This is a genomic window from Pseudarthrobacter sp. Hb11 (assembly GCF_059383655.1).
The window spans coordinates 1-113,019 of record NZ_JBWZCM010000013.1 but is presented as its reverse complement, the minus strand read 5'-3'; the positions used below and the strand labels follow the sequence as shown (position 1 = coordinate 113,019).

Genomic DNA, 113,019 nt, shown 5'->3' with positions numbered 1-113,019 from the left:
TTCCGGGCCAAATAATCGGCGTTGTGGAGGACCACTCCCCCGCCGCCGGCTGCCGCCTGGGCCAGAATTCCTGCCGCGGCCTCCGGCACGTACGGGGAGGTGCCGGTGCCCAGCACCAGCCGCCGCGCCAGTAGCACCTCCGGCCCTTCCGGGCCGGAGACGGAAAGCCGGTACACGCCGTCGCGGTACGTCACGTCCAGCACAACGGTGCCAAAACGCACGGCGGGCAGCTGCCCGGCCACCCACTGGCAGTACTGGTTGTACTCCGCACGCAGCGGATAGAAGTTTTCCCGGATGTAAAAGCGGTACAGCCGGCCGGTCTGCTTGAGGAAGTTCAGGAACGAGTAGGGCGAGGTGGGGTCGGCCATGGTGACGAGATCGGCCATAAAGGGGACCTGGAGGTGGGCGGGTTCCAGCATCATCCCGGGGTGCCAGTCAAAGGCTTCCCGGCTCTCCAGAAAGATGCCGTTTACTCCTTCCACCGGCTCCGTAAGAGCGGCGAGCCCCAAATTGAAGGGCCCGACGCCGACGGCAGCGAAGTCGTAAATCCTGCTGTTGGTGGAGGTGCTCACGCGGATACCTCGCTCTGCAGCAGACCGGCGCCGGTGCGGCGCAGAAGGGAGACGATCCCGGCAATATCCTCAAGGGTGGCCTCGGCGTTGAGAAGGGTGAACTTGAGATAGTGGCGCCCTCCCACTTTCGTCCCGGCAACCACAGCCTCCCCGGAGGCGAAGACGGCGGCACGGATGGCCGGGTTCAGGGCATCGGCGGCGTCTTCGGAGAGCCGCCCGCCGGATTCCAAGCGTGGCCGGTACCGGAAGACGAGGGTGCTGAGCTGGGGCGGTGCGGCGAGTTCGAAATCGTCGTCGGCGGCGAGGAGCGAGCCGACGCGGGCCGCAAGGTCTATGGCTTCATCGAACAGGGCGCCGATCGCATCCGCGCCCATAATGCGAAGGGTCAGCCAGAGCTTCAGTGCATCAAAGCGCCGGGTGGTCTGGATGCTTTTGTCCACCTGGTTGGGGATCTCGGCAAGGGCGGCGCTTTCCGGGTTGAGGTAGTCCGCGTAGTAGGTGATGTGGCGGAGCATGGTGCTGTCGCGGACCAGCAATGCGCTGGAACTGACCGGCTGGAAGAAGGTTTTGTGGAAGTCCACGGTGACCGAATCGGCCAGCCCAATTCCGTCCAGGAGGTGGCGGTAGCGGCCGGAAACCATCAGGCCGCCGCCGTACGCGGCGTCGATGTGGAACCAGGCACCGTAGGCCCGGGCCAGTGCGGCGAGCTCTGCGAGCGGGTCCACCGCGCCGAAGTCTGTAGTCCCGGCGGTAGCGACAACCGCCGTGGGCGACAGGCCGGCGTCGTGCGCTTCCGCCATGGCCTCCGCGAGGGCGGCAGGGTCCATGCGGTGGTCAGGCGTGCAGGGAACGGTGATGACGGCGTCGAACCCCAGGCCCAGCATGGATGCCGACTTCTGGATGCTGAAGTGGCTGTCCTCGGAAGTAAAGATCCGGAGTGTGTCCAGCAGGGCCGGGAGCCGGAGGTCGCTCCGGGACGGGTCCTGCCGGAGCCCGGCCACTGCGTGATTGCGTGCGATCAGCAGGGCCTGGAGGTTGGACTGGCTGCCGCCGGATGTAAAAATGCCGTCGGCATCGCTTCCCAGGTGCAGCCTTTCCGCGGCCCAGTCGACGAGACGGCGTTCAATCATGGTGGCACCTGCGCTCTGGTCCCAGGTATCCATCGATGAGTTCACCGCGGACAGGATGGCCTCACCCACCAAAGCCGGAATCACCACGGGGCAGTTGAGGTGCGCCGCGTACTTGGCGTCGTGGAAGTAGACCGCGTCGCGCAGGTAGACGTCTTCGAGTTCCTGCAGCGCGGCAGCCGTGTCCGGCAGGGGCGTTTCGAGGTCAACCGCCGCTACCCGCGCCTTCAACTCCGTAGGCGCGACGCCGGTGAACGGCCGTGTGCCCCGCTCAAGTTTGGTGGCAACGGTTGTGACACCCTGCAGGACCTGTGCCACGTAGCGGGGTGAATTGCGCGCGTTGAAGAGGTGGTTAGTGGCTCCGAGGGCGAGTTCCACGCGCGAACCGAAGTCCTGGCCCGACGGCTCGGGGTTATTGGGTGGGGCGTCCATTTGTAACTCGTCAAGACGGGGCATCAGCGGCACGGTTTTCCTTCGGTCGGTCTGCGATCATCCAATTGCAAAGGCAAGCCTTACTTAGGACACCCTTTTAATCAAACTTCTGTGATGTATTTGTCCCCCGGGCTCTGATTTAGGCCGTATATAGCCTCACGGCCGTCATTGACTGGCACCCGGAGCAACCGCTCCCGCAGAATGTCCCCCCACGCATGCCCAACCGTGTGACAAGACAGCGCGGGGTGCCAGCGCTAGGGTTGGCCTACCAGCAGCCACGGCTGCGTATTAAGCTGCGCATTAATTGGGGGAAACGTGGAGCAGTCAGGAAGTGCAGTCGGATTCCGGGAAGTGGACCAGGACGGAAACCCGGTTGGTGAGAAGCTCCAGTCTGCAGCGGTGGAAGATTCGACAGCCGTGGGGCGCCTCGGCATCAACCCGTTCATTGTGATTCTATGGCTAATGGCTGCCGTGCTGATCGGCGGGGGCCTCGCGGCCCTCCTCAACGCCCACCTGGCACTGGGACCGTCGAGCGGGGAAATGCCGCTGGCTTTCGTGGTTTTCACGCTTGCACCGCATGCAATTCTGGGCGGCATCATCGCCGTCATCGGGCTGCTGCTGTGGCACGCAACCCAGTGGCAGCGCCGGCGCGGCTAGGGGCAGCCGCCAGCGGAACTGTCCGGCACGAACAGCTGGCATCTGCTGCAGGCCGGGCGAAGCCGCATGTGGCATGGGCCACACGCCGATTTGCCCAGCCATTAGTAAGCATGCTTAGGTTATGTAGTAAATGAACCTCCGCAAGCAGTCGCGGCGGGGCTGCCAACGCCGGCAGCACCGTGAAGAAGCCCAAGGACGACCATCATGACCAGCGTTATAGAAAACCAGCCAAGGGCTTTTGCGGAGCACGAAGCAGGAGCAGAAGCCTCATTGAGCTTCATCCGTCCGGTGGATGCGGGGCTGCTGGTCACCCTGAATTCACGAATGCATTGCCGTGCCCCCATGCAGCTGGTGGATCCGGACGCCACGCCGCTGCACCAGCCCGTCCACGTTGACGGCGCCCAGGTCATTGCGGTGAGCGCCGGCTCCCCGACCGCCAGCGTTGACACCTACCGCTGCGCCTGCGGTTTCACCATCGATGTCCCGGTAGCCAGCCTGCACGCCCTGGCGAGCTAACGGGCAACGGGAGCCCTGGCGGCTTCCACCGCCAGCCGCGTATCCGCCAGGACCAAGTCGGCGTTAATGGCGGCGGCAGCCTTCAGCCCGGCAGCCGCCGCAGTCATTACCTGGGCGGAAACGTCGGTGGCATTGCCGGCGGCCCAGACTCCCGGGCAGGACGTGCGCCCCGATTCGTCCGTCGCCAAGCGCGTGCCCGGCCCCTCCTCCAGATCATCAGGCTCCAGCCCCAGGGCTTGGAGCATGTTGGCCTTGCTGACGGTTTCGGGGCTGACCACCAGTACTTCCAGCGGTACTGCCGATCCGTCGTCGAGCGTAACCGCTGTGAGCTTGTCGTCCTGGCTTACCAGTCCGCGGACCCGGCCCTCAATGACCTTGACGGACCGTGCGTCCAGCTGTTCCGATTGGCCCGGACTGAGCGCCAGTTCGCCGTTGAGCAGGAGGGTCACGTCCGGGCTCCACTGCCGGAAGGTCAGGGCGTGGAGAACGGCGTGGGGGTCGGAGGCCAGCACCCCCACCTTTTGGTTTCGGATTTCCCAGCCATGGCAATAAGGGCAGTAGAGCACATCCCGCCCCCAGCGGTCGGCCACCCCCGGTAGGTCGGGGAGCTCATCTTGAATTCCGGAGGTGATGAGCAGCCGGCGGGCGGTACAGGTTGAGCCGTCGTCGAGCGAGAGTACGAAGTTGTCGCCGTCGCGCTTGGCGGACTTCACCTCACCGGTGATGGCTTCCCCGCCGTACTCCGCCAGTTCTTCCCGTCCGGCAGCCAGGAGTTCCCTGGGACTCATGCCTTCACGGGTGAGGAAACCGTGCACGCCTTCTGCGGGCAGGTTCCTTTGCCCGCCGGCGTCGATCACTATTACGGACCGCACTGCCCTGGCCAGGGCAACCCCTGCGCTAAGCCCGGCCGGCCCGCCGCCGATGACAGCCACGTCAAACAGTCGTTCCTGGTGATTCATCCCGGATTCCCTCCCGGTGCGCTGCGCCCTCAGACAGGGCACGTATTCACAGTGCGTGCGCCCTCTGCAAGACCGCGCCCAGGAAAGGTACCCGGCGTTGCCGCACAATAACGCGCAACCCGGTCCCCGGGCAGGAATAGTTTCTTAGCGGTTGCTGGTGCCGGTCCCCTAAGCTCCCGAGCCGTTCCTCGCCGGGCTGTCGGGCCAGTCCACGCACTGCTCGTAGCCGTCGTGCTGGCGAAGGTAGCCCGCAATGAAGGGGCAGTGCGGGATGATCCGTTTTCCCGCTGCCACCACGTCATCCAGCGCGAAGTGGGCAAGGACCTTGCCCAGGCCCTGGCCCTCAAAGCCCGGCGACGTCTCGGTGTGGCTGAAGTCGATATGGCCGGGAAGGTCCCGGTAGAAGGACTGGACGGCGAGTTTGCCGCCCACATGCAGCTCGTAGCGGTGATGCGCGTCGTTGCGCCTCAGCGAGACGTCGGGGGTGAACTTATCCTCGGTGGACATCGTGTTCTCGGTCATGGTTCGACACTGGCACTACTTCACCCCGCTGGCAATGCCCCGGCTTACCCTTCACCATCAGCACAGCAAGAAGGGAGGCCAGGATCATGGTTGATCCTGGCCTCCCCCTTTCAAGAGCACGTCAGCGCGTGAGCGTTGCCAGCGCTGTGGTTGCGAAGCTGCCCGCGGACTGGTTCCAGTGGCCCAAAAGGCCCTGGAGGTTCTCGCCGTCGGACCGGTGCCCCGGCAACTGCTCCTGCAAGGTGGACAGGACGCCGGTGCGGAGCTCGGTGTTGAAGTTGACCTTGCCAACGTTCATTGACGCGGCCTTCACCAGCTCCTCCGCAGGAATCCCGGAGGCGCCGTGCAGCACCAGCGGGATGTGGGTCCGCACCGCGATGTCCTGAAGGACGTCCCAGCGCAGCTGCGGCTCCCCCTTGTACTTGCCGTGGACGTTCCCGACGGCGACCGCCAGCAGTTCGGCGCCGGTGCGGGACACAAAGTCCTCCACCTGGGCCGAATCCGTCAGCCCGGCCACGGTTACGCCGGATTGGTCCGCGCCAAAGGCGCGGTCCTCGTCCCCGGCGAGGCCGCCTAGCTCGGCTTCCAGCACCACGGTGGGTCCCAGCAGCTCACGGGCCGCCCGGACCAGTGCAATGTTGTCCTCGTAAGGAAGGGACGAACCGTCGGCGAGGACGGAATCCGCCCCTGCCGCGACGGCGTCGTCCATGACCTGGAGGTCGCTTGCGTGGTCCAGCTGCACGGCCACGGGCACGGCGGCTGCGTCGGCGAGGCCGCGGAGTGCTCCGATGAGGCGCAAGCCGTTGGACGTGGCGGCCGTCTTGGGGGCCACCAGCAGGATGGCGCCCCGGCCGGATTCCTCAGCGGCAGCCACCACGGCCAGTGCGGTGGTGAAGTCGTAGCAGGTGAAGGCCGGGACGGCGCAGCCCTGCTGGAGGGCGGAGGTGACAAGGTGGCCGAGTCGGGTGCGCATCAGACGCCCAGGCCCCCGGTAAGAACCCAGACCAGGAACGTCAGGACAAACCCTGCCAGGCCCAGGATGGTGGTGAGCACCGTCCAGGTCTTGAGTCCGTCCGCCACCGAAAGACCGAGAAAGCGGGTCACGATCCAGAAGCCGGAGTCATTTACGTGGCTGAGGCCAAGCGCCCCGAAGCCCATGGCTACCAGAATGAGTGCTGTCTGGAAGGGTGAGAAGCCGCCGTCCGCCACCGAGGCCGCCAGCAGACCGGAAGTGGTGATGATGGCCACCGTTGCGGACCCCTGGGATGCGCGGAGGATGGCCGCAAGGACGAAGGCCATCACGATGACGGGGAGGCCTGCAGTCTGCAGGCCTTCGGCGAGGGCCTTCCCGATGCCCGATACGGTGAGCACCTTGCCAAAAACGCCGCCGGCGCCGGTAACCAGAATCACGATCGCAGTGGGGGCCAGTGCGGAGTCCATGACCTCGCCGGTGTGCTGGGAGGACCAGCCGCGGCGAATGCCCAGGAAGTAGTACGCCAAACCCAGCGCCGTGAGGAGCGCAATCAGCGGGGCGCCGATGAAGGCGGCCAGCTGGGAAGCGAAACTGTCCTTGGGCAGGATGACCGCACCGACAGTTCCCACCATGATCATGAGGATCGGAAGGACAATCAGTGTGATGATCATTGCCGGGCTGGGAGCTGTCTTGACCTCGCTCTTGACGGCGACGTTGGAAGTGCCGTGGGCAGCCTCCTGCTCGACCTGCGAATTGCCGGTGCCAAAGAGACGGAACTGCTCAGCGGTGGCCGGCAGCATGGCGAAGTCGCGGCGGTTCAGCCGGCGGGCAACGAAGTAGCCCAGAACGCCTACGGGAATGCAGAGGGCGAGGCCAATGATGGTAGTCCAGCCGATGTCGGCTCCGAGGATTCCGGCCCCGCCAACGACGCCGGGGTGCGGCGGGACAACAACGTGGATGGCCAGCATGATGCCGCCAACGGGCAGGCCGATCTTGACCGGGTTGACGCCCGCGGCCTTTGCGAAGCCGTAGATGATGGGGATCAGGATAATAAATCCAACGTCAAAGAAGACCGGGATGGCCAGCAGGAAGGCTGCAGAGGTCAAGGCGGCGATGACCCGGCGGGGGCCGAGCAGCTGGGTAAATTTGCCGGCCAGTGCCTGTGCACCACCGGAAATCTCGATCATTTTGCCGAGCATGGCGCCCAGGCCCACCAGGATAGCTACGGATCCAAGGGTTCCGCCCATGCCTTCAGTGACTGTCTTAATAATGTCCGGCAGCGGTATGCCTGCCACCAGGGCAACTGCCACGCTGACCACGAGCAGGGCAAGGAAGGCGGGGATCTTGAACTTGATGACGGCCACCAGCAGCAGGGCGACGCCCGCCACTGCTATGGCCAGAAGAGCTAGTGCGCTCATCGTGTGTCTCCTTTGACATCGCTAGTTAAGCCTAGCGAACTGGATTGATACGACGACGGCGGAGGGGGGACCGCCGTCGTCGGGCTTTGGATGGGGTGGAAGGGGCTACTTGGTGCGCTTGGTGGGGGCAACCACCTTGATGACGGCGGAGTCATCGGCGGCGGCGAGGCCCTGGGCCTGGCCCAGCAGGTAGAGCTGCTCAGCGGCGGCGGCAACCGGGGCTGCCAGGCCGGCGGCGCGGGTGGCCTTGCCCACGATGCCCATGTCCTTAACGAAAATGTCCAGGCGGGACAGGACCTCGGCGCCTTCCTCGTTGTACGCCTCGAGGATGCGCGGGCCACGGTTGGACAGCATGAACGAACCGGCGGCACCGGCTTCGAGGGCCGCGAGGGTCTTGGCCTGGTCAAGGCCCAGCGCATCGGCGAGGGCCATGGCTTCTGCGGCGGCGGCGATGTGGACGCCGCACAGCAGCTGGTTGACGGTCTTCAGGGCCTGGCCGTCGCCGGGCTTGTCGCCCACCACGGTGAGGGTGGAGGCGAGCAGTTCCAGTGCGGGGGCCGCCTTTTCGCCGGCTTCCGGGGAAGCGCCGACGACGATCAGCAGGTCGCCTTCGCCGGCGCGCTTGGGGCCGCCGGACAGCGGGGCGTCAACGAGTTCGACGCCGTATTCGGCCAGCTTGGCCACGGTGGCGGGGATGGCTTCGGTGCCCACAGTGCTGCCGAGGATAACGACGGCGCCCGGCTCCAGCACGGAGGCCACGCCGTTCTCGCCGAAGAGGACGTCGTTGAGCTGCTCGCCGTTGCGGACGGCCAGGAGCACGGCGTCGGCGCCCTTTGCTGCTTCGCGGGCCGAGGCGAACGTCGTGATGCCGGCTTCTTCTGCCAGCTTCAGGCGGGGCTCGGCGATGTCGAAGCCGTGGACGGTCAGCTGGGAGGCCAGGCGGGTGGCCATGGGCAGGCCCATGGCGCCGAGGCCCAGGACGGTGACGGTGTAGTTGCTGGTCATGGCGTTCTCCGTTGAATGTGTGATGTGAAGTGGCGGGTGGGCACACGCCGGCGAGGGCCCGGCCCGAGCGTGCGAGGGTTGGGAGCCGGTGCGGACTAGAAGGTGTTGCTGAGTTTGCGGGTGACGTCGGCGAGGGACTGGTCATCGCCCACGTTGCCGGCGAAGACGATGTACGGGATGCCCTTGGCGGGGCCGTCCACCGGCTCCCAGAGCGAGACGATGCCCGGCAGCATGGGGCCGCGGACTATGGCGTGGCGGATTTCCAGGCCGTGGGCAGCCACATCGGAAGAGGTGATGCCGCCCTTGGCGATGACGAACCGCGGCGGGAAGGTCTTCAGGGTGCGGTTCACCACGGCGACGACGGCGGCGGAGACGGTGCGTGCGATCCGCAGGCTTTCGGCGGGGTCGTCCGTCTTGATCAGCAGCCGGCTGGTGTGGACGATGACGTCGCCGCCGCGGAGGGCTTCGACGACGGTGTCCACGGTCTGGTCCAGGTGGGCATCGGAGTCTGCGCCGAGGAGCTTTTCGACGTCGATCTCCACGATGCGTGCCGCGCTGTGCTGTTCGGTCAGCGCTTTGAGCTGGCGGGTGGTGACGCCCACGTGGGACCCGACCACGATGAGGCCGCCGGCTTCAGACGGGGTGTTGCCGGCATAGGCTTCGGCGCCGCTGAGCTCGGTACGGATCTCCTGCCCGATGCGGGCACGGCCGAACGGCGGGCCCACACGGTAAAGGAGTTTCTTGCCCCGGCGTTCGGCTTCTTCCAGGCCAAGTGACAGAGCGCGAAGGTCGTTTTCGGTGACGATATCGGCCACGATCGGGGTGGAGTCCGCGGCCTTCTCGATGGCATCGGCGATGGCGTTGGCGCTGATCGTCGCACTATCGGCAGCGCTTTCTGCGGCGGCCCCGGCGCGGATGATGTTGAGGTCCAGGACGATCACGGAGTCCGCGGCGAAGCGTCCCCGGGATTTCTCCTCGACGTAGTCGGCCATCACGGAGGTGGCGAAGCCGAAGGTGGCGTCCTTGGCGAACTCGGTATCGGACACCGGCGTCAGCGTGCCGGCCGCGTCGCCGGTTCCCCGCATGTAGTGGACGCCGCCGATGGTGACGCGCCCGGCGTCGGGGAAGGCAGGCACCAGCACTACGCCGTCGGTCTTTTCTCCGCTGACGTCCGCAACCGTGGCGGCGATGACGTCCGGCTCCAGCGGGTAGTGGCCGCGGAGGGTGGAATCGCTGCGGCTGACGAAGCCGAGGCGCAGTTCCTTAGGGGAGCCGGCGGCAGCGAGTGCGTTGCGGACCACTTCCTCATTACGGGCGGCGGCCTCTGCCTGGTCCAGGCTGCGGGTGTTGGTGAGGACGTAAACGGCGGGCTTGGACTGGCCGAAGGCCCAGATGAAGTCCTCCACGTCCCAGCGGGTGAGCACGGGCAAATCTGCCACGGACTGCGTACCGGTGGGGTCATCGTCGAGCACTACCAGGACACGCGGGGTCTTCGCGTTGGAGGCAGCCAGCGTGCTGGCCACCAGTTCGGCGGGAATCCGGACTTCGGCCGGGTAGTCGGCCAGAACGTCTGCTTCAAGCGTCACAGTGCACTCCGTTGTGTATGAATCCGGGCGGGGGATTCGGATGTAAAGGTAAGTGTAAGATGTCAGACATCTTGCATTTGAATGCCAGTGTGGCACAGGACATAAAGACGCGCAAGTAGACTTGTCTGACATATCCGCGAAGGCATCAACGGGGGCAGCAATGGCAAGGAAGTCGCTGGTAGGCCAGGTGGCTGATGAGCTTCTTGACCGGATCATTGCAGGCGAGTTTCCGCCCGGTGCCACTGTTCCCGGAGAGCACGAACTCAGCGCCAGGCACGAAGTCAGCCGGATGACCGTCCGCGAGGCCATGAAAACCCTGCAGGCGCAGCAGATCCTCAGCGTGGAACGCGGCCGCGGCACGTTTGTTAATCCGCTCAACCGGTGGGCCTCCCTCGAAGCCGTGCTGCGCGCCGCTTCCGAAGGCAAAAACGAGGCAGAGGCTTCGGTCCAGCTCATCGAACTCCGCCGCATGCTGGAGACCGGGGCCTGCGAACTCGCGGCAGGACGCATCAGCGACGCCGATGTCCAGACGCTCTACGGCCACGTGGCCGCCATGCGTGCGGCCCACGGGGTGAACGATGTTGCCGCCTTCGTGGAAGCGGATTTGGCATTCCACGACCTAATCCTGCATGCATCCGAAAACGTCTTTGTGGCCGTGCTGTTCGAACCGCTCCACCGGGTGCTGGAAAAGCGCCGGACCGAGACCTCGGCGGTGCGTGAAATCCAGGAGCACGCCATCGGGCATCACCAGAACATCGCCGAGGCGCTGGAATCCCGTGATGCTTCGCGCTCGCGGGAAGCCATGGACGCGCACATGCAGCAGACCCTCGACGACCTCAAGAACCTGGTGCTAGAAGCAAAGTAGCGGGCTGCCCACCACGGCCCGGGGGCTGGCCAACGTTCTTGAAGTGCTACTAGGCTTCAGGGACGGCCCGCAACCGGGAGCCCCAAGGCAATCACGAGGAGCGAAGTTGTCCAACCACACGTACAGCATTTCTGAAATTGTCGGCACGTCGGATCAGGGCGTGGACGACGCCGTCCGGAACGGAATCGCCAAGGCATCCCAGAGCCTCCGCAACCTTGATTGGTTTGAAGTCAAGGAAATCAGAGGCCACCTGGAGGAGGGCAAAATCGCTGACTGGCAGGTCACCATCAAGCTCGGTTTCCGGCTGGAAGAACACTAAACCAACGCCAACCGGCCCGCAATTAACGTCGCCAAGGACGTTAACTGCGGGCCAGTTTGGTTTAACCGGAGCTAATTGGCCGAGACAGCGCCTGTGGTGCGCCGCCGCCAGACGGTGGGAACGCCGTCGAACGCCGGGAATACGTGGCCTTCGAAGAAGGACAGCACGGTGTGCGGGTCGAGGTCGGGGCTCCACAGGCCGGAGGCCGGGCAGTGCGAGCCGGTGGCGGTAGAGGGGGCGCCCGAAGCGGCAGAAGCCTGGCGTTCCTTCAGCAGTGCGATGCGTTTCATCGTTGAGACCATCCTTGGAGGTGAGAACTTGTTCCTCCAGCCTAGGAAGGCAGCCCCGCGTCCCCAATGGGCTCGTGGCCAGAATCGGCCCCCGCTGCTGGCCAAATGTACAGCGGTAGCGATAGTTGGCTCGCTGCTAGTCCTTTCCTTCCGTCACAGCGGCGGGTGCATCCGTTGCCAACGTGCCCTGCTGCCCGGGCTCGGCCACCGTATTGGGGCTCTTAGCAGCGATGCTTCCAGCGCTCGGGCTTTCGGCGCCAAGGCTGCCCAGCAAGGTCAGGGCATCGGCCGACGGCGATCCGGGCCGGGCGGAATAGATCCTGAGCGACTGGTCCGGGTCCTCCGGGAGGACAAGGTTTTCAAAGTTCAGCTCAACGTCCCCGATGGTGCGATGGTGCAGGCGGACAGTTCCGGCCGCCCGGGTTGCCACCCGGTGCCCCGCCCACCACTGACGGAAATGGTCGCTGTTGACCGCCAGTTCACCCACCAGCTGGTTGGCCTGCGCGTCGTTCGGGTGCTTGCCGACATCCAGGCGGAGCGCGCCGGCAGCCTCGGCGGCCACCGTCTTCCAGTCCCGGAACAGCTCCCGGGCTGCCGGGTCGAGGATGAGCCACCGGGTGAGGTTCCTTTCCGCCACTGGAAGCGCCGGAAAGTCCTCGAAGAGCAGGAACGCCAAGCGGTTCCCTGCCAGGACGTCACTGCGGCGGCCGAGCACCATGGCGGGAACATCGCCCACTGCCTCAAGGAGGTGGCGCAAGGCCGGGCGGACGCCTTGCGCTGCTTGCCCGGCCGAGCGTGGCGTGGCGGCACAGTGTTCCAAAAGATCCATCATGTGCGCGTGCTCGCTGCTGCTGAGGCGGAGCGCCCGGGACACCGCGTCCAGGACCGTGCGCGAGGGATGGATGTTCCGGCCCTGTTCCAGTCGGACGTAGTAGTCCGTGCTGACCCCCGCCAGCCTTGCCACCTCCTCGCGCCGAAGGCCGGGCACCCTGCGGGCGCCGGTGGCGGGACCGGCGCCGGCGTCCTCAGGACTTAGCCGGGACCGCATGGCTTTAAGGAATTTTCCGAACTCGGCGCTTTGACCCATGCAGACCATTGTGACCCGCGCTGTCCCTGCCGTCCTACAACGAAGGTAGGACTGGGGGTCCTAGGAAAAATAAGATCAGCCTTGCTTACTGACAGGCCGGGGAAAAGTGCATAGGCTCAATACAGAGCCAGCGGAAACCGCTTTCTCACGGTCGAGCCCACGGCACCCCCGCCCCTTTTGCCCCGCGTCTTAACAAGGAGCCACCTATGTCAGAGCTGACACTCAACAACGGCGTCACCATTCCCCAGCTTGGTTTTGGTGTTTTCCAGGTACCGCCGGAAGACACCCAGCGGACCGTGGAGGACGCCTTCGAGGCCGGATACCGCCACATTGATACCGCCGCCGCCTACCGCAACGAGGCGGGTGTGGGGGCCGCCATCGCGGCCACCGGTATCCCGCGCGAGGACATCTTCGTCACCACAAAGCTCCGGAACGGCGAGCAGGACCGGGCGCAGGAAGCATTCCAGAACAGCCGCAAAGCACTCGGTCTGGATTACGTGGATCTCTACCTCATCCACTGGCCTGTCCCGTCGCAGGGCTTGTACGTCCAGGCCTGGAAGGAGATGGAGCGGCTGTACGAGAACAACCAGATTCGCGCGATCGGCGTCTCCAACTTCCTCGCCGAGCACTTGGATGACCTCCTGGAATCCGCCGAAATCGTCCCGGCCGTGAACCAGATCGAGCTGCACCCCAGCTACCAGCAGGCGGAACTGGCGGAGAAATGCCGGAACCTGGGCATCGCAGTGGAGGCCTACAGCCCGCTGGGCCGGGGCGCCGACCTGAACGGAAATGCAGTTACCAGCATCGCCAATGCCCACAACGCCACCACCGCCCAAGTGGTGCTCGCCTGGCAGCTGGCCGCCGGCAATATCGTTATCCCCAAGTCCAGCCAGGCTGCCCGGATCCGCGAGAACTTCGCCGCTTCAGCCCTCACCCTTTCCGACGACGAGATTTCGGCCATCACGGCACTCGAGTCCGGAGCGCGCCAGGGGTCCGATCCCGCCGTCGCGTCCTTCACACAGCTGTAAGAACCAAACCAAAGGACTTCACAATGCAGTACACCCAACTGGGCCGCTCCGGCCTGAAGGTCTCCCGGCTCTGCCTGGGCACCATGAACTTCGGTCCCCAGACCGAGGAAGTCGAAGCCCACAGCATCATGGACTCCGCGCATGACCAGGGCATCAATTTCTTTGATACAGCCAACGTGTACGGCGGAGCCGGCCACCGGGGCTGGACCGAGGAAATCATTGGCCGCTGGTTCGCCAAGGGCGGCGAGCGCCGGGAGCACACCGTGCTGGCCACCAAGCTCTACGGGACCATGACGGACCGTCCCAACGAATCCAAGCTCTCCGCGCTGAACATCCGGCGCGCACTGGATGCGAGCCTTAAGCGCCTGCAGACGGACTACATCGACATCTACCAGTTCCACCACATTGACCGGAACACCCCGTGGGACGAGATCTGGCAGGCCATCGAGGTGGCGGTCCAGCAGGGCAAGATCCTGTACTCGGGAAGCAGCAACTTTGCCGGCTGGCACATTGCCCAGGCGCAGGAGGCTGCGCGCAAGCGCAACTACACCGGCCTGGTCAGCGAGCAGTCCATATACAACCTGTTTATGCGCCAGGTGGAGCTGGAAGTGATTCCCGCGGCCCAGCAGTACGGGCTGGGGCTCATTCCCTGGTCCCCGTTGCAGGGCGGACTCCTGGGCGGCGTGCTGAAGAAGGAGCGGCAGGGCGTCCGGCGGACTGAGGGCCGGGCTGCCGAAAGCCTCAAGAAGCACCAGGACCAGATCCAGCAGTACGAAGACCTTGCCGATGACCTGGGCCAGGAGCCCGGCGACGTCGCCCTCGCCTGGCTGTTGCACCAGCCCGCCGTTACGGCACCTATCGTGGGACCGCGGACCCAGGAACAGCTCGACGCCGCCATCCGGGCTTTGGACGTCACGCTCGACGCCGATGCGCTCAAGCGGCTCGACGGCATCTTCCCCGGGCACCGGACGGCGCCGGAAGACTACGCGTGGTGAACCCACTCGTAAGTTCTGCCGATGCGGTGGCTCCGAGGAGCATCCTTTTCATTGGCGGCACCGGGGTCATCAGCGCGACGGCGGCACAACGCGTCGTCGCACTGGGCCACCGGCTGACAATTCTCAACCGGGGCCGGTCCACCAGGCCGGTCCCGGACGGGGTGGAGACCTTGCACGCGGACGTCCGGGACATCTCCGCGGTCCAGGAGGCGCTGGCAGGGCGGGAGTTCGACGCCGTCGCGGACTTCATCACGTACAAGCCCGAGCAGGCCAAGGCGAGCATCGATCTGTTTGCCGGCCGCACGGGACAGTACGTGTTCATCAGTTCCGCGTCGGCGTACCAGAAACCGCCCACGCGGCTGCCCATCCGGGAGTCCACACCATTGAAAAACCCGTTCTGGCAGTACTCGCGGGACAAAATTGCCTGTGAGGACCTGTTCTACGAGGCGTACCGGGAGCAGGACTTCCCGCTCACAGTGGTGCGCCCGTCGCACACCTACGACCGCACCAAGATCGCCATGGTGGGCGGCTGGACGGACATCCACCGGATGCGAGCCGGGCTGCCAGTCATGGTGCACGGCGACGGAACGTCCCTCTGGACACTCACCCACAGCAGGGATTTCGCCAAGGCTTTTGTCGGGCTGCTGGGCCTGCCCCAGGCCGTGGGCGAGAGCTACACCATTACCTCGGACGAGTACTTGCCCTGGAACCAGATCTACAAATTGTTTGCCCGCGCAGCCGGTGTGCCCGAGCCGGAACTCGTACACGTGGCCTCCGAAACCATCGCTGCCCACAGTGCCGAACTGGGGCCGAACCTGCTGGGCGACCGCTCCCACTCGGTGGTTTTTGACAACACCAAGATCAAGTCCCTGGTGCCGGACTACTGCGCCACCATTCCGTTTGCTGATGGGGCACGGGAAATCGTGACCTGGCACGACGCCAACCCCGGGCTTCAGGTGGTCAACCAGCAGTTTATGGACCTGAGCGACCGGCTAACCGGCTGGGCCCGCAAAGGAGCCTGATCTGCCGGCACGCCGCGCAGCTTGATCTGCCAAGGCTCCGGCGTGCCTGCTGGCCTCCTCGCCGCGGATTTGCCAGCAGCAGGTGGAGCCACAATCTACAACGTTCTAAATAACCTCTTTCCAATGCTGCCGCAAGGCTTGTTTTACCTGCACCCCACCACTAAGTTACTGGGGAAGCGTTTTCCCATACACGAATTGAAAGGATTCACTGATGAATCCGAGCAAGCACTCCGCCCGCCTTCTTTCCGCAGGCGCACTGGGTATTGCCCTCGCCCTCGGCTGCGTCGCCGCCCCGGCTGCCGCCGGCGAACATTCCCCCAAGCCCGGCGCCCCGGGCGTCCAGCTGGACCACCTGGACCGCGGCCTGGTGGCCGCAAAGACGTCGGAAGGGGTATTCCTCAGCTGGCGCCTCCTCGGCCACGAAGCCACCGGATCCTCCGCCACCGGCCTGACCGGCACGGACTTCAACGTCTACCGGGACGGCGAGAAACTGGCAACGGTCACGGACAGCACCAACTACCAGGACACCACCGGAACCGCAGCCTCTGAATACCAGGTGCGGGCCGTCGTCGGCGGCGTTGAACTTGACCGCACCGCAACCACCACAGCCTGGGGCGGCAACTTCAAGGACATCCCGCTCAAGAAACCCGCCGACGGCGTGACCCCGGTGGGCCAGGCGTACACGTACGCGGCAAGCGATGCCTCCGTTGGAGATGTGGACGGCGACGGCCAGTACGAATTCGTCGTCAAGTGGGAACCGAACAACTCCAAGGACGTCTCCCAGATCGGCTACACCGGCAGCACCTACGTAGACACCTACAAGGCGGACGGCACCCTCCTCCACCGGATCGACCTCGGCGTAAACATCCGCTCCGGCGCCCACTACACCCAGCTCCTGGTCAACGACTTCGACGGCGACGGCCGCGCGGAGATGATGATGAAGACGGCCCCGGGAACCAAGAGCACCAACTTTAACGCCGACGGCAGCGTAGCTTCTGAAAGATTCATCTCCCTGCTGCAGCCGGACATCCAGGCCGGCTACTCAAACTCGGACGACTACCGCATGAGCGCCGCCGACTACTACCAGCACATGGTCAAGACGTTCCAGGGCTGGACCGAGCACCCTGAAGTGAAGGCCGGCAACTGGCCCGCCACGCTGGAGGAAGCGTTCGGTATCGAGCCGAAGTACCAGTACCCGCTGTCCCAAACGGACGCCGAGGCGCTGACGGACTACTTCATGGACGTCTACGCCCCGTCGCGCAGTGCGCGGAACAACCTGCGGGCCTTCGAAGGCTTTATTGTCTCCGGTCCGGAGTACCTCACCGTCTTCGACGGCGCTTCAGGCAAGGAACTGAAGACTGTCGCCTACGAGCCCGGAAGGCACGACGACGGCCTCATGTGGGGCGATTACGCCATGGCCCGCATCGAACCGGGCAACCGCGTGGACCGGTTCCTCGCCGGGGTCGCCTACCTGGACGGCAAAAAGCCGGCAGCTGTGTTCGCCCGTGGCTACTACACCCGCAGCACGCTGGCTGCCTACACCTGGGATGGATCCAACCTCTCCACCGCGTGGACCGTCGATTCCGGCTGGACGCCCATGACTAACCCGTTCAACGACGGCCCGCACGGGCGGAACGGCACCGACCCGGAGTTCGGAACGCTCACCACGCAGGGCTTCCACTCCCTCAGCGCCTCGGACGTGGACGGCGACGGCAAACAGGAGGTCGTTTACGGTTCCGCCACGATCGACGACGACGGGTCGCTGCTCTACAGCTCCTTCGACACCATGCCGGCCGGCAGCGCAACACCCGGTGAGGAAGCCCGGCTGGGCCACGGCGACGCCATGCATGTCACCGATATTGATCCCGCACGTCCGGGCAAGGAAATCTTCAGCGTGCACGAGGGCGGCGCCTATGCGCCCTACGGTTACGCCATGCGGGACGCCGAAACCGGCGACGTACTCTTCGGTGCCTACTCGGGCAAGGACACCGGCCGCGGCATGATCGGCGACGTTGATCCCGCCGTTCCCGGCATCGAGAACTGGGCCATCGGCATGCAATCGGCCGACGGCGACAAGCTCTCCACCAAAACCCCCGGCACCAACATGAACATCAAGTGGGCCGCAGACATGACCACACAGATCGTCAACGGGTCCGGAAACGAAACCCCCACCATCGACGACTGGAAGCGCGGCCGGCTCCTCACTGCCACAGACACCCGGACCAACAACGGCACCAAGGGCAACCCCAGCCTGGTGGCGGACGTGATGGGTGACTGGCGGGAAGAACTTCTGGTGAGGACCGCGGACAGCTCAGCCCTGCGGATGTACCTCAGCACCGAAGTGACCAACCACAAGCTCTACACACTGATGCATGACCCGCAGTACCGTGCAGAAGTGGCGCGGCAGAACACCTCCTACAACCAGCCGGCCTACACGGACTTCTACCTCGCCTCCGACATGGACTTCGCCAATGTGCCCCTGCGCGCCGCGTGGCTTCCGGGCAGCGTGAAGGCGCTGCAGCATGTGCTGGAAGACCTGGTCGAATCAGGTGACGTGGCGGGGCCTGTAGGCAGCCAGCTGACCGCGGGCATCCGGCAGGCCGCTAAAGCGGTTGAGGACGGCGACGCCCCCAAGGCGGCGCAGGCACTGCAGCGTTTCATGGACTTCCTGGACCAGCAGAAGGGCCCGGACAAGGTATCGGACACCGCACGCGTGGCCCTTGCCTACAACGCCGAAAACATTCTGCGGGCGTTTGGGGGCTAGGACAGCCACGCCGTAAGGGAGAGACTGTTGCAATGACACTTGCACCGCTGATCAAACTCAATGACGGTTACTCCATCCCGCAGGTGGGCCTCGGCACTTGGCCGCTGGACGACGATCAGGCGGCGACCGCCGTCGTACAAGCCCTGGAAGCCGGGTACCGGCATATCGATACTGCCGTGAAATACGGCAACGAACAGGGCGTGGGCAACGGTCTCCGGGCCAGCGGCGTGGACCGGAGTGAGGTGTTTATCACCACCAAGGTTGACGGCCAGTTCCAGGGCAGCGACCGTGCTGTTGAAGGGCTGGATGGCTCGCTGAAGCGGTTGGGGCTGGATTACGTGGACCTGTTCCTGGTCCATTGGCCGCTGCCCCAGCGCGATGAGTATGTCTCCACCTGGAAGACCTTCGAGCGGCTGCAGGCGGAAGGCAAGGTCCGTTCCATCGGTGTTTCGAATTTCAAGCCAGCCCACCTGGAGCGGCTGATGGCGGAGACGGACGTGGTGCCGGCGGTGAACCAGATCCAGCTGAGCCCTGCTATCACACGCACTGCCGAGCGTGAGTTTCATGACCTGCACGGGATTGTGACCCAGTCCTACAGCCCGCTGGGAGGGGATGGGGCAGGTCTTTTGAGCGCCCCCATCCTGTCCCGGTTGGGGGAAAAGTATGGCAAAACCCCCGGCCAACTGGCCCTTCGGTGGCTCGTCCAAAACGGAATTGTAACGATTCCGAAAACTTCCAATCCGGAGCGGATGCGGGAAAACCTGGACATCTTTGATTTCGCCTTAGACCCGCAGGATCTAGCGGAATTGGCCATCCTTGATGAGGGTCCGGACGCGGGCAACGATTCGGACGTCACAGGCCACTGAATCGGCCCTGAAATGCGGTTCTCGTTAGAAACGGGGTTGGCAATTAGATAGTAAGCATGATTACTATTGAGGCAGAAGGATGAAGTGCTTCCGGGATCCGGAGGCCTCCTTTACTTAGGAAGAGGAACAAAAAATGGGATTCATTGCATTTCTAATTCTCGGACTTATTGCTGGTGCGATCGCTAAGGCGATCCTCCCGGGCCACCAGGGTGGCGGCTGGATCATCACCCTCGTCCTGGGCGTCGTTGGAGCACTCCTCGGCGGCTGGATCGGCGGAATGCTCTTCGGCTCCGGACTGCAGGAGTTCTTCTCCCTGCAGACGTGGCTGCTGGCCATCGGCGGCGCGCTTATCGTGCTGCTGGTGTACGGCATGATCACCAAGCGCGGTGCGCGTCGCTAATTTAGCGCGCTAGCCAGGAAACCGGCCTGGGGACAACATCCCCGGGCCGGTTTTCCTATCTCCCGGCCTCTCCGGCCGGGAAACTGAAACCTTCTCACGGAGCAGGAGTTCATCATGAAAAACAAACTTCTTTTAGGCATCGGAATCGCCACCGGGTACGTTCTCGGATCCCGTTCCGGCCGGGCAGCCTATGACAAACTCAAGGCACGCGCTGCCGGCATCTGGGACAGCAAGCCTGTCCAGGACAAGGTGTCCGTGGCTACGGAGGCCATTAAGGAAAAGGCTCCCGAAGTTGCCGATCAGCTGACCGAAGCGGCCCGCCGCGCAGGCACCGTCATCGGCTCCGCAATGCACCGGGACGGCTCGTCCGGGGACAGCAAGTCCACGTCCTATGGCGCTACTACAACAGGTGCTGCTGCCGGCACGGCCGGAACTGCCGGGGATTCGGGCCCTGACAGTGGCCACATCCCTGCACACAGCACCCACCCCGAGACGCTCAACCTGGATACCTCCAGTGGCGAACCGGAGTCCAAGGCGTAGCTATACCGGCTGCTCACGACGTGCGGCACCCTTGTGACAAGAGGCCTCAGCGTTGATGTGCTACAACTGGATGGCTTTGCTGGCCGTCGCGATCCTTGGGGGACGCGGCGGCCAGCGGCGTTTCCGCGGACAGTGCGACCCGACTGCCCGTTTATCCACATAGCCACTTCTGCACGCACTTTTGTCGGTGGTCTTTGGCAGAGTTGTCCTATGGAAGCCATGGGGGATCAGCTTGCGGAGTTCGGCGGTTCTACTGCCGTGCTGACGCGGGCTGGAACCAGTCCCGCACATGGCCCTGGAGCGTACGACGACGACTCTCGCCTAAGTCTTACCGGTCAACTGCGCCTCGGTCCCGGCGATCCCGCACCTCGTGAAGCTGCGTCCTCCGAATCTGTGCCGGGTGAATTTGAGCCGGGTGAAGCTGAGCCTGCCGAAGCTGCGTCCTCCGAAGCTGTGCCGGCTGAAGCTGAGACCCTCGCCCCGGCTACCGGGCCGCGTGCCGGTGCCGGTGCCCCGCTCAGCCTGGCGGAGATTGGCCGGCTTCTGGCTACTGCCGCTGCTGCTGCACCTGGTTTGCTGGCTTCGGCTGACTACGTGGAGGCCGCCGATTTCGCCGGGCAGGTTGAGGACCTCTCCCGGGGCGTGGAGTACCTGCAGATCCTGGCCGCCGGGACCGTGGACCGGACCCGAACAGGGGCCATCGCCGCCGCGGACGCCGCCCGGGCCGGCCGCTCCCGGACGGGCAAGGGCTGGGTCACCGGCTGGGACAACGGAGTGGAAACCCTGAACGAAACCGACGCAGCCTGGCCCAGTAAAGCACCTGCCGGCCCTGGCGGGACCGTGACGGCGGGTCGCGACCGGGTCAGCACCTCCCCGGCCGATGACGGGTGCGCCAACACCGCCGAGTTCCTCCGCCAACGGCTGCGCATTAGCAAGAGCGAAGCCAACCGCCGGCTCGCCCTCGCCGCGGACATCCTTCCCGCGGCTACCCTCACCGGCGACACCATCCCGGCCCCGCGCGAACACCTCGCCGCCGCCCTCACCCCCACACCAGCCACAAACCCCGACGACACCGCCGCAAACTCCGACCCTGACACCAATGACACCGAAGACACCACCGGCGCCGATGCAGTCCTGCTGCCCGGTCAGGCCCCGGCCGGCCCGGTCGTGTCATCCCGTGCCGGGACCATCATCAGCCTCACCCTGAACCGGCTCCAACACCACACCACCCCGGAGAAACTCGCGCTGATCGAGGAGAACCTCACCACCACCGCCGCGACAACGGACCCCGACTTCCTCACCCGCGTCGCCCGCCGCTGGGCCGACACCATCGACGCCGACGGCACCGAACCCAGCGAAGAAGCCCTCCGCGACACCCAGGGCGCGTTCATCCGCAAACCCCGCCACGGCCTGCACCACCTCGAAATCTTCGCCACCACCGACCAGTACGAACACCTCCTCACCGTCATGAACACCGCCGCCAACCCCCGCACCACACCCACCACCGGCACGGGCACCGGCACGGGCACGGGCACCGGCACGGGCACCGGCACTGGCACCAACACCGACACTGGCACTGGCACTGGCACTGGCACTGGCACTGGACAGGACGTTTGGGCTCACGGCGACGCTGACCTGGACCGCCGCACCCGGCCACAGAAACAACTCGACGGCCTCGTCGGCGCAGCCAAGGTTGCCCTCACGACCAACGCCCTGCCCGGCACCGGCGGCAACCGCCCCCAAATCATTGCCACCATCAACTACCAAGACCTCCTCCCCCACCCCGACAACAACCCACCCGGCAACGGCAACGGCACCGGCACGGGGAACTTCGTCTTCACCGGACCCGCCGCCCCAGCGACCCTCCGCAAAATCGCCTGCGACGCCGACATCATCCCCGCCATCCTCGGCACCCACGGCGAACTACTCGACCTCGGCCGCAAAAACCGGCTCTTCACCCCCACCCAACGCCTCGCCCTCACCGCCCGCGACCAAGGCTGCACCTTCCCCCACTGCACCATCCCCGCCCCCTGGTGCGAAGCCCACCACATCACCTACTGGTCCCACGGCGGCCCCACCACCATCAACAACGGCGCACTCCTCTGCACAGGCCACCACCACCTGATCCACAAAGACCAATGGACCATCACCACCATCAACGGCACCCCCTGGTACACACCCCCAAAACACATCGACCCACACCAAAAACCCCAACAAAACACCTACTTCAAACCACCCCCACCCCCCGGGAATGATGGTGTGACCACAACCGGGCTGCCCGCAACGACCTATTCCAGTGCTGTTGGTTAGAGATACCGAAGGTGGTGAGTCACCAGCACCGTGGGCTGCCGACCACCACCGTGCCGTCCAGCTTTTCAGAGTGGACAGTCCGTGCGGCAAATCCCGCAGCAGCCATAAGGGCCGCAGTTCCGGCTGCCTGACGTTCGCTGGTCTCGATGACCAGGTGGCCGTTGGCATCCAACCACTCCGGGGCTTCACGGATGACGCGACGATGGAGGTTCAATCCGTCGGCTCCGCCATCCAGACAACGCGGCGGCTCGTGGATTCTGGCTTCGGGTGGCATTGTCGGCAGCACGGCAGTAGGCACGTAGGGAGCGTTTACCACGATGAGCTGTACTTGCTTCTTGAGCCGGGAAGGAAGGGCTGCATACAAGTCCCCTTGATGGACGTGGCCGCCCACGATTGCCAGGTTCCTTCGGGCGCACTCCACCGCAGTTGGGTCGATATCGGCCGAGTGAAGTTCCCCAACGGACACATGGGAGGCTACTGCGACGCCCACAGCCCCGGATCCGCAGCATAGATCCACAACGGCGCCGAATGACGGCAAGTCAGCAGCCCCCACCACTTCCCGCAGCAGGGAAGCGGCTTCCGAAACAAGCAATTCGGTGCGGCGCCGCGGCACAAAAACACCTTGGTCCACGGCCATGCGAAGTCCACAGAACTCCGCCCAGCCAACAATCCATTCGAGCGGCTCGCCGGAAACGCGGCGTTCCACCCACTCGTAAAGCTCAGCGGCACCACAAGCTTCGGACAAGAGCAGCTGTGCTTCATCTTCGGCGAACACGCAGCCGGCTGCCCTCAGCAGGGGCACAAGGTCGGCAAAGCTGTGAGGAGCAAGTGATTCAGGAGCCGGCATAAAAGGCCTTTCGGTGATCCGGTGTGGCACTTCGCCCGTTACCAGGTTGGAAGGCGCAAACGGAACTACGAGGGATTGCCCGAGATCGATGAAGCAGGAGTTCGGGCTCACCCCTTTGCAACCGCTGGAGCCAATGCTAATCGGCAATTCCCCGGTTTTGGGGGCTTTTCTTGGCAGGATGGACCTATGACTTCCGCTGCCCCGTACCCACTAATTTGGACCGGCACCTACACGCCCGACGGCGGCGGACGCGCGGAGGGAATCGGCGCACTGTCCGCACACCCTGACGGATCGCTCGAATGGTTGGGCACGGCGGCCAAGACCGATTCGCCGTCGTTCGTTGCCATCCACCCCACCGTGCCCGTGGTGTATGCAGTGGCCGAGCAACGCAAGATGGTCCGGGCCTTTCGGCGCACGGGTAATCATGGGCTGGAGCCTCTCGGCGATCCGCAACCCTCGGGAGAAGCCACCTGCCACGTGGCGGTGGACCCGCAGGGTCGCTTTCTCACCGCCGCATGCTGGGGCGACGGCCAGGTCCTGCTGTACGAACTGGATTCCGACGGCGGCATCACTGCACGGTTTCCCGCGCTGCCATCGGTAGACCCGCACGCCAGCCAGACTCCGGGCGAGCTCCGGCAGAGCCGCGCCCACGCGAGTCTGATGCTTCAGGACGGGCGCATCATGACGACGGACCTGGGCCACGACACCCTCCGGATCTGGAAGTACGTGCCCGGGTCGGGCCTGATTGCCGACCATGAGGTGGCCCTCCCCTTCGAGTCCGGTCCGCGCCACTTGGTACAGCACGCCAGCGGCAGCGTTTTTGTGGTTTCTGAATACTCGGTTGAGGTCTTCGTCGTCAGGCCGGAAGCCGGTACGTTCGAGCTTGTTTTCCGGGGACCGGCCACTTCCGGCGGCAGCCTGCCGGACGACTCAGCTGCGGAAATCAGCCTCGGCGAAGGGGGCAGGCACGTGTACGTGGGCGTGCGCGGCTCCAACCTGGTAAGCGTGCTGGAGGTCGGAGCCGCCGGGACGGAACTCGTGCCGGTCGCGGACTTCCCCAGCGGAGGGGACTGGCCGCGGCATCACCTGGTCAGCGGCCGGTGGCTCCACGTGGCCCATGAGCGGTCGGACAACATAGCAACGTTTGAGCTGGACCCCGTCACGGGCCTACCCGGCCCGGTGGTTCACAACCTTGAAACGCCCTCCCCCACAGCCTTGGTCCCCGGAGGATAGGCCCCGGCACCCGCCGGATAGGCCTTCGGACCGCCGAACAAGGCCATCAAGCAGCGGACAGGCACCTTTCCTAAACGCTGGAGTTATTCGGTGCAAGCGCTTACAGTTGTGACTTGGTTCACAGACTGCCCTGGCTGGATTGCAGACCGGGCAGCCCCACCGAACCCTTGCCCCGGGCACGCCTGCACAGCAGCGCCGCTAACAGGAAAGGTCTCCTGCCTTGAAATTCCGCACCCTCGCCAGCGCTTCCCCAAGCGATCGAAAAGGCGTGAAAATACACGCCACGAGCAGCTCCAGAAGAGATCCCGGAACAAACACGAAAACAACCGCCGCTACCCCGCCTCACACCACGGGACTCAATACCAACGTCCGAACAACGGCAGCGCGTACTGCCGTTGCGCTGCTGGCAGCGGCCGTCGCCGTTTCGGCGTCGATTCATCCCGCCCAGGCTGCCCCGGGCACGAAGGACCCGGGCACCAAAAACCCGACTTCGGCGTCAGCCCTTCACAGCCTGCGCGCACCCGTGACGGACGAGAATTTCTACTTCGTGATGGCCGACCGGTTCAGCAACGGGAGCACGGCCAATGACCACGGCGGGTTAAGCCACGACCCTATGGTGTCCGGCTTCGATCCCACCCAAAAGGGCTTCTACAACGGCGGGGACCTCGCAGGCCTCCTCGACAAGATCGACTACATCCAGGGCCTGGGCACAACCTCCATCTGGCTCACCCCGAGCTTTAAAAACAAGGCGGTGCAGCCGGAGGACAAGTCCGCGGGATACCACGGCTACTGGATCACGGACTTCACGCAGATCGATCCCCACCTGGGCACTAACGCCGAACTCAAGGCCCTGATCGATGAGGCCCACAGCCGCGGCATGAAGGTGTACTTCGACATCATCACGAACCACACCGCGGACGTCATTGGCTATGACGGAGCCGCACGCAGGGGATACACCTCCAAGGATGAAGTGCCGTACAAGACCGCAGGGGGTGAGACATTCGACGACCGGGACTATGCCGGTTCGGACAGTTTCCCGGAACTCGACCCCGCAACATCCTTCCCTTACAAGCCCGTCCTCGAACCGGGCGAAGAAGACCTGAAGGTACCGGATTGGCTCAACGATCCCTCCCTCTATCACAACCGCGGTGACACCACCTTCGCGGGCGAGGACGCTTACTACGGTGACTTCTTCGGCCTCGATGACCTTTTCACCGAGCATCCCACGGTGGTGGACGGAATGAAGGACATCTACAAGGCCTGGATCAAAAACTTCGGCGTGGACGGCTTCCGGATCGACACCATGAAGCACGTCAACAACGAGTTCTGGCAGGACTTCGGCCCGGACGTCCTCAGCTACGCCAAGGAACAGGGCAAAGACGAGTTCTTTATGTTCGGCGAAGTCTTCGACACCACGAAGAGCTTTACCTCGCAGTTCACCACCCGGAACAGCATGCAGGCAGTGCTGGACTTCCCGTTCCAGGATGCTGCCCGCAACTTCGCCTCCAAGGGCCAGGACGCCACCATGCTGGAAACCTTCTTCGCGGGTGACGACTGGTACACCGACGCCGATTCCAACGTCTACCAGCTTCCTACGTTCCTGGGGAACCATGACATGGGCCGCATCGGCAGCTTCATCGCCGCCGATAATCCCGGTTCCACGGACGCCGAGCAGGTGGCCCGCGATCAGCTGGCCCACGAGCTGATGTACTTTTCCCGCGGCAACCCGGTGATCTACTACGGCGACGAGCAGGGCTTCACCGGCCCTGGCGGGGACCAGGACGCCCGGCAGACGCTCTTCGCCAGCCAGGTGAAGGAATACCTGAACGACGACCTGCTGGGCACCGATGCCAGCCACGCCACGGACAACTTCAACACCACGCACCCGCTGTACTCGAAGATCAGCCAGCTCGCCAGCCTGACCAAGGAGCATCCTGCCCTGCGTGACGGCGCCCACCAGCACCGCTACGCCTCCGACGGGCAAGGCGTCTACGCCTTCTCCCGCACGGACGCCGAGGACCAGCGCGAGTACGTGGTGGCGCTGAACAACAGTGAGCAGGCACAGACCGCGGAGGTGCCCACCTACATCGCCAAGCGCAATTACACCCGCGTCTACGGCGAGGGCGCGGATGAGGCTAAGACCTCTGCTGACGGCAAGCTGTCCGTCACCGTCCCGCCGCTTTCCGCTGTGGTCTACCAGTCGTCGGGCCGGATTCCGCACTCCAAGGCGGCGCCCGCAGTCGTCCTCCAGGCGCCGGCAACGGCGCAAGGTGACAACGGACGCCTTAGGGTGACGGCCGACGTCGGCGGTTCCTCGTTCTACGAGGTCACCTTCGAAGCAAAGACGGCAGGCGGAACGTGGCAGCCTATCGGCACCGACGACACAGCGCCGTACCAGGTGTTCCACGACGTTGCGGCATTGGATGCCGGTACAGCCGTGGACTACCGCGCCACCGTCCTGGACAACGGACGGCACACCGCAACGTCACCTTCCCGCACCGCAGCGGTTCCGGCGCCGATCCTCACCCTGCAGAAGCCCGTCGAGGGCAGCAACGTGGAAGGCCCGCTGGAACTCAGCGCCACGGCGGACCCGGAAAAGGCCAGCCATGAGGTGTCTTTTGAGCGCAGCGTGGCTGGCGGCGAGTGGACGCCGGTGGGAACGGACGATTCGTCCCCGGTGTACTCGGTCAAGGACGACCTGGCCGGACTGGCGGACGGTGACCAGGTGCAGTACCGCGCCACCATGGATGGCCCTGGCTACAAAGTCACCAGCAACGTCCGGACGGTAACCGTGGGCGAGGCACCGCAGCCTCGTTCGGTGACAGCAGTTGGGTCCTTCAACCAGGCGGTGGGCTGCGCCGCCGTGTGGGATCCGGCCTGCACCCAGGCCATGATGACCCTGGACCCGGCGGACAAGATCTGGCGCCTTACTGTTGACCTTCCAGCCGGGCAGTACGAGTACAAGGCTGCGCTCAACGGCGGCTGGAACGCGAACTACGGGGCCGGGGGCGAGGCCAATGGACCCAACCTCGTGCTGGACCACCCCGGCGGTTCAGTCACGTTCCGCTACGACAACAGCACGCATGTGATCAGCGCAGTGTATGCATCGCAGCAGCCGGGCGCAGTATCCGCCCCCGGGAGCATGAACAGCGAACTCGGCTGTGCAACGGACTGGGAGCCGGCGTGCGACCAGGCTCAACTGGTGCTGGATCCGGCTGACCTCGTGTGGAAGCTGTCCGTACCGGACCTGCCCGCCGGCACCTACGCCTTCAAAGCCGCCCTGGACCGGTCCTGGGGCGTCAGCTACGGTGCGGGCGGGGCCAGCCCTGGTGCCGACATCCCGTTTGAGCACGACGGCGGAGCGGTCACCTTCCGCTACGACCACTTCACGCACGTGCTAACGGCGGACTGAAGCGTCCTGCTGCCGCATGGAAGGGCCACCGGGCACCACTCCGAACGGGAGAGGCGGCCGGTGGCCCTGGTGTTGTTGGGGTACCCGCCGGAGGAGAGCCTAGCTTCGGACAGCGTGCCCGAGGCTGGTGACCAGCCGCCGTACCGCGTCCTCCGCGGTGGGCGGCGTCCCAAACACTTCCCGCTGCCGGGTGGTGTCAGCCACGTACCGGCCAGTCTGGAACCACGCGATCATGGCAGCCGTATCCTTGGCCATGGGGTTGACCGGCCCCAGCAGCGTCCCGGCCATTCGCAGGACACGGAGGGGAACGGGCCGAACACGGACTTCCGCACCTGTCAGCTGCTCGGCGAGGTCGGCAAACTCCTGCATGGCGATGGGCCTGTCCCAGCCGATATCGATGCGCTGGCCCTCCACTCCCGGGGCATCCACGGCGGCGGCCAGGTATCCGGCGACATCCGGCGTGAGCGCAAAGGTTAGCGGGATTCCGGCCGAGCCGAGCCACATCACCTTGTGTTTGCTGATCGGGTCTCCACCGAACCGGGTCACCTGGTCCAGGAAAGCCCCTGGCCGCAAGGCGACAAACGGCAAGTCCAGTGCCTGGAGCCGGTCTTCCATAAGTCTCTTATGCCAGAAATGCGGGACGCGGGGCGTCTGGTCGCACGTCAGGATGCTGGTGAGGACAAACCGGCGGACCCCGGCGCGTTTGGCAGCTTCAGCGAGGTTCGCGTTGCCGACCGTGTCGGTCTCCGGGGTATCGCCCTTGCGGTGGCGGGTGTACCCGGCGGCGGTGGTGACCACGGCATCCACCCCAGCCATGGCCCGCCGCAGCGACTCCGGATCCATCATGTCGCCGCGGGCAACCTCCACCCCCGCAGACTCCAGGCGGGAAGCATCCGAGCCGGGGCGTACCAAGGCACGCACCTGTTTTCCCCGGTTCAGCAGCTCTGTCACCACCTGGCCGCCCAGCATGCCGGTGCCGCCTACCACCAGTACTGGTCCCTCACCCATCGTCGCCTCCTGCCTGTTAACCTGGCCGCGCAGCTTACCCGCGCAGGGCCTCCTCCACCGCCGCCAGCAGCGAGTTGAACCGTGCATTGGCGGGAAGATCATCCAGGAACACCGGCTTGCCGTCCGGCCCGCCCAACGGAACCTGCCAGTTCGGGTACACCGCTTCGGTGGTGCCGGGCTGGTTCTGGACCCGTCGTTCCCCCACTGCGTCAACCAGGGCGACACCAAGCAGCACCGACGGCGCCTGCGCCAGCAGCAGGTGCAGGGCCTCGATGGTCCGTTCTTCACTGGCCCCCGGACCACCGGAAACATCCTCGGGCAGGTAGCCGCGCTCGCGCACCAGGGCCAGCATCTTCTCCAGCGAGGCGTTGTGCTCGGCCCGTTCCTCCGCCTCGGAACGCTCAAGGAGGCCGAGGCCGCCACGCAGTGCCACATGGTCGCCGGCAAGGTACCCGGCGGTGGGTGGAAGGTCGTGGGTGTTCACGCTGGCGAGTGCCTGCGTGCGGTACTTTTCGGGCGCAAGGGGCGAATCGCCGTCGTACTCGAACCAAAGGATGGACGTCCCCAGGATGCCGCGGGCAGCGAGATAGTCACGGACCCAGGGCTCGAAAGTGCCGAGGTCCTCGCCGATCACCACGGCGCCGGCACGCTGCCCCTCAAGGGCGAGGATGCCGATCAGGGCTTCATGGTCGTAGCGCACGTAGGCGCCATCGCCCGGGGAATTGCCTGACGGGATCCACCAGAGCCGGAACAGGCCCAGGATGTGGTCCACCCGTACACCGCCCGCATGCCGCAGCACGGTGGCCAGCATGTCGCGGAATGGAATGTAGCCGGCCTCTGCAAGCCGGGCCGGATGCCATGGCGGCTGGCCCCAGTCCTGGCCCTGCTGGTTGTACATGTCCGGCGGGGCGCCGACGCTGGTGCCGGGAGCCAGCACGTCGCGGAGTGTCCAGGCGTCGGCGCTGCTGTGGTCCACCCCGACGGCGAGGTCGTGGACTACGCCGAGCCGCATGCCGGACCGCAACGCAGCCTTCTGCGCGTTCTCAAGCTGTTCGTCGCAAATCCACTGCAGCCAACGGTAGAACCCGATCCGGTCCTGAAGCTTTTCCCTGAGTGCCTCGGTCTGCGGTGTACCAAGGGCGCCGGCAGGGTCCGACCAGAAGGGATCCCCGGCCGGCAGGTCCTCGCGGATGGCGGACCACAGGGCAAAGTCGTCCAACCCCTGGCCGGAGATGCGACAAAACTCATCGAAGGCCGCCTGCCGGGCCGGCGACCGGCGCGTGTGATAGAGCATCTCCAGGGCCTGGAGCTTGGCGGCGTAGACCGAATCGCGGTCCAGCCGGGCGCCCTCCTTGTTCAGGGCAGCTACTTCCTCGCGAAGCTTCTCCACGGCGGCACGCTTGCGCGGCTTAAGGTACGCGAGCTCGGAAATGGCCTCGACGCGGATGTACAACGGGTTGAAGAACCGCCGGGTGGACGGCGAGTACGGCGAGGGCTGCACAGGCGGAACCGGCTCGGCGGCGTGGAGCGGATTGACCAGAATGTAGTCGGCCCCGCGGGCTGCGCTCAGCGCGCCAAGGTCAGCCAGGTCGGAGAAATCACCGATGCCCCATGACCGCCTTGAGCGCACGGAGTACAGCTGGGTGGCCAGCCCCCAGCCGCGGCGCTCTTCCAGTGGCGCGGCGGTGGTCAGCCGCGCGGGCACCACCACCAGGGTGCCGGACGCCGTGGCACCTTCTGATTCTGCGTGCAGCGTGTGCCAGCCCAGCGGCAGGTCCTGTGGAAGGGCGAAGGTGGCACGCCTGGTTGATACGCCGTCGACGTCCCGGGGCTGAACCCGGAGGTCCTGGTGAAGGGCATCCCTTGTCCCCGCACCGCCTTCAAGCAGGATGCTCACCTGGGCGGTGGCGTCGTCGCGCACATGGACCGGGACCTGCGCCGGCTCGCCCTGCTGGATCACGACGGCGGGAGGCAGCATCCGCCGCCACGGAGCCAGTTCCGCTTCCGCAAGTGCCGCCTCGATGAGCTCATTGGTGTGGGCCTGCACCCCCAGGGAGGCCAGCACCTTGATCAGGGTTTCTTCGGCAACATGGTGTGGCAGCCCGTCCCAGCCCTGGAAGGACGTGCCCACTCCGTGGACGTCCGCCAGTTGCTGAAGGAGGTGCGGGTCCACGGTCGCGGCAGTAGCTTGGCGGGCAGCGGGTTGAAAGCCCGGCGTATCCGAGGGTGTCTGCGATCCCTGTGGGTGCTGCTGGTCTGAAGCCGTCATGCGTGTCCGCCTCGTCTGGTGTGATGTGGCCCGAACTTACAGTGCTGCCTGTTGCACCGGGCGTCTGCACCCCCGCGCACAACCGTTGGTTCAGATTATTGCAGGGCGGCGCAGAGGCGAAACTGGAGCAACCCGTTTCAGCGGTTCAGAGTCCGCTTCTTCCTGCGCCTCAGTGCTCCACAAAACGTCATACCGGGGCCCTGCGTTACTCCGGAAGTCGAAAAGAGAAGCCCTGCGGCGGGAATCCGCCGGAGTAAGGCGAATCTGTGTAGCCTCGGGACGATCGAGGGCACGCATTGGGAGCAACGTGCCGCACAAATCGGAGGAGACCGGAAATGAGCCTCAGCGAACTGCGGGTGTTCGGGCGATCAGGGACCCCCATCAGCCCGCTGACCCTGGGCACCATGAACTTCGGCGAGGGCAGCGGTGGAGTGCACGGCGCGCCGACCGGAGCGGAAGAGAGCATCCGGATCATTCAGTCCGCGCTGGACTCGGGCATCACCGCCATAGATACCGCCGATGTCTACTCCCAGGGTGAGTCGGAGCAGGTGGTAGGCCGGGCACTCCGTGGCCGCCGCGACGACGTCTTCCTCGCCACCAAGTTCCACGGCCAGATGAGCCCCAATCCTGCCCATGCCGGCAACTCCCGGCGGTGGATCACCCAGGCGGTGGAAGGCAGCCTGCGCCGGTTGCAGACTGACCGCATTGACCTGTACCAGGCGCACCGGCCGGACTACAACACGGATGTCCTGGAAACCATCACCACCCTCAATGACCTGATCCGGCAGGGAAAGATCCTCTATTACGGCACCTCGGTGTTCACGCCGGCGCAGCTGGTGGAGGCGCAGTGGCTCGCCACCACCAACCATCTGATCCCGCCGCTGGGCAACCAGGTGCCGTACTCGATGCTGGTGCGCGCCAACGAACGCGACGTTTTCCCCATAGCGCAGCAGTATGCCCTCGGCGTGCTGGCGTACGGCCCGCTGGCAGGAGGCTGGCTGTCCGGCAGCTTTGTCCTGGAGTCCGGCAAGGCGCCCACCCGGGTGCACTCGCTTCCCGGCCGATACGACATCTCCGGCCCCTCCAGCGAGCGCAAGCTGCACGCAGCCGATGCCCTGGCCCGGCTGGCGGACAAGCTGGAGCTTTCGCTGGTTGACCTCTCCATCGGCTTCGCTCTGGCACATTCGGCCATCAGCAGCGTAATCATTGGGCCGCGCAGCGAAGAGCACTTGGCGGCGTATCTGAAGGCGGCCGAAGTTCGGCTGGGTGAATCCGTGCTGGACGCCATTGATGACGTTGTCCCGCCAGGCACCAACTTCGTGGAGCGGGACGCCGGCGCCATCGTGCCCTCCCTTGAGTTCGCGGAATTACGACGGCGTTAGGCCTAAGCCGAGGTCGTCCTGCCTCTCAGCTGTGAAGCCTCCACGGTTGGCCGGAACGTCACTCTTGACGCATCCCGTCAAGAATCCTACGGTCATATCGATACTCCCGACTTAGATTCAAGGGCGTCCAATGCCAATGTCCGAGGAGGAGCGGAGGCTCCTCAAGGAGCTGGAGCTCGGGCTGATCGCCGACGATCCCCACCTGGCGATGGAGCTGCTCTCCGGCTACCCCGCACGCCGGTTCAGGGCAGGCTTCTACTACGGTTCAGCCGCAGGCCTGCTCGGCCTTGTGCTTTTCATTGCGGGCGTCGGCGGCCAGGTCATCGGTGTCGCTGTCACCGGGTTCCTGCTGGTGGCTTTCGGCGCCTACCTCGCTCTGCACAAGCATCCTGTGGGCCGGCGCAGGCGTGGAGGGCAGCCGACGTAGCCCTGCGTTGTCTTGGTGTTGTTGGCCCTGTGCTGAAGCACGTGGAACCAGGAAGAACAGGCTCGCCAGAACGGTCGCCGCTCCCATCCAGCCCGCCGCCGGCAGCCGTTCCCCCACCACCAGCACAGCCAATGCCGCTGCCACCACAGTCTCCACCAGGGAAAGACCCGTGGCCGTACTGGCACGCACCCGGGCCAGGCCCCACCCGAACAGGACATACCCTGCAAACATGGGAACCAGTGCCATGTAGGCCCCCACGGTGAAGTTCGTCCAGGACTCAACGAGCGGGCGGCCGGTGAAAAACAGGACGGGCATCAGCAGCACCCCGCCCGCCCCGAAGACTGTTCCCATCGTGGCCCGGGAAGAAACGCCGCTGCCGATGAGGCGGTGGGCCGCCCACGAATAGAGGGCGTAGGTGATGCCGGCAACCAGGCCCAGGGCTATGCCCGCCGGCGTCCACCATGACTCGGCAGCGGGACCCGCGCCGCCGCCGTCGGGCCGGTGCCCGGCAAACGACAACAACACCGCGCCCCCCACGCCGAGCAGCGCTCCCACCAACCAGCGGCAGGTAAGTGGCTTATGGTCGGCAACGCGTTCGATCACCGCTGCAGCCAAAGGGGCCGAGCCAATGGAAACCACAGTCCCCACGGCCACGCCGGCAAGATGCATCGAGCTGTAAAAGGCCAGGGGATATATCGCAACTGCCAGCGCCCCCAGGGACACGAGCGGCCATTCCTCCCACAGGCGCCGCCATTGCGCGCGGATCGGGTAGGCCGCGTACAGAGCCTGCAGCAACCCGCCGACTCCCATGGCAACCGCACCGATAGCCAACGGACTGACCTCAGGGGCAAAAGTGGCGGCCGTTCCCGTGGTGCCCCAGAGTACCGAAGCGGCAAGCACAAAAACGGCGCCCCAGAACGGACCGGACATGTGGCCGGGCGAAACCATCACAGCTCGTCCATAATCTGCGCGGCGATGGTCCGGCCCTCGAGGAGCCGGGCGTCCCCGCCTTCGAGGCCGGCACGGACCATGGCGCCTTCGAGCAGGAAGGCCAGATGACTGGCGAGCCTGGTCCCGCGCTCGTCCTGTCCGGGGAGCAGCTCCGCCAGATGCGCTGCGAGGAGGTCTTCGACTTCCTCCTTGTGGCGCCGCACTGCCGAACGGCCCGGGCTGCCGGCCGGCAGTTCCGCCGCCGCGTTCAGCAGTCCGCACCCCCGGAATCCGCGTTCATAGGCAAAGTGCGCATGATCGAGGTAAGCGTCAAAGATGGCCAGCACGCGTTCCCTTGGTCCGGGCGCGGTGTCCACGCGCGATCGGTAGAGGCCAAGCCATTCCTCGTGCCGGTTTTCGAGGTATGCACCCACCAATTCGGACTTGGAGGAAAAGTTGTTGTACAGGCTCTTTTTTGCCACTCCGGCTTCAGCGGTGATGGTGTCGATGCCCGTAGCTCCGACGCCTTGGGCGTAGAAAAGCCGTGCTGCGGCTGCAAGCAACAGATTGCGGGCGGACTTCCTGGTAGGCACTGCAGACGGGGTCACACGCGCTCCTTGTGTTGGTAGGTAGACCAGTCTACCTACTTTCATTTCCTGCGTAATTTTGGCCTAACACCGAGGTGGGACCCGCCATGCTGGAGGCGTAATCTGAAGGCGCCGGGCGGGCTCCCGGCAGCGGAGCCACCCCAAGGCACACACTCCAAGGTGCTGAGGAGGCAGGAATGGGATCATGGAGGGGCGGCTTGCCCTGGTCACTGGCGCGACGGGCGGCTTGGGTAAAGCGGTGGCCGCCGGACTGGCGCGGGAGGGTGCCGCCGTCGTCGTTGTTGGACGTTCAATTGACCGGGCGGACGCGGCAATGGCAGGCATCAGCACGCTGGTTCCGGACGCCCGGCTCGAGCCCTTGGCTTGTGATCTCTCGGTCCAATCCTCAATCCGGGGGGCAGCGTCCGATTTCCTGTCCCGCCACGACCGGCTGGATGTGCTTGTAAATGCCGCCGGCGTCTTCCGCTTAACTTCGACGACCTTCAGACGGCAAAGGGCAAATACAGCTACCTTCGCTCGACGCCGCACACCACGCTCGCCCGCGTCCTGCTCACCCAGGAGTTCGCCGGGCCGTTCCGCTGGGTCACGAACACCTTCGGCGCCCCCGCCGTTAAGGCCTCTGACACAGCAGTCTGGCTTGCCAACAGCAGTCTGGCTTGCCGTCAGCCCAAACTCCCCGGAGGAGGCGCCTTAGGTCAGGGCACGCGCGTTCAAAGTGTCCCTGATCCCGTTCAGCGCGGGCTCGCGCAACGACATAAAGGCCGGCTTGAGTAGCGGCTGGATGATCTTTGCCGGGCCCTTGATGCTGAACTCGGCGGTGTATTTGACCACCGAGCCCCCTTGGGCAGGACTAATGTCGATAGAGTCGAACGCTGTCACCGTCTTGTTTTCGCCCCGGAGCTTGATGTGGTTCTCCGTCAATTCAATGACCTCGTATTCGAGGGTCTGGCGTTTGCCCCGAAATTCAGACTCGGCGTGATACCTGTGCCCCACCGCCACCGGACCAGGCGTCAGCTTGTCCATCACCGGGGTGCTGGGGTCCCACTCGCTCGTGTTTTCGAACTCGCGCATGTAAGCGAAGGCCTGCTCGGCGGGCAACCTGGTTTCCACACTTCCGGTGACTGTAATCATCACCCCAGTGTAGGAACCGGGCGCCGGGAAGCCCACCCCTTCACTTGCCTGCCTACCGGGATCCCCCGGCCGGACCGGACCCCGACAGTTGGGCAGCCGCCATCTTGAAACACAACTTTCCGCTGAGCTTTTGGGGCCGGATCCACACCTCATAGCCCTCCGCGGCAGTGAAGAGGACCCTGCCTCCCCGGGTGTCCGCCGCCAGCCACAAGGCAGAAGAATCCGCCATGGCATCATCCACGGTGCCGGCCCGCACAATCTCGAAGTCCTTTCGGACCTCCACCGGGGTTCCAATCAACCGGCTCCAGTCATGGTAGCGATACGGCTTCATCCCGCCGCCCTGCTCCGTCCTCATGCCAGTGGACTTTCGCTGCTGCAGCCTGTTAGTGGAGGTGGCTTCCGCCGTTGATGTCGATGGTGGTGCCGGTGAGGTACGCCGAGTCTTCAGAGGACAGGAAGGTGATGACAGCCGCCACTTCTTCCGTAGTCGCATTCCGGCCGAGCGGGATCCCTGCATTGATCGCGGCTTCCTGCTCGTCGGTGCTGCCCACGCGGATGTTGGTGTCCACCGCACCTGGCGTGATGGCGTTGACGGTGACGCCGGTGGTTCCGAGCTCCCGTGCCAGGGCCTTGGTGAGGCCGAGGATGGCGGCCTTTGCCGCGGAGTACGGGACCTTGCCGAAGACGCCGCCGCCGCGCTGGGCCGAGACGGAGGACATGTTGACGATCCGGCCCCAGCCATTGGCGATCATGTCCGGCAGGAATGCCTTGGTCACCAGGTAGGTGCCCGTTGCGTTGACGTCCATTACCTTGTGCCAAAGTTCCAGAGTGGTTTCAAGGAACGGAAGCGGTGAGGTGATTCCGGCGATGTTGGCCAGGGCACCCACGGGCGGCAGGTTGCCGGCGGCGACCTCGGCGGCGACTGCAGCCTGGGCGGCGGTGACGGAGGCTTCATTGGCGACGTCGATCTCGTGGCCGAAGGCCGGGACGTTGAATTCGTTTCCGATGTCCGCTGCGACCTTGGCTGACTTCTCGCCGTCGAGGTCCAGGATGACAACTGCCCACCCTTCATTGGCGTAGCGGCGGGCGGTGGTGATGCCGATCCCGCGGTCCGAGGTTGCCCCGGTGAGGACGGCGGTGCGTTGGATGGTGGTCATGATTGCTCCTTGGTGGTTGGCACGACATTGGACTTCGGTCCCAGGTGCAGCAGTGATGGGGACCACACTATGGAACAAATGTGTCAACAGTCAACCTTCAGAGTTGACTGTTGACATTGATGCATGATGCGGGTCACACTGTGGAGGTACCATCGTTAACAGTCGACAGCGGCAGGTTTTCCTTAGTCGCTATTCGGAAGGGAACCACCATGAGCAATGAAGCTCTCAAAATGCGCGGCCACGTGCATGGCACCAAGGACGCAAAGCGTGTTGCAGTCGGCTCGGGTGTCGGCGCCGTCATCGAGACCTACGACTTCATCGGTTTCGGTACCGCCGCTGCTCTGTACTTCGGAACTGCTTTCTTCCCCACTGGCGACCCCGTCACCGGCACCCTTGCCGCTTTCGCTACTCTCGGCGTCGGGTTTGCTGCCCGGCCCATCGGCGGAGTCATCGGTGGACACCTCGGGGACAAGGTGGGCCGCAAGCCCGTACTGGTGGCCTCGCTGATCCTCATGGGTGTGGCCACCTTCCTCATCGGTCTGCTGCCGACCTACGAGCAGGTGGGTCTCCTGGCCCCCGCACTGCTGGTGTTTGTCCGCATCGTCCAGGGTCTGGCGTTCGGCGCTGAATGGGGCGGCGCCATTCTCATGAGCTACGAGCACGCACCCTGGAAATCCAAAGGCAAGTACACCGGCATCGTCCAGGCCGGCTTCCCTGTTGGGCTCCTGCTCGCAAACCTCGTCTTCCTGGTGAGCGTGAACCTCGGTGGCGAGCTTGCCTGGCGCGTTCCTTTCCTTGCCAGCATCGTGCTGGTGGCTGTCGGTCTGATCATCCGCGCCAAAGTCCCCGAGTCCCCGGTCTTTGACGAGGTCAAGGAGAGCGGCGCCATCGTGAAGTCGCCCATCGTCGAGGTCATCAAGACCGACTGGCGCAATATCATCAAGGGAATCGGCCTCCGCATCGCCGAGACTGCCGGTTACGCCGTGTCCATCACCTATATGATTTCCTACCTCCACACCGAGCAGCTCGCGAACAAGGCCGAAACCCTCGTGGCTCTCTGCATCGCGTCAGCAATCGGTATTTTCGCTACGGCCGCCTGGGCCCGGCTGACCGACCGGATAGGGCGCCGGCCGCTGTACGTCTGGTCCACAGCATTCGCCCTCCTCTTCGGGATCCCCATGTTCCTGCTCGTCAACACCGGCATGTTCATCGCGATCATCGTCACCGTGGCCATCTCCTACGCCGTCTGCCAGAACTCGTTGGCCGGCGCCCAGGGCCCCTGGTTCCCGGAGCTTTTCCAAGCCAAGACCCGCTCCTCCGGCGCCTCGCTGGCCTACCAGATCTCCGCGATGGTCTCCGGGTTCACTCCCTTCATCACCACGCTGCTGTTTGTTGCCCTCGGCTGGATGGGACCGGCCCTGCTCTTCAGCTTCTACGCCGCCATCGGCCTCTGGGCAGCCCTGGCCACCCGCGAAACCTGGGGCAAGCGAGAACGCCAGCTTGCCGAGGAAGCCACCAAAAGCACCCCCAACACGGTGAGCGTCTAATGACTGTCACGCACGAAACGAACCCGGAGCCAGCAATGCCAACAGATACCGTCCAGGACCGCGCCGTAGAGGGCCAGATGACACAGGACCGCATCGCGAAGATCAGCGCCGCCGCCTACCGGATCCGCCACCACGCCCTGAACATGGGCGAGGTGCAGGGCCAGGGCTACGTGGGCCAGGCCCTGGGTGCAGCGGACATGCTGGCCACGGTATACGGCGACCAGTTGCGGTTCCATGCGGAGGACCCGCACTGGGAGGCCCGCGACCGGTTCCTGCTCTCCACGGGTCACTACGCAATCGGCCACTACGCAGCCCTCGCCGAGGCCGGGATTGTTCCGGTGGAGGAACTGGAAACGTACGGCTCTGACGATTCGCGGCTGCCCATGTCCGGGATGTCCACCTACACGCCAGGCATGGAAATCTCCGGCGGCTCCCTGGGGCACGGACTAACCATCGCCGTCGGCATGGCCCTGGGCCTGCGCTACCAGGGCTCCGGTGCCCGGGTCTTCAATTTCCTCTCCGACGGCGAACTGGACGAAGGCTCCACCTGGGAAGCGGCCATGGGCGCCCACCACCACCAGCTGGGCAACCTGACCGCGATGGTGGACATCAACGCTCTGCAGGCCGACGGGAAGACGGACACGGTGCTGCGCACCGAGCCGGTCACTGAGAAGTGGGAATCCTTCGGCTGGTACACCCAGCGGGTGGACGGGAACGACGTCGGCGCTCTGTTGGCCGCGTTCGACAACGCAGCCGCCCAGGCCGCCGCCGTCGGACGTCCTTCGGTGATCCTGTGCGATACGAAGGTGGGCCGCGGCGTACCGCTGCTCGAGGACCGCGAAAAGGCGCACTTCATGCGCATCGAAGAAAACGAATGGCAGACCTGCCGCGAACAACTGACCGCCGGATACGAAGGAAAGGCTTCAGCATGAGCACCACCACCGAGGCCCCCGACACTGCAACAGCCGCCAAGCCGAAGCTGAAGACCTCGGCGATGATTGCCTCCTTCGCCGACCCGGACCAGAAGACAACGTCCGCACCGTTCGGGCATGCGCTGGTGAAGGCCGCGCAGGAGAATGACAAGATCGTCGGCCTCACCGCGGATCTGGGCAAGTACACGGACATGCACATCTTCGCCAAAGCCTTCCCTGAACGGTTCTTCCAGATGGGAATGGCCGAGCAGCTGCTCTTCGGTGCCGCGGCCGGCCTGGCGGAAACGGGGCTGGTGCCTTTCGCGTCCACCTACTCGGTGTTCGCCGCCCGCCGCGCCTACGACTTCCTGTGCCTGGATGCGGCCGAGCCCAACCTGAACGTCAACATCGTAGGCGGCCTTCCCGGCCTGACCACCGGGTACGGCCCCAGCCACCAGGCCACCGAGGACATGGCGATTTTCCGCGGCATGCCGAACCTGACCATCGTGGACCCCTGCGACTCGATCGACATCGAGCAAGCTGTCCCGCAGCTGGCAGCCAGCGGCGGGCCCACCTACCTGCGCCTGCTCCGCGGCAACGTCCCCACCGTCCTGGACGAGTACGACTACACGTTCGAGCTCGGCAAGGCCAAGGTCCTGCGCGGCGGCAACGACGTCGTGTTCATCTCCTCAGGCCTGATGACCATGCGCGCCCTCCAGGCAGCCAAGGCGCTGGCCGCACACAACGTGGATGTCGCCGTCGTCCACACGCCCACCATCAAGCCCTTCGACGCCGCCACCGTCCTTGCCGAGATCAACACCGACCGGCTCGCCGTAACGCTGGAGAACCACAGCGTGGTGGGCGGCCTGTTCGAAACCGTCGCCTCCGCCGTCGTCACCGCTGGATTGGGAAAGCGCGTGGTTCCGATTGCGCTCCCCGACCAGTTCCTCGACGCCGGCGCGCTGCCCACCCTCCACGACCGCTACGGCCTGGCCGTTGACCGCATCGTGGCGAAGGTGCTCGCCGAACTCGGCTAGGCGCGGCGTCAGCAGATATAGAAAGCACGGCACTGGTCCCGCCCGGTGCCGTGCTTTCTGCCGTACTATCGGAACTACCACCGAGTGTAAACAGTCGACTTTTGACATTGAGGACAGACGCCATGGCCGGACTCACAGCTCCCCTGCTGGGACTGCAAAAGAAAAGCCTGCGCGAGCAGGCGCTCTCGGCATTGAGGACCGCCATCACCAGCGGTGAACTGGCGCCTGGCCGGCATCTCGTGGAAACCGAACTGTCCGAGATGCTGCAGATCAGCCGGGGAACCCTGCGTGAAGCGCTGCGCCAGCTTGAACAGGAAGGCCTGCTCTCGGCAGGGCCCCGCGGCAGGCTCTCCGTCCGGCACCTGGACGAAAAGGAAATCCGCGACATCTTCGCGGTCCGGGCCGCCCTGGAATCCCTGGCCGCGCGCACCCTCTGCGAACTCCCGGACCGCGCCCATGCCATCGAGTCCCTCCACAAGACCATCGACCTGATGGAGGCGGCCCAGGATGCATCATTGGAGGAGCGGATCGAATCGGACATGGAATTCCACCGGACCCTGTGCCGGCTGACCGGCAATGAAACGCTGCTTCACTCCTGGCAGTCGCTGGAAGGTTCCATCCGGATGTCCATCATGTTTGGCGGCCTGGACAAGGGCGTCAAGAACATGAGCGTCGACCGGCACCGTGAGATCGTGGCGGCCATCGAAACCGGTGATGCCTCCCTCGCCCGCACTACCATCCGCGCGCACATGGACACCGCCGCCGCCAATCTCGTAGCTTAACGCCGCCCTTCGTCCCTGGCTTGACTGTCCCTTTGCGCGCAGGTCAGCGGCCCTTTAGCCCACCCCGCAGTATGCCCGGGAATCCATTTGAGTTCCGGACCGTTAACTGAATGTGCGGACAGTGCCGCGCAGTCGAGCGAGGGATTGCATGAACGCGAAGTATGTCTCAGTTGAAGACGACGCCGGGAAGGTCACCCGCTATGTCCGCCATGCCAACGGCGGCGGCCTGATCGCTCCCGGTGCGTCCGCGGCCGAAAGCGCACGCATCGGCCCGATGACCTATGTGGAGTACGGCGCCCGCATCGGCGCCGGGTGCCGGATTGGCCACGGCAGTTGGATTGACCGTGATGCCACCATCGGCGACCGGGCCGTGATCGGTGACGGCGTGCGGATCGGCCGGGGAACGGTAATCGGAAACCGGGTGCACATCGGCAGCCACTCCCGGATCGGCTCCAGCGTCCTGATCGAGCACGGCGTCCACTTGCACGCGGACAGTGCAGTTCCCGACGGCGGGCACGTGCCGTTGGGCTCCACAGCACGTGGTTTGGAGCAGGCGAAGGTTTCTGCCGCCCCGAAGGGTGCGTCGGGCGTGAAGGACCGTGGCCGCCGGAAAAGCAGTGGCCCGATGGCCGCCTGACCGGATGCTTGCACCTGCCTAGCGCAGGTGCCTTGAGGCGCCCTGAAGCCGCCCCTTCAACGCAGCCGCCCCCCACACAGCCAGCAGCAGCGCGACCAGCAACAGCCCGGCGTCACCCAGGTCATTCGACCCCAGCCACACGGTAAGGGGGTCCTCCAGCGCGAAGGCGGCGTTGAGGAACCCGCCCAGGGTGATCACCGCTATGAACAGTGCGGAAACTGCCGAAATGCCTGTGACCAAGGCGTTGAACCCCAGTTTCCGCTGCGGGTCATTAAACGCGGAGCGGTACATCCGCATCATAGCCAGCCCGTTCAGCGAGTCGCACAGGGTCATGGCGGCAGCGAACGCCAGCGGCAAGGCAAGCAAGGCGAACGTCGGCACTCCGGCCAGGGACGCCGCCGTCGTCATCTTCAGCAGCCCGATAGTGGTAGCGGTGTCGAAGCCCAGGCCGAACAGGAAGCCGATCACGTAGATGTTCCACGGCCGGCGCACCCTCGATAGCGGGCGGGCGAGCAGCCGTGCCACCAAGCCTTTCGGCTCAAGATCGAGGGGATCAACCGCCGCTCCGGCCCGTGCCCGGCGGTAGGCCTGCGCCGAGCGGGCGAACGCCGAGCCGTTGAACAGGCCCATCGCCAGCAGGAACAGGCCGGAAACGCCGCTGCCGATCAGCCCGAGCACCAGATTGCCCGATGATCCGTCCTGCATGAACTCCCCCATGACGGCGGCCCCCGCGATCACCAGAATGCCTGCCAGCGTCACCACCGAACAGTGTCCCAGGCTAAAGGCGAAACCGACGCTCACCGGGTCCTTGCGCTGTGCTACGAACTTGCGCGTTGAGTTGTCGATGGCCGCAATGTGGTCCCAGTCGTAGCTGTGCTTCACGCCGGCGAGATAGGCCGTGAGGATCAGGCCCCAGGTGAGTACCTGGGTGCCCCCGCTGCCCGCATTACCGGAGAGCAAGAGTACGACGGCGGCAGCGTGCAGCGCGGCCACCGCACCGAACATGCAGAGCATGCGGGTCCGCAACGGCAATGCTTCCCGCGAACGGTAGAGGGTGGCAATGTTCGTTATGGCGGTCATCAGTGCTTCCTCAGGTTCAGTGGTTCCTGCCCGTGCCACAGCTTCCGGAGGCGGGCGGTGCAGACGCCGAGCAGGATATTCAGTTCCCCGGTGCTGTTGGACAGCGAGCGGAGGACCAACGCGGTGGTTCCCGCTATGGTGCGGGTCAGCGAGATCCCGGTCAGGGCATCGTGCGCCGATGTGACGCGGTGCAGCTCATCGGCGAGCGCCTGGTCCACCCGTGCGTCCACCACGATGAGGGAACCGAGGTGGCTGTAGCCTTCCATGAACCCCAGTCCGGTGACATCCCCCGACGGCGGCCGTATCAGCAGGTTGTCCCGCGCCAGCAGTTGGCTGCCCGCATCCGTCTCAACATGGACCTCGTTCCGCAGCCGCACTTCCTCGTACCGGAAGGCCGCTCCGTCCGGCGACCAACCGGGGGTCACCACTTCCGCCATCACCAGCGACGACGACGGCCGCACAGTAACCAGCGTCCGTTGCCGATAGCTGCCCTCCCGAAAGGCAATGAGCTGGTCCGGCACAAGCTCCAACCGCGACCGCTCCCCCAACCGAACAACCATCCGCTGCTCAGCAAAAGTCCCAGGAGTCCGATAAACCTTGGTAGCCGACTGCGTCGTCAACAACAGATCAGCGTCATCCCCGACCTCGACATCCAGCAAAAAGAGGTCCGCCCCCAAATACGCCCCACCAGGGTTCACCACGACATAACAAACCTGCCCGGAGTCATCAAGATAGTGCGGCCGCAAAACACGAAGCGCCCCCTCATGGAACTGATAAGAAGCAACTGAACGCCCCGCCCGCTTCTCGATGCGCAAGGCGAGCTCCCCCATCGGTGATCCGTCAGCGCAAGCGGAGCCGGGGGTAAGGGGCCGCGGCGTGGCGGCACTCGTGAGGGGCCCACTGGCGCGAGGGCCCCGATCCGAGCTTGCGAGGATTGGGAGCGCCAGGGGACGGGCACGGCCCCTTATCCCCGGTGAAGCGCCCACCGCCGAACCGTTCGCCGCCTCAGCAGGTACGTCACCTTGGTGCAGGTTCACGGCAGTCATGCCTACTGCGCCAAGTCGAGCATCAGGACGTCGTGGCGTATCCAATCGATGACTTTGTCGAGTCCTTCGTCGGTTTTGAGGTTGGTGAAACAGAACGGCTTGGCACCGCGGAACTCTTTGGAATCCCTTTCCATGACATTGAGGTCTGCTCCAACATGGGGTGCCAAATCGGTCTTGTTGATGATGAAGAGGTCGGACTTGATCATGCCCTGACCGGCTTTGCGGGGGATTTTCTCACCTTGGGCCACGTCGATGATGTAGATGGAAAAGTCGACAAGTTCGGGGCTGAAGGTGGCGGAGAGGTTGTCCCCGCCGGATTCTACGAAGATCACATGCAGGTCGGGATGGCGGGCTTTGAGTTCCTTGATGGCGGCGGTGTTCATGGAGGTGTCTTCGCGGATTGCGGTGTGCGGGCAACCGCCGGTTTCGACGCCGATGATCCGGTCCACGGGGAGGATGCCGTTGGCGGCCAGGATTTTGGCGTCCTCGATGGTGTAGATGTCGTTGGTGATGGCGGCCATGGAAATCTCGCCGCTCATGTGGCGGGTGAGCCGTTCCACGAGCTGGGTTTTGCCGGCTCCGACTGGACCGCCGATGCCGATTTTGATGGGTTCCGTCATGCTGTCCTCCTGTTAGCTCATGAACATCCGGGCACGTTGGCGTTCGTGCCGCATTTGCGAAATTTCCAGTCCGGGGCTGACAGCACCGAAGTCGTCCGGCGTCAGGTGCGGAATGCGCTCGACGGCGGCAGCAACGCCGGCGGCCGCTTGCCGAAGCAGCCGCTGGCCAGCGTTTTGGCCGAGCGGGATGGCGCGGACGGCGTTCTGCGTCAGCGACGTCACCGTGGCGAAAAGGTAGGCGGCGAGTGCCTCCTGAAGGGGCACCCCCAGCGATCGGGCGACGACGCCGAACGCCAGCGGCTGATGCCCGGCGGCGCGACCCTGGCTCACCAGGTCCCGGTACAGTCCCAGCTCAGCCGAGGGAAAGACCTCCCCACCGATCTCAAGCAGCCGAAGGCCCATCTTCACGCTGGCTTCACGAACCTGCCGGGGCAAAAGCGAAGCAGACAAAAGCGAATCCAACTCCCCAACATCAATCCCCTCATAAAGAAACCGAATGGCCAGCCCATCAGAGTAAGAAAGCGACTGCGAAACAAAAGCACCGAGCCAAATCCCAAAAGACCCCTCATCAGAAATGACCCCAGCATCGACATAAGTCTCAAACCCAAGAGAGTGAGCAAAAGCCCCAGTAGGCAAGGCGGAATCGGTGAGCTGCTGCAGCGCCAGTTGGTAGTTGCTCACTGAACGACCGCCAAAGGTGAGGAAAGCAAGCGACGCGAGGGATATGGGGCCGCGGCGTGGCGGGCCGCGCGGGGGGCCCACAGCCGCGAGGGCCCCGATCCGAGCTTGCGAGGATTGGGAGCGCCTGGGGACGGGCACGGCCCCATATCCCTCGCGGCGTCCCAAGCCCCAGGAATGGGGCCAGACTCAGTGGCTGTGCTCAGCATGGCGGAAAGGTACAGGCATAACGCGTTCCTGGCGGGTGTAGGGCGCACCCACGTGGCGAAGGTAGTCCTCGACGGTGTGGTCGTAAGCGCATACCATGACCTCGGCTTCATACTCCGACGACGAGTCGAAGAACTGTGCCTGGAGGTGCCGGTTGCCGAGCGAGTGGGCCACGACGCCCATCTCGTAGACCGACCGCGGAGCGATCACCAGGACGTCGGTGGGCAGTACTGACACCACGATCATGTTGGAATCGGCGACGTGCAGGATGTCGCCGTCGCGCAGGTCGCCTGAGCCCGGGGGAAGCCGGATTCCGATCTCCTTGCCGTGGTCCGTCGTCGCGCGCTGGATGCGCTTGACCAGCTGGGCGCTGGGAAGCACCACCTTCTCCCGGTGCAAGCCGGCATAGGCGGCGAGGTCGGTCTCTGGCAGTTCATGCAGGTTGCCGAGGACTTTTTCAATGATCACGGAGAGGCTCCTAGAAGAGGAAGTAGCGCTGGGCCATGGGGAGCACGTCGGACGGTTCGCAGGTGACGTCCTCGCCGTCGACCGTTACCTGGTACGTTTCCGGGTCCACCTGGATGTCCGGGGTGGCGTCGTTGTACTTCAAGTCGGCCTTGGTCAGGGTGCGGATTCCCGAAACGGGCCGGATGACCTTCTCCAGCCCCAACTCGTGCGGGACGCCGGCGTCGATCGCTGCCTCGGACAGGAACGTGATGGAGCACTGCTGCACGGCTTTGCCGAACGTGGCGAACATGGGCCGCATGCTGCGGGGCTGCGGTGTGGGGATGGAGGCGTTGGCGTCGCCCATCAATGCATAGGCGATCTGCCCGCCTTTGAGCACCAGCTCCGGTTTGACGCCGAAGAAGGCCGGGTCCCACAGCACCAGGTCCGCGAACTTGCCCACCTCCACAGAGCCGACGGAGTCCGCGATGCCCTGCGCGATAGACGGGTTGATGGTGTACTTGGCCACGTAGCGCTTGAGGCGGAAGTTGTCGCTGCCCGGACCCAAGCCCGCCTCAGCGCCGTGGACACCGCCGTCGTCATCCAAAAGCACTCCACGCTGCTTCTTCATCTTGTCCGCCACCTGCCAGGTGCGGGTGATCACCTCGCCCACCCGGCCCATCGCCTGCGAGTCGGAGGAGGTGATGGAGAAGATGCCGAGGTCCTGCAGGACGTCCTCGGCCGCAATGGTTTCTTCCCGGATCCGGGAATCCGCGAACGCCACGTCCTCGGGGATGTCCGGGTTGAGGTGGTGGCACACCATCAGCATGTCCAGGTGCTCTTCGATGGTGTTGCGGGTGTACGGCAGCGTGGGGTTGGTGGACGCTGGCAGGACGTTGGGCATCCCGGCGATCTTGATGATGTCCGGAGCGTGCCCGCCGCCCGCGCCCTCGGTGTGGAAGGTATGGATGACCCTGCCGCCAATAGCCCGGATGGTGTCCTCTACGAATCCGCACTCGTTGAGGGTGTCCGTGTGGATGGCCACCTGGACGTCGTACTCGTCTGCCACTGTCAGGGAGGTGTCGATCGAGGCGGTGGTGGAGCCCCAGTCCTCATGAACCTTGAGCCCGATGGCGCCGGCGCGGATCTGCTCGGCCAAGGGTTCGACGGCGGATGCGTGGCCCTTCCCGAACAGGCCGATGTTCATGGGAAAGCCCTCAGCTGCCTGCAGCATGCGCTGGATGTGCCACTTTCCAGGAGTTACCGTGGTGGCCTTGGTGCCTTCGGCCGGGCCGGTGCCGCCGCCGATCATGGTGGTGATGCCGCTGGTCAGCGCGGTGGGAATCTGGTCGGGGGAGATGAAGTGGATGTGGGTGTCCACTCCTCCGGCCGTGAGGATTTTGCGTTCGCCGGCAATAATTTCAGTGCTTGCACCGATCACAATGTCCACGCCATCACTGATTTGCGGGTTGCCGGCCTTGCCAATTTTGAAGATGTGGCCGTCCTTGATCGCGACGTCGGCCTTGTATATTCCGGTGTAGTCCAAAATCACCGCGTTGGTGATGACGGTGTCCGGAACGGCTCCCCCTTGGACGTCCCCGTCCCTCGTCACCTGGCCGTTCTGGCCCATGCCGTCCCGGATGACCTTGCCGCCGCCGAACACCACTTCCTCGCCGTACACGGTGAGGTCCTTTTCGATCTCAAGGAACAGGTCGGTGTCCGCCAGGCGGATGGCGTCACCGGTCGTCGGGCCGTAGAGATCGGCGTACTGCCTGCGGGGCATCTCGAAGCTCACTGCTCGTCCTTTTCTGCTGCGGCACCCGGCCGGGCTGGGTCCTCAAGGTGTGTCCCGTCGTCGAGTGGCCCGTTGACCGCATTGCTCAGTCCGTATACCTCACGGGTGCCGGCGAGTCCGATGAGCCGCACGTTCCGGGAATCCCCGGGCTCGAACCGTGCGGCGGTTCCGGCGGGAATGTCCAGGCGCCGGCCGTAGGCTGCCTTACGGTCGAAGGTCAGGGCCGCGTTCGCCTCGGCAAAGTGGAAATGCGAGCCCACCTGCACGGGCCGGTCGCCGGTATTAATCACGACGACGTCAATCGCCTCCCGCCCCGCGTTCACCGTCACCGGCTCGGCTCGCAGGATGTACTCTCCGGGAATCATGGCCTGCCCCTTCAGCGGATGGGATCGTGGACGGTGACGAGCTTGGTGCCGTCCGGGAAGGTGGCCTCAATCTGCACGTCGTGGATCATCTCCGGCACGCCTTCCATCACATCGTCCCGGCTCAAAAGGGTGGTGCCGTAGCTCATCAGGTCGGCAACTGTGCGGCCGTCCCGGGCGCCCTCGATCAGTTCGTAGCTGATGATGGCCACGGCTTCGGGGTAGTTCAGCTGGAGTCCTCGGGCCTGGCGGCGCCGGGCGAGGTCGGCGGCCACTACGATCAGCAGCTTTTCCTGCTCACGTGGCATCAGATGCATGTGGGTCCCTTCGGCGGCGAGCGGACGGCGTGGGACCCACAGTAGGTGGCCAACGTTTCGGCCACATTTCAGTTTTGTTATGCGCGGCTCTCCGCGTCCCGATCGAGTTCCGGATCTCCGGCCGGCCGCGCTGAAACTCCCCAGGTTCTAACCCGCGGAAGGCGAGGACGACGGCGTTTCGCCGGGACACGCCGTCGGCCGCCCTTGAAGGTGGGGACATTCAGCTGCTGAGCCGGGCCAGGATCTCGTCGCTGGACTGTACGGGCTGGCGGTAACTGGTGGAGAGGATGCGCAGCATGTCCGCAGCGTCCTGGTTGTCCTCCGATGCCATGGCATCCTTCGCGTAGGTGACCCGGATGTTGTGGGCGAAGGCGTCGGCGCCGGTCTGGGCGATGCAGTTGTGGGTGGAAACCCCGGCAAGCACCACTTCATCGGCACCCCAGTTGCGCAGCCGGGCCAGCAAATTGGTGCCAACAAAGGCGCTGTCACGCGTCTTGTTCAGCTGTGGCAGGCCGTCGATGGCGAGGCCGGGCACGGCCTGCGCCTGCTCGCTGCCGCGGAAAATAAAGCCCTGGTGGTCGTCAAGCATGTTCAGCGTCCACGTGGATTTGTCCCGCTCGTGCTCGGTACCAACCAACAACGCCTTATGCCCGTTTGCCTTGAAAGCTTCGAGCAGCCTGTTGCAGGACTCGACCAGCCGTTGCTGCTGCTCGGCCAGTTCCGGCGCCTCGAAGTACGCGTTCTGCATGTCAATGACAAGAAGTGCAATCATGTGGGTACCTTTCCCTCGTAGAGATCTGCGGGAAAGGTACCCTGTGGCTGGGCGGGTGAAACCTAGGGTGCGGATTCGCGGATTTTCAACTGGAACCCGGCCTCGACATGAACGCCCTGGCTGTCAGTTTCCTGCCCCTCGATCCGGTCGAGCAGCAGGGCGACGGAGCGTTCCGCGATCTCCTCCATGCCCGGCGAGACGGTGGTGAGGGACGGCGACGCAAACCGCGCCTCATCGATATCGTCGAAGCCGGCTACGGCCACGTCCTCCGGCACCCGGACGCCGCGGATCAGCAGTTCATGCATGGCTCCCAGGGCGAGGACGTCATTCAGGCCGAACACCGCGTCAAACTTCACGCCCTTTTCCAGGAGCCCGGCAACAGCGGCCGCGCCATTGTCCCGGCGCCACTCGCACGGCGCGATCAGCGCCGGATCGAAGGGAATCCCGGCCTGCTCCAGCGCATTCCGGTAGCCGTTGAGGCGAAGCCCGGAACTGCCCGTGGACTCCTCCGGGTGCGCGCCGACCACGGCAACCCGACGGCGGCCCGCCGCCAGCAGGTGGGCGGTCAGGGCAGCGGCGGCTTCCCCGTTCTTCATGGTGACGAGGTCGAACCGGGGATCCAGGATGTGTTCGCCCAGCATGACCAGTGGCTTCTTGCCCACGCGGGCTGCGATGGCCTCGGCGTCGATCATCAGCGGCGTGAACAACAGGCCGTCGGTCAGCTGGCGAAACGGCCCCTGCAGGGCGTTCAGCTCCACGTCCGCCACGGCGTCCGACTGTTCCACCAGCACCCGGTAGCCCCGCTGTGCGGCTGCCTTCATCAGCCTGGAGGCAAGCTCCGCGTAGTAAGGCGCGGAAAGGTCTGACAGGACCAGGCCCAGCATCCGGGTCTTGCCGGAGCGGAGGCTGCGGGCTGTGAGGTTTGCTTCGTACCCGAGTTCGGCGATGGCATCCTGGACCCGCTGCTTGGTGGCGGGCCGGATGAACTCGTAGTCGTTCAGGACGTTGGACACCGTCTTCAGCGATACGCCCGCCGCCCTCGCTACGTCATTCATGGTGACCGCCATCGTGGCTCCTTCTTGTGGTTCCGCCTGTTCCTGGCATACATCGTTGCAGAGGATGCGTTCCGTGCGGGAACCGCCATGAGCTAGCGGGCCGGGACGAGTCCGTCAGCCAGTCGCTTTTGCTGCCTTCGCTGCTGCCTTGGCGGCCTGCTTGCTGGCCCGTACTTTCACCAGGGACTCCGGATCAACGATGTCGGCGACCGAAAGGTAAGCCCCTTCCTCGCCGTAATGCCCGGCCGCTTCGCGCCAGCCTGGCGCCTGGAGGCCGCACTGCTTGCCCAGCAGGGCAAGGAAGATCTTGGCCTTCTGCTCACCGAAGCCCGGCAACGCCTTCAACCGGCGCAGCACCTCGCTGCCGTCGGGCCCGCCTTTGGTCCAGATGGCTGCGGCATCGCCGTCCCACTCGCTCTGCACGGTTTCGGCGAGCGCCTGCACTCGTGCCGCCATCGAACCCGGAAAGCGGTGCACAGCCGGCCGCTCCTTGAACATTTCAACAAAGGCCTGCGGTTCCTGCGAGGCGATGGCCTCGGGCTTCATGGACCCGATCCTGGTTTTGATTTTCTCAGGCCCGGCGAACGCCGATTCCATGGTCACCTGCTGGTCCAGCAGCATGCCCGTCAGCAATGCGAAAGCGTCCTCGCTCAACAACTTGTCCGCGTCGGGATCCCCCGTGATGTGCAGTTCCATGCCGTCCATCCTCCCAGAGGTTCGCCACGACAGTCAGCGGGGTACGGGAATCTACTTCCGCGCCCCGCTGAAAGTCTCACCTGTGGGGCTACTGGGCCACGGCCAGCCGGATCATGGACCATGACACTGCCGGCAGCTCGGCGGTGAGGCGGCCGCCGTCGGCCTTCACGGAAACGTTCTCCGACGGCAGGACCGACGTCGAATCATCTGCCGTTGCCTGCCAGTAGGGGTCCTTGTTGGCGTACGTGACGGCCTCAACAACGCGTACCTTACCCAGGCCTGACACCACCGCGTCCAGCCCGAGCGTCTCCGTGGCCGAGCGGTTCACGGCGAACACCACAGCCTCGCCCTTCTCGGCGTCGTAGGTGGCGATGGCGGACACTGCCGCAAAGTCGAGCGTCTTGCCGCCGCTGACCAGCGGGGATTCGACGGCAAGCTGCAGCACCGTTCCGGAAGCGTGCTGTGAGGTGAGCGCGAATGGGTGGAAGGTGGTCTGCTTCCACGCACGGCCGCCGGGCTCGGTCATGATGGGGGCGATGACATTGACCAGCTGCGCCAGGCTGGCGGAGTGGACGCGGTCCGTGTTCTTGAGCAGCGTGACCAGGAGATCACCGACGACGACGGCATCCGCCACTGTGTAGGTGTCCTCGAGCAGGACGGGGGCTACGGGCCAGTCCTTGCCGGTAGGCGCCCGGGACTCGTCCCGGCTCATGTGCCACACGTTCCACTCGTCGAAGGAGATGTTCACCTGCCTGGTGGACTTCTTCACGGATTTCACGTGGTCGATATGGCTCACGATGTCGTGGATGAAGGCTTCCATCCGATGGCCGGCGGAAAGGTGTTCCTGCAGGTCACCGAAGTCCTCAAAGTACTGGTGCGCCGAGATAAGGTCCACCAACTCGTAGGTCTCCGAGAGGACGACGCGCTCCCACTCGCCAAAGGTGCTCATGGTGGGGCCGGAACTGCCGCAGGCCACCAGTTCAAGGTCGGGTTCGACCATCCGCATGCCGCGGGCGGTGTCGGCCGCGAGCCGGCCGTACTCACGGGCCTTCTTGTGCCCGATCTGCCAGGGACCGTCCATCTCGTTGCCCAGGCACCACATTTTGATGCCGTAGCCGTTTTCCGCGCCATTGGCCCGGCGCTGGTCCGACAAGGCAGTGCCGCCGTCGATGTTGCAGTACTCCAGCAGGTCCAGCGCTTCCTGCGTGCCACGCGTGCCCAGGTTCACGGCCATCATGGTCTCGACGCCGGCCTTTGCTGACCACTTGGCGAACTCGTCAACGCCCACCAGGTTGGGATCGGTGGAGTGCCAGGCAAGGTCGAGACGGACCGGCCGCTTGTCCGCGGGGCCCACGCCGTCCTCCCAGCGGTAGCCGGAGACGAAGTTGCCGCCAGGGTAGCGGATAGTGGACACTCCGAGTTCGCGGGTCAGCTCCAGCACGTCGCCGCGGAAGCCGTCCTCGTCGGCCTGCGGATGGTCAGGCTCAAATATGCCCGTGTACACGCAGCGTCCCAGGTGCTCCACAAACGCACCAAAGGTGCGGCGGCGGACGGGCCCAACCGCAAAGGCGGGATCCATGGTGATCTTTGCTGCCGCGGGTCCTGCATCGCTGGTCCCGGGACCTGCCGGTTCTGTTGCTGCCACGAAAATGTCCTCGTTCCTGGGTTTTCTTCTGATTTTTTACAACGTTATAGAAATATTGTTGACGGGGCTGCGGCTCGAGTCAACCCCAGCGGCCGGACGTAGGTCTCGAATGTGTGCAGCGCGGTCCCCGGCGGGGCCGGGACGCCCACCTGCGAAGACACCAAAAACAGGTAGAAAGGGCCAAAAACCAAGTAGTACCTAATTACAAAAACGAGTACCGGTTACGCGTTCTCCCCGGGCCGCCACGCAACTAGGTTTTTCACAGAGACAAGACGTGTTTTGGCTCGCGGTTCTTTACTCACGAGGGGGTGTGAGACGAAATGCATGCACGATACGCAAGCTCCGACTTCCCGGTCCGACGGACCCGGGCCCTAGACGGGGCCGGCGACGAGGAGGCCTTCGAGACCAAGGCCTCTCCCCCAGCCGTCGCCGGCCCTCTTACTTCCCCGCAGAGCCCCAAACACCACCGGCAGGGCGCCGCCACTCCGGGAACCGGCCCACGCGGAAACTCCCCGTTGGGGCTCACTGCGCCCGCCACCCCGCAGCAACCAAGGACAGCGGCCCCAACAGCAGCGAAAGCTTCCGCAGCAGGAAAACCGGACGGGATCCTGCTGGACCTGATGACAGGCACGGACACACTGCACGACTCCCTTAAACTGCTCACGGCCGCATCCGCCCGGGCCGTTGTCACCACGGCAGGCCTTGTCATTGAATGCGGCGTGGTGGTGCACCAGACGAAGAGGGCGCCGGCCATCACCGGCACCTCCCCGGAAATCATCCGGCTGCTGGAGTGGGAGCAGGAAGCGGGCGAAGGGCCGGTCAGTGAGGTCCTGTCCGGGGGACATCCCGTGGCAGTGCTGCAAAGAAGTGGGGACTTCCGCTGGCCGCGGTATTGCAGCCAGTTGCAACTGGCCACCGTGGGCAGCGTCCTGGCCGTCCGGCTCCGCGTGGACCAGGACGGGGAGGTGCGGGACGATGGCACTCCTGTCCGCCAGACCAGCGCGGCCCTGGCTTTTTTTGCCCAGGACGCCAAGGCGTTCCCACTGCAGGTAATTTCCGAGGCACGGGCCTTCGCGGGCCTTGCCTCCAAGAGCCTGCAGATGGCCCTCGACCTGCACACCGCGAGGTCCACGGCCTCGGACCTGCGTTTGGCATTGGACAGCCGCACGTCCATCAACGTGGCCTGCGGCGTGATCATGGCCCAGAACAGGTGCTCATACCACGAGGCCTTTTCCATCCTGGCCAAGGCGTCAAGCCACCGGAATATCAAGGTCCGCAGGGTGGCGGAAGACATTCTCGAGCGGTTGCCTGAGGGTCCTCCACGCGCACACTTCGGCCACTAAGCAAGCCAAGCGGCACGCCCAGGAGTGAGGACTGCTTTCGGGAAGGGCTGCCTAGATTCCGCCGGCCAGTTTGTAGTAGGCGGCGTTCCATTTCAGGTCCTTTTTGAACTGGCGGATGGTGGTTCCCTCGTCGATGGTCAGCAGCTCGGTTTTGGCAATCTCGGCGAAGTCCTCGAATACATCCATCCCCACCTGCGTGGACAGCACGGTGTGGTGGGCGGCGCCGGCGGTGAGCCAGGCAGTGGCGGAGGTGGCAAAGTCAGGTTTGGGCTGCCACAGGGCGCGGGCCACGGGAAGGTTGGGCAGGGGCTGGGCCAGCGGGACCACGTCCACGGCGTTGGCCACCAGGCGGAACCGGTCCCGCATGTCCGAAAGGGCCACGACGACGCCCGGGGAGGCATCGGCGTCGAACACCAGGCGCACCGGGTCTTCCTTCCCGCCAATGCCCAGCGGATGGATTTCCAGGCGGGGCTTGGTGGCGGTCAGGGACGGGCAGACCTCCAGCATGTGCGCGCCCAGGATCTTCTCGGCGCCGGGCTCCAGGTGGTAGGTGTAATCCTCCATCAGGGAAGCCCCGCCGGGCAGTCCCGCGCCCATGACCTTCGCGGCGCGGACCAGGATGGCGGTCTTCCAGTCGCCCTCGGCGCCGAAACCGTAACCGGCGGCCATGAGCCGCTGCACCGCCAGGCCGGGTAGCTGGCGGAGCGTGCCGAGGTCCTCAAAGGAGGTGGTGAACGCGGCCGAGCCATTGATTTCGAGGAAGGACCGCAGGCCCAGTTCGATGCTGGCCCCGTACCGCAGCGAGTCGTGACGGGCCCCGCCGGCGCGGAGCTCCGGCACCACGTCGTAAAGGTCCTCGTATTCCGCAACCAGGGCGTCGACGTCGGACTCTGCGGCGCCGTGCACGGCGTCGGCGAGCTCGTTGACGGACCAGGTGTTCACGGCGACGCCGAAGCGCAGCTCGGCCTCGGTTTTGTCGCCTTCGGTGACGGCGACGTTGCGCATGTTGTCGCCGAAGCGGGTCAGCTTCAGGGTGCGTACGGCGGCCCAGCCGGCGGCGGCGCGCTGCCAGGACCCCACTTGGCGGGCGACCTCGGGGTTGGAGACGTGCCCCACCACGGTCTTGCGGGCGATGCCAAGGCGGGACTGGATGTACCCGAATTCGCGGTCGCCGTGTGCTGCCTGGTTGAGGTTCATGAAGTCGAAGTCGATGTCGGCCCAGGGCAGGTCCCGGTTGGCCTGGGTGTGCAGGTGCAGCAGCGGCTTGCGCAGCAGGTCCAGGCCCTGGACCCACATCTTGGCCGGGCTGAACGTGTGCATCCACGCGGTGACGCCGATGACGGCATCGTCGGAGTTGGCCTCCAGGGCCGTACGGCGGATGGCGTCCGAGTCGGTCAGGACCGGCTTCCACACAATCCGTACCGGCACGGAGGATGAAGCGTTGAGCTGGTTGGCGATCTCCTGGGACTGGGCGGCAACCTGCTTGAGGACGTCCTCGCCGTAGAGGTGCTGGCTGCCGGTGAGGAACCACACCTCGTAGCCGTCAAGGGAAGTGTTTGCTGCGGTACCCATGTGTTCTCCTGAAAAGTTTGGGGGCGGGTTCTACTGGCCTGCGCTTATTGGCCGTAGACGTTCTGGTAACGGGCGTAGAGGGAATCGATGTGGCCCTGGTCGATTGCGACGGGCTCGCCGAGTTGCCGTGCGATGTGGACCGTGCGGGCCACTTCCTCGCACATCACTGCCGCTTTCACCGCGGACTTGGCGTCCTTGCCGATGGTGAACGGCCCGTGGTTCTGCATCAGCACGGCCGGGGAATTGGAGTTCTTCAGCGTCTCCACGATCCCGTGGCCGATGGAATCGTCACCAATCAGCGCGAACGGCCCCACCGGGATGGATCCGCCAAATTCGTCGCTCATCATGGTCAGTACGCACGGGATCGCCTCCCCGCGGGCGGCCCACGCGGTGGCATAGGTGGAGTGCGTGTGCACCACCCCGCCCACCTCGGGCATGTGCCGGTAGACGTACGCGTGGGCAGCTGTGTCCGATGACGGCGAGAGCGCCGGGTTGCCCCACTCACCTGCGGCATCGCCGTCCACGGGCACCCCGTACAGGTCAGTGACCACCATTTGATCCGGTGTCAGGTCCCGGTAGGAAACACCCGAAGGCTTGATCACCATCAGTTCGTGCCCGGGAACCCTGGCCGAGACGTTCCCCGCCGTCCAGACCACCAGTCCATACCGGGTCAGCTCTGCGTGCAGGGCACAGACTTCCTCCCGGACGCGGGCAATGGTGCCCAGGATTCCGGTTCCAGTTCCTGCGCTCATGCCGGCACCTCCGCAGCAGCCGCGGAGGTGTTGGCCGCAGGTTCAAAAACGGAGCCGGCCGCCCTGCGCTGGATGGCTTTGAGCCGGTGCATCACGTCGTTGCTCCCGCGGCCGAAGTAGTCGTGCAGAACCTTGTACTCCTGGAAGAGTTCCTCGTACGCGGCCACGTTTTCCGGGATCGGTGTGTAGACCTCGCCGGGTTCGGAACCCATCGCCGAGGCGGCTTCGCGGATGTTTGGGTACTGTCCCGCAGCGACGGCGGCGTGGATGGCGGAACCGAGGGCCGGGCCCTGGGCGGAACCGATCGTGGAGAGCTGCAGGTTGGTGGCGTCCGCGTAGATCTGCATCAGGAGCGGGTTCTTCAGCAGGCCCCCTGCCACGATGAACTCCTTCACCGGAACACCGGAATCGCGGAACGCGTCCACAATGGTCCGGGTGCCAAAGGCGGTGGCCTCCAGCAGTGCCCGGTAGGTATCCTCGGGCCGCGTGGCAAGGGTCTGCCCTGCCACGATGCCGGAGAGCTCGTGGTCCACCAGCACCGAGCGGTTGCCCGAATGCCAGTCAAGTGCGATGAGGCCGTGCTCACCGATGGCCTGTTGTGACGCCAATTCCGTGAGGTATTCGTGGATACCGAGGCCGGAGGCTTCGGCTGCCTGGTGGTATTCGGGCGGCACGCCGAACTTCGTGAACCAGCCGAAGATGTCGCCTACACCGGACTGGCCGGCTTCGTAGCCCCAGAGTCCGTCCACGATCCCGCCGTCCACCACCCCGCACATCCCGGGCACTTCTCGCAGTTCGGTGCCGTTCATAACGTGGCAGGTGGAGGTGCCCATGATGGCCACCAGCTGGCCGGGATCCACCGCCCTCGCAGCAGGCGCCGTCACATGTGCGTCCACGTTGCCCACTGCCACGGCGATGCCCTCGGGCAGGCCCGTCCAGGCAGCAGCCTCGCCAGTGAGGTACCCCGCGGCGTCACCGAGCCTGCCAATGGTGTGCTCAAGCTTGGTGCTGACAAAGTCCTTGAACTCTGGATTCAGGGCCGCCAGGAAGTCCTCGGACGGGTACCTGCCGCCCTGATAAATGCCCTTGTACCCGGCGGTGCAGGCATTGCGGACGTACTGGCCGCACAGCTGCCAGACGATCCAGTCGGCCGCTTCGACCCAGTGGTCCATGGCCGCGTAGGCTTCCGGGTCCTCCTCCAGGAGCTGCAGTCCCTTGGCGAACTCCCATTCGGAGGAGATCAGCCCGCCGTAGCGCGGCAGCCAGTCCTCGCCCCGTTCGGCAGCTAACTGGTTGATCCGGTCGGCCTGGCCCTGCGCGGCGTGGTGGCGCCACAGCTTCACGTACGCGTGCGGCCGGTTCTCGAATCCGGGCAGTTCATTCAACGGGGTGCCGTCAGCCTTGGCCGGAACCATGGTGCAGGCAGTGAAGTCCGTGGCAATTCCGACGACGGCGGCCGGGTCGATCCCTGCTTCGGCGACTGCTGCCGGTACCGCAACCCGGAGGACATCGCGATAGTCGTTGGGCACCTGAAGCGCCCACTCCGCGGGAAGCCGGGCGCTCTGGGCGCCGGCACCGGTCACATCCGCGGGGAGCGCGTCTGTAACCACCGCATGCGGGTACTCGTACACACCGCTGCCAAGCTCCTTGCCGTCGCGGACTCGGGCCACCACTGCCCGGCCGGAAAGCGTTCCATAGTCCACACCGATGACGTAGCTGTCCGTGTCTGCTGTGACGTCCATAAAAGAGTTCCTCCGATAGCTGCCGCAGCTTCGCGACCCTTCAATTGTGAGCGCTAACAGAATTCATGTCAATGCCGGCTTTGAATGCTCTACCGGCTCGAAAGGTCTTCTGCTCGTTCCCGGAAATATGCCGAGCGCGCCGGGAAGTGTGGGACGCTGCCTGAAGGGGTACGGACAGACTGAATTGCAGCACAACTGGAAGGAGCTCCGTGGACGACGCAAAACCACCCGCCCGTGCCCGCGGTCTCGCGTGGCTGGCAGGTCCGCTCTCCACCGGCCTCGGACTGGCTGCCCACATTGCGGCCGGAGGCCCCGCGCCCAGCCTCATGATCCTTGGGGCGCTGGCCGCGCTGTTCGGCATGGCGGCGGCAATACTGGGGCGCTTCCCGTTGCCGGGCTGGGCACTGCTGCTTTTGTGCGGGGTGGCCCAGCAGCTGCTTCACTTGGGGTTTGCGGTTTTTGCCGGCGGCTCCGGAAGCGGGCTTTCAGTGCACGGGCACGGCGGAGTGGCTCAGGAACCATTGCGGGCCGGTGAGCTGGCCGCGCCGGCGGGTTATTCGCTGCACCTGATGCTGTACCTGCACATGGGCGCGGCACTGGCGTCGAATGCGGCCATCACTTACTGGCCCCGGTTTGCCGGCTGGTCCTCAGCCCGGCAGCGGAGCTGTGCTCCCCCGGCGCACCAACTCCGGGATGACCACGGTTGAGCTGACGGCGGCGCCCGCCTCAATCTCCTTCAGCATGGTGTCCATGCAGCGCCTGCCCAGCTCTTCGAAGTCCTGGCGAACGGTGGTGAGCGGCGGGGTGAAGTAGCCGGACTCCGGCTGGTCGTCGAAGCCGACGACGGAGACGTCGTCGGGCACCCTGACCCCCGCCTCGTTGAAGGCGCGAAGCACCCCGAGGGCCATCTGGTCATTGCCCACGAACACGGCGGTTGCCGCCCGTTCCGCTGCCAGCTGCCGCCCGATGGCGTAACCGCTGCCGGCGCTCCAGTCGCCTTCCAGCAGCAGGTCGTCCTGAAGCCCGGCATGCTGCAGCGCCGCGCGCCAGCCCTCGGTCCGCAGGGCGCCGTCGATCCAGTCCGCGGGCCCGGCAACGTGTCCGATCCTGCTGTGCCCCAGTTCGATGAGATGTCCGGCGGCGATTTCGGCGCCGCGCTTCTGGTCCACCATCGCCCCGCTCACGGCGTCGTTGCCCGCCGAGCCGACAGCCACCACGGGCACTGCGGGATTGAATTCCTCCAGGATCCGCAGGGTTTCGGTGTGCGGCACCAGGACGGCGATGCCATCCACCGCCTGGTCCAGGAAGTGCCTTAGCGCATCGAGGATAGCGTCCCTGCCTACCGAACGCAGCGCGGCGATGCTGACGAAGTAGCCGGCGTTCCGGGCTGCCTGCTCCACTCCAAGGAGCGTGTTGGCGGGGCCGTACTGGGAAAGCTCGCTGCCGAGCACACCGATGGTTTGCGAGCGCCGGGTCACCAGGCTCCGGGCTGCTGTGTTCCGCCGGTAGCCAAGCTCGGCGATGGCAGCCTCGACCTTTTCCCGGGTTGCCTTGCTGACATTGGGGTGGCCGTTGACCACCCGGGAAACGGTCTGGTGCGAGACGCCGGCAAGTTCGGCCACGTCCTCAAGGCGCGGCAGCCGCCCGGTGCTGCTTTTTGTCATGCCCCCATTGTGCCGGTTACCGCCAACAAGAAATCCCCCGGCGGCCTCGGGGAGGCTGCCGGGGGATTTCCCGCTCTTCGCTAAAAGAGTGGGCCCTGTGGGGCTCGAACCCACGACCCACGGATTAAAAGTCCGATGCTCTACCAACTGAGCTAAAGGCCCCAGCCGGGCTGCGTCGGCACGGTGTGCCGGCCAACCCGGCCCATCCATTTCTGGACGTTAATACTCTAACCCATGGTCAAGGCACCATTCGCACGCAGGCCGCGCCTCGCCGTCGCGCCCTGCCTGCGCATGCACTGGGTAGGTCCTGGTGCTCGATTTCCCGCAGGGCACAGGAGTAGCGTGGGGGGCATGAGCGAGCAAACAGGTTCCAGTCATTACGGCGGCGCCAACCGGCACCACAAGCCGAAGCCTTTCGCGCCAATCGACTTCGAACCCTTCGCCGGCGGCGCCGACCCCGCCCGCGTGTCCGAAGCGGCGCACCTCGCTGCCCAGGCGCTGGTCCGCCACGGCCGGGACAGCGACGACCCCGTGGTCACCGATCGGCTGGTGAAGCTTGCGGACGAGCAGGGCCTGGAGGCCATCGCGGAGATGTGGGCCGAGAGCCCGGCCCGTTCGCTGCCCGGCGCGCTGTGGCGGCTGTACGCCTTGCGCGCGGCCACAGTCCAGGACCCGGAGCGCATTTCGGTGTACTTCCGCGCGGGCAAGGACACTGCGCAGGTCTCCAACGTGGTGGCCGGAGCCGCCGAGCCTCCCGGCGCTGACGAGATGAAAGCGATGGCGGACGCCATCCTTTCGGGCGCGTTCGACGGCGAGTTCGACGTCGCGCTGGAACGTTCCGCCGCGTTCTGCCGAGTGGTGGCGCTCGGCCAGGCGACGCTGGCCGATGGTGCCGAGCACGGCAACGAGGCGCACGCCAGCAAACTCACCCGCAACTCGCATCAGCTGGTAAAGACCGCCGAGGACCTTGAGCACGCCGCCAACGCATGGCGTTTGGGCGAACTGGACTGACCGAAGCCTAATGGCCCAAGAGCCCGGATCTGTCAATGTTGACTTGGGCCAACCAACGTAGAACACTGAAACTGGTGCCGAGCCGCGAAACCCCCGGGCTTCAACATTCAGCCGCCTAGAGCGGCCTACCGCCGAGAGGCGTATCCGGTTCGGCACCATTTTTCTGCCCAATTACCGATTGGCCATTTCCTTCCCGCCCATCTCCTCAAGGCCCATTTCAGGGGTGCAGTTACGGGCCGGTAGAGTTAGGGTCAGTTGCGCGCCGGGGTCAAGTCACACGGCAGGCAACTCCCGCCCCGTACTTATCCCGGAGACCGGTAACTGTGAAGCTGCGCCTTTTTCCCCAGGAGCCCGCCGGGCTGAACCTCTTATCGCAGATGGCGCAGCAAATCGTGCTGGCCAGCGCCACCCTGGCCGAAATCCTCGGCGTCCCCGCCTCAGAGCACGGCAAGCTCGTGGAGGACATGCACAACCACGAGGCCAAATCCGCGGAGCTGCACTTCGCCCTCCTCACCCACATGCGAACCAGCTTCGTGAACCCGCTCCCCCGCGAAGACATGTATGCCCTGTCCCGTTACCTCAACGAAGCCATCGAGAAGCTGGATGGCGCGGCTGAACTGGTGGCGCTGTACCGCCTCGAGCGGCTGCCCAAGCGTGCCGCGGACCAGCTGGAAATCGTCAGCCGGCAGGCCGAGCTCACCGTGGACGCCATGCGCCGGCTCGACAACCTGGACGACCTGGAGGATTACTGGATCGAGATCCTCCGCCTGGCCAAGCGTGCAGAACGGACACACCGGGTCTGGGTGGCGGACATGATCAGGGACATGAAGTGGGCGCAGTACTCACGAAACCGTGATGTCGCCGACCAGCTGGTGGACGTCACCAAGGACATGCGGCGGATCGCCACCCAGGTAGGCAGCATCATCGTCAAGGAATCCTGAGGTGACAGCTGTCGTCTTCGGCGCGGTGGTCCTGCTGGCAGCCGTGTTCGCGTTCGTCAACGGCTTCCGCGACGTCTCCACCTCGGTGGCCCTTGCCGTCCGGACCCGTGCGCTCACACCCAGCGTGGCAGTGCTGCTGGCCGCCTTCTTCAACTTCCTGGGTGCCCTGATGAGCGCGCTCCTGGCAGTGGCTGTCAGCCAGACCTGGATCCACCTGCCCGAAGGGACGGACGGCCTCAGCATCCTGCTCGCCGGTCTTGGCAGTGCCATTGCGTGGGGCATCCTGCTGTGGTGGCGGGGCATTCCGGCCTCTTCCACGCACGCCCTGGTGGGGGGCCTCGCCGGCGCCGGACTCGCCAGCCTGGCGGTGGGCGGTACGGGCGTGGGCGGAGTGGACCATTCCCTGTTGTTTCAGGTGGTCCTGCCACTGGTGCTGTCGCCGCTGGTGGCCTACAGCGGCACCTTCCTGCTCGTGTACCCGGCCACCTGGGCTGCCCGCTACACACAACCCAACGTGGTCAACCAGCGGTTCCGCCGGAGCCAGTCCATAGCTGCCGGGGCGGTCGCCTTTGGCCACGGCCTGCAGGACGGGCAGCGGATCAGCGCCGTGCTGATCCTCGCACTGCTGGCCGCGGGCTATTCCGACGGCGGCACCATCCCCGTGTGGGTGGCGCTGCTTACGGCGGTGATGATCACTGCCGGCACGCTGTATGGGGGCTGGCGGATCTCGCACACCATCGGCTACAAAATTACCAAGGTTGATCCGCTGCGCGGCTCGGTGGCGCAGATCTTTAGCGCCCTCATGCTGTTTGTGGGCGCGATTGGCCTGCAGTGGCCGCTCTCCACCACGCATACCGTCACCTCCGCGGTGCTGGGCGCCGGCGAAAACCAGAACTTTTCGGTGACCAACCGGAAGCTGGTGATCCGCATCGTGGCGCTGTGGATCCTGACGCCGGCGGCGACGGCCGCCCTCGCGTTTGTCCTGGCCCTGGCACTGTCCCCGCTGGCAGGGTGAGCGGGTCGCCGCGTTCCGGCTGCAGGCGACGAACCAGCGTCAGCGGTGGCCGCACGGTGGCCCACGCCGTCATTCCCCCGGGGAACCTGGAAGTCCCTGCTGCCCTGTACAGGCTGACACGTCTGACGTAGATTCGACAGTACGCCCCAAGCGCTGCTGCCGGGGCCGACATCCGCCGCCGGGTGCAGGGCCGCGGACCAACGCCGCTGCAGAATACCGGCGGCCCGGATGCACATCGCGGAAAAGAGCACCGTGTCCAACTCGAATCCCCGGCACTCCCTGCCCCAGCCACGGCAGATGGAATGCGAAACCTGCGGGACGGAACACCACCTGACCATCCACGCCATCACAGCGATGGGGGCAGCCAACGGTGACCTGGTCACCGTTTCGTACACCTGCAATGACTGCCGCCGGTTCCACGAACACCTTGCGTACGCGGCGGACGTTGCCGCGGCCCTGCACCAGGTGCGCTGGATGGCCAAGGTGGTTATGTTCGGTGATGAGTACGTCCACTGCGGCTTCCCCATGGAGGCAGCCGAGTTCGAAATTGAACGCTTGTGCTACCGCACCAGCAGCGGCAGTGGCGGACTCAGCGCAGTCTCACTTCCCACCAGGGTCCTGCGCTGCCGGTGCGGCTTCCAGCTGGAAGTGCCCGAGTAGCCGCTTTCGACGGCGGCTACCGGGCTGCGGATTTATCCGAACCGGCCGGAGACGTAGTCCTCAGTTGCCTTCTGGGTGGGGTTGCTGAAAATGGTGTGGGTGTCCCCGATCTCAATCAGCTTGCCGGGCTTGCCGGTGCCCGCGATGTTGAAGAAGGCGGTCCGGTCCGAAACGCGGGCTGCCTGCTGCATGTTGTGGGTAACGATCACCACGGTGTACTGGTCCTTGAGCTCGTTGATGAGGTCCTCGATGGCCAGGGTGGAGATGGGGTCCAGCGCGGAGCAGGGCTCGTCCATCAGGATCACCTGCGGTTCTACGGCGATGGCCCGGGCGATGCAGAGCCGCTGCTGCTGGCCGCCCGAGAGGCCTGAACCGGGCTTGTCCAGGCGGTCCTTAACCTCGTTCCACAGGTTGGCGCCCTTCAGCGAGCGCTCCACCAAAACGTCAGCCTCGCCCTTGGAGATTTTTTTGTTGTTCAGCTTCACGCCCGCCAGCACGTTGTCCCGGATGGACATGGTGGGGAACGGGTTGGGCCGCTGGAAGACCATGCCGATCTGCGAGCGGACAGTTACGGGATCCACGCCGGGGCCGTACAGGTTGTCGCCGTCGAGCAGGACCTCGCCCTCCACGCGGGCACCGGGAAGCACCTCGTGCATGCGGTTGAGGGTCCGCAGGAAGGTGGACTTACCGCAGCCGGACGGACCGATGAACGCGGTGACGGACTTGGCCTCGATGTTGATGGTGACGTCTTCCACCGCGAGGAAATCGCCGTAGTACACGTTCAGGTCCTTGACGTCGATGCGCTTAGACATGATGTTCCTTCACTAACTGGGTATGAATTGAAGTCTATGACCCGGCCCGTGGGACCGGAAGGAGCAGGCGGTCAGCGGCCTGCCTTGGGGGCGAAGACCCTGGCGATCAGCCGGGCGCCCAGGTTGAGGATCATCACCAGGATGATCAGCACCAGGGCGGCACCCCAGGCCCGCTGTGACGACGGGTCCGGGTTGGCCGGTGAGGTGGGATTCAGGATCTGGGTGTAGATGAATGTGGGCAGCGAGGCCATCCAGCCGCTGAACACGTTGGAATTGATGCTGGTGGCGAAGCCAGCGGTGACCAGGATGGGGGCAGTCTCGCCAATGACGCGGGCGATCGCCAGGGTGACGCCGGACGCGATGCCGGAAATCGCCGTCGGGATGACCACCTTGACGATGGTCCGCCACTTGCGCACGCCCAGGGCGTACGCGGCCTCACGCAGTTCGTTGGGAACGATCTTCAACATTTCCTCGCTGGACCGCACCACCACGGGGATCATCAGCACGGAAAGGGCGACGGCGGCAACGGCACCGGTCTTGGTGCCCGGGCCAACCACGGCGAAGAAGAAGGCCGCGGCGAAGAGGCCGGCCACGATGGAAGGGATGCCGGTCATTACGTCAACGAAGAACGTGATGGCGCGGGCAAGCCGGCCGTCGTTGCCATATTCCACCAGGTATATGGCGGTCAGCAGGCCCACCGGCACCGAGATGATGGTTGCCAGCAGCGTGATCTGAACCGTGCCCAGGAGCGCGTGATAGATGCCGCCCAGGACCGGTGTGCCTTGTTCCACTGCCCGGGTGTCGAAGACGCCGGTGACGCCGTTCATGGAGTTGGTGAGGAACCCGGGCGTAAGGAGCCCGGGCACACCGTTGACGAGCACGGTCCAGATCACCGAGAAGAGCGGGAGCAGGGCCACGAGGAAGGAACCCACCACCAGGCAGGTGGCCAGTTTGTCCTTTGCCTTGCGGGACCCCTCGACGGCGGCGCTCCAGGACACCAGGCCGATGGCGAACAGGATCGCGGAGACTATGCCCCAGCCGAACGCGTTGAAGCCCACCAGGGCGAGGATGGCCGCACCGACGATCAGCGCGACGGCCAGGACCACGTAGGGCGCGTACTTGGGCAACTGGCCCTTGGTAAGCGCCGAGCGCTTGCGTACGGGAGTAAGCGTTGAGGTCATTAGTTGGCTCCCGAGAATTCTTTGTGCCGGGTGATGATCCAGCGCGCGATCATGTTCACGGCCAGGGTGATGACGAACAGGACCAGGCCGGCGGCAATCAGCGTGCTGACCTTGAGCCCGCTTGCCTCGGGGAAGTTCAGGGCGATCTCCGCGGCGATTGTCTGGTTGCCGGACTGGATCAGGCTTGCGGTCAGCGCGCCGGAGGAGAGCACCAACGCCACGGCCATCGTCTCGCCTAGGGCGCGGCCGAGGCCCAGCATAACGGCGCTGATGATGCCCGGGCGGGCGAACGGCAGGACGGACATCTTGATCATTTCCCAGCGCGTGGCGCCCAAAGCGAGAGCGGCTTCCTCATGCAGCTTGGGGGTCTGGAGGAAGATCTCGCGGGAAAGTGAGGTGATGATGGGCAGCACCATAACGGAGAGGACGATTCCTGCCGTGAGAATGGTCTTGCCGGTGGCCGAGGCCGGGCCCTGGAAGATGGGCAGCCAGCCCATGTTGCCCGCGAGCCAGTTATAGGCCGGGGAGATTTCCTTGGCCAGGAACGCTGCACCCCAGGCGCCGTAGATTACAGACGGGATGGCTGCGAGCAGGTCCACCACGTACCCCAGGCCGGACGCGAGCCCGCGCGGGGCAAAGTGTGAGATGAACAGCGCGACGCCAATGGCGATGGGCGTCGCGATGACCAGCGCGATGACTGCCGCGATGAGCGTGCCGATCACGATGGGCCAGATGTAGGCAAAGAAGCCTTCACCGCCCTGGATCTCGGCGGCCGGTGCGGTCAGCGCCGGGATGGCCTGGACCACGAGGAAGAGTGCGACGCCGAAGAGGACGGCGAGAATGAGGCAGCCGGCGGCCAGGGCTGCACCCGAAAAGATTTTGTCCCCGGCGCGGCCGGCGCCCTGGGTGCTGGTCAGGGAGGTGGCGGTCATTCGACGGCCCTTCGATCGATTACTGGGAGGGGAAGAGGCTGCGTCCAAAGCCAAGTTCCCCGCACTGCCTTTCGGCAGGCGGGGAACCCGGATTCAGAGCGGTTATTAGGACTTGACCTTGATGGACTCGATGGCCGCGGCAGCTTTCTCGGCCAGGGCCGGGGAGAGCGGGGCGGACTTGGCGGAATCCGCGGCGGCCTGCTGGCCTTCCTCGGAGACGACGTAGTTCTCGAAGGCCTTGACCAGGTCAACGGTTTCCTGCTTGTCGTATGTGCTGCATACCACGTGGTAGGAAACGAGGACCACCGGGTAGGCGCCGGCCGCGCTGGTCTTGCGGTCCAGCTTGATGGAAACGTCGGTGCTGGCTCGGCCTTCAACGGGGGTGCCGGCTTCCACGGCCTTGGCGGCTGCTTCTGCGGAGATCGCTACGAATTCCTCGCCCACTTTGATGGACGCGGTGCCGAGTGTGCCGCCAACCGCGGAGTCATCAGCGTAGGTCACGGCACCGGGGGTGTCGGTAACGGTTTTGACCACACCGGAGGTGCCCTTGGCGTTCTCGCCCTGCAGGGTTGCAGGCCAGATGCCGTCGGACTCGTCCGTCCAGACCTCAGGAGCTGCCGTAGCGAGGTAATCGGTGAAGTTGGTGGTGGTGCCGGAGTCATCCGAGCGGTTTACCGGGGTGACCTTGAGGTCCGGCAGGGTAACGCCCTCGTTGAGCGCGGCAATTGCGGGATCGTTCCACTTGGCAATATCGCCGCGGAAGATCTTGGCCACAGTAGCGGCGTCGAGCTTCAGCTCGGTGATGCCGGGGAGGTTGAAGGCCACGGCGATCGGGGAAATGTAGACGGGGATGTTGATGGCACCGTCGGGACCGCATACGGCCTTGGAGCTCTCGAGCTCTTCGTCCTTGAGGTAGGCGTCCGAACCGGCGAACTGTGCCGAGCCGTCGAGGAGGGCCTTGCGGCCTGCGCCGGAGCCGTCCGGGGAGTACTGCACGGTGGCGCCCTGGTTAGCGGAAGCGAAACCGGCCTTCCACGCGTCCATGGCTGCACCGGTGGAGGAAGCGCCAATGCCGGTGAGGGTGCCGGTGACCTTGGTGCCGGCTGAAGTCTGGCCGCCGGTAGGCGAGGTGCCCGTGGCGTTGTCTGAACCGCAGGCGGTGAGCGCGAGAGCGCCGGCTGCGATAACAGCGATAGCCGCGTGGCGGCCGAAGCGGAGTGCCTTCACTAGTTGTACCCCTTCCAGGGTCTCAGTTTTGCGGGCAGGACCGGAGACGCCCTGCAGCGCGATGCGTACGTTTTGTACCTTCATCGAAGTTAAGGGCCGCAGGTAACGGGATTGGCGGTCCAAAGTGAACAGGACATTAACGACGGCGGGATATTGGCTTACAAGTGCCGGGTTCCCATTGCGTAGATCACATGTCCGGCCGTAGTGCACAGGCTTCAGAAATATAAGGTCCGGGCAGCAATAGACTGGACGTCATGGCCCCCGCAGCAGGACTCTCAGCAAGCAGGCGGTTCCTGCATGGCCGTATCCGCACCGGCCTGATCCGCAGCCGGAACTCCCTGCTTCCTGCCATCCAGATGACCCTCTGTGCGGTGGGTGCCTACGCCTTCGCCGAGTATGTGCTGGGCCATTCCGGTCCCCTGTTCGCCGCCACGTCGTCCCTGATCGCGCTGGGCTTCTCGCGCGAACCGCGGTTGCGGCGCGTGGTGGAGGTGGGCCTGGGCTGCACCATCGGCATTGCCGTGGGTGACCTGCTCCTGCACTGGCTGGGCGGCGGCATTTGGCAGGCCGCCGTCGTCCTTCTCTTCTCCATCCTGTTGGCACGCTTCCTCGACAGCGGCACCATCTTCACCACCCAGCTGGGGCTGCAGTCGCTCCTGGTTGTGTTGCTGCCCGCGCCGGCTGGCGGGCCGTTCACGCGGAGCATCGACGCAGTGGTGGGCGGCCTCTGCGCGCTGCTGGTCACCATCCTCATCCCCAAGGACCCCCGGCGGGAGCCCCGCAAGGACGTCCAAAAGCTGCTCCACGAACTGGCCGAGGTGCTGCGCGAGTGCGGCGACGCGCTCGTCAACAGCGATTCCACGCAGGCGTGGCACGCCCTTATTCGGGGCAGGAACTGCCAGCCGCTGGTGGACGGAATGCGCCAGTCCCTCCGCGCGTCCGGGGAGGTGGCCACCCTCGCGCCGGCCTACAGGAGGCACCGGGAGGAACTGGACCGGCTCAAGCAGTCGCTCGACTTCATTGACCTGGCGCTGAGGAACAGCAGGGTCTTCGCACGCCGGCTCACCAGTGCTATCAACCACGCTGCGCTTTCCGATGAGGCGACGGAGAACATTGCGGAGGTGCTGCAGGAGACCGCTGCCGCTATTGACGAGTTGTCGCTGGGCCTGGCGGAAACGCACGACGGCGTCCGCCGCGCCCACCTGCGCACGGCCCGCCGGGACCTGAGCGAAATCGCCCTGCGCCTGCATCCCAAAATGCTGGAGGTGCAGAGGCTGGAAGGGGAAACAGTGGTGATGCTGTACCGGCCGCTGATGGTGGACCTGCTGGAGGCCACCGGCATGGACGCGCGCGAAGCCCGGGACGTGCTCCCCGCGCTTTAACCAGCCGGTGGTTCAGCTGCCGGTTTCGGCGCCCTGGTTGAGGCGAAGGTCGTCAGCCATCCGGGCCACGTGAAGGGTCAGGTAGGTTACTTCGTCATCGGTGAGGGGCTCGCCGAGCCGGAGTTCCAGGACGGCCTGCAGCTTCAGGGCAGTGCCGAAGGCCTCGGGGTAGGCTTCGCGGATGGCGGACCCCAGTCCGGTTGATCCTTCCGCCAACTGCCGCCCGGTGTGCGCCCGGACGAAGAAGTAGCGCAGGTGGGTGATGAAGCGGGCGGCGTTGACGGTTTCCCGGTCAAAGGCGCGGCCATAGGCCTGCTCCAGGACCTCAAAGAGCTGGGCGAAGACGCCCGTCATTTGGTACGTGTAGGAGAGGTCGCCGCTGGCGAAGCCTGCGTTGACGAGGTGGAGTGCCACTGCAACCGACTCGTCACGGGGCAGCTGTTCCTCGAGTTTGTCGTTGACGAAATCGACGATTTGCTGCCCCATCCGCAGCTCATCCGGATAAAGGTGGGCGACCTCGGCCCGGAGCGGGTACTCGACGTTCAGGCCCTGCCGCAGCCGTTTGATGGCGAAGCTGAGGTGGTCCGCAAGTGCCACCACTGTGGTGGAGTTCAGCGGTCCTGTCATTCCCCCGCGGGCAATTTCCAGCGCCTGGTCTGCCAGCGCTAGGTGTTCCGGCGGGATGGCTGCCACCAGGGCGCCGAAGTTGTCGGCGTTGCGGCCGTCTTCGGGAACGAAGACGCGTACCACCTTGGTTTCGTCCACCAACTGGCCGGGTTTGGCCTGGAACCCCAGGCCGCGGCCGGTGAGGATGACCTCTCCCCTGTCGGCGGCGCGGGCGAGGACGACGTTGTTGTTGAAAACGCGCAACACCTCCACGTCGTCCTCCTTTCATCGTTGAGCGGAACAAGTGGTGAGCCTTGAGTTTCCGGACAGGTACGGCGACTTTCGGACGCTTCGGGCCGTCGCACCTGTCCGGAAACTCTGCTGGCGCCAGTCTTTCAGACCGGGGCTAGTTCTTCAGGCTCGCGCCGTTGCTGGCGATGACTTCCTTGTACCACCCGTAGGACTTCTTCGGGTAGCGATCAAGGGTTCCGGTGCCATCATCGTTGCGGTCCACGTAGATGAACCCGTAGCGCTTGCTCATCTGCGCGGTGGAGGCACTGACCACGTCGATGCATCCCCACGCGGTGTAGCCCAGCAGCTGCACCCCGTCTTCCACGGCTTCACGGGCCTGCACCAGGTGGTCGTTGAGGTACGCGATGCGGTAATCATCCACGACGGTTTTGGCCCCGTCCACTTCCACGAGCTGGTCTTTGGCGCCTACGCCGTTTTCCACGATGAAGAGCGGCTTCTGCCACCGGTCCCAGTAATCGTTCAGGGCTACGCGCAGGCCCTGCGGATCGATCTGCCAGCCCCATTCGGAGGCTTTGAGGGTGGGGTTGACCACGCCTCCCATGATGTTGCCGGGGCCGGTCACCTTCTTCGCCGGGTCCGCCGTCTCGCAGACGCTCATGTAGTAGCTGAAGGAGACGAAGTCCACCGTGTTTTTCAGGTCCTCGCGGTCCTGTGCGGTGATGTCCAGCTCGATCCCGTTGTCCCGGAAGTAGCGCAGCAGGTAGCCCGGGTACTCGCCGCGGCAGTGGATGTCGCCGAACGCGTAGCTGTCCTGGGCTGTGTGCATCGCAGCCACCACGTCGGCCGGGTCCGGAGTCAGCGGGTACACAGGCAGTGCCAGGATCATGCAGCCAACCTGGGCACCGGGCATCAGCTCGTGGGCCAGTTTGGTGGCCCTCGCGGACGCCACCAGCTCGTGGTGGATGGCCTGGTAAAGGTCCTGCTTGGTGAGCTGCTCCTTGGGCGCGGGGATGCCCCCGGAGAGGAACGGCTCATGGAGCACGGAGTTGATCTCGTTGAACGTCAGCCAGTACTTCACCCGGGACCCGAAGTGCTCGAACAGGGTGCGGCAGTAGCGTTCGTAGAAACCGATCAGCTCCCGGTTGGTCCAGCCGTTGTACTTACGGGCCAGGTGCAGCGGGGTCTCGTAGTGGCTGATGGTCACCAGCGGTTCGATGCCGTGCTTTTCCAGTTCGTCCAGCAGGCGGGAGTAGAAGGCAAGGCCTTCGGCGTTGGGGGTTTCCTCGTCGCCGAGGGGGAAGATGCGGCTCCACGCGATGGAGAAGCGGTAGACCTTGAACCCCAGGTCCGCAAAGAGGGCGATGTCCTCCTCGTAGCGGTGGTAGAAGTCGATCGCCACCTGCTTGAGGTTTTCCGGCGTCGGGCCTTCCGTGGGGGTCTCGGTGATGCCCTTGGGCATCACGTCCTGGATGGAGAGCCCTTTGCCGCCCTCGTTGTACGCGCCTTCGATCTGGTTGGCGGCGGTGGCGCCGCCCCAGAGGAATCCTTCGGGGAAAGTGGTGGTCACAGTAATCATTCCTTCATCAGTAGGACTGGAAAGTGGAGTGCGGGCTTGGGCTCAGACCTGGACGGTGATGGCGGTCTCGCCCTGGGCGAGGGTGCCGTCCGCCACCGGGTCGACGCTCGCCAGCTGGGCGGTGTTCGTGACCATCACCAGGGTGGTGGTGTCATAGCCTGCTTCGGTCACCACGTCCAGGTCGACGACGGCGAGCAGGTCGCCCGCACGGACCTGCTGGCCGCGGGTAACGGCGGATTCGAAGCCGCGGCCCTGGAGCTGGACGGTGTCGATGCCGATGTGGACCAGGACCTCCACGCCGTCGTCGGACTTGATTCCGAAGGCGTGGCCGGTCTTCATAGCCGCCTTGATGGAGCCGGAAATCGGCGAGTAGATACGGCCGCCCGCCGGGATGATGCCCAGGCCCTTGCCCATGGCGCCCGAGGCGAACACCTTGTCCTGGACGTCGGCCAGCGCAACTGCCTGTCCAGCGACTGGGGCGAGGACCTCAACGGTGCCGGTGGCAGTGCGGCTCGTGGTGCCGGTCGCTGCGGAAGTCGGGACGGGCGCAGCAGCCTCATGCGTATCCGCAGCCGTTTTGGGAACGGAAGTGCCGGCGTCGGACGCTGCTTCTTCCGCCTCACGCGGGCCGAAGAAGAACGTCAGGAGGAAGGCAACGGCGATGGCGATGCCGGTCCCGAGCATCAGGAGGGCGAAGCTGCCCACGGTGCTGAACGCGGGCAAACCCAGCAGTGACGGGAACACAAAGGACGTGGCTCCGCTGCCGCCGACAGCCACGATGGCGCCGCCCACCACACCGCCCGCGATGCCGAAGTAGAACGGCTTCTTCAGCGGCAGGTTGACACCGTAGATGCCTGGTTCGGTAATGCCTGCCAGGAAGCCCGACAGTGCAGCAGGGCCGGCCACCGTGCGGCGGGCCTTGTTGCGGGTCCGGAACATCACGGCGAGGGTTGCGGCGGCCTGTGCCAGCACCGCCGGCAGCAGCGGGCCCATCAGCAGGGAGTGGCCCTGCGTGGCGATTTCGTTCAGCATGCCCGGGACGAGTCCCCAGTGCAGGCCGAAGAGGACAAAGACCTGCCAGAAGCCGCCCATGATGGCGCCGGCGAGCCAGGGAGCGAAGGCAAAAGCCGCAGTGATGCCCGCCGAGAGGCCCTGCGCGGCCAAGGTAGTGACGGGGCCGACTGTCATCAGGACCAGCGGGACCATAACCACCAGGGTCACCAGCGGAGTGGTGAAGTTGCGGATCGCGGACGGGAGCACTCGGGTGAGGAAGCGCTCCAGGTAGCCCTGCAGCCAGACGGCCACGATGATCGGGATGACGGAACTGGTGTAGTTCATCATCACCATCGGCAGGCCCATGAAGCTGACCGGTTCGGCCTGGGCGGCCAGCGCCACGATGCTCGGGTAAACCAGCGCGCCACCGATGGCCATCGAGGTGAACTGGTTCGCTTTGAACCTCTTCGCGGCGGTGACTGCCAGGAACATCGGCAGAAAGTAGAACAGGGCATCCGCGGTGGCTGCCAGGATCACGTTGGTCTGGGACGCCGGATTCAGCCAGCCGAGCTGTGTTGCCAGGCTCAGGAACGCCTTGAGCAGGCCGGCTGCGGCCAGCGGCCAGATGACCGGCGAGAAGATCGAGGAGATCATGTCGATGAAGCGGTTGAAAATGTTGCCGTGCTGGGCAGGCTCCTCGTCATCCGCCGCGGCGTCCCCGGTGAGCTTTGTGATCTTGCCGAGCTCGGCGTAGACCGTGGGGACATCGTTGCCGATGACCACCTGGTACTGGCCGCCGGCCTTCATGACCGTGATCACGCCGGGCAGTTTTTCGATGGCGGCCGTGTCGGCCTTTGCGTCGTCCCGCAGCTTAAGCCGGAGCCGCGTTGCGCAGTGGGTGGCGCTGGCGATGTTGGTCTCGCCGCCCACTCCCTGCAAGATATCTCCGGCCAGCGACCGGTAGTCCACAGTTGCCATGTCAGACCTCTCTGTCTATTTTTGGGCACAAAAAAAGACCCGAGACGCACGTACTGTGCTTCTCAGGTCTTGCCCCGATTCCGGGTAACAATCCTGTAGGCGAAAATGCCTTCGACGTTTGACTATACAGGTGGCTATGGTCACCGGCAAAGTGCTTTCCCGCGCACTTCCGGTGACCTGCTTGCGTGGCAACTGGACAGACGGGGAATGTCAGGGCCCGCCGTTAGGGTGGAACCCATGGCAACAAAGACTTCCCGGGCGTCCAAGGCGCCCGCCTACAAGTGCGCTGAGTGCGGCTGGACCACCGTCAAATGGGTGGGCCGGTGCGGTGAGTGCCAGGCGTGGGGCACAGTTGAGGAAACGGGAGCCGCTGTTGCGCGAACGACGGCGGCCACCACTGTTCTGGAGCCGGCACGCCGAATCGCCGAGGTGGACGCCACCACGGCTGCGTTCCTGCCCACAGGCGTTGATGAACTGGACCGGGTTTTGGGCGGCGGGCTGGTGCCGGGTGCAGTCATCCTGCTGGCGGGTGAACCCGGTGTGGGCAAGTCCACGCTGCTGTTGGACGTCGCGGCAAAGTTTGCCCGGACGGCGCAGGACGTGCTCTATGTGACCGGTGAGGAATCGGCAGCACAGGTCAAGCTCCGTGCCGAGCGAATCGACGCCGTCGCGGAATCTCTGTACCTTTCTGCGGAAACCGATTTGGGCCAGGCGCTGGGTCAGGTCGAGAAGATCGAGCCCCGCCTCCTGATCGTGGACTCCGTGCAGACCCTCAGCAGTGCCGATGTGGATGGCAGCGCCGGCGGTGTTTCGCAGGTCCGTGAAGTGGCTGCCTCCATCATTGCCGCGGCTAAGCGGCGGAACATGACAACCCTGCTCGTGGGCCATGTGACCAAGGACGGCTCCATCGCCGGGCCGCGGCTGCTGGAGCATTTGGTGGACGTGGTCTGCCAGTTCGAGGGCGAACGCCATTCCCGGCTGCGGCTGCTCCGCGCCGTCAAGAACCGCTACGGACCCACCGACGACGTCGGGTGCTTCGACCTGAACGAGAATGGCATCGAAGGGCTCGCCGATCCCAGCGGCCTGTTCGTCAGCCGCACCAAGGAGCCGGTTTCAGGCACGTGCATCACCGTAACGATGGAGGGCCGGCGTCCGCTGCTGGCGGAGGTGCAGTCGCTGCTCGCCGAAAGCCCCAACTCGCAGCCCCGGCGGGCAACCAGCGGCCTGGACAGTTCCCGGGTTTCCATGCTGCTGGCCGTGCTTCAGCAGCGCGCGGGCACCCTGCTGCACAAGGACGATTCCTACGTGGCCACGGTGGGGGGCGTGAAGTTAAGTGAACCTGCCACGGACCTCGCTGTTGCCCTTGCGGTGGCCTCAGCCAAGGCCCGCAAACCCCTACCGATTCGCCTGATTGCCTTTGGCGAGGTGGGCCTGGCCGGTGAGGTCCGCCCGGTGCCCGGCATTAACCAGCGCATCCAGGAGGCTCACCGGCTGGGGTTCACGCACGCTGTAGTTCCTGCAAGCCACACCGGGCCAGGGCCGGTTCCGGCCGGCTTCTCGGTCCGCGAAGTGGAGCACTTGACGGAAGCCCTGAGTCTGCTGATTGGATAGGACTTGCTGCTTGGGTAGAGCTTGCGGGTGGTTACTAACGGGCCAACTCCTGTTGTCACCGGTACTCTGGAGCTATCTTCGCGCAGCCGGACGGTAATTCTGCGCTGGGGGCCGGATTGCTGAAGCAACGTCACGATTCGGACATAGCTGTGGCCGATGCCGGGGGACTGTCCATCGATGGCCCCATTGCCGACCGCGTCGATGCGCTGTACGGAACGCTCGCGGTCCGGGGCCGGGTTGTCTTGGCCCAACTGCCCCTCACCCTCACTGTTTGCCTGGTGGTGGCAGCTGCGGCGGGACCGTCCTGACGAACAAGGCCATGGAGGCTGATCCAGCGCTGGCAGCCCTCACCCAAACGGCTGGCCAGAGCGGGCTTCACCTTACCGACCGGTCCTCCCCTGTGCCCCCGCACCTCTCCCCTGTTTCGCGTGCGATCAGCGGTTCCACCCTTGCCGACGAGCTGTATTGGGTCGGAGACCCGGCCGATCAAGCACACCAGCGCGCCTATTCGGTGGGCGGCCAAGGACAATTTCGTTGCTACCGTTTCCCACGAGCTTCGCTCACCGCCGACATCGATCCTCGGCTACCTTGAGCTGGTATTTGACGAGCCAGGCCACGAGGAGATCCAGGCGGAGCTTTTGGTGGTGCACCGCAATGGCCAACACCTGTTGGGCCTGGTCAACGACCTCATCTCGACGGTGAGCAGCCATTGCCCGCCGGGTGAACCCGAACCGGATTCGCCAAGTGGTTGGCAACCTCCTCTCCAACGCAATCAAGTACTCGCCCGAGGGGGGGACGGATCACAGTGCTGGCTGGAAGGAGCGGGGCGGAGCTTGAGTGTTCAATTAAGAATTCCGGCGTAGGCATGAGCGCCGACGGGCAGGAGCAGGCGTTTACGAAGTTCTTCCGGTCAGCGCGGTCCCGTGAAACAGCAATCCCGGGCGCCGGCCTGGGCTTGCCGGTCAGCAAAACGATTATCGAAGCGCACGGCGGAACAATAGGGCTCAACAGCTCTCCCGCCGCGGGTACCACGGCAACATTCACAATCCCGTGCGCTGATAGCCAGGCACCATGGGCTTCTGCCCCGCCCCGGCCGGCAGCAGGTTAAGGGTGCTGCGGAAGCTGGTCGGGGTCGTCCCTGTGGGCGCTGAAGAGCCAGCCTGCAACGTCGCTGCGCAGCACCAGGAGCGGACCGCCGGTAGGGCTGACGTTTCCGGTGGGCACGTAATAGCCACGCCCTGAACCGGGTCCTCCGGCCGCCCGGTCCAAGGCGTCCACAAGATACCTCGGCAGGTGGCCCTGCGGGCCAAGCGTGCGAAGCTCATCAAGTTCATCCGGCGTTAGCCGTCCCAAAACCTCAGCGATGTTAGCCATGACGGGTCCCTTCGAGCAGAGTGCCTGAAGGAATAACCTAAAGCAGCGCCATGAACTGCAGGTTAACGTTGGACGGCAGTTTCCGTTCGTTTTGAAACTCTCAGCAGGTGGAGGACAAATGCCGGTTTTCAGCGCAGGAATACTGCTGCACAAGAGGACACACCCGGGCGGCCTGGAGGTCTGGATAGCCCACATGGGCGGACCGTTCTGGGCGCGCAAGGACGCACAGGCGTGGTCAATCCCGAAGGGCGAATACAGCGAGGACGAGGAGCCGCTGGCGGCAGCCCTGCGGGAGTTTGCCGAAGAAATGGGCTCCCCCGCCCCCGCCGCGGACTACCAGCAACTCGGACAGTTCCGGCAGCCGTCCGGCAAGATCATCACGGTCTTCACCGCGGAGCAGGACTTCCGGCCAGAGCAGATCGTTAGCAATACCTTCCCGCTGGAGTGGCCCAAAGGTTCAGGCCGGATCCAGCATTACCCGGAAATCGATGACGCCCGCTGGTTTCCGGAAGCGGAAGCGCGGCTCAAGCTGGTGAAGGGCCAACTACCGGTCCTGGATGCCCTGGCGGAACACGTCCGCCGTCGAACGTAAGAAGCCGGTGACCCCAGAGGGGGTCACCGGCTTCTTCGCGACTTATCTGCTGTTCCGGTGGCACTAGGCCGCAGCAAACTCACGCTGCTGCGCCACCTTGGACACAGACACGTCGTCCCCAAAGCACACCATGGTCCTTCCAGCGCCGTCGCTTCGGATCAGCCAGAAAACACTCCTGTTGGCTGCGATCATGTCGATCGTTCCAGCAATAACCGTGCCGCGGGAGCGAACCTCCACGTGGTCGTTCCTGGAAAGCCTTGACCAGTCCGGCACCGGCGCCTGGGGCAGGGACGGTCCCCGCTTCGTGGGATTGTGTTTGTACATGCTGGTCCCGTCCTTTGGATACTAGAAGTTGCCGCCGTCGGCCTTGACGGCCAGGACGGGCCGGTCGGCCTGCATCAGGATTTGCTGGGCGTGGCTGCCCAGGATGAACTTGCCCACCTGGGTGCGGTGCCGCAAGCCAATAACGATGAGCGAGGCATCAACCTCCCTGGCGACGTCAAGGAACTCATCGGCCAGATCGTGCTGGTAGGGCGGCTGAATGACAGTTGCCGTTACTCCGACGTCGGCAGCACGCCTGGCGGCCTGCGCCAGGACGTCCTCCGTCGCCACTGACTTGTCCACCAGGGCACCCTGCCGCGCCGAGTTGACGATCACAAGGTCCTCGTTCCGGAGCTTCGCTTCGGCGATGCCTGCCGTGAGTGCGGCCTGTCCTGCGGGTGTGGGGACGAATCCGACGATGATGCTCATACCTTCTCCTTGATGTCCGGCGTGACGGCTGATGTTGTGGCAGTTGAATTGCGCTTGCGCTTGGCGATGGCAGTGCGGACGGCCGGAAGCACAGCTACCAGGACGAAGACCACCAGCAGGGTGGCGGAGATGGGACGGCCAAAGAAGCCGAGGGGCTCGCCGCCGAACATCAGCAGGGAGCGCCGCATCGAGCTTTCCAGCAGTTCACCCAGCACGAAGGCCAGCACCAGGGGGCCCGGTTCGAAGCCGAACTTCTTCATGAGGTAGCCGATGATGCCGAAGACCACCACGAGCGTCACGTCAAACATGCTGTTGTTGATGGTGTAGGCACCCAGCAGCGTAATGAGGGCTGTGACGGGTGCCAGGATGGCGGCGCGGACCCGGAGGATCCTCACGAAGATCCCCACGAGCGGCAGGCTCATGATGAGCAGCAGGATGTTGCCGATGTACATGGAGTTCACCACGCCCCAAAAAAGTTCGGGGTTCTGCTCCACGAGCTGCGGGCCGGGGGTTACCCCCTGGATCAGCAAGGCGCCGAACATCAGAGCCATGGTGGCGTTGGCGGGAATGCCAAGCGTCAGCAACGGTATGAAGGACGATGTGGCCGCGGCGTTGTTGGCCGTTTCCGGTCCAGCCACGCCCTCGGGGGCACCCTTGCCGAAACGCTCCGGCTGCTTGGCCCGCTTCTTCTCCATGGCGTAGGAGGCCATGGAAGCAATAGTCGCGCCACCCCCGGGGAGGATTCCCAGGAAGAAGCCCAGCACGGATCCACGGCCGATGGCTCCGGATGCCTGCTTGAGGTCTTTGCGGGAAGGCCAGACGTTGGCCACCTTCGACGGCGCCTTGGCAGCGCGGTGCCGCTCCTCCAGGTTGTAGAGGATCTCGCCCAGGCCGAAGATGCCCATGGCGATCGGCACGAAGTCGATGCCGTCTGCGAGTTGCAGGCTTCCGAAGGTGAACCGGCTTTCGCCGGTGAAGATGTCCCGGCCAACGGTAGCGAGGAGCAGTCCGAGTGCCGCGGCGATCAGGGCCTTGGCTTTCGACCCGCTGCTGATGGTGGCAACGAGGAGGATGCCGAGCATCGCCAGGGCGGTGTACTCGGGCGCGCCGAAATCCAGAGCGAAGCTCGCCACGATGGGTGCGAGAAACGTCAATCCGATGATGGCTGCTGTTCCGCCGACGAAGGAGCCGATGGATGCCAGGCCAAGCGCCGTGCCGGCCCTGCCCTGTTTCGCCATCTGGTAGCCGTCGAACACGGTGACCACCGAGGAAGCTTCACCTGGCAGCCGCAGGAGCACCGAGGTGATGGTGCCGCCGTACTGCGCGCCGTAGAAGATGCCGGCCAGCATAATGATGGCGGTGACCGGTTCCACGTTGTAGGTCAACGGAAGCAGGATGGCGATAGTTGCCGCGGGTCCGAGGCCCGGCAGCACACCGATCAGCATGCCGATCACGACGCCGACCAGGCAGTAAAGGAGGTTGGTGGGCTCCAGGACTACCGCGAATCCGTTGATAACGGGATTGAGAAAATCCACGGAAGGTCTCCTAGAAGAGGTGGGGAATTGAGGTGTTCAGGGCGAGGACGAAGATGGCATAAAAACCAATAACGACGCTCGCGCTGACCACCAGGGTGGAGCGCCAGGTTTCACCGCCGAGGAAGCGCATCCAAATGACGCACAGCGCCAGCGCGGGCAGTTCGAAGCCGATCAGCGGCATCAGGGCCACCATCGCAGCGAGGGTCACCAGGCCGGTCAGCGGCGCGGCGGACATGCGCGTGAACTTTTCCGCGTCCCGGTTGTGGCGGCCTGCAATCAGCTGGAACAGTCCCAGGGCCACCATGACGCAGCTGATGATGAACGGCCAAAGGCCGGGCTGCGGGGTGGCCGGAGTGCCCAGCCCCATGGCCATCGAGAGGATGGCTGCAGCAATGCCGACGCCAAGGACCACCAACGACGACGCAGCGTTGGCGAGGGCACCGGCTGCGGGAGGCTTTTCCTCCTCCCACTGTGCTGCCAGCTGCTCTGGCGTCAGGTCGTCCAGAACTTCGTCCTGGAGGGAGTGCGGGGCGTCCCCGCCGGAGGCAGCAGTACTGGTGCTGCCTCCGGTGGGTCCTGCGGGGGTTCCTTTCACAGGAATCACTTATTTCCGCTCAGGCTGATGTCGTACTTCTCCACCAGTTCCTTGTACTTTGCCGCGTAGCCCTTCCACTCAGTGACTACTTCCTCCCCGGAGATCTCCTTCGGGGTCAGCGAGTTCTTCTTGTTGAACTCCTTGTAGGCGTCTGACTTGAAGGTTTCCTGGAAGGCGGCAAGGAGCTTGTCCTTGACCTCCTGCGGCGTGCCCTTGGGCGCGGCCACGGCCCGGTACTGGGCCACGGGTACGTCAAAGCCTGCTTCCTTCGCTGTCGGGGTGTCCTTCAGGAAGCTGTTGCGTTCCTCGGAAAAGACCAGGAGCGGGGACACCTTTCCTGCTTGGATCTGCGGCATGGCTTCACCGAGCTGAATGGTGGCGAGCTCCACCTGGTTGCCCAGGACGGCCGTCAGGGCAGGCTTGCCGCTGTCAAAGGGAATGTCTGTGCCGGTGACCTTGGCCTGTTTGAAGAGCACCGTCTGGGCCAGCTGGCTACCGGTGCCAACACCGGTGGTGCCGAACGTGACGCTGCGGCCGGCGCTCGTCACATCCTTGAAGCTCTTGAAGCCTGACTCGGCGCTTGCCACCAGGACGTAGTCGTCCTGGGAGAGGCCGGCGATGATGTCCAGGTCGTCAATGTTGACGGCCTCATCCGGCGTCACTGCCAGCGGGGTGATGGTGATCAGGGAGGCGGTCAGCAGGACCAGCTCCTGGCCGTCGGCGGGTTTGCCGGCCACTTCCTTGGTGGCAAGGGCACCGTTGGCGCCGGGCTTGTTGACCACGGGCATCGGCTGGCCGAGGGTCTTGGAAGCACCTTCGGCAAGGGCGCGGGCGATCAGGTCGGTACTGCCGCCGGCAGCCTGGCCCACCGAGAGGTTGACGGGTCCGGACGGGTATTTCGCGGAATCGGCCGTGCCGCCGCCGGCGACGTTGCCGCACGCCGTCAGCGCCAGCAGCGTGACGGCGGAGGCCGCTCCGAGAATCGTGCGGCGTGTGGGGAAGTGCTTCATTGGAACTCCTAGTTGGCACGGCGGGCGTTGGGGCCCGAAACATCTGTGAAGCGGGTCACCCCGTTCGCTTTGTCGAGTGTAGGGAGTGGTTATGATGCATGTCTAAGCCCAAATCTGCATCATTTGATACCTGGAAGGCATCATGTTTACTTTTGACCAGCTGGCCGGCTTCATCGCCGTAGCTGAGGAGCTCCACTTCGGACGGGCGGCCGAGCGGCTGAACATGACTCAGCCCCCGTTGAGCCGCCAGATCCAGAAGCTGGAAAAAATCGTCGGGGCAGAACTGCTTGAACGGGACAACCGGAAGGTGGAGCTTACACATGCTGGACAGACGTTCCTGGAGGAGGCGCGCCGCCTTATGGCCCTCGCCGAACGGGCACCGGTAACGGCACGGCGGATCGCCTCGGGGCGCTCGGGCATTCTCCGCATCGGGTTCACGGCGGCCAGCGGCTTCAGCATCCTGGGGCCGCTGCTGGAAGAGCTTTCAGGCATCATTCCAGATGTGGATGTTGACCTGCAGGAACTGGTAACAGGTGATCAGCTCAACGGCTTGCTGACGGGAGAACTCGATCTCGGTTTGGCACGTCCCCCGTTCGATAAGGAGACATTCGACTCCCATCTGCTCTACCGCGAGTCCATGGTCCTGGCCGTCCCCTCCGGCCACCCCTTGACGCTGCTGGCGCGCGATATCTCGCCCGAGGACTTCAGGGAGGAGCCGTTGATAATGCACTCGGCAACCCAGGCCCGCTACTTCTACGACCTGGTGGTCCGGACACTTCCCTTCAACCATGCCAACGTTGTCCACACCGTGAGCCAGATCCTGACAATGGTCTCGCTCGTTGCAGCAAAGCGCGGGCTGGCGTTTGTGCCGCACTCTGCGACCCTGCTGGGCATCAAGGGTGTGGAGTTCCTGCCGCTGGCGGTGAGCGACAGCGAACAGGTTGAACTCCATGCCATCTGGAACCGCAGGATAACCAACCCTGCGCTGGCGCGCCTTCTGCGGGACCTTGAGTTCGCCATGGAATAAGGGGGACGGCAGTTCGCTCATGCTTGCAAGGTATCAATACATACAAAAATGCACTTAGACAGGCATCAGCAGCGCTCCTAGTGTGGAGGGGAATCATCAGCCCGCCGCCCGCGGCGCACACACCGGAGGACCACACCGTGGCAAAGTACTCACCCCAGGAACTGGCGGACACCCTCAAGGAAGGCCTGCTGTCCTTCCCTGTCACCTCGTTCGACGCCGAACTGCAGTTCGATGAGGAGAACTACCGCAAGCACTTGGCGTGGCAGGCAAGCTTCCCGGTGGCCGGCCTGTTCGCCGCCGGCGGCACCGGGGAGGGCTTCTCGCTGACCCCGGCGGAATCAGAGCGCGTAGTCCGCACCGCCGTCGAAGAAGTGGGCGGCCAGGTTCCTGTCCTCGCCTCCGCCGGCGGATCCACCGCCCAGGCCATCGAGAACGCGAAAGCTGCCGAAGCAGCCGGCGCCGACGGACTCCTGCTCCTCCCGCCGTACCTGACCGAGGCTGACCAGGCCGGATTGACCGAGCACGTCAGCGCCATCTGCAGCGCCACGTCCCTCGGCGTTATCATCTACAACCGGGCCAACGCCATCTACAAGGACACCACGGTGGCAACACTGGCCGACCGCCACGAAAACCTGATCGGCTTCAAGGACGGCGTGGGCGACCTAGAGCACGACGCCCGCGTCTACGCCAAGCTCGGCGACCGCCTTTTCTACCTGGGCGGCCTGCCCACGGCCGAAACATTCGCGCTGCCGCTGCTGCAGCTCGGCATGAGCACCTACTCCAGCGCCATGTACAACTTCGTCCCGCAGTTCGCGCTGGACTTCTACCAGGACGTGCGCAACAACGACCGCGTGGCCGTGAACAAGAAGCTCAACGACTTTGTGATCCCGTACCTGGATATCCGCGACCGCGTGAAAGGCTACTCGGTATCCATCGTCAAGGGTGGCCTTGACGCCATCGGCCGTTCCGCCGGGCCGGTCCGCCCGCCGCTGCAGAACCTCGCCGAGCAGGACCTTGCGGACCTCAAGGCCCTCATCTCCCGCGTTTCCTGATCAAGCCTCTCCTGATCAACCCTTTACTAGGAGGAACCACCGTGACCCTTACCGGACACTCACTGATCGCCGGACAGCCCACTGCCGGCGAAGGCAAAACCACTTTTGGCTTCAACCCGGCCACCAACCAGGCACTGGAGCCCACCTACACGCTGCTCACCGAGGAGCAGCTTAGGGCAGCAACGGCCGCCGCCGCCGAGGCGTTCCCGTCCTTTAGCACCCTGGACCCGGAAACCCACGCCGGCTTCCTTGAAGCCATCGCGGACAACATCGAGGCAATTGGCGAGGAACTCATCATCCGTGCCGGCCAGGAGACCGGCCTTCCGGCGGCCCGGCTCCAGGGCGAGCGTGCCCGCACCACCGGCCAGCTGCGGCTCTTCGCGAACGTGGTCCGCCAGGGCGACTTCCGCGGCGTCCGCATCGACCCCGCCATCCCTGAGCGCACTCCCCTGCCCCGCGCCGACATCCGCCAGCGCCAGATCCCCCTCGGCCCTGTCGCCGTGTTCGGCGCCAGCAACTTCCCGCTGGCCTTCTCGACGGCGGGTGGAGACACTGCTTCCGCCCTCGCCGCTGGCTGCCCGGTGGTCTTCAAAGCACACAACGCACACCCGGGGACCAGCGAACTCGTGGGCCAGGCCATCACCAAAGCGGTCGCGGACAACGGGCTGCACCCCGGTGTCTTCTCGCTGATCTACGGCCCGGGGGCAAGCATCGGCCAGGCCCTCGTCGCCGACCCCGCCATCAAGGCCGTTGGCTTCACCGGATCCCAAGCAGCCGGCATCGCCCTGATGCGCACCGCTGCGGGCCGTCCCGAGCCCATTCCCGTCTACGCGGAAATGTCCTCCCTGAACCCGGTCTTCGTCTTCGAAGGCGCGCTGAACGGCTCGGCCGAAGACATCGACGCCCTCGCCCGGCAGTACGTCACCGCCGTCACCGGCAGCTCCGGCCAGCTCTGCACCTCCCCCGGCTTGCTCTTCGCCCCGGAAGGCGAGCTGGGCGACAAACTCGCCGCCGCCGTCGGCCGCGCTGTTTCCGCTTGCTCCGGCCAGACCATGCTCACCGAAGGCATCGCCAAGTCCTGGAACACCGGAGCGGAAAACCTCGGCAATGCTGACGGCGTCCAGGTCATCGGCCAAGGCACTCCGGGCCCCACCGAGAACGCGCCCGCCCCCACCATCTTCGGCACCGGCGTTACGGAATTCACCAGCAACCACGTCCTGCACGAGGAAATCTTCGGCGCCGCGTCCCTGGTGATCCGCTACTCCTCCGTGCCGGACCTGCTCCAGGCCGCCGCCCGCATCGAAGGCCAGCTGACCGCCTCGCTGCAGCTCACCGAAGAGGACTACCCGACGGCGGCACGCCTCCTTCCGGTCCTGGAGCAAAAGGTGGGCCGCATTATCGTGAACGGCTGGCCCACGGGCGTTGAAGTAGGCCACGCCATGGTTCACGGCGGCCCCTTCCCCGCCACTTCCGACTCCCGCACCACTTCCGTCGGAACCCTCGCCATCAACCGTTTCCTGCGCCCCGTCGCCTACCAGAACCTCCCTCAGGAACTGCTCCCGGAGGCGCTTCAGGATGCCAACCCCTGGCAGCTCAACCGACGGATCGACGGCGAAGTAGTAGCTGCTGCAGAGAAAGCCCAGGTCAGCGCATGAGCAACCAGCCCACCATCGCCGGCATCGAGGTTGTTCCGGTTGCCGGGTACGACAGCATGCTGATGAACCTCAGCGGTGCGCACGGTCCCTTCTTCACCCGCAACATCGTCATCATTACCGACTCCGACGGCCGCGCCGGCCTGGGCGAGGTTCCCGGCGGCGAGAAAATCCGGACCACCATCGAGGAAGCCGGCGCGCTGATCAACGGCAAGCCCGTGGCCCGCTACCGTTCGCTCCTCCGGGAGGTTGCGGCCGAGTTCGCTGACCGCGACGCCGGCGGCCGCGGCCTCCAGACCTTCGACCTCCGCACCACCGTCCACGCCGTCACCGCCGTCGAGTCCGCCCTGCTGGACCTGCACGGGCAATTCCTCGGCGTACCCGTGGCGGAACTTTTGGGTGACGGGCAGCAGCGCACTTCGGTGCCGATGCTCGGCTACCTGTTCTTCATCGGCGACCACGCCCGCACGGACTTGCCCTACCTCGTGGAGGACGCGCCGGCTGACCGCTGGGAGAAACTCCGCCGCCAGGAGGCCATGACGCCGGACGCCGTCGTCGCGCTGGCCGAAGCTGCCCAGGAACGCTACGGCTTCAGCGACTTCAAGCTCAAGGGCGGCGTGCTGTCCGGCGACGACGAGGTGGATGTTGTCACGGCACTGGCCAAGCGCTTTCCCGACGCCAGGGTGACACTGGACCCCAACGGCGGCTGGCTGCTGGAGGAGGCCATCCGTCTCGGCAAGCGGATGCAGGGCGTTGTGGCCTACGCCGAGGACCCGTGCGGTGCCGAGGGGCGCTTTTCGGGCCGCGAAGTGATGGCGGAATTCCGCCGCGCCACCGGGCTGAAGACGGCCACCAACATGATCGCCACCGACTGGCGGGAAATGTCCCACGCCATCCGCAGCAACGCTGTGGACATCCCGCTGGCTGATCCGCACTTCTGGACCATGCACGGCTCCGTCCGGGTGGCCCAGATGTGCCACGAGTTCGGCCTCACCTGGGGATCGCACTCGAACAACCACTTCGACATCTCGCTGGCGATGTTCACCCACACGGGGGCCGCGGCTCCGGGCGAGATCACGGCACTGGATACGCACTGGATCTGGCAGGACGGCCAGGGCCTTACAAAGAACCCGCTGCAGATCAAGGACGGCGCCATCGAGGTCCCGGCAGCCCCCGGCCTGGGCATCGAGCTGGACCGCGAAGCCCTGGACAAGGCGCACCAGCTGTACCTGCAGCACGGCCTCGACGCCCGCGATGACAGCATCGGCATGCAGTACTACATCGACGGCTGGTCCTTCGACCCGAAACGGCCCTGCCTGGTCCGCTAGCAGCCGTCAGGCAACCAGCCGCGCAGCAGCCTTCGGGTAACTGACCGCTGCCTGCCGTCCAGTAAAGTAGTGGGGTCGCTGTGACCGGCCCCACTACTTTCGTGAGCCCGCAGCCGGCCTGGGTTATCTATTCCAAAGGAAACATCCAATGATGTCTGTGGACAATGCTGTCTCGGACGTGGCCTCGGCCACGAAGAAGTTTTTTAAGCGCGTGCTGCCCATCATGCTGGTCATGCTGGTCTGCAACCAGCTGAACCGGTCAAACATCGGGTACGCGCAGGACCATCTCCAGGCAGACGTCGGCATCGGGGCCGCAGCCTACGGTTTTGGCGCCGGGCTGTTCTTTATCGCCTACGCCATTTTTGAACTTCCCAGCAACGTGATGATGGAAAAGTACGGCGCCAAGGTGTGGCTGGCGAGGATCATGGTCAGCTGGGGCATAGTCTCCTTCCTGATGGCTTTCGTGCAGAACGAAACCATGTTCTACGTCCTGCGGTTCCTGCTGGGCGCGGCAGAGGCCGGCTTCTTCCCCGCCGTCATCTTCTACTTCGCCCGCTGGGTTCCGGCGGGCCAGCGCGGCAAGGCCACGGCCATCTTCATCGCCGGCTCCTCGATTGCCGCCGCGCTGTCCGGCCCCATCGCCGGGATGCTGCTCAGCCTCCACGGCGCCCTGGGCCTGCGTGGCTGGCAGTGGCTTTTTGGCTTCGAGGGCGCCCTGTCCGTAGTTGTGGGCTTTACCGTGTTTTTCCTCCTGGACGCCAAAATCAACGACGCCAAGTGGCTCACCGCTTCTGAAAAGGATGCCCTGTCCAAGGCCATCGCCGATGAGGACGCGCAGCACACCATTGCCGACGGCGGGAAGATCAACCGCTGGAAGATGCTCCTGAACCCGCAGATCCTGCTGCTGTGCGGCATCTACTTCTCCGTGCAGCTGTCCATTTACGCCAACACGTTCTGGCTGCCCAGCATCATCAAGCAGATCCCCGGCACCACCGACCTGACGGTTGGCTTCCTGTCCTCCATCCCCTGGATCTGCGCCGTGTTCGCCATGTACTTCGCCGCGAAGCTGCAGGACAAGGCCACGTCCAAACGCCCGCTGCTGGTGGTTGCGCTCCTGGTCGCCGCAGTGGGCACCTTTGCGGCAGCCATCGCCTCGCCGGTCATGGCGCTGGTGTTCCTGGCCATAGCTGCCATGGGCTTCAAGAGCGCCTCGCCGCTGTTCTGGACCATTCCGCAGTCCGGGCTGCATCCGCTGGTCCTCGCTCCGGCCATCGCCATCATCAACTCGCTGGGGAACCTGGGCGGCTTCGTGGCCCCTTTCGGCTTCGGCATCATCAAGGAGCAGACCGGCAGCGTCATCCCCGGCCTGTTTGCGCTGGCAGCGGCCTCCACCATCGCGGCGGGCCTGGTGTATTTCGTGAAGGAACGCCGCACTGAAACTGGGCCGGCCGCCGCCGAGGACCTCAGCGTGGACGCACCGGTTCCGAGCCGGGCATAAGCTAAACAGGCCCGGGTGGAAATCCCGTCCGGCCAACAAAACTCTGCCCGGGCCAGCAATCTGGCCCGGGCTTTTGGCTACGCGCCCGTAATCACCAGGGCGACGCTGTGCCCGCCGAAACCGAAGGCGTTCACCAGGCCGGCCGGGGCATTGTCCGGCTGAAGCTGGCGGACGTCTTCGGTGACGACGTTAAGGTCCACCTCCGGGTCCAACTCCTGGACGTTCAGGGTTCCCGGCAGCATCCCGGTGCGCAGTGCCTCAACCACCACCACGGCCGCCAGCGCACCAGCACCGCCCAGCAGGTGGCCGGTATGGCCCTTGGTGGACGTGACCGGGATGCCCGGACCGAAGAGCGCGTTGATGGCCTGGCCTTCCAGCCGGTCCCCCACGGGTGTGGAGGTGGCGTGGGCGTGAATAAACCCGATGTCCTCGGCGGCCAGGCCGGCGGACTCAAGCGCCTTCTGCATGACCCGCCGCTGCATGGCAGGATCGGCTGCCACAATGTCGTTCGCGTCCGACGTCACCGCACCGCCTGCCACGGCACCGAGCACAGCTGCGCCGCGGGCGCGTGCGTGCTCTTCGCTCTCCAGCACCACCACGCCGGCGCCCTCCGCGAGGACAAAGCCGTCACGGCCGCCGTCGAACGGGCGTGAGGCACGCTGCGGATCCCCGGCGCGGGTGGACAGCGCGCGGATCTGGGAAAAGCCGGTGATCACCAGGTCGTTGACGGAGGCGTCAACGCCGCCGGCAATTACGACGTCGGCTGCGCCGGAGCGGATCATCTCGGCTGCCTGGACAATCGCTTCCGCCCCGGACGCGCATGCGCTGACCGGGGTCCGGGCGCCGCCGCGGGCACCGAGGTCGATGGAAACCCAGGCCGCCGGGCCGTTGACCATCAGGCGGGTGAGTGTGTGCGGCGAAACCTTGCGCGGGCCCGCTGCTGCAAGGGTGCGGTCCTGCTCCAGCGTGGAGCCGAGCCCGCCGTAAGCGGAGCCGATCACCACGGCGAAGCGCTCGGGATCCACCTCGGGGGCGCCCGCCTGTTTCCAGGCTTCGCGGGCGGCGGTAAGCGCAAGCTGCCCACAGCGGTCCATGCGCTTCATTTCGCGGGTGCTGAGGTGCCCGGACAGATCAGTGGTGACCTGCCCGGCAATCTTCACGGGCAACTGTTCCGCCCACGCATCCTCGAGCGGTGCAATGCCGGACTTTCCGGCCACCAGCGCGGACCAGGTTTCGGCCACGGAGGAACCGAGCGGATTGATGGTGCCGGCACCGGTAATCAATGCGCGGGGTTGAACTGCGCCGGGTTGCACTGCGTTCACGGTTCCTACTTTGCGGGGTTGTGTGTGCCGATGGGGACGAGGGTGAGGTCCGGGTGGTTTTTTTCGATCCGGCGAAGGGCCCAAACATCGTTGAACAACGCGAGGTACTCGCCGTCGGACCGCAGGAGCACCTCGGCGCCCGGAACGTTCGCCAATGCGGGCATGGCATCCGCCGTCGAGATCCTGGCCAGGGAGTAGGGCAGGCGCTCCAGCCGCATGGGGGCGCTGAAGTCGTGCGCCATCCGGTCCTCCACCACTTCGAACTGCATGGGGCCGACGGCGGCGAGCACCGGCGCCTGGTCCCCGCGGACGTCGGAGCGGAGCACCTGGATAACGCCCTCGTGCTCAAGCTGCTCGATGCCGCGGCGGAACTGCTTGAACTTGCTGGGGTCTTTGGACCGGGCAACCTGGAAGTGCTCCGGGGCGAAGAGTGGGATGGCCGGGTATTCCACGGCGTCCTCGAGGAAGAGGCTGTCCCCCACCCGCAGGGAGGACGCGTTGACCAGGCCCACCACGTCGCCAGGGTAGGCCTCATCAATCACTTCGCGTTCCCGGCCGAAGACCTGCTGCGCGTACTTGGTGGCGAACGACTTACCGGTGCGGGTCTGGGTGACCACCATGCCGCGCTCGAAGACGCCGGAGCAGACGCGGATGAAGGCCACATGGTCGCGGTGAGCCTTGTTCATGCCGGCCTGGACCTTGAAGACGAAGCCGGAGAACGGGGACGCCACCGGACGCGGGGTGCCATCAACATCGGGCCGCGGAGCTGCCGGCGGAGCGAAATCCACCAGAGCGTCCAGCAGTTCCTTGACGCCGAAGTTCAGCGCGGCGGAGCTGAACAGGATGGGGGTGGCCTTGCCGGCGTGGAAGCTTTCGACGTCGAACTCCAGGTTCGATTCAATGACCAGACCGGCTTCGTCCACCGCGTCGGACCAGTTGCTGCCTTGGCTTTCGGCCGCTTCCTCCGGGGTGAAGTACTCGGTAAGCGCGATCTGCGCGCCGGCATTGTTGCGCTGGAACCGGGCAAAGCGGTCATTGCGCAGGTCCCAGACGCCGCGGAAGTCGCCGGAGATGCCCACGGCCCACGTCAGCGGCATGGGCTGCAGCCCGGTGCGCTCGGTGATCTCGTCCATCAGTGCCAGCGCGTCCAGGCCCGGGCGGTCCCACTTGTTGATAACTGTGATGATGGGCAGGTTCCGCTGCTTGCAGACCTCGAACAGCTTCATGGTCTGGGTTTCCAGGCCTTTGGCGGCGTCCACGAGCATCACTGCGCAGTCGACGGCGGCGAGCACCCGGTACGTGTCCTCGGAGAAGTCGGCGTGGCCGGGGGTGTCCAGGAGGTTGATGACGGTGTCCCGGTAGGAAAACTGCAGCGCCGCCGAGCTGATGGAGATGCCGCGGTCCTTTTCCATCTGCATCCAGTCCGAGACCGTTTCCTTGCGGTTGGCCTTGCCGCTGGAGGCGCCGGCGGTGCCGATGACCTTGGCGTGCAGCGCGAGCGCCTCGGTCAGCGTGGATTTGCCGGCGTCAGGGTGCGAAATAACAGCAAAGGTCCGACGCCGGGCCGCCTGTTTGTGAATCTCATGGACCCGGGCGGGGCTAAGGACATCTTGGGACACGGTGCTACTTTCGCTGCGGTTTGGGCAACCCCGGGCACTGCCTCATCAGGCGTTGCGGCTGGGGACCGGGGGAACGGGCTGGCGAACAGCCAAGTTCCAGTTTATCGCAGGGCTGCAACCGGCAGCGGCAGAGCCTTACGCTCCACCCGTTCCATGTCCGCCTGCCCGTTCCCGCCGCCAGCCATCCGGCCTGGAGCCGGCACCAGGATCAGGGAATGAGGTTCTCTGCCCGGTAGCGGTCGAAAAGTGCGATAAAAGCGTCCAGGGTCCGCCGGTACCCGGTGAACCCGGCATCCCGGCTCTTGCCCATGTCGGTCACTACCTCGATGTTGCGTCCCAGGTCGCTGTCTGTGTGCCACCAGGACGCCAGCCGATCCAACTCCGGCTCGCTGAGGTTATGGCGCGCGGCAAGTTCCCTCCACTGGTCCTCGCGCCCTGCCATGGACTGTTCAAGGGGCCGGGGCTCCCCCTCGAACCCCTCCCACTCCACACCGAAGTAGGCCGCGAGCTTCGGCCACATCCAGCGCCAGCGGAACACATCGCCGTTGACAATGTTGAAGGCTTCATTGGCGGCCTTTGGCGTGGTGGCTGCCCAGATCATGTGCTCGGCGAGCACGCCGGCCTCCGTCATGTCGGTGAGGCCGTTCCACTGCGTCCCGGATCCCGGAAAGACAAACGGCTCTCCGTTCTCCCTGCAAAGGGTGGCCTGGGCGGCGAGGGTGAGGCCCATGTTCATGGCATTGCCCACCGCGTGCCCAATGACGGTGTGCGCGCGGTGCACGGACCAGGTAAATCCTTGATCAGCCGCTGCTGCCCAGAGCTCGTCCTCCTGCGCGTAGTAGAAGTTCCGCACCGGCAGGCGCGGCTCCTCCTCGTGGAAGGGCGTGTCCGCCATCTCTCCGGCTGCGTACGCCTCAAAGGGTCCGAGGTAGTGCTTGAGCCCGGTCATCAGCGCAACATGGGCCACGTCCTTGCCCCGAAGTGCAGCGAGGAGGTCACGCACCATGCCGGCATTGACGGTGATGTTTTCCTCCTCGGTGTCTCGCCGCGACCATGCCGTGAAAAAGACATGCGAGGGATTCTCCGGCCCCAGTACAGCTGTCAATGACTCAGCGGAGGTCAGGTCTGCGGAGAGCCAGCGGACACCGGGGCGCTCCGCTCCGGGGTTGCGGGACAGTGCAAGGACGGCCCACCCCTGGGCTGCCAGATTGTCCACAAGGGCCGACCCGGCGATGCCGGTGGCCCCTACTACGAGAGCCGTGCGCCCGGTACCTGTTGTTGTTCCTGTGCCGAAATCCATGGTGCTCCTACTGGTCGGTGCTGCCCGTGCCCGCACCTAAGCCAGGTGGTCAGGCTCCGGCGGGGGACGAACGCTGCGGGCACGGCGGCGGTAAGCCGCCGTCGGTCTAATAGCGACAAGACACTGGTCCCGGCAGATATTCCTTGCCGCCGGCGCTGCTGCACGGCATCCCGGGAGGTTCGGTTCCTCAGGGGCGGGAACGAGCGGCAGGCCAAACCCGTGCTGCCGCAGTAATCCCCCGGCCCTTAACACCCGCGAAACAGGAAGTTCAAAGCCGCGTAATCCCGGCGGGCCAGCGTGGCCGCATGATGACGTACGGCAGTCCGATGCACCGCCATGTAAGGGCCTGAGCAGCAGTGCGTGGCGTTTCCTTCTCCGGCAACTTGTTTTTTGATCCTTTGGCCACCGGCCTGGCTCCCGCCGAAATCCAGGACCACAGCGCCGCCCGGCCTGCGGAAACTTCCATGCGGCGCGGGACCCAGTCAGCCGCCGAACAAAAGGCCCTCAGGGCGGCGTCCCTTACCAAGGTCAGCAGAGACCTGGAGCGGATGCTTCAGCAGCGGCCCCGCTGACCCCCGGCGTCAAGGCCACCAAGCGGATTCAAAAGTACCCGGCCAGCCACCCGCCGTCGAACACGTTCCCAGCCACTTCCGCACGTCCCCCAACGGGGCACTTTAGGGCCTGACCGTGCGGAAGTTGGCCTTCTTACCCCTATCATTGAGCTTGCGGGAAATCGAGTACTTTTGTTCCTGCCGGCCAAGCGTGAAAGCCGGCATTTTCTGCGGGCGGCAGTCCGCACCTTTGAAGGGAAACACCTAATGGCGCGGAGCCCCGAAGAATCTCTAAGGGCAACTCTGGGCAGGGTGGCACCCGGAACACCGCTACGTGACGGCCTTGAGCGCATCCTCCGGGGACGGACCGGGGCGCTGATCGTATTGGGCTCGGACAGGACCATCGACTCCATCTGCTCGGGCGGGTTCGACATCGGCATCGATTTCTCCCCCACGCGCCTGCGCGAGCTCGCCAAGATGGACGGCGCCATCATCTGCGACAAGGACGCCGGCAACATCCTCCGCGCCGCCGTCCAGCTCGTCCCGGACTCCAGCATCGAAACCCACGAATCCGGCACGCGCCACCGCACAGCCGAACGCGTGGCCATCCAGACCGGAGTGCCCGTCATCTCCGTCAGCCAGTCCATGCAGATTATTGCCCTGTACGTGAACGGCCTGCGCCACGTCCTGGAAGGTTCGGAGACGGTCCTCGCGCGCGCCAACCAGGCCCTTGCCACACTGGAGCGCTACCGCTCACGCCTGGACCAGGTCACCAGCTCGCTGTCTGCGTTGGAGATCGAAGCGATGGTGACCGTCCGGGATGTGGCAGTCACCCTGCAGCGGCAGGAAATGGTTCGCCGCATCTCGGAGGAGATCTCCCAGTACGTCCTTGAACTGGGCGAAGACGGCCGCCTCCTCTCGCTCCAGCTTGATGAGCTCACTGTAGGCCGCGGCCCCGGAAGCGACGTCATCATCCGCGACTACGCCTCGCCCCACGCCTCCCCCGAGGAAATCGAAAAAGCTGTCAGCGCTCTCGTGAACCTCGGGCCCACCGAGTTGATTGACCTCGGAAAAATCTCGGGGATCGTCGGCTTTGCGGGCGGCGAGGCAAACCTCGACGCCGTAGTGCAGCCGCGCGGCTACCGCCTGCTCTCGGGACTGAAGGCAGTTCCGAAGGCAGTTGCGGACCGCCTGGTGGACCACTTCGGCGGCCTGCAGTTCCTGATGGCGGCCACCATCGATGACCTGATGACGGTGGACGGCATCGGCGACCAGCGGGCGCGGACGGTTCGGGAAGGCTTAAGCCGGATGGCGGAAGCAAGCCTGCTGGACCGCTTCCTCTAGTTCCCACTGGCGCCCTCGCCTCGCAAGCCCGGCCAGGGAACCCTGCCAGCGTGGGCCCATTGCAGCGCCGGTCAGTTCAGCTGGAAAACAGCCTTGGGGCTGGCACGCGAGCCGAGTTTGGCCGTGAAGATGTAGTACGCCCCGCCGCCGCCGGGCTTGGCTTCCACGGGCTGGCAGCCTTCAACGCTGCGGTTCCGGGACCACGGGAAGTTGGCGGTTTCGCTGGCGCCGGGAGCGATGATTTTCAGCAGGTCCTCGCTTTTTGCCTGGCAGTCCCGGGACGAAAAGATGCGGTCCGGCCCGCTCGTCACCAGGTACTCCATCTGGGAGGTTCCGATGTTGACCTCACAGGGCATGGTGCCGCCGTTGGTCACCTTGAGCGTGAACATCGGCTTTTCCCCGGGCCCGTAAGCGGCCTTGTCCGTGGACGCCGAGACTGTGACCAGGTTCTGGTTGCAGGTGGGCGTGGCTGAGGGCGTTGGTGTAGGTTCCGGAGCAGACGCCGACGGCGATGCGTCCGCCGACGCCGTCTCACCAGCAGTGGGGTCCGTGGACGATGCCTGCTCCGACCTGCCGCTGACGGCCCCTGCCAGGGCGAACCCGCCGGCCACCAGCGCGATGACCATGAGCAGCGCCGCGCCGAGGAACAGCCGACGCCGGCGGTACACTGCGGGGCTCGGCTTACGGACGGTGCTCGAACCGGATACCGTCGCCCTGCCACGTGATGCTGAATTGCCTTGCCTGCCCATCCTTCTAGGCTAGAGAACGGGCGCGGATCTGCTTCACCACCACGCCGCCGCCCTTGCAACGCTCTGGTCACATCACGTTTCCAGCCTTGCAGGCGGATCAATTACAGTGTTGGGATCGACACTCAAGCCCCCACCACCGCTGCGTCTGCCCCCGTTCCCGCCGGGGCGGAACTGCAGATGCTGCACAGCCAAATCAACAACTGGTTTGCGGGGATTGCCCGGGACCTCCCCTGGCGGAAACCTGAATGCTCACCCTGGGGCGTGCTGGTCAGCGAAATCATGCTGCAGCAAACGCCGGTGGTCCGGGTGCTGCCCGTTTGGCAGGAATGGCTGAAGCGTTGGCCCACTCCCGCAGGCCTGGCGGGCGAACCAGCCGGCGAGGCAGTCCGTTCCTGGGGCAGGCTGGGCTACCCCCGCCGCGCGCTGCGGCTGCATGCGGCAGCGGCGGCCATTGTTGAGCACCACGGCGGCAGGGTGCCGGACAACTACGCCGAACTTCTGGCGCTGCCCGGTGTGGGCAGCTACACGGCCGCGGCGGTGGCTGCATTCGCCTATGGGCGCCGCGAAACGGTGGTGGACACCAACATCAGGCGGGTCCACGCCCGCCTTATTTCCGGGGCTGCGCTGCCTGCCCCTGCGCTGACTGCAGCGGAAATGCGGCTCGCCGCCCAGCTCCTGCCGGACGACGACGGCACGTCCGTGCGCTGGAACGCTGCGGTGATGGAGCTGGGGGCACTGGTGTGCACGGCCCGGGCACCCAAGTGCAGCGACTGCCCGGTCAGCGGCTCCTGTGCGTGGCGGGCGGCAGGCGAGCCCCCGCCGTCGTACGTCCCCAAGGGCCAGGCCTGGCACGGCACTGACCGCCAGGTGCGCGGGGCCGTCATGGCGGTGCTGCGCGAGGCCGAGGCGCCCGTGCCGCCGGAGATGTTCCAGCGGGAGCCGGCGGACCTAGGTTTCGCGCCGGCGGGGATTGGCGTGCCGCTGGGGGTCCTGCACAGGTTGAATTCGGCTCCCGAGCAGCTGGAACGTGCCCTTGCAGGCCTGCTCGTCGATGGCCTGGCGGAGCTGCACGACGGCGGATTCCGGCTCCCCGCCTGAGCCCCTGCCCGTCATGGTGCGCCGTCGCGGGGACCTGGAATGGCATACTTCTTGGTGACCGGAACCGGGGGAAACCGTGAGAATCATTCTGTACATTGTCTGGGCGCTGTTCGTTGTGGCCGCCGTCTTCGCTCTTATCCACTCGGTGCGGAAAACCAGGCGCCGCGAGCAGCAGACCGCAGCGTGGCCCAAGGTGCAGGCCACCGTTACCGGCAGCATCGCGGGATGGACCAACGGCGGCGGCGGTTCCAGCCGCAGCCGGCGCTTTTTCCCCACCTTCCAGTTCACCGATCCCCAGGGCATACTCTTCGCGGGCGAATCCGATGTCTCCTTCGCCAGCCAGCCGGTGCCTGGGTCACTGATTGAGGTGGCGTACAACCCCGCAAACCCCAATGAGTCACTTCAGGTATCGTCCGCCCCCAGGACGGCGATGGGTTGCCTAATCCCGTTTTTCGCAGTCTTCGCGATCGCGTTGTTCTGGTTTATCGGCATCTTCCCGCTGGCCTGATTCCCACTGGGTTGGTTCCCGCGGGCTGGGGTCGCACAGACCGGGAGCATAACGATGTTTGCATCACTTCGCAACGGGCCGCGGGGAGCCTCCGCCCCGGCCGTACCCTGAAGTATGGGCAAGCGCGGGCTGCTTTTGGCTCTCATCACGACGGCGGGGCTCGCCTCCGCATGCGGCCCCGGCCCCGGCGCGGCCCCCTGCCCAGCCATTGCACAGGCCACGGCTGTCTCCGTCACGGTTTCGGCCAACTATGCACCGCAGGTGGCAACGCTGCACCTGAAGGCCTGCCAGGACGGCACGTGCACCGAAGATGATGTGGAGCTTCACCCGGGCAGCGTCTCAATCGACCAGGGCTGCAGTCCGGATGGCCTCTGCTCCGCCACGGCTTCCCCCGACGGTACGGAATTAGGGGCCTTGTTCCTGCAGACCCTCACCGAGTCACCCATGTCGGTCACCGTATCGGCCACGGGCACGGACGGATCACCCCTGCCCGTACGGACCCTGGACTTCCGCCCCCGGGGCGACTATCCCTACGGCGAACAGTGCGGAAGGTTCATCACCGCATCGGTGCTGCTCGACGCTGAAGGCCTGCACCAGCAGATCTGACGGTCAGAACAGCGCCGGCTGGCTGAAGCTTTCCGCCGTCGCAGCCTCGTCTTCGCGCTCCCCGGCCCCTGGCTCAGGCCGCCATTCGAAACCCAGCTCGGCGAGGAGTTCCTCAACGGACATCTGCCCCTCCAGAACTTCGATATCCGGGGCGTTGTCTTCGAGGTCGAGCCGTTCCATGGCATCGAGCATATTCGCAGGAGTCCCCTGCGGTGCTGTGAACACACCGCCCGGGCGCCATTTCGGGTTGTTCGCCGCCCCTAAGGTTCCCCGAAGCCCGCCTGCACCAGGCCTCCGACATAGTTCACTGCCCGTTCCGCGTCCGCTCCCCATGCTTCAACGTGCAGCACTGATCCCTTGCCAGCCGCCAGCGTCATCAGAGCAGTCATGGACGCACCGTCAACCCCGTTGACCTGCACCTCGGCGTCAAGTGACGACAGCCCACCCGCGATTTTCGCGGCGGGACGGGCGTGCATGCCGGCCTGGTTCACGAGCTCAAAGTCCCCTGTGAAGTCCGGGCCGGCGCCGGTGACGGGGCCTTCGCCGACGGCCTGCAACGCCGGGCTCCCGGCCTGCGGGGCAGGGCCGCGCACAGCTTCCGCCGCCCGTTTGACCGCCTGGACGTCACCGCCGCCCTGTGCAGCGACGGCGGCTGCCACCAGTCCCTCCACCAAAGGTGCATCCGCCAGCACCATTTTGGACGCGTCTTCCGCGAACTCCAACGCGGATTCAGCGGTCATGACAGCGGAGCCCAAGTCAGTCATGATTACGGCGCCGTCACCGCTGGCCACTTTGTCCAGAGCGGCCAGCACCTTCTCCAGGCTGGTGCCAATCCTTCCGTCCATGGTGCCGCCCGCCGCCAGAAGCACGACGTCGGGCGCCATCTGCGCGGCAAGCTCCACGGCGCCGTCGGCGATTTTTTCGCTATGGGAAACCACCACAATGCTGACGGTCACGCAGCCGCCTTCACGGCGGCCCGCAGGATCAGGGCGCTGGAAGCGGCGCCGGGGTCGCGGTGGCCGGCGCTTCGCTCCCCGAGGTAGCTTGCGCGTCCCTTGCGGGCTACCAGCGGATCAGTAGCCACGGCCCCGGCTTCGGCAGCCTCTGCCGCGGCCACCAGAACGGTCAAGGCATCCGGGCTGCCGTCTGCGGCGGCCTGGCTTGCTGCCTCTGCCGCAGGCGTCCAGGCATCCACCATGGTTTTGTCCCCTGGCTCCGCTTTTCCGCGCGCCACTATCCCATCCCGCGCGGCAGTCAGGGCACCGGCCCAGGCGGCAGGAGCTATTTCCGCAGAGTCCCCGAGGGAGGTGGCTGCACGAAGGAACGCCGTGCCGTACAGCGGGCCCGCCGCACCACCCACTTTGGACATCAGGGTCATCGCGGTCAGCTTCAGCGCAGCGCCGGGCGTTTCCGGCGGGGAGTCGGACAGCTTGTCCAATACCGCCTGGAAGCCGCGGTCCATGTTTTCGCCGTGATCGGAATCCCCGATGGCCCGGTCGAGTTCGATCAGCTCCGCCCTGTGCTCCGCCATTGCCTCCGCGCACAGGGTTAGCCACTTGACGGTCCAGTTAACGTCCAGAACCACAGCTATACGCCCCAGCGCAGTGCCGCCGTGTGCACCGGCGCGTCCCACAGATCAATGAGTTCGTCGTCCAGCCGCAGTACCGAGATGGAGCAGCCCTGCATCTCCAGCGCCGTGATGTAATTTCCCACCAGGGAACGCTCGACGGCGGCGCCCCTGTCCGCGAGCACCTGGGCGGCCCGCCGGTAGACGATGTACAGCTCGCTCAGGGGGGTGCCGCCCATCCCGTTGACGAACAGCAGCACCCTGTCCCCCGCAGTGATTCCCAGATCAGTCAGTACGGGCTCCAGCAGGCGGTCCGTGATGCCGTCTGCGTTTTCCATCGCAATCCGGTGCCTGCCCGGCTCGCCGTGGATTCCAATGCCGATCTCAATTTCATCCTCGGCCAGGTCAAAGCTGGGCGAGCCCGCGTGGGGTACGGTGCAGGCGGTCAGGGCCACACCCATGGTGCGGACGTTGCTGTTGACGCGTTCGCCTATCGCGGCCACGGCGTCGAGGCCGTCTCCCCGCTCAGCAGCGGCTCCGGCGATCTTTTCCACCAGCACCGTCCCGCCCACTCCGCGCCGGCCTGCTGTGTACAGCGAATCCTCTACGGCAACGTCATCATTGACCAGGACGGTGCGGACGTTGACGCCTTCCGCTTCGGCGAGTTCGGCTGCCGTCTCGAAGTTCAGGACGTCGCCGGTGTAGTTCTTGACGATGTGCACGACGCCGGCGCCCGAGTTCACGGCCAGCGTCGCCGGGAGGATCTGGTCCGGTGTCGGGGAGGTGAACACCGCGCCGGGCACGGCGGCGTCCAGCATGCCACGCCCCACAAATCCGGCGTGCAGCGGTTCATGGCCGCTGCCGCCGCCCGAGACGAGTCCTACTTTCCCGCTGACTGGCGCGTCTTTGCGCGTGATGTACAGGGGATCGGCGCTGACGGTGACAAGGCCCGAATGCGCCTGGCCGAAGCCCTGCACGGATTCGTCGACTACCGACTTTGGATCGTTAATGAGCTTCTTCATGGCGGTACTCCTGGCTTGCTTCCTGGAGGATGACATTCCGACCCTACTACCGGCATGCGGCGCGGCGGTAGGGCTGCGCTTCCGCCGAATAGAGAAAAGGGACAGCCCCCAATGACTGTCCCTTTCCCTGGGCCCCCAATCCCGGCCGGAAACAGTTTATCCATCAAATCGAGTAAAAGAAAGTGCAGTTCAGGCGGTTTTGGCGGTGCAGCGGAAAACCGGAAGGTTAAAGAAACCTGATCATGCGGGTGTTTCCGAGGGTGTTTGGCTTGACCCTTGCCAGATCGAGGAACTCGGCCACACCTTCGTCGTGGGACCGGAGCAGTTCCGAGTACACCACGGGGTCCACGGCGGACTGGTCCGCCATCACGTCGAAGCCGTGGCGCTTGAAGAAGTCCACCTCGAAGGTAAGGCAAAAAACGCGGGCGACGCCCAGGGCGCGCGCCTCCTCAAGCAGGCTCTCCACCAGGACATGTCCCACGCCTTTTCCCCGCCAGTCCGCAGAAGTGGCAAGGGTCCGCACTTCGGCCAGGTCCTCCCACATAACGTGGAGCGCCCCACAGCCAATGACTTCACCGTCCGAGGACTCTGCGATCCGGAACTCCTGCAGGCTCTCGTAATACGCCACCGTCTCCTTTGCCATCAGAATCCGCTGGTCTGCCAGCGGCGCCACCAGTCTCTTGATAGCGGAAACATCGCCGGTGCGCGCAGGGCGGATATGGAAGGAGTTCGTCACAGAGCAATCCTACGAGCACTCAGGAGTGCACCACGGCACCGGCGCTTGCCGCCAGACATTTGCCGGCGCCTGCTCGTACCTCGCTCTGACAGCGCCTACACAAATGCCTGCCGGTCATCACCTATTGCTTCACTCGCCGTGCGAGGGCGTCGGGGTCATTTGTGTAGCTTGCGTCAAAGCGACGAAGGAGCAGCAAGCGGCAAATGACCCCGCCGGAGCGGGCAACCTAGGCTACAGCCCCAGCTCGTTGGGCACCGGCAGGTCCTGATCGAGGACGTTCCGGGCCAGGAAGCTCTCCACAACGCCGTACCAGACCTTTGCGTGCTGCGGCTGCAGGACCCAGTGGTTTTCGTCCGGGAAGTACAGGAACCGGTGCGGCGTCCGGCCGTCCTGGTCCGCTGCCAGCTGCGACTTGGACAACAGCTCATACCAAAGACGCAGGCCTTCCCCGATGGGTACGCGGTAATCCTTGTCCCCGTGGATCACCAGCATGGGCGTGCTGATCTTTTCAACGTGAAGGTGCGGCGAGTTCTCCAGCGCCATCTCCTCGGTCATCTCCTTCAGCCAGTACTGCGAGGAGTCTGTGGTGGGGCCGAACTGGTCCAGCGCCCAAAGACTGGCGTGGGTCACTACGGCCTTGAACCGGTCCGTCTGTCCGGCAACCCAGTTGGCCATGTAGCCGCCGAAAGAGCCCCCCATGGCCGCGGTACGGTCCGCGTCAATATCAGGACGGTCGACGGCGGCATCAGTCACGGCCATGAGGTCTGTGAACGGGCCTTTGCCCCATTGGCCCCAGCCCCGCTGAATGTAGTTCTGGCCGTAGCCTGTGGAGAGGGCAGGATCGGGCAGAAGCACCGCGTACCCCTTCGCGGTCAGCAGCCAAGGGTTCCAGCGCCAGGTCCAGGCGTTCCAGGATCCCAGCGGGCCGCCATGGATCCAGAGCAGCATCGGCGCCGGGGAATCCGCGGAGGCATCTTCGGGCAGTGCGAGGTACGCCGGGACGCGTGAGCCGTCCGCCGCTGTCGCCGCAATCCGTTCCAGCCTGCCGGGACGGGTGGGCCGTTCCGCCGGCGCCGGCAACCGGGTGGCTTCGCCGGTTTGCAGGTCAATGCGTACAGCTTCCGGCGGGAACTCATAGGAACTGCGGAGGGCGTAGGCGCTGCGCCCCTCAGGCGAGACCACGACGTCGGTGTAGGCCGCCGCGTCCTGTGTCACCCGTGTAACGCTCACTTCAGCGGCAGACGCCGGGACGCTGATCCGGAAAACCGGCGACGCGCCGTCGTCGTCCGCGGTGACCAGGAGGGCGGAACCGTCTGGCAGCCAGGCGGCCGGCTTGGCCCAGCGGTCCCAGTCGTGCGCCAGGGGCGTCAGCTGCCCAGTGCCGGACGAGGACGCCTCGGAGACATCCAGGAGGTGCAGCTTTATTTGGGGTGCCTGGTGCGGGGTGGTGTCGCTCTCGCTCAGCACCACCAAGGTGCTGCCGTCCGGGCTCACAGGACCGGGGAAGTAGCTCATCCCCTCGCGGTCCAGGAGTACCGTCGTGTTGCCGGAGTCCACGTCGATGGCCACCAGGACGGAGCGACTGTCCGCGCGGGCCAGCGGTTTGGTGTAGCTCGCGTAAATGGTCCTGCCATCGGGGCTGACCGCAGTTTCCGCCTCGCGCAGCCGTGCACCTGCATCGGGCGTGAGGTTCCGGAGGGCCAGGGGAGCCGTGGCATCCACAGTGGCGGGTTTGCCGGGGTCCTTCTCCTTCCCGGGCTCCACAGCGAAGATCCGCGGCTGGCCGGGCCCCAGATCCGCATCCCAGTAACGGACCGGATATTCACTGTGCAGAATGGCGGAGACCTTGTTGTCCTTGCGGGACTTCCGCCGTTCGGCATCGTCATCTTCATCGGCCGAGCCCGCCAGGACCTCCGCAACAATGAAGGTGGCATCCGCCGCTTTAGCTGTCATTACGGCACCCACGCCACCAGGCCGGTTGAGCACCACTCGCGCCTCGCCGCCGTCGGCGGGCAGGAGCCAGAGGGCGTTTACCGGGTCGCCCTCGGGGCTGTCAGGATCGGGCCGGGCGGAGGTGAAGTAGACATCACCGTTGACCCCGAACGCCGCTCCTGCCTCACCCTTGGCGCTGCGGGTGATCCGTCGCGCGTGCTTCTGCCCTGCAGGATCAAGCTCCCACAGCGCTGTGCCAAATTCGGTTCCCTTGCCGTTCAGGGTGGCCACGGTAGTAACCAGCCGCCGGCCGTCGGGGCTCATCGCCAGCCCGCTCACCCGCGGGATGGACAGGTAATGGTCCAGATCATGGAAAGGAGTCAAAGGTTGCTCGTCCGGGATCGCCGGATTCAGATTAGCCATGCCCCCGATTCAACCCGAACTGTGCTCCCCGTCACAACCACTTCACTACCGGCGAAACCCACGGCTGCTCCTTCGTGGCTGGGGTGCCCCGGCCCGGGCGCCATTTGCCCACAACCCGGTTGCAGCAGGTGCCTGCATCCACGAACGGCCCTCAGCCGCATAGACGGTGCTGGGCAACACCGCTCATGCGGGTACGGACCGCTCATGCCTTGTGACGCATGAGGGAGACGGTGACATTGGCGCCGAAACCAGCCACAGTGCCCTCAACAAGCGAAAGCCCCGCCTGCTCTTTCGGAGCGGGCGGGGCCTTCGTTTTGGTGCTAGACGCTCGGAGCGATTTCCGGGATGCGTGGCTTGGCGTTGCCGGCAAACGTGAACTTGGCGTCGTCGCCGTCGCCTTCCACGTCCACTACAACGATGTCGCCGGCGTGGATCTCACCGAACAGGATCTTCTCGGAGAGCTGGTCCTCGATCTCGCGCTGGATGGTGCGGCGGAGCGGCCGCGCACCCATGGCGGGATCGTATCCGCGGGTTGCCAGGAGCACCTTGGCCTTGGGCGTGAGCTCGATGCCCATGTCCTTGTCCTTGAGCCGCTTCTCCAGGCGTCCAACGAACATGTCCACGATCTCGATGATCTCGTCCTGGGTGAGCTGCGGGAACACCACAACGTCATCCACACGGTTCAGGAACTCGGGGCGGAAGTGCTGCTTGAGCTCCTCGGTGACGCGGGCACGCATGCGGTTGTAGCCGGTCTGCGTGTCGGTGCCGGACTGGAAGCCGGTGGCCACACTCTTTGAGATGTCCCGGGTGCCCAGGTTGGTGGTCATGATGATCACCGTGTTCTTGAAGTCCACCACCCGGCCCTGGGAGTCGGTCAACCGGCCGTCTTCCAAGATCTGCAGGAGCGAGTTGAAGAGGTCCGCGTGGGCCTTCTCCACTTCATCGAACAGCACCACGGAGAACGGACGACGCCGGACCTTCTCGGTCAGCTGGCCGCCTTCCTCGTAGCCAACGTAGCCCGGAGGGGCACCGAAGAGCCGCGAGACGGTGTGCTTCTCGGAGTACTCGGACATGTCCAGCGTGATGAGGGCGTCCTCTTCACCGAACAGGAACTCCGCGAGTGCCTTGGCGAGCTCGGTCTTGCCGACGCCGGTGGGGCCGGCGAAGATGAACGAGCCACCCGGACGCTTGGGGTCCTTGAGTCCTGCACGGGTGCGGCGAATGGCCTGCGACAGTGCCTTGATGGCCTCGTCCTGGCCCACCACACGCTTGTGCAGTTCGTCTTCCATCTTCAGCAGGCGCGAGGACTCTTCCTCTGTCAGCTTGAACACGGGGATGCCGGTGGAGTTGGCCAGCACCTCGGCGATGAGATCCTCATCCACCTCGGAGATGTCGTCCATGCCGCCGGACTTCCAGTGGCGTTCCTTCTCGGAGCGCTCGGTGATCATCTTCTGCTCTTTGTCACGGAGCGCGGCTGCACCTTCGAAGTCCTGCGCGTCAATAGCGGACTCCTTTTCCATCTTCAGCTTGGCGATGCGCTCGTCCATGGCCTTGAGCTCCGGCGGAGCGGTCATGCGGCGGATACGCAGCCGTGCGCCGGCTTCGTCGATCAGGTCGATCGCCTTGTCCGGCAGGAAGCGGTCAGAGATGTAGCGCTCGGCGAGGCTGGCAGCCGAGGCCAGGGCGCCGTCGGTAATGGTGACGCGGTGGTGCGCCTCGTAGCGGTCACGCAGGCCCTTAAGGATCTCGATCGCATGCGCAACCGAGGGCTCCTTGACCTGGATCGGCTGGAAGCGGCGCTCCAGCGCGGCGTCCTTCTCGATGTGCTTGCGGTACTCGTCCAGCGTGGTGGCACCAATGGTCTGCAGTTCACCGCGGGCCAGCATGGGCTTCAGGATGGACGCAGCATCGATGGCACCTTCGGCGGCACCGGCACCCACAAGGGTGTGGATTTCGTCGATGAAGAGAATGATGTCACCGCGGGTGCGGATTTCCTTGAGGACCTTCTTCAGGCGCTCTTCGAAGTCACCGCGGTACCGGGAGCCTGCCACCAGAGAACCGAGGTCCAGGGTGTACAGCTGCTTGTCCTTGATGGTTTCCGGGACGTCGCCACGGACAATCGCCTGGGCAAGACCCTCGACGACGGCCGTCTTGCCGACACCCGGCTCACCGATCAACACCGGGTTGTTCTTGGTGCGGCGGGAGAGGACCTGCATAACGCGTTCCATCTCCTGCTCGCGTCCGATGACCGGGTCCAGCTTGTTCTCGCGGGCAGCCTGGGTCAGGTTGCGGCCGAACTGGTCCAAAACAACGGATCCCGCCGGCGTACCCTCGGGCTGGCTGGAGCCGACGCCGGCACCGCTTGTTTCCTTGCCCTGGTAGCCCGACAGGAGCTGGATGACCTGCTGGCGGACCCGGTTGAGGTCTGCGCCGAGCTTGACCAACACCTGGGCGGCAACACCCTCACCCTCGCGGATGAGTCCCAGCAGGATGTGCTCCGTGCCGATGTAGTTGTGGCCCAGCTGGAGGGCTTCGCGCAGCGAGAGTTCCAGCACCTTCTTGGCACGGGGGGTGAAGGGGATGTGGCCGGACGGCGCCTGCTGGCCCTGCCCGATGATCTCCTGCACCTGCTCGCGAACGCCGTCGAGCGAAATGCTCAAGGACTCAAGAGCTTTGGCGGCAACGCCCTCACCCTCATGGATAAGACCCAAGAGGATGTGTTCGGTACCAATGTAATTGTGGTTCAGCATGCGTGCCTCTTCTTGGGCAAGCACAACTACGCGACGGGCACGGTCCGTAAATCGCTCAAACATTTCGCCACACTCCTAGCTACGACGTACTTTGATGCTACGTGGCCCGCCCATACTTGTGGAGCGTGTTCGCCACGGGGGAAACCGGGATGGACCGGGAATACCCGCAGATGCCACTTTTCAGCGCCGGCGGCACCTGCCGGGAGTGGGTAGAAGGCCAATCAATCGGCCTCCTGCCGATGGGAGGGGAGCGGCACGCCGCCCCAGCGCGCACCCTTGCTTCTGTCCCGGCCGGCAATGCGCACATCTGACCTTGAGCGCCCCGTTGGTGTTCTAAGTTTCCGAACACCCTCGGGCCGCGAGCCTCCTGCGCAGTCCCTCGACTAAATCCGTCCCGGCACCGTGATGTCGCTGTGCAGCGGAGTAATTACGGCACTGCCCCCTCTTTCAGGCTGGCAACCGAAAAAGCCCTGCTTCCCGACGCGGGAAGCAGGGCCTTTTGGCCGATTTGCGGCTGAAACTAGGAATTGGCCTTTTGGTAGGCTTCCTGGATTTCGGCCTGAATTCGGCCACGGCTGTTAACGGTGTAGCCGTTTTCCCGGGCCCATTGCCGAATCTGTGCCGAATCGTGGCTGCGGCCTCCGCCCGATGCTTTGGTGCGTGCAGCCCGGCCGCTGCTGCCCGAAGCCTTACGCGAAGCACCGATAAACCGTTCCAGTGAGGAACGGAGTTCGGCGGCATTGGCGGCCGATAGATCAATCTCATAGTTGACCCCGTCAAGGCCAAACTTTACATTCTCGTCTGCGGATCCCCCATCCAAATCATCAACGAGGATGATGTTTACTTTCTGTGCCATTTAAGGTCTTCCTCTTGGAAAGGGTTCGGTTTTCAGAAAAGCAGGATGTTTCCCTAAAAGTATGACCCTCTTTATGGCAACGCGTCAAAGCGCCAATTGACCCCTGGGGATAAAAGCGGAAAGCTTGGGGGTTTATCTATTCGATTCGGGGTCCGCTGGCCCCGCAGTACGCGCTTCGGCTTCTGCCTGGGCTTGCGCCTCGGCCTGGCGTTCGGATTTGTCCGCGTTGAAGATCGACTTCATGGCGAACCAGAAGAGCAGGCCCACCACCAGGGACGGCAGGAGTACAGCTACATATTCCACGGTCAGTGCCCTTCGGGCTTGAGCAGCGGGAAGAGGATGGTTTCGCGGATCCCGGCGCCGGTGAACAGCATCACCAGCCGGTCGATCCCGAGTCCGATGCCGCCCATCGGCGGGGCGCCGTATTCGAGAGCGCGCAGAAAGTCCTCGTCCAACTGCATGGCCTCATCATCGCCGGCGGCTGCATGGCGTGACTGCTCGGTGAGCCGTTCGCGCTGGATAACGGGGTCGATCAGTTCGGAGAACGCGGTGCCGCGCTCCATGCCGCCGATAATGAGGTCCCAGGCCTCGATCAGCCTGCCGTCTTCCCGGTGCGGGCGGGCCAGCGGCTGGGCAGAGGGCGGGTAGTCGTAGACGAAGGTGGGGTTCAGCAGGGTGGGCTCCACGATTTCGCCGAAGAGCTCCACCGCCAGCTTCTCGGCGTCCCACTTGGGATCAACCTTGACCTCGTGCTTTTCGGCGATACCCCGCAGTACCTCCAGCGAAGTCTCTGGCGTGACTTCCTGGCCAACGGCGTCGGACAGTCCGGGGTAGACAGATACCCAGGCCCACTCGCCGTCGAGGTTGATCTCCCCCGCTTCGGTCTGCAGGACCCGGCCGGCGCCCACGGCATCCGCTGCGTCGAGGATGATCTCCTTGATGCGCTGCGCCATAACGAACTGGTCAGCCCACGCCTCGTAGCTCTCAAGGGTGGTGAACTCGGGGCTGTGGGTCGAGTCCACGCCCTCGTTGCGGAACACCCGTCCCATGTCGTAGACGCGGTCGATGCCGCCCACCACGGCACGCTTGAGGTAGAGCTCGGTGGCGATGCGCAGGGTCATCTTCTGGTCGAAAGCGTTCATGTGGGTCTCGAACGGGCGTGCCAGGGCACCGCCGTGGACCAGCTGCAGGATGGGGGTTTCAACTTCCACGTAGTTGTGGCGGAAGAGCGTCTCGCGGATGGAGCGCGTGATGGCGGCACGGGTGTAGACCATCTCGCGGGCTTCGTCGCGGACCATCAGGTCCACGTAACGCTGGCGGACGCGGGTCTCCTCGTTCAGCTCGGCGTGGAGTACCGGCAGCGGGCGGAGCGCCTTGGAGGCCATGGACCAGGAGTCGGCCATGACGGACAGCTCGCCGCGGCGGGAAGAAATGACCTCACCGCTGATGAACACGTGGTCCCCGAGGTCTACCAGCGCCTTCCAGTCGGCCAGCGCTTCCTCACCCACGTTGGCGAGACTGAGCATGGCCTGCAGGCGGGTTCCCTTGCCGTCGGTGCCGCCCTCCTGAAGGGTGGCGAAGCACAGCTTTCCGGTGTTGCGCACGAACACGACGCGCCCGGTGACGCCAACAATGTCGCCAGTGGTGTCGTCCGCCTCGAGGTGGGCGTACTTTTCACGGACCTCCGCGAGCGAATGCGTCCGCTCCACACCCACCGGGTACGCCTCGACGCCGCGCTCAATCAGCTTGGCGCGCTTCTCCATGCGGATACGCATCTGCTCGCTGGCATCGAGCGGCTCTGGGGCGTTCTTGGACGAGGGGGTGTTTTGGGAAGTCACAATCATCAAGTTTACGGGAGTTGGGCAGGCCCGGCTTCGGGGGCGGGATCGGGCTGCTGCCTAGGATGGGGTGGTGAAAGAACAGGTACTTCCAACGCACGACGGCGGCCGCCTGGCCTTATACAGTTACGGCACCGAGGATGCGCCCGGAGAACGCCGGGTGCTCCTGATCGGCGGAGCGTTCCTGACCGCCCTGATCTACCGTCCGTTTTCGGTCGCGCTGGCCAAGGGCCTGGGCAACGGCTGGGCGGTGGACGTGTACGACCGCCGCGGCCGCGGAAGTTCCTCCGGGCAGCCGGCGGATTACTGCATGGCCACCGAGATCGCCGACGTCCGTACTGTCCTGGACGGCACGGGTGCCAGGAACATCCTGGGCCACAGCCTGGGCGGTTCGGTGGCCCTCAACGCAGTGCAGGAGTTCACCGGCACCCCCTATGTGCCTGACAAGCTGGCCGTGTACGACGCCGCCGTCAACATTGACGGCAGCATCGACACCGACTGGCTGGACGGCTTCGAGGAGGCTGTGAACAGCGGCAAGGTGGGCCACGCCCTTGCGCACATGAAGAAGGCCACAAGCCCCGGTTCCGCCATGGCGAAGATCCCCGAACCTGTCCTTGCCGCTCTGATGGCACTGTTGTCGCGGACCAAGGTCAACAGGATGTTCCGCGAGGTGATGCCCAGCGGCGTGGGCGAACTGCGCGCCGCCTACAACGAGGCGGACCACGCCAGGGATTTCAGCGTGCTGCCTCCCAACACCCACTTCATGGCCGGCGGCAAGAGCCCCACCTACTACAAGGCCACGGCGGAGCGGCTGCACGCGGCCGTTCCCGGCAGCACCTACGAGCTCTCCCCCAAGGGGTTCCACGGCTCCATCCCCGCTGCCGTGAACGAACTGGTCACCGACATTTCTGAATACTTCAAGGGCTAGGTGCCGCGGCTGAAGCCGGCGAGGGCAGCCTCCCCCAAATTCTGCCACAGGCTCCTGGGCTCATTCCGGTCAGCCAGCCAGTCGCTGTAGTGCGTGATGTCTTCCCCGTGTGCAGCCGCGACAGCATCACAGGCGAACCCGACAGCCTTCGAGCCATCCGCCAGCTCCAGCGATCCGAGCAGCATGGGTTCGGGGAGCGCAGCCAGAAACCGTCCCAGTCCGGCTTCGGATACCAGCCACCGTTCACCCACAAGCTCCGCGCCGCCGTCGTCCGCGAGCAAAGCGCGGTGCTCATCAAGAACCTCGGCTGAGAGTTTGTGTGCAGCCTCGGCCGCGGGCGGCGTCATGGTGCCCGCATTCAGGTTGCTCGGCTAGGCTCGGAACATGACGCGTGAGAACATCAGGACCCCCGACGGCGGCACTCTGGAGCTCTTTTCCACCGGGGCGGATCTTGCTTCCGCCGGTTCAGGCGTGGTTATTGTCCCGCCCTCACTGGTGACTGCGGCCGACTACACAAAGTTCGCGCAAAAGCTAAGCGCCGCGCTGGGCCGACCGGTCCACACGTTCAACCGGCGGGGCCGCGGATCCTCATCCCCACAGCCGGAGGATTACACCCTCGACGTGGACATCCGCGATCTGGCCGCCGTTATGAAACACACGGCCAGCACGGACGTGTTCGGGCACAGCTTTGGCGGGGCCGTTGCCCTCCACGCCGCCCGCACGCTCCCCGTGGAACGGCTCGCTGTCTACGACCCCGCCGTCTCCGTGAACCACAGCGTGAAGGCCGACTGGACCACCGAGTACGAACGCGCCGCAGCTGCCGGGGATGATGACCGTGCCCTGGCAGTCCTCCAGCGCGGCCTCGAGGCAGGCGGCGCATTCTCGTCCCGCATGCCGCTCTCCATGCTGACCCTTGCCAACAAACTTACGGCCGGCACGTCAGAGGGCAAGCAGCAGCGCGAGCTGATGAGGACCGGTGTCCGGGAAATCAAGGCGATCATCGCGGCGGACATGCCGGCGGAGCCGTTCCTGGAACTGCCGCTGGAAACCCTTATTGTGGTGGGCGAAAAGAGCCCGGCCTACTTCGGGGTGGCCTGCGGCCAGATCCACGACGTCCTCTCCGGCTCCAGTTACACCATCCTGCCCGGCTTCGGCCACGACGGCGTTATCAAGGCCCCGGACCGGCTCATCAAGGAGCTCGCGGACTTCTACGCCGGCTAACGCAAGGTAAGTAGCGGCAAGTGTCGTTCTGAGCGGTTTAGAACGACACTTGGCGCTACCTGGTTGGGTTAGTGGCCGGGAGCGTGGCCCGGGCCGGCACCTTCGGTCTTGCGCATCATCGCTGAAAGTACGACGGCGGCGAGGGCTATGACGGTCGCCGTCAGGAAGGCGGCGCTCATCCCCGCGACGAGGCCCGACGTCGCGGAAACCACCGCGAAGATGGACACCAGCAGGGCGGTGCCCGCGGCGCCGGCAACCTGCTGGGTGGTGCTCATGATCGCGGATCCATGCGAGTAGAGGTGCGGCGGAAGCGGGTTCAGGCCGGTGGTGAACGCCGGCGTGAAGAGCAGCGCCAGGCCGAAACTCAGCCCCACGTGCAGGGTGACGATCCAGGCGATGGAGGTGCCGACGTCGAGCATTGAGAACTGCCAGAGGGCCACCACCATCAGGATGGAACCGGTGACGGTGAGCGGCAGCGGCCCTACCTTGTCGAACAGCCGGCCAATGACCGGCCCCAGAAGGCCCATCGCCAGGCCGCCGGGGAGGAGCGCCAGGCCGGTCTCCAAGGAGCCCAGGCCGCGGACTTCCTGCAGATAGAGGGGCAGCAGGATGACGCCGCCGAACAGCGCCATCATGGCCACCACCATCAGCAGGACCGAAATCGTGAACATGCGGAAGTTGAACGCGCGGAGGTCCAGCAGCGGGGCTTCGGCTTTCTGCAGCCGCAGCTGGCGAAGGACGAAAGCCGTGAGGCCGGCAACGCCAATAACCAGCGCGGTGATGGCAGTGGCGCCGGGGCCGGCCTGGCCGCCGTGGCCGCCGCCGATCTGGCTCAGGCCGTAGACCAGGCCGCCGAACGCCGGGACGGTGAGGACTACCGAGAGGGCGTCAAGCTTTGTCTTTTCCGCTTCGCCGATGTTGGTCAGGTACTTCGCGCCGATGGCCAGCGCTGCGAGTGCCACCGGCAGGACGAACACAAACATAAAGCGCCACGTGAAGTGCTCCAGGATCAGCCCGGAAACCGTGGGGCCCATGGCCGGCGCCACCGAGATGGCGATGCTGACGTTGCCCATCACGGCGCCGCGCTTGGCCAGCGGGACCAGCGTGAGGATGGTGGTCATCAGCAGGGGCAGCATGATGGCCGTGCCGCCGGCCTGAACGATGCGGGCCAGCAACAGGATTTCGAATCCGGGAGCCACGGCGGCGAGTGCGGTGCCGCCGGCGAAAAGCCCCATGGCCAGCATAAACACGGCCCGGGTGGACAGGCTCTGCAGGATGAACCCGGTGGTGGGGATGACGATGGCCATGGTGAGCATGAATCCGGTGGAGAGCCACTGGACCGTGGGCGCGTCCACCTGGAGGTCCACCATGAGCCGCTGCAGGGCGACGTTCATGATGGTCTCATTGAGGATCACCACAAACGTCGCCACCAGCAGCGTGCTGATGACGGTGACCGATTCGCGGGACATCTTCTCCGGTGCGGCGGGCTTGGTTCCGGGAGCTTGCACGGACTGGCCGCTGGCGTTCGGAGAGACTTCGGTAGACATGCGTGTTCCCTCAGGGAGTTGTGGAAGTGAGTGGTGCGCGGTTAAGGCCGCTGCAGACTCCAACACTCTACCGCTTGGAGTAATTCCTCCGAGCGGGATTTTTCTTTAACCCTGAGGGAACAGTGGGGGTCAGGAGGGACTGCCGGGGCTGCCTCCGCCGGACCGTCTAGGCCGTTTGGCCAGCGTGCTGACCCTCCGAAATTTCTTCAACCAGTTTGTTATTGAAGGCCGGGAGGTCATCCGGGTTGCGGCTGGTGACCAGCCCTTGGTCCACCACCACTTCCTCGTCGGTCCAGTTGGCGCCGGCATTCTGCAGGTCCGTCTGGAGCGTGTGGTAGGAGGTGAGGTTCCGCCCGCGCACCACTCCCGCTTCAATGAGCAGCCACGGTCCGTGGCAGATGGAGGCCACCGGCTTGTGTTGTTCGAAGAAGCTCCTGGTGAAGCTCTGGGCGTCCTTGTCGACGCGGAGGTGGTCTGCGTTGACAACGCCACCGGGGAGCACCAGCGCGTCGAAGTCCGAGGCGTTCGCCTCTGCGACCGTCAGGTCGACGTCGAACGTGTCGCCCTTCTCAGTCCCCTCGAATCCCTGCAGCTTGCCGCTCTTCAGGGCAACCAGGGTGGGCTGGCCGCCGGCGTCCTTGACTGCCTGCCACGGGCTGGTGAGCTCAATCTGCTCCACGCCGTCGGTCAAAAGGAATGCAACCTTCTTGCCTGCAATGCTGTGTTCTGACATTCTTCCTCCTCGCTTGAAGCGGGTTTCAGCGTCCGAATCAGGGCGTGAATCTTTTGCTTCGAGAGTTGTTTGCCTGACAGCTTCCAGCCTAGGAAGGCGGAAAGTAATAAGCAAACTGAGTATTTTTGCTCCAGCTGGGCGCAGGGTATGCGCGGCGCAGAATTACGACGACGGAAGGGCGCCAGGTGCGTGGCGGGCGGTGGTATAGGCGCACCCACTCAAATTGTCAGTGCCTCCGTAGAGGATGTTGGTATGGGAAACGGCGAGGGCGCAATGGCAGCGATGGAGGGCATTCATGCCTCCGTTGCCGGCGTGGGGGCCCTGTTTCTCAAGGATGCCGCCCTGGCCACTACCGCTGCTGCCGGTGGCGGGGTTGACGTGCTCCAGCGCGCGTACGAGATCCGTTTGGACCGGTTGGGGCTGCTGTCCAGGCTCGAAGCGCAGATAGCTGGGCTCAAGGCACGCGACGCAGCCGAAGCTTTCGAACTGCAACAAGCGATGACCCCACCGAACGCACCCGTGCACGAGCGGACCTACAACGAGATGTCAGCGATCGAGGAAACCGCCGGCGTCCTGACCCTCAGCGGACCCGCAGCCGGAGCGTTCATCACCCAGTCCCGCCAACTCTGCTCCCTCCCGCTCGCCCTTGAGGCACTGTCCTCCGGAACCATCTCCTGGCAGCACGCGAAAATCATCGCCGACGAAACAGACGGCCTCACCCCCGCCGGCGCCAACGCCCTGGCAGCGCACTTCCTCGACCCGGACGCACCGGCCCGCGGAGCCGCCGCCGGGAATCTGGTGCCCTCACGGTTCCGGGCCAGAGTGCGGTCCTGGCGCGAACGCCACCACCCCGAATCGATCGAAAAGCGGCACGCCAAAAGCGCGGCCGACCGCCGCGTCGAATACAGCCCCGACCGTAACGGCATGGCCTGGTTCTCCGCCTACCTGCCCGCCCACCAGGCATCCGCGATCTGGAACAAAATCACCGCCCTCGCCCGAGGCGCCCAAGGCCCGAACGAACCCCGAAACCTCACCCAACTCCGGCCAGACATCCTCGCCAACCTCCTCCTCAGCGCAGGACCCGCACTAACTCCAACCACGGAACCCAGCCCGCACACCCCCAAAGACAACCCCACGGACGGCTCCCAGGATGGCCCCACGGACGCGCTCGGACGAGCCACCCTGGCAATCACCGGCAGCAACGCCACGACCACCGGCACCGACACCGACACCGACGAGTACACGCGTGACCAGCACGAGGGCGACGGTTATGGCACCGACGCTGCCACAGGCTCCGCCGACAACGGCGGCAACGGCGGGTACGCGGATGTCGCCAAAGTCCCGGTCCCAAACACAACAGTGCTCGTGACCGTCCCGGTGTTCGCACTCCTCGGACTCACCGACGAACCAGCCGTCCT

Annotated in this window: 110 protein-coding genes, 1 tRNA gene and 1 pseudogene (1 of these 112 only partly in view); 47 read left to right on the top strand and 65 right to left on the bottom strand. The window is 65.1% G+C overall.

The features are described from left to right. A protein-coding gene (locus AC50X7_RS16060; RefSeq protein WP_494979930.1) for a lysine N(6)-hydroxylase/L-ornithine N(5)-oxygenase family protein crosses the window boundary here: on the bottom strand, positions 1-572 show its beginning. The gene continues 796 nt to the left of window position 1, outside the view; 572 of the gene's 1,368 nt are visible here — the first part of the coding sequence; the start codon lies at positions 570-572; its stop codon lies beyond the left edge, outside the window. Then, positions 569-2,131, bottom strand: a complete 1,563-nt coding sequence (locus tag AC50X7_RS16055; protein ID WP_494979937.1) for a pyridoxal phosphate-dependent decarboxylase family protein — start codon at positions 2,129-2,131, stop codon at positions 569-571. The genes AC50X7_RS16060 and AC50X7_RS16055 overlap by 4 nt, the downstream gene beginning before the upstream one ends. A gap of 315 nt (positions 2,132-2,446) precedes the next feature. Here AC50X7_RS16055 and AC50X7_RS16050 point away from each other — a divergent pair, with 315 nt between their 5' ends. Then, entirely contained in the window at positions 2,447-2,788 is a 342-nt protein-coding gene (locus AC50X7_RS16050) for a hypothetical protein (RefSeq protein WP_494979929.1), read from the top strand. Positions 2,789-2,992: 204 nt separating this feature from the next. Further along, positions 2,993-3,304, top strand: coding sequence for a hypothetical protein (locus tag AC50X7_RS16045; RefSeq protein ID WP_494979928.1), 312 nt, complete (start codon positions 2,993-2,995; stop codon positions 3,302-3,304). Here the strand turns inward: AC50X7_RS16045 and AC50X7_RS16040 are convergent. From AC50X7_RS16040 to AC50X7_RS16015, 6 genes are all read right to left on the bottom strand, one after another. Then, on the bottom strand, positions 3,301-4,263 hold the full coding sequence (locus AC50X7_RS16040) for an NAD(P)/FAD-dependent oxidoreductase (protein ID WP_494979927.1): 963 nt from the start codon (positions 4,261-4,263) through the stop codon (positions 3,301-3,303). The genes AC50X7_RS16045 and AC50X7_RS16040 overlap by 4 nt on opposite strands. A gap of 168 nt (positions 4,264-4,431) precedes the next feature. After that, positions 4,432-4,785, bottom strand: coding sequence for a GNAT family N-acetyltransferase (locus AC50X7_RS16035; RefSeq protein WP_494979926.1), 354 nt, complete (start codon positions 4,783-4,785; stop codon positions 4,432-4,434). A 121-nt stretch (positions 4,786-4,906) separates the two neighbouring features. Next, positions 4,907-5,758, bottom strand: a complete 852-nt coding sequence (locus tag AC50X7_RS16030) for a class II fructose-bisphosphate aldolase (RefSeq protein WP_494979925.1) — start codon at positions 5,756-5,758, stop codon at positions 4,907-4,909. Beyond that, complete coding sequence (locus tag AC50X7_RS16025) at positions 5,758-7,176, bottom strand: GntP family transporter (RefSeq protein ID WP_494979924.1); 1,419 nt, start codon at positions 7,174-7,176, stop codon at positions 5,758-5,760. Before AC50X7_RS16025 ends, AC50X7_RS16030 begins: the two co-directional genes overlap by 1 nt. 105 nt (positions 7,177-7,281) lie before the next feature. Beyond that, positions 7,282-8,181, bottom strand: a complete 900-nt coding sequence (locus tag AC50X7_RS16020; protein WP_494979923.1) for an NAD(P)-dependent oxidoreductase — start codon at positions 8,179-8,181, stop codon at positions 7,282-7,284. A 95-nt stretch (positions 8,182-8,276) separates the two neighbouring features. After that, positions 8,277-9,767, bottom strand: a complete 1,491-nt coding sequence (locus AC50X7_RS16015; RefSeq protein WP_494979922.1) for a four-carbon acid sugar kinase family protein — start codon at positions 9,765-9,767, stop codon at positions 8,277-8,279. Between the two features lie 160 nt (positions 9,768-9,927). Between AC50X7_RS16015 and AC50X7_RS16010 the strand changes: the two genes are divergently transcribed. Next, on the top strand, positions 9,928-10,632 hold the full coding sequence (locus tag AC50X7_RS16010; RefSeq protein ID WP_494979936.1) for a FadR/GntR family transcriptional regulator: 705 nt from the start codon (positions 9,928-9,930) through the stop codon (positions 10,630-10,632). Positions 10,633-10,738: 106 nt separating this feature from the next. Next, positions 10,739-10,951 carry a dodecin gene (locus AC50X7_RS16005; RefSeq protein WP_494979921.1) on the top strand — a complete coding sequence of 71 codons (213 nt, stop codon included), beginning with the start codon at positions 10,739-10,741 and terminating at the stop codon, positions 10,949-10,951. A gap of 71 nt (positions 10,952-11,022) precedes the next feature. Here the strand turns inward: AC50X7_RS16005 and AC50X7_RS16000 are convergent, their stop codons facing one another. Both AC50X7_RS16000 and AC50X7_RS15995 read right to left on the bottom strand, forming a co-directional pair. Further along, on the bottom strand, positions 11,023-11,241 hold the full coding sequence (locus AC50X7_RS16000) for a hypothetical protein (protein WP_307096976.1): 219 nt from the start codon (positions 11,239-11,241) through the stop codon (positions 11,023-11,025). Between the two features lie 136 nt (positions 11,242-11,377). Next, positions 11,378-12,328: a helix-turn-helix domain-containing protein gene (locus AC50X7_RS15995; protein WP_494979920.1), complete on the bottom strand. Its 951-nt coding sequence runs from the start codon at positions 12,326-12,328 to the stop codon at positions 11,378-11,380. A gap of 206 nt (positions 12,329-12,534) precedes the next feature. On the opposite strand from AC50X7_RS15995, the gene AC50X7_RS15990 reads away from it, so the two are divergent. The 8 genes from AC50X7_RS15990 to AC50X7_RS15955 all read left to right on the top strand — a co-directional run bounded on the left by AC50X7_RS15990 (position 12,535) and on the right by AC50X7_RS15955 (position 22,253). Then, a complete protein-coding gene (locus tag AC50X7_RS15990) occupies positions 12,535-13,356 on the top strand; it encodes an aldo/keto reductase (protein WP_307096980.1) in 822 nt (273 codons plus the stop codon). 23 nt (positions 13,357-13,379) lie between these two features. Next, a complete protein-coding gene (locus AC50X7_RS15985) occupies positions 13,380-14,351 on the top strand; it encodes an aldo/keto reductase (RefSeq protein WP_494979919.1) in 972 nt (323 codons plus the stop codon). Then, positions 14,345-15,373 carry an SDR family oxidoreductase gene (locus tag AC50X7_RS15980; protein ID WP_494979918.1) on the top strand — a complete coding sequence of 343 codons (1,029 nt, stop codon included), beginning with the start codon at positions 14,345-14,347 and terminating at the stop codon, positions 15,371-15,373. The genes AC50X7_RS15985 and AC50X7_RS15980 overlap by 7 nt, the downstream gene beginning before the upstream one ends. A gap of 211 nt (positions 15,374-15,584) precedes the next feature. After that, positions 15,585-18,137, top strand: coding sequence for a rhamnogalacturonan lyase (locus AC50X7_RS15975; RefSeq protein WP_494979917.1), 2,553 nt, complete (start codon positions 15,585-15,587; stop codon positions 18,135-18,137). A 32-nt stretch (positions 18,138-18,169) separates the two neighbouring features. Then, positions 18,170-19,003: an aldo/keto reductase gene (locus tag AC50X7_RS15970; protein WP_494979916.1), complete on the top strand. Its 834-nt coding sequence runs from the start codon at positions 18,170-18,172 to the stop codon at positions 19,001-19,003. A 133-nt stretch (positions 19,004-19,136) separates the two neighbouring features. Further along, positions 19,137-19,403, top strand: a complete 267-nt coding sequence (locus AC50X7_RS15965) for a GlsB/YeaQ/YmgE family stress response membrane protein (protein ID WP_307096988.1) — start codon at positions 19,137-19,139, stop codon at positions 19,401-19,403. Positions 19,404-19,517: 114 nt separating this feature from the next. Beyond that, positions 19,518-19,943 (top strand): YtxH domain-containing protein, encoded by a 426-nt coding sequence (locus tag AC50X7_RS15960; protein ID WP_307096990.1) that lies wholly within the window; start codon positions 19,518-19,520, stop codon positions 19,941-19,943. Between the two features lie 210 nt (positions 19,944-20,153). Next, positions 20,154-22,253, top strand: a complete 2,100-nt coding sequence (locus AC50X7_RS15955; protein ID WP_494979915.1) for an HNH endonuclease signature motif containing protein — start codon at positions 20,154-20,156, stop codon at positions 22,251-22,253. A gap of 19 nt (positions 22,254-22,272) precedes the next feature. Here AC50X7_RS15955 and AC50X7_RS15950 read toward each other — a convergent pair whose 3' ends face one another. Beyond that, positions 22,273-23,100 (bottom strand): putative protein N(5)-glutamine methyltransferase, encoded by an 828-nt coding sequence (locus AC50X7_RS15950; RefSeq protein WP_494979914.1) that lies wholly within the window; start codon positions 23,098-23,100, stop codon positions 22,273-22,275. A 186-nt stretch (positions 23,101-23,286) separates the two neighbouring features. Here AC50X7_RS15950 and AC50X7_RS15945 point away from each other — a divergent pair, with 186 nt between their 5' ends. Together AC50X7_RS15945 and AC50X7_RS15940 are read left to right on the top strand one after the other, a co-directional pair. Next, on the top strand, positions 23,287-24,333 hold the full coding sequence (locus AC50X7_RS15945; protein ID WP_494979913.1) for a lactonase family protein: 1,047 nt from the start codon (positions 23,287-23,289) through the stop codon (positions 24,331-24,333). Positions 24,334-24,856: 523 nt separating this feature from the next. Beyond that, positions 24,857-27,745: an alpha-amylase family glycosyl hydrolase gene (locus AC50X7_RS15940; RefSeq protein ID WP_494979912.1), complete on the top strand. Its 2,889-nt coding sequence runs from the start codon at positions 24,857-24,859 to the stop codon at positions 27,743-27,745. A 99-nt stretch (positions 27,746-27,844) separates the two neighbouring features. Here the strand turns inward: AC50X7_RS15940 and AC50X7_RS15935 are convergent, their stop codons facing one another. Further along, positions 27,845-28,753, bottom strand: a complete 909-nt coding sequence (locus tag AC50X7_RS15935) for an SDR family oxidoreductase (protein ID WP_494979911.1) — start codon at positions 28,751-28,753, stop codon at positions 27,845-27,847. Between the two features lie 34 nt (positions 28,754-28,787). Further along, on the bottom strand, positions 28,788-31,022 hold the full coding sequence (gene malQ / locus AC50X7_RS15930) for a 4-alpha-glucanotransferase (RefSeq protein ID WP_494979910.1): 2,235 nt from the start codon (positions 31,020-31,022) through the stop codon (positions 28,788-28,790). 335 nt (positions 31,023-31,357) lie between these two features. Between malQ and AC50X7_RS15925 the strand changes: the two genes are divergently transcribed. Together AC50X7_RS15925 and AC50X7_RS15920 are read left to right on the top strand one after the other, a co-directional pair. Further along, the gene (locus AC50X7_RS15925) at positions 31,358-32,404 is read left to right on the top strand and encodes an aldo/keto reductase (RefSeq protein WP_494979909.1); all 1,047 of its coding nucleotides are present in this window, start codon (positions 31,358-31,360) and stop codon (positions 32,402-32,404) included. Positions 32,405-32,534: 130 nt separating this feature from the next. Then, positions 32,535-32,714: pseudogene (locus tag AC50X7_RS15920) on the top strand (DUF3040 domain-containing protein); the annotation flags it as partial. On the opposite strand, the gene AC50X7_RS15915 reads toward AC50X7_RS15920, so the two are convergent. Next, entirely contained in the window at positions 32,670-33,779 is a 1,110-nt protein-coding gene (locus AC50X7_RS15915) for a DMT family transporter (protein ID WP_494979935.1), read from the bottom strand. The pseudogene AC50X7_RS15920 and the gene AC50X7_RS15915 overlap by 45 nt on opposite strands. Beyond that, positions 33,779-34,369, bottom strand: a complete 591-nt coding sequence (locus tag AC50X7_RS15910; RefSeq protein WP_494979908.1) for a TetR/AcrR family transcriptional regulator — start codon at positions 34,367-34,369, stop codon at positions 33,779-33,781. Before AC50X7_RS15910 ends, AC50X7_RS15915 begins: the two co-directional genes overlap by 1 nt. 184 nt (positions 34,370-34,553) lie before the next feature. Here AC50X7_RS15910 and AC50X7_RS15905 point away from each other — a divergent pair, with 184 nt between their 5' ends. Next, the gene (locus AC50X7_RS15905; protein ID WP_494979907.1) at positions 34,554-35,063 is read left to right on the top strand and encodes an SDR family NAD(P)-dependent oxidoreductase; all 510 of its coding nucleotides are present in this window, start codon (positions 34,554-34,556) and stop codon (positions 35,061-35,063) included. Here AC50X7_RS15905 and AC50X7_RS15900 read toward each other — a convergent pair. From AC50X7_RS15900 to AC50X7_RS15890, 3 genes are read right to left on the bottom strand one after another with little or no spacing between them, the layout of a single operon-like run. Next, positions 35,060-35,500, bottom strand: a complete 441-nt coding sequence (locus tag AC50X7_RS15900) for an SRPBCC family protein (protein ID WP_494979906.1) — start codon at positions 35,498-35,500, stop codon at positions 35,060-35,062. The genes AC50X7_RS15905 and AC50X7_RS15900 overlap by 4 nt on opposite strands. A gap of 52 nt (positions 35,501-35,552) precedes the next feature. Then, positions 35,553-35,855 (bottom strand): hypothetical protein, encoded by a 303-nt coding sequence (locus tag AC50X7_RS15895; RefSeq protein ID WP_494979905.1) that lies wholly within the window; start codon positions 35,853-35,855, stop codon positions 35,553-35,555. Between the two features lie 28 nt (positions 35,856-35,883). Further along, entirely contained in the window at positions 35,884-36,657 is a 774-nt protein-coding gene (locus AC50X7_RS15890; protein ID WP_494979904.1) for an SDR family NAD(P)-dependent oxidoreductase, read from the bottom strand. Positions 36,658-36,866: 209 nt separating this feature from the next. Between AC50X7_RS15890 and AC50X7_RS15885 the strand changes: the two genes are divergently transcribed. From AC50X7_RS15885 to AC50X7_RS15865, 5 genes are all read left to right on the top strand, one after another. Beyond that, positions 36,867-38,204, top strand: coding sequence for an MFS transporter (locus AC50X7_RS15885; RefSeq protein WP_494979903.1), 1,338 nt, complete (start codon positions 36,867-36,869; stop codon positions 38,202-38,204). Between the two features lie 35 nt (positions 38,205-38,239). Then, the gene (locus AC50X7_RS15880; RefSeq protein ID WP_494979902.1) at positions 38,240-39,136 is read left to right on the top strand and encodes a transketolase; all 897 of its coding nucleotides are present in this window, start codon (positions 38,240-38,242) and stop codon (positions 39,134-39,136) included. Continuing rightward, entirely contained in the window at positions 39,133-40,152 is a 1,020-nt protein-coding gene (locus AC50X7_RS15875; RefSeq protein ID WP_494979901.1) for a transketolase family protein, read from the top strand. The genes AC50X7_RS15880 and AC50X7_RS15875 overlap by 4 nt, the downstream gene beginning before the upstream one ends. A gap of 122 nt (positions 40,153-40,274) precedes the next feature. Beyond that, positions 40,275-40,934, top strand: a complete 660-nt coding sequence (locus tag AC50X7_RS15870) for a GntR family transcriptional regulator (protein ID WP_307097910.1) — start codon at positions 40,275-40,277, stop codon at positions 40,932-40,934. Between the two features lie 148 nt (positions 40,935-41,082). Next, positions 41,083-41,571, top strand: coding sequence for a transferase (locus tag AC50X7_RS15865; protein WP_494979900.1), 489 nt, complete (start codon positions 41,083-41,085; stop codon positions 41,569-41,571). A gap of 18 nt (positions 41,572-41,589) precedes the next feature. On the opposite strand, the gene AC50X7_RS15860 is transcribed toward AC50X7_RS15865, so the two are convergent. The 12 genes from AC50X7_RS15860 to arfA all read right to left on the bottom strand — a co-directional run bounded on the left by AC50X7_RS15860 (position 41,590) and on the right by arfA (position 52,288). Next, positions 41,590-42,651 carry a HoxN/HupN/NixA family nickel/cobalt transporter gene (locus tag AC50X7_RS15860; protein ID WP_494979899.1) on the bottom strand — a complete coding sequence of 354 codons (1,062 nt, stop codon included), beginning with the start codon at positions 42,649-42,651 and terminating at the stop codon, positions 41,590-41,592. Next, on the bottom strand, positions 42,651-43,481 hold the full coding sequence (locus AC50X7_RS15855; protein ID WP_494979898.1) for an urease accessory protein UreD: 831 nt from the start codon (positions 43,479-43,481) through the stop codon (positions 42,651-42,653). Before AC50X7_RS15855 ends, AC50X7_RS15860 begins: the two co-directional genes overlap by 1 nt. A 218-nt stretch (positions 43,482-43,699) precedes the next feature. Further along, positions 43,700-44,317: an urease accessory protein UreG gene (gene ureG / locus AC50X7_RS15850; RefSeq protein ID WP_494979897.1), complete on the bottom strand. Its 618-nt coding sequence runs from the start codon at positions 44,315-44,317 to the stop codon at positions 43,700-43,702. Positions 44,318-44,329: 12 nt separating this feature from the next. After that, positions 44,330-44,998: an urease accessory protein UreF gene (locus AC50X7_RS15845; RefSeq protein WP_494979896.1), complete on the bottom strand. Its 669-nt coding sequence runs from the start codon at positions 44,996-44,998 to the stop codon at positions 44,330-44,332. 186 nt (positions 44,999-45,184) lie between these two features. Next, on the bottom strand, positions 45,185-45,670 hold the full coding sequence (ureE, locus tag AC50X7_RS15840; protein WP_307097019.1) for an urease accessory protein UreE: 486 nt from the start codon (positions 45,668-45,670) through the stop codon (positions 45,185-45,187). A gap of 10 nt (positions 45,671-45,680) precedes the next feature. Then, on the bottom strand, positions 45,681-47,441 hold the full coding sequence (ureC, locus tag AC50X7_RS15835; protein WP_494979895.1) for an urease subunit alpha: 1,761 nt from the start codon (positions 47,439-47,441) through the stop codon (positions 45,681-45,683). Beyond that, positions 47,438-47,806: an urease subunit beta gene (locus AC50X7_RS15830; protein ID WP_494979894.1), complete on the bottom strand. Its 369-nt coding sequence runs from the start codon at positions 47,804-47,806 to the stop codon at positions 47,438-47,440. Before AC50X7_RS15830 ends, ureC begins: the two co-directional genes overlap by 4 nt. 11 nt (positions 47,807-47,817) lie before the next feature. After that, complete coding sequence (locus AC50X7_RS15825) at positions 47,818-48,120, bottom strand: urease subunit gamma (RefSeq protein WP_494979893.1); 303 nt, start codon at positions 48,118-48,120, stop codon at positions 47,818-47,820. Positions 48,121-48,340: 220 nt separating this feature from the next. After that, the gene (locus tag AC50X7_RS15820) at positions 48,341-48,892 is read right to left on the bottom strand and encodes a cysteine hydrolase family protein (protein ID WP_494979892.1); all 552 of its coding nucleotides are present in this window, start codon (positions 48,890-48,892) and stop codon (positions 48,341-48,343) included. Positions 48,893-48,954: 62 nt separating this feature from the next. Then, positions 48,955-49,959, bottom strand: coding sequence for a LacI family DNA-binding transcriptional regulator (locus AC50X7_RS15815; protein WP_494979891.1), 1,005 nt, complete (start codon positions 49,957-49,959; stop codon positions 48,955-48,957). A gap of 102 nt (positions 49,960-50,061) precedes the next feature. Next, a complete protein-coding gene (locus AC50X7_RS15810) occupies positions 50,062-50,652 on the bottom strand; it encodes an HhH-GPD-type base excision DNA repair protein (RefSeq protein ID WP_307097029.1) in 591 nt (196 codons plus the stop codon). Positions 50,653-50,731: 79 nt separating this feature from the next. Further along, entirely contained in the window at positions 50,732-52,288 is a 1,557-nt protein-coding gene (gene arfA / locus AC50X7_RS15805; protein WP_494979890.1) for an arabinosylfuranosidase ArfA, read from the bottom strand. Positions 52,289-52,608: 320 nt separating this feature from the next. On the opposite strand from arfA, the gene AC50X7_RS15800 reads away from it, so the two are divergent. Further along, the gene (locus AC50X7_RS15800) at positions 52,609-53,631 is read left to right on the top strand and encodes an ANTAR domain-containing protein (RefSeq protein WP_494979889.1); all 1,023 of its coding nucleotides are present in this window, start codon (positions 52,609-52,611) and stop codon (positions 53,629-53,631) included. A 51-nt stretch (positions 53,632-53,682) separates the two neighbouring features. On the opposite strand, the gene araA is transcribed toward AC50X7_RS15800, so the two are convergent. Genes araA through araB form a run of 3 tightly spaced genes read right to left on the bottom strand, consistent with a single transcriptional unit; the run spans position 53,683 to position 57,697 of the window. Continuing rightward, complete coding sequence (araA, locus tag AC50X7_RS15795; RefSeq protein ID WP_494979888.1) at positions 53,683-55,203, bottom strand: L-arabinose isomerase; 1,521 nt, start codon at positions 55,201-55,203, stop codon at positions 53,683-53,685. A 44-nt stretch (positions 55,204-55,247) separates the two neighbouring features. Next, complete coding sequence (locus AC50X7_RS15790) at positions 55,248-55,955, bottom strand: L-ribulose-5-phosphate 4-epimerase (protein ID WP_494979887.1); 708 nt, start codon at positions 55,953-55,955, stop codon at positions 55,248-55,250. Then, entirely contained in the window at positions 55,952-57,697 is a 1,746-nt protein-coding gene (araB, locus tag AC50X7_RS15785; protein WP_494979886.1) for a ribulokinase, read from the bottom strand. Before araB ends, AC50X7_RS15790 begins: the two co-directional genes overlap by 4 nt. Positions 57,698-57,906: 209 nt before the next feature. Between araB and AC50X7_RS15780 the strand changes: the two genes are divergently transcribed. Further along, entirely contained in the window at positions 57,907-58,404 is a 498-nt protein-coding gene (locus AC50X7_RS15780; protein ID WP_494979885.1) for a hypothetical protein, read from the top strand. Here AC50X7_RS15780 and AC50X7_RS15775 read toward each other — a convergent pair. After that, positions 58,345-59,361, bottom strand: coding sequence for a LacI family DNA-binding transcriptional regulator (locus AC50X7_RS15775; RefSeq protein WP_494979884.1), 1,017 nt, complete (start codon positions 59,359-59,361; stop codon positions 58,345-58,347). The two genes, AC50X7_RS15780 and AC50X7_RS15775, sit on opposite strands and share 60 nt — an antisense overlap. An 89-nt stretch (positions 59,362-59,450) precedes the next feature. Continuing rightward, a tRNA-Lys gene (locus AC50X7_RS15770) sits at positions 59,451-59,523 on the bottom strand. A gap of 189 nt (positions 59,524-59,712) precedes the next feature. Between AC50X7_RS15770 and AC50X7_RS15765 the strand changes: the two genes are divergently transcribed. The 4 genes from AC50X7_RS15765 (at position 59,713) to AC50X7_RS15750 (ending at position 62,988) form a co-directional block, all read left to right on the top strand. Then, positions 59,713-60,372, top strand: a complete 660-nt coding sequence (locus AC50X7_RS15765) for a hypothetical protein (protein WP_494979883.1) — start codon at positions 59,713-59,715, stop codon at positions 60,370-60,372. A 323-nt stretch (positions 60,373-60,695) separates the two neighbouring features. Continuing rightward, positions 60,696-61,313 carry a nuclease PIN gene (locus AC50X7_RS15760; RefSeq protein ID WP_494979882.1) on the top strand — a complete coding sequence of 206 codons (618 nt, stop codon included), beginning with the start codon at positions 60,696-60,698 and terminating at the stop codon, positions 61,311-61,313. 1 nt (position 61,314) lies between these two features. Continuing rightward, positions 61,315-62,328, top strand: a complete 1,014-nt coding sequence (locus AC50X7_RS15755; RefSeq protein ID WP_494979881.1) for an inorganic phosphate transporter — start codon at positions 61,315-61,317, stop codon at positions 62,326-62,328. Between the two features lie 228 nt (positions 62,329-62,556). Continuing rightward, a complete protein-coding gene (locus tag AC50X7_RS15750; protein ID WP_494979880.1) occupies positions 62,557-62,988 on the top strand; it encodes a hypothetical protein in 432 nt (143 codons plus the stop codon). Positions 62,989-63,020: 32 nt separating this feature from the next. Here the strand turns inward: AC50X7_RS15750 and pstB are convergent, their stop codons facing one another. The 4 genes from pstB to pstS all read right to left on the bottom strand — a co-directional run bounded on the left by pstB (position 63,021) and on the right by pstS (position 67,140). Continuing rightward, a complete protein-coding gene (pstB, locus tag AC50X7_RS15745; protein ID WP_050056681.1) occupies positions 63,021-63,800 on the bottom strand; it encodes a phosphate ABC transporter ATP-binding protein PstB in 780 nt (259 codons plus the stop codon). A gap of 71 nt (positions 63,801-63,871) precedes the next feature. Next, positions 63,872-64,981: a phosphate ABC transporter permease PstA gene (gene pstA / locus AC50X7_RS15740; RefSeq protein ID WP_494979879.1), complete on the bottom strand. Its 1,110-nt coding sequence runs from the start codon at positions 64,979-64,981 to the stop codon at positions 63,872-63,874. Further along, positions 64,981-65,913: a phosphate ABC transporter permease subunit PstC gene (gene pstC / locus AC50X7_RS15735; protein WP_307097047.1), complete on the bottom strand. Its 933-nt coding sequence runs from the start codon at positions 65,911-65,913 to the stop codon at positions 64,981-64,983. Before pstC ends, pstA begins: the two co-directional genes overlap by 1 nt. A 105-nt stretch (positions 65,914-66,018) precedes the next feature. Further along, positions 66,019-67,140 (bottom strand): phosphate ABC transporter substrate-binding protein PstS, encoded by a 1,122-nt coding sequence (gene pstS / locus AC50X7_RS15730; RefSeq protein WP_494979878.1) that lies wholly within the window; start codon positions 67,138-67,140, stop codon positions 66,019-66,021. A gap of 254 nt (positions 67,141-67,394) precedes the next feature. Between pstS and AC50X7_RS15725 the strand changes: the two genes are divergently transcribed. Further along, a complete protein-coding gene (locus tag AC50X7_RS15725; protein WP_494979877.1) occupies positions 67,395-68,522 on the top strand; it encodes an FUSC family protein in 1,128 nt (375 codons plus the stop codon). A gap of 12 nt (positions 68,523-68,534) precedes the next feature. Here the strand turns inward: AC50X7_RS15725 and AC50X7_RS15720 are convergent, their stop codons facing one another. From AC50X7_RS15720 to AC50X7_RS15710, 3 genes are all read right to left on the bottom strand, one after another. Further along, positions 68,535-69,401 (bottom strand): PRD domain-containing protein, encoded by an 867-nt coding sequence (locus tag AC50X7_RS15720; protein ID WP_494979876.1) that lies wholly within the window; start codon positions 69,399-69,401, stop codon positions 68,535-68,537. Positions 69,402-69,534: 133 nt separating this feature from the next. Continuing rightward, entirely contained in the window at positions 69,535-70,956 is a 1,422-nt protein-coding gene (locus AC50X7_RS15715; protein WP_494979875.1) for a glycoside hydrolase family 1 protein, read from the bottom strand. Between the two features lie 42 nt (positions 70,957-70,998). Beyond that, positions 70,999-72,927 (bottom strand): beta-glucoside-specific PTS transporter subunit IIABC, encoded by a 1,929-nt coding sequence (locus tag AC50X7_RS15710; RefSeq protein ID WP_494979874.1) that lies wholly within the window; start codon positions 72,925-72,927, stop codon positions 70,999-71,001. Positions 72,928-73,164: 237 nt separating this feature from the next. Here AC50X7_RS15710 and radA point away from each other — a divergent pair, with 237 nt between their 5' ends. The 4 genes from radA to AC50X7_RS15690 all read left to right on the top strand — a co-directional run bounded on the left by radA (position 73,165) and on the right by AC50X7_RS15690 (position 75,646). Next, positions 73,165-74,538 carry a DNA repair protein RadA gene (radA, locus tag AC50X7_RS15705; protein WP_494979873.1) on the top strand — a complete coding sequence of 458 codons (1,374 nt, stop codon included), beginning with the start codon at positions 73,165-73,167 and terminating at the stop codon, positions 74,536-74,538. A 116-nt stretch (positions 74,539-74,654) separates the two neighbouring features. Further along, positions 74,655-74,846, top strand: a complete 192-nt coding sequence (locus AC50X7_RS15700) for a hypothetical protein (protein ID WP_494979872.1) — start codon at positions 74,655-74,657, stop codon at positions 74,844-74,846. A 120-nt stretch (positions 74,847-74,966) separates the two neighbouring features. Then, entirely contained in the window at positions 74,967-75,401 is a 435-nt protein-coding gene (locus AC50X7_RS15695; protein ID WP_494979871.1) for a histidine kinase dimerization/phospho-acceptor domain-containing protein, read from the top strand. Next, on the top strand, positions 75,287-75,646 hold the full coding sequence (locus AC50X7_RS15690; protein WP_494979870.1) for a sensor histidine kinase: 360 nt from the start codon (positions 75,287-75,289) through the stop codon (positions 75,644-75,646). Before AC50X7_RS15695 ends, AC50X7_RS15690 begins: the two co-directional genes overlap by 115 nt. On the opposite strand, the gene AC50X7_RS15685 is transcribed toward AC50X7_RS15690, so the two are convergent. Further along, complete coding sequence (locus AC50X7_RS15685; RefSeq protein ID WP_494979869.1) at positions 75,643-75,912, bottom strand: hypothetical protein; 270 nt, start codon at positions 75,910-75,912, stop codon at positions 75,643-75,645. The two genes, AC50X7_RS15690 and AC50X7_RS15685, sit on opposite strands and share 4 nt — an antisense overlap. Before the next feature lie 118 nt (positions 75,913-76,030). Here AC50X7_RS15685 and AC50X7_RS15680 point away from each other — a divergent pair, with 118 nt between their 5' ends. Next, positions 76,031-76,504 carry an NUDIX hydrolase gene (locus AC50X7_RS15680; protein ID WP_494979868.1) on the top strand — a complete coding sequence of 158 codons (474 nt, stop codon included), beginning with the start codon at positions 76,031-76,033 and terminating at the stop codon, positions 76,502-76,504. Positions 76,505-76,567: 63 nt separating this feature from the next. Here AC50X7_RS15680 and AC50X7_RS15675 read toward each other — a convergent pair whose 3' ends face one another. Genes AC50X7_RS15675 through AC50X7_RS15655 form a run of 5 tightly spaced genes read right to left on the bottom strand, consistent with a single transcriptional unit; the run spans position 76,568 to position 80,394 of the window. Beyond that, a complete protein-coding gene (locus tag AC50X7_RS15675) occupies positions 76,568-76,828 on the bottom strand; it encodes a hypothetical protein (protein WP_494979867.1) in 261 nt (86 codons plus the stop codon). 21 nt (positions 76,829-76,849) lie between these two features. Next, positions 76,850-77,254 carry a universal stress protein gene (locus AC50X7_RS15670; protein ID WP_104044183.1) on the bottom strand — a complete coding sequence of 135 codons (405 nt, stop codon included), beginning with the start codon at positions 77,252-77,254 and terminating at the stop codon, positions 76,850-76,852. After that, positions 77,251-78,789 carry a tripartite tricarboxylate transporter permease gene (locus tag AC50X7_RS15665; protein ID WP_494979866.1) on the bottom strand — a complete coding sequence of 513 codons (1,539 nt, stop codon included), beginning with the start codon at positions 78,787-78,789 and terminating at the stop codon, positions 77,251-77,253. The genes AC50X7_RS15670 and AC50X7_RS15665 overlap by 4 nt, the downstream gene beginning before the upstream one ends. Before the next feature lie 10 nt (positions 78,790-78,799). After that, positions 78,800-79,384 carry a tripartite tricarboxylate transporter TctB family protein gene (locus tag AC50X7_RS15660; protein WP_494979865.1) on the bottom strand — a complete coding sequence of 195 codons (585 nt, stop codon included), beginning with the start codon at positions 79,382-79,384 and terminating at the stop codon, positions 78,800-78,802. 5 nt (positions 79,385-79,389) lie between these two features. After that, positions 79,390-80,394: a Bug family tripartite tricarboxylate transporter substrate binding protein gene (locus tag AC50X7_RS15655; RefSeq protein ID WP_307097065.1), complete on the bottom strand. Its 1,005-nt coding sequence runs from the start codon at positions 80,392-80,394 to the stop codon at positions 79,390-79,392. 142 nt (positions 80,395-80,536) lie between these two features. Between AC50X7_RS15655 and AC50X7_RS15650 the strand changes: the two genes are divergently transcribed. The 5 genes from AC50X7_RS15650 (at position 80,537) to AC50X7_RS15630 (ending at position 86,951) form a co-directional block, all read left to right on the top strand. Continuing rightward, the gene (locus tag AC50X7_RS15650) at positions 80,537-81,421 is read left to right on the top strand and encodes a LysR substrate-binding domain-containing protein (protein WP_494979864.1); all 885 of its coding nucleotides are present in this window, start codon (positions 80,537-80,539) and stop codon (positions 81,419-81,421) included. 137 nt (positions 81,422-81,558) lie between these two features. Then, complete coding sequence (kdgD, locus tag AC50X7_RS15645) at positions 81,559-82,473, top strand: 5-dehydro-4-deoxyglucarate dehydratase (protein ID WP_494979863.1); 915 nt, start codon at positions 81,559-81,561, stop codon at positions 82,471-82,473. A gap of 41 nt (positions 82,474-82,514) precedes the next feature. Continuing rightward, positions 82,515-84,128, top strand: coding sequence for an aldehyde dehydrogenase (NADP(+)) (locus tag AC50X7_RS15640; RefSeq protein ID WP_494979862.1), 1,614 nt, complete (start codon positions 82,515-82,517; stop codon positions 84,126-84,128). Next, complete coding sequence (locus AC50X7_RS15635; protein ID WP_494979861.1) at positions 84,125-85,453, top strand: enolase C-terminal domain-like protein; 1,329 nt, start codon at positions 84,125-84,127, stop codon at positions 85,451-85,453. The genes AC50X7_RS15640 and AC50X7_RS15635 overlap by 4 nt, the downstream gene beginning before the upstream one ends. Before the next feature lie 148 nt (positions 85,454-85,601). Further along, positions 85,602-86,951, top strand: coding sequence for an MFS transporter (locus tag AC50X7_RS15630; protein WP_494979860.1), 1,350 nt, complete (start codon positions 85,602-85,604; stop codon positions 86,949-86,951). A 77-nt stretch (positions 86,952-87,028) separates the two neighbouring features. On the opposite strand, the gene AC50X7_RS15625 is transcribed toward AC50X7_RS15630, so the two are convergent. The 3 genes from AC50X7_RS15625 to AC50X7_RS15615 form a co-directional block, all read right to left on the bottom strand. Further along, on the bottom strand, positions 87,029-88,273 hold the full coding sequence (locus AC50X7_RS15625) for a beta-ketoacyl-[acyl-carrier-protein] synthase family protein (protein ID WP_494979859.1): 1,245 nt from the start codon (positions 88,271-88,273) through the stop codon (positions 87,029-87,031). 5 nt (positions 88,274-88,278) lie between these two features. After that, a complete protein-coding gene (locus AC50X7_RS15620; RefSeq protein ID WP_494979858.1) occupies positions 88,279-89,892 on the bottom strand; it encodes a peptide chain release factor 3 in 1,614 nt (537 codons plus the stop codon). Between the two features lie 208 nt (positions 89,893-90,100). Further along, the gene (locus AC50X7_RS15615; protein WP_494979857.1) at positions 90,101-91,192 is read right to left on the bottom strand and encodes an SDR family oxidoreductase; all 1,092 of its coding nucleotides are present in this window, start codon (positions 91,190-91,192) and stop codon (positions 90,101-90,103) included. Between the two features lie 356 nt (positions 91,193-91,548). On the opposite strand from AC50X7_RS15615, the gene AC50X7_RS15610 reads away from it, so the two are divergent. Together AC50X7_RS15610 and disA are read left to right on the top strand one after the other, a co-directional pair. Further along, on the top strand, positions 91,549-91,764 hold the full coding sequence (locus AC50X7_RS15610; RefSeq protein WP_494979856.1) for a hypothetical protein: 216 nt from the start codon (positions 91,549-91,551) through the stop codon (positions 91,762-91,764). Between the two features lie 246 nt (positions 91,765-92,010). Continuing rightward, positions 92,011-93,087 carry a DNA integrity scanning diadenylate cyclase DisA gene (gene disA, locus AC50X7_RS15605; protein WP_494979855.1) on the top strand — a complete coding sequence of 359 codons (1,077 nt, stop codon included), beginning with the start codon at positions 92,011-92,013 and terminating at the stop codon, positions 93,085-93,087. A gap of 71 nt (positions 93,088-93,158) precedes the next feature. On the opposite strand, the gene AC50X7_RS15600 is transcribed toward disA, so the two are convergent. Further along, positions 93,159-93,836, bottom strand: a complete 678-nt coding sequence (locus AC50X7_RS15600; protein WP_494979854.1) for a hypothetical protein — start codon at positions 93,834-93,836, stop codon at positions 93,159-93,161. A gap of 177 nt (positions 93,837-94,013) precedes the next feature. Between AC50X7_RS15600 and AC50X7_RS15595 the strand changes: the two genes are divergently transcribed. The 3 genes from AC50X7_RS15595 to AC50X7_RS15585 all read left to right on the top strand — a co-directional run bounded on the left by AC50X7_RS15595 (position 94,014) and on the right by AC50X7_RS15585 (position 96,048). Beyond that, positions 94,014-94,934, top strand: coding sequence for an HhH-GPD family protein (locus tag AC50X7_RS15595; protein WP_494979853.1), 921 nt, complete (start codon positions 94,014-94,016; stop codon positions 94,932-94,934). Positions 94,935-95,010: 76 nt separating this feature from the next. Beyond that, on the top strand, positions 95,011-95,442 hold the full coding sequence (locus AC50X7_RS15590; protein WP_494979852.1) for a DUF3592 domain-containing protein: 432 nt from the start codon (positions 95,011-95,013) through the stop codon (positions 95,440-95,442). A 114-nt stretch (positions 95,443-95,556) separates the two neighbouring features. Continuing rightward, on the top strand, positions 95,557-96,048 hold the full coding sequence (locus tag AC50X7_RS15585; RefSeq protein WP_494979851.1) for a hypothetical protein: 492 nt from the start codon (positions 95,557-95,559) through the stop codon (positions 96,046-96,048). 3 nt (positions 96,049-96,051) lie between these two features. On the opposite strand, the gene AC50X7_RS15580 is transcribed toward AC50X7_RS15585, so the two are convergent. From AC50X7_RS15580 to lysS, 10 genes are all read right to left on the bottom strand, one after another. Next, positions 96,052-96,228, bottom strand: a complete 177-nt coding sequence (locus tag AC50X7_RS15580) for a hypothetical protein (RefSeq protein WP_494979850.1) — start codon at positions 96,226-96,228, stop codon at positions 96,052-96,054. Positions 96,229-96,308: 80 nt separating this feature from the next. Beyond that, positions 96,309-97,004: a dihydroxyacetone kinase phosphoryl donor subunit DhaM gene (gene dhaM / locus AC50X7_RS15575; RefSeq protein WP_494979849.1), complete on the bottom strand. Its 696-nt coding sequence runs from the start codon at positions 97,002-97,004 to the stop codon at positions 96,309-96,311. After that, positions 97,001-97,633 carry a dihydroxyacetone kinase subunit DhaL gene (gene dhaL / locus AC50X7_RS15570; protein ID WP_494979848.1) on the bottom strand — a complete coding sequence of 211 codons (633 nt, stop codon included), beginning with the start codon at positions 97,631-97,633 and terminating at the stop codon, positions 97,001-97,003. The genes dhaM and dhaL overlap by 4 nt, the downstream gene beginning before the upstream one ends. A 2-nt stretch (positions 97,634-97,635) precedes the next feature. Further along, complete coding sequence (gene dhaK, locus AC50X7_RS15565) at positions 97,636-98,637, bottom strand: dihydroxyacetone kinase subunit DhaK (RefSeq protein WP_307097090.1); 1,002 nt, start codon at positions 98,635-98,637, stop codon at positions 97,636-97,638. Positions 98,638-98,863: 226 nt separating this feature from the next. Beyond that, on the bottom strand, positions 98,864-99,373 hold the full coding sequence (locus AC50X7_RS15560; RefSeq protein WP_494979847.1) for an amino-acid N-acetyltransferase: 510 nt from the start codon (positions 99,371-99,373) through the stop codon (positions 98,864-98,866). A gap of 231 nt (positions 99,374-99,604) precedes the next feature. After that, complete coding sequence (locus AC50X7_RS15555) at positions 99,605-101,728, bottom strand: S9 family peptidase (RefSeq protein WP_494979846.1); 2,124 nt, start codon at positions 101,726-101,728, stop codon at positions 99,605-99,607. A gap of 320 nt (positions 101,729-102,048) precedes the next feature. Then, positions 102,049-104,541, bottom strand: a complete 2,493-nt coding sequence (locus AC50X7_RS15550; RefSeq protein WP_307097095.1) for an ATP-dependent Clp protease ATP-binding subunit — start codon at positions 104,539-104,541, stop codon at positions 102,049-102,051. Positions 104,542-104,998: 457 nt separating this feature from the next. After that, the gene (locus tag AC50X7_RS15545) at positions 104,999-105,334 is read right to left on the bottom strand and encodes a histone-like nucleoid-structuring protein Lsr2 (protein ID WP_494979845.1); all 336 of its coding nucleotides are present in this window, start codon (positions 105,332-105,334) and stop codon (positions 104,999-105,001) included. A 132-nt stretch (positions 105,335-105,466) separates the two neighbouring features. Then, the gene (locus AC50X7_RS15540; RefSeq protein WP_494979844.1) at positions 105,467-105,637 is read right to left on the bottom strand and encodes a hypothetical protein; all 171 of its coding nucleotides are present in this window, start codon (positions 105,635-105,637) and stop codon (positions 105,467-105,469) included. A gap of 2 nt (positions 105,638-105,639) precedes the next feature. After that, positions 105,640-107,178 carry a lysine--tRNA ligase gene (gene lysS / locus AC50X7_RS15535; protein WP_494979843.1) on the bottom strand — a complete coding sequence of 513 codons (1,539 nt, stop codon included), beginning with the start codon at positions 107,176-107,178 and terminating at the stop codon, positions 105,640-105,642. Between the two features lie 67 nt (positions 107,179-107,245). Here lysS and AC50X7_RS15530 point away from each other — a divergent pair, with 67 nt between their 5' ends. Next, on the top strand, positions 107,246-108,100 hold the full coding sequence (locus AC50X7_RS15530; RefSeq protein ID WP_494979842.1) for an alpha/beta fold hydrolase: 855 nt from the start codon (positions 107,246-107,248) through the stop codon (positions 108,098-108,100). On the opposite strand, the gene AC50X7_RS15525 is transcribed toward AC50X7_RS15530, so the two are convergent. Beyond that, a complete protein-coding gene (locus tag AC50X7_RS15525; RefSeq protein ID WP_494979841.1) occupies positions 108,097-108,447 on the bottom strand; it encodes an allophanate hydrolase-related protein in 351 nt (116 codons plus the stop codon). The two genes, AC50X7_RS15530 and AC50X7_RS15525, sit on opposite strands and share 4 nt — an antisense overlap. A gap of 37 nt (positions 108,448-108,484) precedes the next feature. Between AC50X7_RS15525 and AC50X7_RS15520 the strand changes: the two genes are divergently transcribed. Further along, entirely contained in the window at positions 108,485-109,321 is an 837-nt protein-coding gene (locus AC50X7_RS15520; RefSeq protein ID WP_494979840.1) for an alpha/beta fold hydrolase, read from the top strand. A 68-nt stretch (positions 109,322-109,389) separates the two neighbouring features. On the opposite strand, the gene AC50X7_RS15515 is transcribed toward AC50X7_RS15520, so the two are convergent. Next, complete coding sequence (locus AC50X7_RS15515) at positions 109,390-110,868, bottom strand: DHA2 family efflux MFS transporter permease subunit (RefSeq protein WP_494979839.1); 1,479 nt, start codon at positions 110,866-110,868, stop codon at positions 109,390-109,392. Between the two features lie 166 nt (positions 110,869-111,034). Next, positions 111,035-111,601: a type 1 glutamine amidotransferase domain-containing protein gene (locus AC50X7_RS15510; protein ID WP_494979838.1), complete on the bottom strand. Its 567-nt coding sequence runs from the start codon at positions 111,599-111,601 to the stop codon at positions 111,035-111,037. Between the two features lie 252 nt (positions 111,602-111,853). Here AC50X7_RS15510 and AC50X7_RS15505 point away from each other — a divergent pair. After that, a partial coding sequence (locus AC50X7_RS15505) for a 13E12 repeat family protein (RefSeq protein ID WP_494979837.1) occupies positions 111,854-113,019 on the top strand: 1,166 nt, incomplete at its 3' end.

Bases quoted from the DNA above. Each gene is read 5' to 3' on its own strand.
- AC50X7_RS16010 (WP_494979936.1), top strand. From the start codon at position 9,928: ATGGCAAGGAAGTCGCTGGTAGGCCAGGTGGCTGATGAGCTTCTTGAC.
- AC50X7_RS16030 (WP_494979925.1), bottom strand. From the start codon at position 5,758: ATGCGCACCCGACTCGGCCACCTTGTCACCTCCGCCCTCCAGCAGGGC.
- AC50X7_RS15750 (WP_494979880.1), top strand. From the start codon at position 62,557: ATGCACATCGCGGAAAAGAGCACCGTGTCCAACTCGAATCCCCGGCAC.
- AC50X7_RS15975 (WP_494979917.1), top strand. From the start codon at position 15,585: ATGAATCCGAGCAAGCACTCCGCCCGCCTTCTTTCCGCAGGCGCACTG.
- AC50X7_RS15670 (WP_104044183.1), bottom strand. From the start codon at position 77,254: ATGAGCATCATCGTCGGATTCGTCCCCACACCCGCAGGACAGGCCGCA.
- AC50X7_RS15855 (WP_494979898.1), bottom strand. From the start codon at position 43,481: ATGGGGGAGCTCGCCTTGCGCATCGAGAAGCGGGCGGGGCGTTCAGTT.
- AC50X7_RS15825 (WP_494979893.1), bottom strand. From the start codon at position 48,120: ATGCATCTGATGCCACGTGAGCAGGAAAAGCTGCTGATCGTAGTGGCC.
- AC50X7_RS16000 (WP_307096976.1), bottom strand. From the start codon at position 11,241: ATGAAACGCATCGCACTGCTGAAGGAACGCCAGGCTTCTGCCGCTTCG.
- AC50X7_RS15830 (WP_494979894.1), bottom strand. From the start codon at position 47,806: ATGATTCCCGGAGAGTACATCCTGCGAGCCGAGCCGGTGACGGTGAAC.
- AC50X7_RS15960 (WP_307096990.1), top strand. From the start codon at position 19,518: ATGAAAAACAAACTTCTTTTAGGCATCGGAATCGCCACCGGGTACGTT.
- AC50X7_RS15685 (WP_494979869.1), bottom strand. From the start codon at position 75,912: ATGGCTAACATCGCTGAGGTTTTGGGACGGCTAACGCCGGATGAACTT.
- AC50X7_RS15550 (WP_307097095.1), bottom strand. From the start codon at position 104,541: ATGTTTGAGCGATTTACGGACCGTGCCCGTCGCGTAGTTGTGCTTGCC.
- AC50X7_RS15650 (WP_494979864.1), top strand. From the start codon at position 80,537: ATGTTTACTTTTGACCAGCTGGCCGGCTTCATCGCCGTAGCTGAGGAG.
- AC50X7_RS15580 (WP_494979850.1), bottom strand. From the start codon at position 96,228: ATGGAACGGCTCGACCTCGAAGACAACGCCCCGGATATCGAAGTTCTG.
- AC50X7_RS15885 (WP_494979903.1), top strand. From the start codon at position 36,867: ATGAGCAATGAAGCTCTCAAAATGCGCGGCCACGTGCATGGCACCAAG.
- AC50X7_RS15585 (WP_494979851.1), top strand. From the start codon at position 95,557: ATGGGCAAGCGCGGGCTGCTTTTGGCTCTCATCACGACGGCGGGGCTC.
- AC50X7_RS15655 (WP_307097065.1), bottom strand. From the start codon at position 80,394: ATGAAGCACTTCCCCACACGCCGCACGATTCTCGGAGCGGCCTCCGCC.
- AC50X7_RS15510 (WP_494979838.1), bottom strand. From the start codon at position 111,601: ATGTCAGAACACAGCATTGCAGGCAAGAAGGTTGCATTCCTTTTGACC.
- AC50X7_RS15675 (WP_494979867.1), bottom strand. From the start codon at position 76,828: ATGTACAAACACAATCCCACGAAGCGGGGACCGTCCCTGCCCCAGGCG.
- AC50X7_RS15995 (WP_494979920.1), bottom strand. From the start codon at position 12,328: ATGGGTCAAAGCGCCGAGTTCGGAAAATTCCTTAAAGCCATGCGGTCC.
- AC50X7_RS15965 (WP_307096988.1), top strand. From the start codon at position 19,137: ATGGGATTCATTGCATTTCTAATTCTCGGACTTATTGCTGGTGCGATC.
- AC50X7_RS15915 (WP_494979935.1), bottom strand. From the start codon at position 33,779: ATGGTTTCGCCCGGCCACATGTCCGGTCCGTTCTGGGGCGCCGTTTTT.
- AC50X7_RS15790 (WP_494979887.1), bottom strand. From the start codon at position 55,955: ATGAGCGCAGGAACTGGAACCGGAATCCTGGGCACCATTGCCCGCGTC.
- AC50X7_RS15715 (WP_494979875.1), bottom strand. From the start codon at position 70,956: ATGATTACTGTGACCACCACTTTCCCCGAAGGATTCCTCTGGGGCGGC.
- AC50X7_RS15800 (WP_494979889.1), top strand. From the start codon at position 52,609: ATGCATGCACGATACGCAAGCTCCGACTTCCCGGTCCGACGGACCCGG.
- AC50X7_RS15895 (WP_494979905.1), bottom strand. From the start codon at position 35,855: ATGAGGACGGAGCAGGGCGGCGGGATGAAGCCGTATCGCTACCATGAC.
- AC50X7_RS15600 (WP_494979854.1), bottom strand. From the start codon at position 93,836: ATGGGCAGGCAAGGCAATTCAGCATCACGTGGCAGGGCGACGGTATCC.
- AC50X7_RS15515 (WP_494979839.1), bottom strand. From the start codon at position 110,868: ATGTCTACCGAAGTCTCTCCGAACGCCAGCGGCCAGTCCGTGCAAGCT.
- araB (WP_494979886.1), bottom strand. From the start codon at position 57,697: ATGGACGTCACAGCAGACACGGACAGCTACGTCATCGGTGTGGACTAT.
- AC50X7_RS15765 (WP_494979883.1), top strand. From the start codon at position 59,713: ATGAGCGAGCAAACAGGTTCCAGTCATTACGGCGGCGCCAACCGGCAC.
- AC50X7_RS15820 (WP_494979892.1), bottom strand. From the start codon at position 48,892: ATGATTGCACTTCTTGTCATTGACATGCAGAACGCGTACTTCGAGGCG.
- AC50X7_RS15810 (WP_307097029.1), bottom strand. From the start codon at position 50,652: ATGGACGGCATGGAACTGCACATCACGGGGGATCCCGACGCGGACAAG.
- AC50X7_RS15950 (WP_494979914.1), bottom strand. From the start codon at position 23,100: ATGCCGGCTCCTGAATCACTTGCTCCTCACAGCTTTGCCGACCTTGTG.
- disA (WP_494979855.1), top strand. From the start codon at position 92,011: ATGGCGCGGAGCCCCGAAGAATCTCTAAGGGCAACTCTGGGCAGGGTG.
- radA (WP_494979873.1), top strand. From the start codon at position 73,165: ATGGCAACAAAGACTTCCCGGGCGTCCAAGGCGCCCGCCTACAAGTGC.
- ureG (WP_494979897.1), bottom strand. From the start codon at position 44,317: ATGACGGAACCCATCAAAATCGGCATCGGCGGTCCAGTCGGAGCCGGC.
- AC50X7_RS16040 (WP_494979927.1), bottom strand. From the start codon at position 4,263: ATGAATCACCAGGAACGACTGTTTGACGTGGCTGTCATCGGCGGCGGG.
- pstA (WP_494979879.1), bottom strand. From the start codon at position 64,981: ATGACCTCAACGCTTACTCCCGTACGCAAGCGCTCGGCGCTTACCAAG.
- pstC (WP_307097047.1), bottom strand. From the start codon at position 65,913: ATGACCGCCACCTCCCTGACCAGCACCCAGGGCGCCGGCCGCGCCGGG.
- AC50X7_RS15520 (WP_494979840.1), top strand. From the start codon at position 108,485: ATGACGCGTGAGAACATCAGGACCCCCGACGGCGGCACTCTGGAGCTC.
- AC50X7_RS15990 (WP_307096980.1), top strand. From the start codon at position 12,535: ATGTCAGAGCTGACACTCAACAACGGCGTCACCATTCCCCAGCTTGGT.
- AC50X7_RS15945 (WP_494979913.1), top strand. From the start codon at position 23,287: ATGACTTCCGCTGCCCCGTACCCACTAATTTGGACCGGCACCTACACG.
- AC50X7_RS15635 (WP_494979861.1), top strand. From the start codon at position 84,125: ATGAGCAACCAGCCCACCATCGCCGGCATCGAGGTTGTTCCGGTTGCC.
- AC50X7_RS15615 (WP_494979857.1), bottom strand. From the start codon at position 91,192: ATGGATTTCGGCACAGGAACAACAACAGGTACCGGGCGCACGGCTCTC.
- AC50X7_RS15815 (WP_494979891.1), bottom strand. From the start codon at position 49,959: ATGGCGGTCACCATGAATGACGTAGCGAGGGCGGCGGGCGTATCGCTG.
- pstB (WP_050056681.1), bottom strand. From the start codon at position 63,800: ATGTCTAAGCGCATCGACGTCAAGGACCTGAACGTGTACTACGGCGAT.
- AC50X7_RS15870 (WP_307097910.1), top strand. From the start codon at position 40,275: ATGGCCGGACTCACAGCTCCCCTGCTGGGACTGCAAAAGAAAAGCCTG.
- AC50X7_RS15935 (WP_494979911.1), bottom strand. From the start codon at position 28,753: ATGGGTGAGGGACCAGTACTGGTGGTAGGCGGCACCGGCATGCTGGGC.
- AC50X7_RS15875 (WP_494979901.1), top strand. From the start codon at position 39,133: ATGAGCACCACCACCGAGGCCCCCGACACTGCAACAGCCGCCAAGCCG.
- AC50X7_RS15555 (WP_494979846.1), bottom strand. From the start codon at position 101,728: ATGGCTAATCTGAATCCGGCGATCCCGGACGAGCAACCTTTGACTCCT.
- AC50X7_RS15865 (WP_494979900.1), top strand. From the start codon at position 41,083: ATGAACGCGAAGTATGTCTCAGTTGAAGACGACGCCGGGAAGGTCACC.
- araA (WP_494979888.1), bottom strand. From the start codon at position 55,203: ATGGGTACCGCAGCAAACACTTCCCTTGACGGCTACGAGGTGTGGTTC.
- AC50X7_RS15890 (WP_494979904.1), bottom strand. From the start codon at position 36,657: ATGACCACCATCCAACGCACCGCCGTCCTCACCGGGGCAACCTCGGAC.
- AC50X7_RS15900 (WP_494979906.1), bottom strand. From the start codon at position 35,500: ATGATTACAGTCACCGGAAGTGTGGAAACCAGGTTGCCCGCCGAGCAG.
- lysS (WP_494979843.1), bottom strand. From the start codon at position 107,178: ATGATTGTGACTTCCCAAAACACCCCCTCGTCCAAGAACGCCCCAGAG.
- AC50X7_RS15985 (WP_494979919.1), top strand. From the start codon at position 13,380: ATGCAGTACACCCAACTGGGCCGCTCCGGCCTGAAGGTCTCCCGGCTC.
- AC50X7_RS15595 (WP_494979853.1), top strand. From the start codon at position 94,014: ATGCTGCACAGCCAAATCAACAACTGGTTTGCGGGGATTGCCCGGGAC.
- AC50X7_RS15545 (WP_494979845.1), bottom strand. From the start codon at position 105,334: ATGGCACAGAAAGTAAACATCATCCTCGTTGATGATTTGGATGGGGGA.
- AC50X7_RS16020 (WP_494979923.1), bottom strand. From the start codon at position 8,181: ATGACCAGCAACTACACCGTCACCGTCCTGGGCCTCGGCGCCATGGGC.
- AC50X7_RS15860 (WP_494979899.1), bottom strand. From the start codon at position 42,651: ATGACCGCCATAACGAACATTGCCACCCTCTACCGTTCGCGGGAAGCA.
- AC50X7_RS15905 (WP_494979907.1), top strand. From the start codon at position 34,554: ATGGAGGGGCGGCTTGCCCTGGTCACTGGCGCGACGGGCGGCTTGGGT.
- AC50X7_RS16045 (WP_494979928.1), top strand. From the start codon at position 2,993: ATGACCAGCGTTATAGAAAACCAGCCAAGGGCTTTTGCGGAGCACGAA.
- AC50X7_RS16025 (WP_494979924.1), bottom strand. From the start codon at position 7,176: ATGAGCGCACTAGCTCTTCTGGCCATAGCAGTGGCGGGCGTCGCCCTG.
- AC50X7_RS15525 (WP_494979841.1), bottom strand. From the start codon at position 108,447: ATGACGCCGCCCGCGGCCGAGGCTGCACACAAACTCTCAGCCGAGGTT.
- dhaK (WP_307097090.1), bottom strand. From the start codon at position 98,637: ATGAAGAAGCTCATTAACGATCCAAAGTCGGTAGTCGACGAATCCGTG.
- AC50X7_RS15955 (WP_494979915.1), top strand. From the start codon at position 20,154: ATGGAAGCCATGGGGGATCAGCTTGCGGAGTTCGGCGGTTCTACTGCC.
- AC50X7_RS15710 (WP_494979874.1), bottom strand. From the start codon at position 72,927: ATGGCAACTGTGGACTACCGGTCGCTGGCCGGAGATATCTTGCAGGGA.
- AC50X7_RS15775 (WP_494979884.1), bottom strand. From the start codon at position 59,361: ATGACAAAAAGCAGCACCGGGCGGCTGCCGCGCCTTGAGGACGTGGCC.
- AC50X7_RS16035 (WP_494979926.1), bottom strand. From the start codon at position 4,785: ATGACCGAGAACACGATGTCCACCGAGGATAAGTTCACCCCCGACGTC.
- AC50X7_RS15630 (WP_494979860.1), top strand. From the start codon at position 85,602: ATGATGTCTGTGGACAATGCTGTCTCGGACGTGGCCTCGGCCACGAAG.
- AC50X7_RS15925 (WP_494979909.1), top strand. From the start codon at position 31,358: ATGAGCCTCAGCGAACTGCGGGTGTTCGGGCGATCAGGGACCCCCATC.
- AC50X7_RS15970 (WP_494979916.1), top strand. From the start codon at position 18,170: ATGACACTTGCACCGCTGATCAAACTCAATGACGGTTACTCCATCCCG.
- AC50X7_RS15680 (WP_494979868.1), top strand. From the start codon at position 76,031: ATGCCGGTTTTCAGCGCAGGAATACTGCTGCACAAGAGGACACACCCG.
- AC50X7_RS16055 (WP_494979937.1), bottom strand. From the start codon at position 2,131: ATGGACGCCCCACCCAATAACCCCGAGCCGTCGGGCCAGGACTTCGGT.
- AC50X7_RS15880 (WP_494979902.1), top strand. From the start codon at position 38,240: ATGCCAACAGATACCGTCCAGGACCGCGCCGTAGAGGGCCAGATGACA.
- malQ (WP_494979910.1), bottom strand. From the start codon at position 31,022: ATGACGGCTTCAGACCAGCAGCACCCACAGGGATCGCAGACACCCTCG.
- AC50X7_RS15725 (WP_494979877.1), top strand. From the start codon at position 67,395: ATGGCCCCCGCAGCAGGACTCTCAGCAAGCAGGCGGTTCCTGCATGGC.